At 64.4% G+C, this 112590-nt stretch carries 110 protein-coding genes, 1 tRNA gene and 1 other RNA gene (2 of these 112 running past the window's edge); 46 read left to right on the top strand and 66 right to left on the bottom strand.

Going from position 1 to position 112590, the window contains the following annotated elements; all coding sequences use genetic code 11:
- Positions 1 to 112, top strand: partial view of a diguanylate cyclase domain-containing protein gene (locus H1D44_RS07395; protein WP_181514206.1) — the final stretch only. The gene continues 818 nt to the left of window position 1, outside the view; the window shows 112 of its 930 coding nt (coding positions 819-930); its start codon lies off the left edge, out of view; its stop codon occupies positions 110 to 112.
- Positions 113 to 154: 42 nt separating this feature from the next.
- On the top strand, positions 155 to 1555 hold the full coding sequence (locus H1D44_RS07400; protein ID WP_181514207.1) for a bifunctional DedA family/phosphatase PAP2 family protein: 1401 nt from the start codon (positions 155 to 157) through the stop codon (positions 1553 to 1555).
- 32 nt (positions 1556 to 1587) lie between these two features.
- Here the strand turns inward: H1D44_RS07400 and H1D44_RS07405 are convergent, their stop codons facing one another.
- The 3 genes from H1D44_RS07405 to mpl are packed head-to-tail and all read right to left on the bottom strand — an operon-like array spanning position 1588 to position 4321.
- Entirely contained in the window at positions 1588 to 2211 is a 624-nt protein-coding gene (locus tag H1D44_RS07405) for a LysE family transporter (RefSeq protein WP_181514208.1), read from the bottom strand.
- Entirely contained in the window at positions 2212 to 2949 is a 738-nt protein-coding gene (locus H1D44_RS07410; protein WP_181514209.1) for a flavin prenyltransferase UbiX, read from the bottom strand.
- Entirely contained in the window at positions 2942 to 4321 is a 1380-nt protein-coding gene (gene mpl, locus H1D44_RS07415; protein ID WP_181514210.1) for a UDP-N-acetylmuramate:L-alanyl-gamma-D-glutamyl-meso-diaminopimelate ligase, read from the bottom strand. The genes H1D44_RS07410 and mpl overlap by 8 nt, the downstream gene beginning before the upstream one ends.
- A 190-nt stretch (positions 4322 to 4511) precedes the next feature.
- On the opposite strand from mpl, the gene H1D44_RS07420 reads away from it, so the two are divergent.
- Positions 4512 to 5771 (top strand): 6-phosphofructokinase, encoded by a 1260-nt coding sequence (locus H1D44_RS07420; protein ID WP_181514211.1) that lies wholly within the window; start codon positions 4512 to 4514, stop codon positions 5769 to 5771.
- Between the two features lie 55 nt (positions 5772 to 5826).
- Here the strand turns inward: H1D44_RS07420 and H1D44_RS07425 are convergent, their stop codons facing one another.
- The gene (locus H1D44_RS07425; RefSeq protein ID WP_422671660.1) at positions 5827 to 7572 is read right to left on the bottom strand and encodes a bifunctional protein-serine/threonine kinase/phosphatase; all 1746 of its coding nucleotides are present in this window, start codon (positions 7570 to 7572) and stop codon (positions 5827 to 5829) included.
- A 209-nt stretch (positions 7573 to 7781) separates the two neighbouring features.
- On the opposite strand from H1D44_RS07425, the gene ppa reads away from it, so the two are divergent.
- The 8 genes from ppa (at position 7782) to purH (ending at position 16515) form a co-directional block, all read left to right on the top strand.
- Complete coding sequence (gene ppa, locus H1D44_RS07430) at positions 7782 to 8312, top strand: inorganic diphosphatase (RefSeq protein WP_181514212.1); 531 nt, start codon at positions 7782 to 7784, stop codon at positions 8310 to 8312.
- 209 nt (positions 8313 to 8521) lie between these two features.
- Entirely contained in the window at positions 8522 to 10384 is a 1863-nt protein-coding gene (dsbD, locus tag H1D44_RS07435; RefSeq protein WP_181514213.1) for a protein-disulfide reductase DsbD, read from the top strand.
- A 191-nt stretch (positions 10385 to 10575) separates the two neighbouring features.
- Positions 10576 to 11040, top strand: a complete 465-nt coding sequence (accB, locus tag H1D44_RS07440) for an acetyl-CoA carboxylase biotin carboxyl carrier protein (RefSeq protein ID WP_181514214.1) — start codon at positions 10576 to 10578, stop codon at positions 11038 to 11040.
- 27 nt (positions 11041 to 11067) lie between these two features.
- A complete protein-coding gene (accC, locus tag H1D44_RS07445) occupies positions 11068 to 12408 on the top strand; it encodes an acetyl-CoA carboxylase biotin carboxylase subunit (RefSeq protein WP_181514215.1) in 1341 nt (446 codons plus the stop codon).
- A 79-nt stretch (positions 12409 to 12487) separates the two neighbouring features.
- Positions 12488 to 13402 (top strand): 50S ribosomal protein L11 methyltransferase, encoded by a 915-nt coding sequence (gene prmA, locus H1D44_RS07450; protein WP_181514216.1) that lies wholly within the window; start codon positions 12488 to 12490, stop codon positions 13400 to 13402.
- Between the two features lie 81 nt (positions 13403 to 13483).
- A complete protein-coding gene (gene dusB, locus H1D44_RS07455) occupies positions 13484 to 14527 on the top strand; it encodes a tRNA dihydrouridine synthase DusB (protein ID WP_181514217.1) in 1044 nt (347 codons plus the stop codon).
- The gene (gene fis, locus H1D44_RS07460; RefSeq protein ID WP_181514218.1) at positions 14524 to 14862 is read left to right on the top strand and encodes a DNA-binding transcriptional regulator Fis; all 339 of its coding nucleotides are present in this window, start codon (positions 14524 to 14526) and stop codon (positions 14860 to 14862) included. The genes dusB and fis overlap by 4 nt, the downstream gene beginning before the upstream one ends.
- A gap of 72 nt (positions 14863 to 14934) precedes the next feature.
- On the top strand, positions 14935 to 16515 hold the full coding sequence (gene purH / locus H1D44_RS07465; RefSeq protein WP_181514219.1) for a bifunctional phosphoribosylaminoimidazolecarboxamide formyltransferase/IMP cyclohydrolase: 1581 nt from the start codon (positions 14935 to 14937) through the stop codon (positions 16513 to 16515).
- A 252-nt stretch (positions 16516 to 16767) separates the two neighbouring features.
- On the opposite strand, the gene H1D44_RS07470 is transcribed toward purH, so the two are convergent.
- A complete protein-coding gene (locus H1D44_RS07470) occupies positions 16768 to 18225 on the bottom strand; it encodes an NAD-dependent succinate-semialdehyde dehydrogenase (RefSeq protein WP_181514220.1) in 1458 nt (485 codons plus the stop codon).
- Positions 18226 to 18291: 66 nt separating this feature from the next.
- Positions 18292 to 18552 carry a hypothetical protein gene (locus tag H1D44_RS07475; RefSeq protein WP_181514221.1) on the bottom strand — a complete coding sequence of 87 codons (261 nt, stop codon included), beginning with the start codon at positions 18550 to 18552 and terminating at the stop codon, positions 18292 to 18294.
- A 404-nt stretch (positions 18553 to 18956) separates the two neighbouring features.
- Between H1D44_RS07475 and H1D44_RS07480 the strand changes: the two genes are divergently transcribed.
- The 3 genes from H1D44_RS07480 to folK are packed head-to-tail and all read left to right on the top strand — an operon-like array spanning position 18957 to position 21909.
- Entirely contained in the window at positions 18957 to 19685 is a 729-nt protein-coding gene (locus tag H1D44_RS07480) for an MBL fold metallo-hydrolase (protein ID WP_181514222.1), read from the top strand.
- A complete protein-coding gene (locus H1D44_RS07485; RefSeq protein ID WP_181514223.1) occupies positions 19682 to 21379 on the top strand; it encodes a hypothetical protein in 1698 nt (565 codons plus the stop codon). Before H1D44_RS07480 ends, H1D44_RS07485 begins: the two co-directional genes overlap by 4 nt.
- A gap of 5 nt (positions 21380 to 21384) precedes the next feature.
- Entirely contained in the window at positions 21385 to 21909 is a 525-nt protein-coding gene (gene folK, locus H1D44_RS21305; RefSeq protein ID WP_181514224.1) for a 2-amino-4-hydroxy-6-hydroxymethyldihydropteridine diphosphokinase, read from the top strand.
- Here folK and H1D44_RS07495 read toward each other — a convergent pair.
- A complete protein-coding gene (locus H1D44_RS07495; protein ID WP_181514225.1) occupies positions 21796 to 22527 on the bottom strand; it encodes an SDR family NAD(P)-dependent oxidoreductase in 732 nt (243 codons plus the stop codon). The two genes, folK and H1D44_RS07495, sit on opposite strands and share 114 nt — an antisense overlap.
- Positions 22528 to 23091 (bottom strand): GTP cyclohydrolase I FolE, encoded by a 564-nt coding sequence (gene folE / locus H1D44_RS07500; RefSeq protein ID WP_220128022.1) that lies wholly within the window; start codon positions 23089 to 23091, stop codon positions 22528 to 22530.
- Positions 23092 to 23360: 269 nt separating this feature from the next.
- Between folE and H1D44_RS07505 the strand changes: the two genes are divergently transcribed.
- Complete coding sequence (locus H1D44_RS07505; protein ID WP_181514226.1) at positions 23361 to 23924, top strand: hypothetical protein; 564 nt, start codon at positions 23361 to 23363, stop codon at positions 23922 to 23924.
- Positions 23925 to 23970: 46 nt separating this feature from the next.
- Here H1D44_RS07505 and H1D44_RS07510 read toward each other — a convergent pair whose 3' ends face one another.
- Together H1D44_RS07510 and H1D44_RS07515 are read right to left on the bottom strand one after the other, a co-directional pair.
- The gene (locus H1D44_RS07510; protein ID WP_181514227.1) at positions 23971 to 24957 is read right to left on the bottom strand and encodes a serine/threonine protein kinase; all 987 of its coding nucleotides are present in this window, start codon (positions 24955 to 24957) and stop codon (positions 23971 to 23973) included.
- Positions 24958 to 25014: 57 nt separating this feature from the next.
- Positions 25015 to 25791 carry a ComF family protein gene (locus H1D44_RS07515; protein WP_238984438.1) on the bottom strand — a complete coding sequence of 259 codons (777 nt, stop codon included), beginning with the start codon at positions 25789 to 25791 and terminating at the stop codon, positions 25015 to 25017.
- A 177-nt stretch (positions 25792 to 25968) separates the two neighbouring features.
- On the opposite strand from H1D44_RS07515, the gene bioB reads away from it, so the two are divergent.
- The 7 genes from bioB (at position 25969) to bioA (ending at position 32032) form a co-directional block, all read left to right on the top strand.
- Positions 25969 to 27066, top strand: coding sequence for a biotin synthase BioB (bioB, locus tag H1D44_RS07520; protein WP_181514228.1), 1098 nt, complete (start codon positions 25969 to 25971; stop codon positions 27064 to 27066).
- Positions 27047 to 28225: an 8-amino-7-oxononanoate synthase gene (gene bioF / locus H1D44_RS07525; protein ID WP_181514332.1), complete on the top strand. Its 1179-nt coding sequence runs from the start codon at positions 27047 to 27049 to the stop codon at positions 28223 to 28225. The genes bioB and bioF overlap by 20 nt, the downstream gene beginning before the upstream one ends.
- Positions 28222 to 28959, top strand: coding sequence for an alpha/beta fold hydrolase (locus tag H1D44_RS07530; protein ID WP_181514229.1), 738 nt, complete (start codon positions 28222 to 28224; stop codon positions 28957 to 28959). The genes bioF and H1D44_RS07530 overlap by 4 nt, the downstream gene beginning before the upstream one ends.
- Positions 28956 to 29771 carry a methyltransferase domain-containing protein gene (locus H1D44_RS07535; RefSeq protein WP_181514230.1) on the top strand — a complete coding sequence of 272 codons (816 nt, stop codon included), beginning with the start codon at positions 28956 to 28958 and terminating at the stop codon, positions 29769 to 29771. The genes H1D44_RS07530 and H1D44_RS07535 overlap by 4 nt, the downstream gene beginning before the upstream one ends.
- The gene (bioD, locus tag H1D44_RS07540; RefSeq protein ID WP_181514231.1) at positions 29768 to 30484 is read left to right on the top strand and encodes a dethiobiotin synthase; all 717 of its coding nucleotides are present in this window, start codon (positions 29768 to 29770) and stop codon (positions 30482 to 30484) included. The genes H1D44_RS07535 and bioD overlap by 4 nt, the downstream gene beginning before the upstream one ends.
- Before the next feature lie 44 nt (positions 30485 to 30528).
- Positions 30529 to 30613, top strand: a tRNA-Leu gene (locus tag H1D44_RS07545).
- 153 nt (positions 30614 to 30766) lie between these two features.
- The gene (gene bioA / locus H1D44_RS07550) at positions 30767 to 32032 is read left to right on the top strand and encodes an adenosylmethionine--8-amino-7-oxononanoate transaminase (RefSeq protein ID WP_181514232.1); all 1266 of its coding nucleotides are present in this window, start codon (positions 30767 to 30769) and stop codon (positions 32030 to 32032) included.
- Positions 32033 to 32104: 72 nt separating this feature from the next.
- Here bioA and lpxC read toward each other — a convergent pair whose 3' ends face one another.
- The 17 genes from lpxC to rsmI form a co-directional block, all read right to left on the bottom strand.
- Positions 32105 to 33016 carry a UDP-3-O-acyl-N-acetylglucosamine deacetylase gene (gene lpxC / locus H1D44_RS07555; protein ID WP_181514233.1) on the bottom strand — a complete coding sequence of 304 codons (912 nt, stop codon included), beginning with the start codon at positions 33014 to 33016 and terminating at the stop codon, positions 32105 to 32107.
- Positions 33017 to 33127: 111 nt separating this feature from the next.
- Positions 33128 to 34297, bottom strand: coding sequence for a cell division protein FtsZ (gene ftsZ, locus H1D44_RS07560; RefSeq protein WP_181514234.1), 1170 nt, complete (start codon positions 34295 to 34297; stop codon positions 33128 to 33130).
- Between the two features lie 33 nt (positions 34298 to 34330).
- Complete coding sequence (gene ftsA, locus H1D44_RS07565; RefSeq protein ID WP_181514235.1) at positions 34331 to 35614, bottom strand: cell division protein FtsA; 1284 nt, start codon at positions 35612 to 35614, stop codon at positions 34331 to 34333.
- Between the two features lie 196 nt (positions 35615 to 35810).
- Positions 35811 to 36533 (bottom strand): cell division protein FtsQ/DivIB, encoded by a 723-nt coding sequence (locus H1D44_RS07570; RefSeq protein WP_181514236.1) that lies wholly within the window; start codon positions 36531 to 36533, stop codon positions 35811 to 35813.
- Positions 36530 to 37459, bottom strand: coding sequence for a D-alanine--D-alanine ligase (locus tag H1D44_RS07575; RefSeq protein WP_181514237.1), 930 nt, complete (start codon positions 37457 to 37459; stop codon positions 36530 to 36532). Before H1D44_RS07575 ends, H1D44_RS07570 begins: the two co-directional genes overlap by 4 nt.
- Positions 37456 to 38868 (bottom strand): UDP-N-acetylmuramate--L-alanine ligase, encoded by a 1413-nt coding sequence (gene murC, locus H1D44_RS07580; RefSeq protein WP_181514238.1) that lies wholly within the window; start codon positions 38866 to 38868, stop codon positions 37456 to 37458. Before murC ends, H1D44_RS07575 begins: the two co-directional genes overlap by 4 nt.
- Positions 38869 to 38926: 58 nt before the next feature.
- Entirely contained in the window at positions 38927 to 39982 is a 1056-nt protein-coding gene (gene murG / locus H1D44_RS07585; RefSeq protein ID WP_181514333.1) for an undecaprenyldiphospho-muramoylpentapeptide beta-N-acetylglucosaminyltransferase, read from the bottom strand.
- A gap of 29 nt (positions 39983 to 40011) precedes the next feature.
- Positions 40012 to 41271, bottom strand: coding sequence for a putative lipid II flippase FtsW (gene ftsW / locus H1D44_RS07590; protein ID WP_181514239.1), 1260 nt, complete (start codon positions 41269 to 41271; stop codon positions 40012 to 40014).
- Positions 41261 to 42643 carry a UDP-N-acetylmuramoyl-L-alanine--D-glutamate ligase gene (murD, locus tag H1D44_RS07595; RefSeq protein WP_181514240.1) on the bottom strand — a complete coding sequence of 461 codons (1383 nt, stop codon included), beginning with the start codon at positions 42641 to 42643 and terminating at the stop codon, positions 41261 to 41263. Before murD ends, ftsW begins: the two co-directional genes overlap by 11 nt.
- Positions 42644 to 42679: 36 nt before the next feature.
- Positions 42680 to 43762: a phospho-N-acetylmuramoyl-pentapeptide-transferase gene (mraY, locus tag H1D44_RS07600; protein WP_181514241.1), complete on the bottom strand. Its 1083-nt coding sequence runs from the start codon at positions 43760 to 43762 to the stop codon at positions 42680 to 42682.
- A 9-nt stretch (positions 43763 to 43771) separates the two neighbouring features.
- Positions 43772 to 45139 (bottom strand): UDP-N-acetylmuramoyl-tripeptide--D-alanyl-D-alanine ligase, encoded by a 1368-nt coding sequence (locus H1D44_RS07605; RefSeq protein WP_181514242.1) that lies wholly within the window; start codon positions 45137 to 45139, stop codon positions 43772 to 43774.
- Positions 45136 to 46644: a UDP-N-acetylmuramoyl-L-alanyl-D-glutamate--2,6-diaminopimelate ligase gene (locus tag H1D44_RS07610; RefSeq protein WP_181514243.1), complete on the bottom strand. Its 1509-nt coding sequence runs from the start codon at positions 46642 to 46644 to the stop codon at positions 45136 to 45138. Before H1D44_RS07610 ends, H1D44_RS07605 begins: the two co-directional genes overlap by 4 nt.
- Positions 46645 to 46675: 31 nt before the next feature.
- Positions 46676 to 48385 carry a peptidoglycan D,D-transpeptidase FtsI family protein gene (locus H1D44_RS07615; RefSeq protein WP_181514244.1) on the bottom strand — a complete coding sequence of 570 codons (1710 nt, stop codon included), beginning with the start codon at positions 48383 to 48385 and terminating at the stop codon, positions 46676 to 46678.
- Positions 48382 to 48708 carry a cell division protein FtsL gene (gene ftsL / locus H1D44_RS07620; RefSeq protein WP_181514245.1) on the bottom strand — a complete coding sequence of 109 codons (327 nt, stop codon included), beginning with the start codon at positions 48706 to 48708 and terminating at the stop codon, positions 48382 to 48384. Before ftsL ends, H1D44_RS07615 begins: the two co-directional genes overlap by 4 nt.
- Positions 48709 to 48716: 8 nt before the next feature.
- Entirely contained in the window at positions 48717 to 49673 is a 957-nt protein-coding gene (rsmH, locus tag H1D44_RS07625; protein WP_181514246.1) for a 16S rRNA (cytosine(1402)-N(4))-methyltransferase RsmH, read from the bottom strand.
- Between the two features lie 60 nt (positions 49674 to 49733).
- Positions 49734 to 50096: RNase P RNA component class A (gene rnpB / locus H1D44_RS07630), an RNA gene on the bottom strand.
- Between the two features lie 53 nt (positions 50097 to 50149).
- Entirely contained in the window at positions 50150 to 51007 is an 858-nt protein-coding gene (gene rsmI, locus H1D44_RS07635; RefSeq protein WP_181514247.1) for a 16S rRNA (cytidine(1402)-2'-O)-methyltransferase, read from the bottom strand.
- A 100-nt stretch (positions 51008 to 51107) separates the two neighbouring features.
- Between rsmI and H1D44_RS07640 the strand changes: the two genes are divergently transcribed.
- The 4 genes from H1D44_RS07640 to H1D44_RS07655 are packed head-to-tail and all read left to right on the top strand — an operon-like array spanning position 51108 to position 54475.
- Entirely contained in the window at positions 51108 to 52907 is a 1800-nt protein-coding gene (locus H1D44_RS07640) for a penicillin-binding protein activator (RefSeq protein ID WP_181514248.1), read from the top strand.
- A complete protein-coding gene (locus H1D44_RS07645) occupies positions 52891 to 53259 on the top strand; it encodes a YraN family protein (RefSeq protein ID WP_181514249.1) in 369 nt (122 codons plus the stop codon). Before H1D44_RS07640 ends, H1D44_RS07645 begins: the two co-directional genes overlap by 17 nt.
- A gap of 38 nt (positions 53260 to 53297) precedes the next feature.
- On the top strand, positions 53298 to 53891 hold the full coding sequence (locus tag H1D44_RS07650; protein WP_181514250.1) for a phosphoheptose isomerase: 594 nt from the start codon (positions 53298 to 53300) through the stop codon (positions 53889 to 53891).
- A gap of 5 nt (positions 53892 to 53896) precedes the next feature.
- The gene (locus H1D44_RS07655) at positions 53897 to 54475 is read left to right on the top strand and encodes a BON domain-containing protein (protein ID WP_181514251.1); all 579 of its coding nucleotides are present in this window, start codon (positions 53897 to 53899) and stop codon (positions 54473 to 54475) included.
- Positions 54476 to 54579: 104 nt separating this feature from the next.
- Here the strand turns inward: H1D44_RS07655 and H1D44_RS07660 are convergent, their stop codons facing one another.
- The 8 genes from H1D44_RS07660 to zapE all read right to left on the bottom strand — a co-directional run bounded on the left by H1D44_RS07660 (position 54580) and on the right by zapE (position 60902).
- The gene (locus H1D44_RS07660; RefSeq protein WP_181514252.1) at positions 54580 to 55050 is read right to left on the bottom strand and encodes a ClpXP protease specificity-enhancing factor; all 471 of its coding nucleotides are present in this window, start codon (positions 55048 to 55050) and stop codon (positions 54580 to 54582) included.
- Between the two features lie 49 nt (positions 55051 to 55099).
- Complete coding sequence (sspA, locus tag H1D44_RS07665; RefSeq protein ID WP_181514253.1) at positions 55100 to 55726, bottom strand: stringent starvation protein SspA; 627 nt, start codon at positions 55724 to 55726, stop codon at positions 55100 to 55102.
- A gap of 154 nt (positions 55727 to 55880) precedes the next feature.
- The gene (locus H1D44_RS07670) at positions 55881 to 56648 is read right to left on the bottom strand and encodes a cytochrome c1 (protein WP_181514254.1); all 768 of its coding nucleotides are present in this window, start codon (positions 56646 to 56648) and stop codon (positions 55881 to 55883) included.
- Positions 56648 to 57907 (bottom strand): cytochrome b, encoded by a 1260-nt coding sequence (locus H1D44_RS07675; RefSeq protein ID WP_181514255.1) that lies wholly within the window; start codon positions 57905 to 57907, stop codon positions 56648 to 56650. The genes H1D44_RS07670 and H1D44_RS07675 overlap by 1 nt, the downstream gene beginning before the upstream one ends.
- Positions 57907 to 58500 carry a ubiquinol-cytochrome c reductase iron-sulfur subunit gene (gene petA / locus H1D44_RS07680; RefSeq protein WP_181514256.1) on the bottom strand — a complete coding sequence of 198 codons (594 nt, stop codon included), beginning with the start codon at positions 58498 to 58500 and terminating at the stop codon, positions 57907 to 57909. The genes H1D44_RS07675 and petA overlap by 1 nt, the downstream gene beginning before the upstream one ends.
- A gap of 213 nt (positions 58501 to 58713) precedes the next feature.
- Complete coding sequence (gene rpsI, locus H1D44_RS07685; protein ID WP_181514257.1) at positions 58714 to 59103, bottom strand: 30S ribosomal protein S9; 390 nt, start codon at positions 59101 to 59103, stop codon at positions 58714 to 58716.
- A 13-nt stretch (positions 59104 to 59116) separates the two neighbouring features.
- Complete coding sequence (gene rplM / locus H1D44_RS07690) at positions 59117 to 59545, bottom strand: 50S ribosomal protein L13 (RefSeq protein WP_010629162.1); 429 nt, start codon at positions 59543 to 59545, stop codon at positions 59117 to 59119.
- Positions 59546 to 59717: 172 nt separating this feature from the next.
- On the bottom strand, positions 59718 to 60902 hold the full coding sequence (gene zapE, locus H1D44_RS07695) for a cell division protein ZapE (RefSeq protein ID WP_181514258.1): 1185 nt from the start codon (positions 60900 to 60902) through the stop codon (positions 59718 to 59720).
- 206 nt (positions 60903 to 61108) lie between these two features.
- On the opposite strand from zapE, the gene H1D44_RS07700 reads away from it, so the two are divergent.
- Positions 61109 to 61558, top strand: a complete 450-nt coding sequence (locus H1D44_RS07700; RefSeq protein ID WP_181514259.1) for a ZapG family protein — start codon at positions 61109 to 61111, stop codon at positions 61556 to 61558.
- A gap of 19 nt (positions 61559 to 61577) precedes the next feature.
- On the opposite strand, the gene H1D44_RS07705 is transcribed toward H1D44_RS07700, so the two are convergent.
- A complete protein-coding gene (locus H1D44_RS07705) occupies positions 61578 to 62339 on the bottom strand; it encodes a Nif3-like dinuclear metal center hexameric protein (protein ID WP_181514260.1) in 762 nt (253 codons plus the stop codon).
- Positions 62340 to 62438: 99 nt separating this feature from the next.
- On the opposite strand from H1D44_RS07705, the gene H1D44_RS07710 reads away from it, so the two are divergent.
- Positions 62439 to 63647 (top strand): Do family serine endopeptidase, encoded by a 1209-nt coding sequence (locus H1D44_RS07710; protein WP_181514261.1) that lies wholly within the window; start codon positions 62439 to 62441, stop codon positions 63645 to 63647.
- Between the two features lie 8 nt (positions 63648 to 63655).
- Here H1D44_RS07710 and hisD read toward each other — a convergent pair whose 3' ends face one another.
- The 9 genes from hisD to H1D44_RS07755 form a co-directional block, all read right to left on the bottom strand.
- Positions 63656 to 64978 (bottom strand): histidinol dehydrogenase, encoded by a 1323-nt coding sequence (hisD, locus tag H1D44_RS07715; protein WP_181514262.1) that lies wholly within the window; start codon positions 64976 to 64978, stop codon positions 63656 to 63658.
- Between the two features lie 44 nt (positions 64979 to 65022).
- Complete coding sequence (gene hisG, locus H1D44_RS07720) at positions 65023 to 65685, bottom strand: ATP phosphoribosyltransferase (RefSeq protein WP_181514263.1); 663 nt, start codon at positions 65683 to 65685, stop codon at positions 65023 to 65025.
- A 30-nt stretch (positions 65686 to 65715) separates the two neighbouring features.
- Positions 65716 to 66978 carry a UDP-N-acetylglucosamine 1-carboxyvinyltransferase gene (gene murA, locus H1D44_RS07725; protein WP_181514264.1) on the bottom strand — a complete coding sequence of 421 codons (1263 nt, stop codon included), beginning with the start codon at positions 66976 to 66978 and terminating at the stop codon, positions 65716 to 65718.
- A gap of 13 nt (positions 66979 to 66991) precedes the next feature.
- Positions 66992 to 67261 carry a BolA family protein gene (locus H1D44_RS07730; protein ID WP_181514265.1) on the bottom strand — a complete coding sequence of 90 codons (270 nt, stop codon included), beginning with the start codon at positions 67259 to 67261 and terminating at the stop codon, positions 66992 to 66994.
- Positions 67262 to 67389: 128 nt separating this feature from the next.
- On the bottom strand, positions 67390 to 67722 hold the full coding sequence (locus H1D44_RS07735) for an STAS domain-containing protein (RefSeq protein ID WP_181514266.1): 333 nt from the start codon (positions 67720 to 67722) through the stop codon (positions 67390 to 67392).
- Positions 67719 to 68384 (bottom strand): MlaC/ttg2D family ABC transporter substrate-binding protein, encoded by a 666-nt coding sequence (locus tag H1D44_RS07740; RefSeq protein ID WP_181514267.1) that lies wholly within the window; start codon positions 68382 to 68384, stop codon positions 67719 to 67721. The genes H1D44_RS07735 and H1D44_RS07740 overlap by 4 nt, the downstream gene beginning before the upstream one ends.
- Positions 68385 to 68410: 26 nt before the next feature.
- Positions 68411 to 68875, bottom strand: coding sequence for an outer membrane lipid asymmetry maintenance protein MlaD (gene mlaD, locus H1D44_RS07745; RefSeq protein WP_181514268.1), 465 nt, complete (start codon positions 68873 to 68875; stop codon positions 68411 to 68413).
- A gap of 37 nt (positions 68876 to 68912) precedes the next feature.
- Complete coding sequence (mlaE, locus tag H1D44_RS07750) at positions 68913 to 69695, bottom strand: lipid asymmetry maintenance ABC transporter permease subunit MlaE (RefSeq protein WP_181514269.1); 783 nt, start codon at positions 69693 to 69695, stop codon at positions 68913 to 68915.
- Positions 69692 to 70504 carry an ATP-binding cassette domain-containing protein gene (locus H1D44_RS07755; protein ID WP_181514270.1) on the bottom strand — a complete coding sequence of 271 codons (813 nt, stop codon included), beginning with the start codon at positions 70502 to 70504 and terminating at the stop codon, positions 69692 to 69694. Before H1D44_RS07755 ends, mlaE begins: the two co-directional genes overlap by 4 nt.
- A gap of 142 nt (positions 70505 to 70646) precedes the next feature.
- Here H1D44_RS07755 and H1D44_RS07760 point away from each other — a divergent pair, with 142 nt between their 5' ends.
- The 11 genes from H1D44_RS07760 to H1D44_RS07810 all read left to right on the top strand — a co-directional run bounded on the left by H1D44_RS07760 (position 70647) and on the right by H1D44_RS07810 (position 78827).
- Positions 70647 to 71594: a calcium/sodium antiporter gene (locus H1D44_RS07760; RefSeq protein WP_181514271.1), complete on the top strand. Its 948-nt coding sequence runs from the start codon at positions 70647 to 70649 to the stop codon at positions 71592 to 71594.
- 92 nt (positions 71595 to 71686) lie between these two features.
- Positions 71687 to 72643 (top strand): KpsF/GutQ family sugar-phosphate isomerase, encoded by a 957-nt coding sequence (locus tag H1D44_RS07765; protein ID WP_181514272.1) that lies wholly within the window; start codon positions 71687 to 71689, stop codon positions 72641 to 72643.
- A 24-nt stretch (positions 72644 to 72667) separates the two neighbouring features.
- On the top strand, positions 72668 to 73222 hold the full coding sequence (locus H1D44_RS07770) for a KdsC family phosphatase (protein ID WP_181514273.1): 555 nt from the start codon (positions 72668 to 72670) through the stop codon (positions 73220 to 73222).
- A 12-nt stretch (positions 73223 to 73234) separates the two neighbouring features.
- Positions 73235 to 73858, top strand: coding sequence for an LPS export ABC transporter periplasmic protein LptC (gene lptC / locus H1D44_RS07775; protein ID WP_181514274.1), 624 nt, complete (start codon positions 73235 to 73237; stop codon positions 73856 to 73858).
- Positions 73855 to 74382, top strand: a complete 528-nt coding sequence (lptA, locus tag H1D44_RS07780; protein ID WP_181514275.1) for a lipopolysaccharide transport periplasmic protein LptA — start codon at positions 73855 to 73857, stop codon at positions 74380 to 74382. Before lptC ends, lptA begins: the two co-directional genes overlap by 4 nt.
- Positions 74383 to 74389: 7 nt before the next feature.
- Positions 74390 to 75115 (top strand): LPS export ABC transporter ATP-binding protein, encoded by a 726-nt coding sequence (lptB, locus tag H1D44_RS07785; protein ID WP_181514334.1) that lies wholly within the window; start codon positions 74390 to 74392, stop codon positions 75113 to 75115.
- 158 nt (positions 75116 to 75273) lie between these two features.
- A complete protein-coding gene (locus H1D44_RS07790) occupies positions 75274 to 76695 on the top strand; it encodes an RNA polymerase factor sigma-54 (RefSeq protein ID WP_181514276.1) in 1422 nt (473 codons plus the stop codon).
- A 108-nt stretch (positions 76696 to 76803) separates the two neighbouring features.
- Positions 76804 to 77112, top strand: coding sequence for a ribosome hibernation-promoting factor, HPF/YfiA family (hpf, locus tag H1D44_RS07795; protein WP_181514277.1), 309 nt, complete (start codon positions 76804 to 76806; stop codon positions 77110 to 77112).
- Positions 77113 to 77118: 6 nt separating this feature from the next.
- Entirely contained in the window at positions 77119 to 77589 is a 471-nt protein-coding gene (gene ptsN / locus H1D44_RS07800; RefSeq protein ID WP_181514278.1) for a PTS IIA-like nitrogen regulatory protein PtsN, read from the top strand.
- A 45-nt stretch (positions 77590 to 77634) separates the two neighbouring features.
- Positions 77635 to 78555, top strand: a complete 921-nt coding sequence (rapZ, locus tag H1D44_RS07805; protein ID WP_181514279.1) for an RNase adapter RapZ — start codon at positions 77635 to 77637, stop codon at positions 78553 to 78555.
- A gap of 2 nt (positions 78556 to 78557) precedes the next feature.
- Positions 78558 to 78827 carry an HPr family phosphocarrier protein gene (locus H1D44_RS07810; protein ID WP_181514280.1) on the top strand — a complete coding sequence of 90 codons (270 nt, stop codon included), beginning with the start codon at positions 78558 to 78560 and terminating at the stop codon, positions 78825 to 78827.
- Positions 78828 to 78890: 63 nt separating this feature from the next.
- Here H1D44_RS07810 and pmbA read toward each other — a convergent pair whose 3' ends face one another.
- Entirely contained in the window at positions 78891 to 80231 is a 1341-nt protein-coding gene (gene pmbA, locus H1D44_RS07815; protein WP_181514281.1) for a metalloprotease PmbA, read from the bottom strand.
- Between the two features lie 163 nt (positions 80232 to 80394).
- Between pmbA and yjgA the strand changes: the two genes are divergently transcribed.
- Complete coding sequence (yjgA, locus tag H1D44_RS07820; RefSeq protein WP_181514282.1) at positions 80395 to 80901, top strand: ribosome biogenesis factor YjgA; 507 nt, start codon at positions 80395 to 80397, stop codon at positions 80899 to 80901.
- Between the two features lie 188 nt (positions 80902 to 81089).
- On the opposite strand, the gene tldD is transcribed toward yjgA, so the two are convergent.
- From tldD to H1D44_RS07855, 7 genes are all read right to left on the bottom strand, one after another.
- Positions 81090 to 82544 (bottom strand): metalloprotease TldD, encoded by a 1455-nt coding sequence (gene tldD / locus H1D44_RS07825; RefSeq protein WP_181514283.1) that lies wholly within the window; start codon positions 82542 to 82544, stop codon positions 81090 to 81092.
- A complete protein-coding gene (locus tag H1D44_RS07830) occupies positions 82541 to 86371 on the bottom strand; it encodes a YhdP family phospholipid transporter (RefSeq protein ID WP_181514284.1) in 3831 nt (1276 codons plus the stop codon). Before H1D44_RS07830 ends, tldD begins: the two co-directional genes overlap by 4 nt.
- A 7-nt stretch (positions 86372 to 86378) precedes the next feature.
- A complete protein-coding gene (gene rng / locus H1D44_RS07835; RefSeq protein ID WP_181514285.1) occupies positions 86379 to 87842 on the bottom strand; it encodes a ribonuclease G in 1464 nt (487 codons plus the stop codon).
- A 53-nt stretch (positions 87843 to 87895) separates the two neighbouring features.
- Positions 87896 to 88492 carry a Maf family protein gene (locus H1D44_RS07840; RefSeq protein WP_181514286.1) on the bottom strand — a complete coding sequence of 199 codons (597 nt, stop codon included), beginning with the start codon at positions 88490 to 88492 and terminating at the stop codon, positions 87896 to 87898.
- A gap of 12 nt (positions 88493 to 88504) precedes the next feature.
- The gene (mreD, locus tag H1D44_RS07845) at positions 88505 to 88996 is read right to left on the bottom strand and encodes a rod shape-determining protein MreD (protein ID WP_181514287.1); all 492 of its coding nucleotides are present in this window, start codon (positions 88994 to 88996) and stop codon (positions 88505 to 88507) included.
- Positions 88996 to 89886, bottom strand: coding sequence for a rod shape-determining protein MreC (gene mreC, locus H1D44_RS07850; protein ID WP_422671658.1), 891 nt, complete (start codon positions 89884 to 89886; stop codon positions 88996 to 88998). Before mreC ends, mreD begins: the two co-directional genes overlap by 1 nt.
- Positions 89887 to 90001: 115 nt before the next feature.
- Positions 90002 to 91039 carry a rod shape-determining protein gene (locus tag H1D44_RS07855; RefSeq protein ID WP_104201758.1) on the bottom strand — a complete coding sequence of 346 codons (1038 nt, stop codon included), beginning with the start codon at positions 91037 to 91039 and terminating at the stop codon, positions 90002 to 90004.
- Between the two features lie 178 nt (positions 91040 to 91217).
- Between H1D44_RS07855 and gatC the strand changes: the two genes are divergently transcribed.
- From gatC to H1D44_RS07875, 4 genes are all read left to right on the top strand, one after another.
- The gene (gene gatC, locus H1D44_RS07860) at positions 91218 to 91505 is read left to right on the top strand and encodes an Asp-tRNA(Asn)/Glu-tRNA(Gln) amidotransferase subunit GatC (protein ID WP_181514289.1); all 288 of its coding nucleotides are present in this window, start codon (positions 91218 to 91220) and stop codon (positions 91503 to 91505) included.
- Positions 91506 to 91588: 83 nt separating this feature from the next.
- Positions 91589 to 93049: an Asp-tRNA(Asn)/Glu-tRNA(Gln) amidotransferase subunit GatA gene (gatA, locus tag H1D44_RS07865; protein ID WP_181514290.1), complete on the top strand. Its 1461-nt coding sequence runs from the start codon at positions 91589 to 91591 to the stop codon at positions 93047 to 93049.
- Positions 93049 to 94503 (top strand): Asp-tRNA(Asn)/Glu-tRNA(Gln) amidotransferase subunit GatB, encoded by a 1455-nt coding sequence (gene gatB / locus H1D44_RS07870; protein WP_181514291.1) that lies wholly within the window; start codon positions 93049 to 93051, stop codon positions 94501 to 94503. The genes gatA and gatB overlap by 1 nt, the downstream gene beginning before the upstream one ends.
- Positions 94504 to 94565: 62 nt before the next feature.
- Positions 94566 to 95117 carry a cupin domain-containing protein gene (locus tag H1D44_RS07875; RefSeq protein ID WP_181514292.1) on the top strand — a complete coding sequence of 184 codons (552 nt, stop codon included), beginning with the start codon at positions 94566 to 94568 and terminating at the stop codon, positions 95115 to 95117.
- Between the two features lies 1 nt (position 95118).
- Here the strand turns inward: H1D44_RS07875 and H1D44_RS07880 are convergent, their stop codons facing one another.
- On the bottom strand, positions 95119 to 95289 hold the full coding sequence (locus H1D44_RS07880; RefSeq protein WP_181514293.1) for a DUF6435 family protein: 171 nt from the start codon (positions 95287 to 95289) through the stop codon (positions 95119 to 95121).
- Positions 95290 to 95549: 260 nt separating this feature from the next.
- Between H1D44_RS07880 and H1D44_RS07885 the strand changes: the two genes are divergently transcribed.
- Entirely contained in the window at positions 95550 to 97244 is a 1695-nt protein-coding gene (locus tag H1D44_RS07885; RefSeq protein ID WP_181514294.1) for a methyl-accepting chemotaxis protein, read from the top strand.
- Between the two features lie 27 nt (positions 97245 to 97271).
- Here the strand turns inward: H1D44_RS07885 and H1D44_RS07890 are convergent, their stop codons facing one another.
- The 4 genes from H1D44_RS07890 to H1D44_RS07905 form a co-directional block, all read right to left on the bottom strand.
- The gene (locus H1D44_RS07890; RefSeq protein WP_238984441.1) at positions 97272 to 98642 is read right to left on the bottom strand and encodes a DNA recombination protein RmuC; all 1371 of its coding nucleotides are present in this window, start codon (positions 98640 to 98642) and stop codon (positions 97272 to 97274) included.
- Positions 98643 to 98722: 80 nt separating this feature from the next.
- On the bottom strand, positions 98723 to 100228 hold the full coding sequence (locus tag H1D44_RS07895) for an aldehyde dehydrogenase (RefSeq protein ID WP_238984442.1): 1506 nt from the start codon (positions 100226 to 100228) through the stop codon (positions 98723 to 98725).
- Complete coding sequence (locus tag H1D44_RS07900) at positions 100225 to 101622, bottom strand: aspartate aminotransferase family protein (RefSeq protein WP_181514295.1); 1398 nt, start codon at positions 101620 to 101622, stop codon at positions 100225 to 100227. The genes H1D44_RS07895 and H1D44_RS07900 overlap by 4 nt, the downstream gene beginning before the upstream one ends.
- Complete coding sequence (locus tag H1D44_RS07905; RefSeq protein ID WP_181514296.1) at positions 101619 to 102404, bottom strand: gamma-glutamyl-gamma-aminobutyrate hydrolase family protein; 786 nt, start codon at positions 102402 to 102404, stop codon at positions 101619 to 101621. The genes H1D44_RS07900 and H1D44_RS07905 overlap by 4 nt, the downstream gene beginning before the upstream one ends.
- 222 nt (positions 102405 to 102626) lie before the next feature.
- Here H1D44_RS07905 and H1D44_RS07910 point away from each other — a divergent pair, with 222 nt between their 5' ends.
- Positions 102627 to 104003, top strand: a complete 1377-nt coding sequence (locus tag H1D44_RS07910; protein WP_181514297.1) for a glutamine synthetase family protein — start codon at positions 102627 to 102629, stop codon at positions 104001 to 104003.
- A 91-nt stretch (positions 104004 to 104094) separates the two neighbouring features.
- Here H1D44_RS07910 and H1D44_RS07915 read toward each other — a convergent pair whose 3' ends face one another.
- From H1D44_RS07915 to H1D44_RS07950, 8 genes are all read right to left on the bottom strand, one after another.
- Positions 104095 to 104676, bottom strand: a complete 582-nt coding sequence (locus H1D44_RS07915; protein ID WP_181514298.1) for a glycine zipper 2TM domain-containing protein — start codon at positions 104674 to 104676, stop codon at positions 104095 to 104097.
- Positions 104677 to 104868: 192 nt separating this feature from the next.
- Entirely contained in the window at positions 104869 to 106161 is a 1293-nt protein-coding gene (locus tag H1D44_RS07920) for an NAD(P)/FAD-dependent oxidoreductase (protein WP_181514299.1), read from the bottom strand.
- A gap of 25 nt (positions 106162 to 106186) precedes the next feature.
- On the bottom strand, positions 106187 to 107023 hold the full coding sequence (locus tag H1D44_RS07925) for an ABC transporter permease subunit (RefSeq protein ID WP_238984443.1): 837 nt from the start codon (positions 107021 to 107023) through the stop codon (positions 106187 to 106189).
- A gap of 2 nt (positions 107024 to 107025) precedes the next feature.
- On the bottom strand, positions 107026 to 107934 hold the full coding sequence (locus tag H1D44_RS07930) for an ABC transporter permease subunit (protein WP_181514300.1): 909 nt from the start codon (positions 107932 to 107934) through the stop codon (positions 107026 to 107028).
- A 27-nt stretch (positions 107935 to 107961) separates the two neighbouring features.
- Positions 107962 to 109038 carry an ABC transporter ATP-binding protein gene (locus H1D44_RS07935; protein WP_238984444.1) on the bottom strand — a complete coding sequence of 359 codons (1077 nt, stop codon included), beginning with the start codon at positions 109036 to 109038 and terminating at the stop codon, positions 107962 to 107964.
- A 176-nt stretch (positions 109039 to 109214) separates the two neighbouring features.
- Positions 109215 to 110318 carry a polyamine ABC transporter substrate-binding protein gene (locus tag H1D44_RS07940; RefSeq protein WP_181514302.1) on the bottom strand — a complete coding sequence of 368 codons (1104 nt, stop codon included), beginning with the start codon at positions 110316 to 110318 and terminating at the stop codon, positions 109215 to 109217.
- Positions 110319 to 110476: 158 nt separating this feature from the next.
- Positions 110477 to 111823 (bottom strand): glutamine synthetase family protein, encoded by a 1347-nt coding sequence (locus tag H1D44_RS07945; RefSeq protein ID WP_181514303.1) that lies wholly within the window; start codon positions 111821 to 111823, stop codon positions 110477 to 110479.
- A 38-nt stretch (positions 111824 to 111861) separates the two neighbouring features.
- Positions 111862 to 112590, bottom strand: partial view of an NAD(P)/FAD-dependent oxidoreductase gene (locus H1D44_RS07950; RefSeq protein ID WP_181514304.1) — the 3' portion only. The gene runs 567 nt beyond the window's last position; only the last 729 of its 1296 coding nucleotides appear in the window; its start codon lies beyond the right edge, outside the window — the gene reads right to left on this strand; it ends in the stop codon at positions 111862 to 111864.

Genomic DNA, 112590 nt, shown 5'->3' on the forward strand with positions numbered 1-112590 from the left:
CACCGGAACCTTGCGCGCACAGATTGGTCACTGCCAGCGCCTGCCCGGCGAAAGCTGGCCACGCTTCGAACAGCGCTTGCTGAGCCTGACACGACAGTTCTGCGATACCTAGGGAACACTGCGCCTCGGCGCGGCCTGAACAAGGAGCCGATGCTTGAGCTTGATCGAAACCCTGCAGCAGCTCGCCCCCTCCCCAACGATGCTGCTGTTCCTCGTTGGCATCATTGCCCTGCTGGAGTCGCTCGCCCTGGTCGGGCTACTTCTGCCCGGTGTGGTTCTGATTACCGCCGTCGCCTCGCTTGCCGGCCATCAGGACCTGGCCATCACCTCACTGTTGCTGGCCGCCTTCATCGGCGCCGTACTCGGCGACGGGATCAGCTTCGCCCTGGGCTACAGCCAGCGCGAGCGGGTGACTCGCCTATGGCCCCTGTCACGCCATCCCGAGTGGCTGGCCCGCGGCGCACGCTTCTTTCAACGCTATGGCAGCCTGTCGGTCTTCTTCGGTCGCTTCGTCGGCCCGGTGCGCCCCGTGATTCCCTTGATTGCGGGCATGCTGCACATGTCGCCACGCGCGTTCCTGTGGGCCAACCTGGCATCGGCAGCACTGTGGGCACCTGCCTACGTGCTGCCTGGATACCTGCTGGGGCAGACCTGGCAGCAACTGCTGACTTTGCCGCCAGGCCTTGAGGAGCTGCTGCTCACGCTGGCCATCGCCATCGTCGTGCTTGCGTTGGCTTTTTCATGGCTACGTCATCAGGTGAGTCGCTCAGGGCGCGTTTATCGGGTTCTGGCCAGGGCCGCCAGGCTGCATCCCAGGCTGCGCCGGGCATGGTTGAAGCAGAGCTGGCGCCGGGGAGAGGTTCCCCTGGCCAGCTGGCTGTTGCTGATCTTTTCTCTTGGCGGGCTCTCCGGCCTCACTATCACCGTCATTCGCCAGCGCGGTCCTTTCCCGCTCGATCGCGAGGTGCACGCCTTCTTCGACGATCTGGTCGTGCCCTTGCTGCCCGAGGCTGGCCAGTTGCTGGCACGCATCGGCGACATGTACGGCATTCTCGCCCTGGTGCTGCCTTGGGCAGCCTGGCTGCTGGCCAGGCGACACCTGGCAGCCTTCGCTCACATAGCCGCCGGGCTTGGCCTTATCGCCTTGCTCAACACGCTGGGCAAGGCACTCATCGGCCGGCCTCGACCGGACACCCCGGACTACCTCACCGGCTCGCTGGCCTACCCCAGCGCGCACGCCTCGTCCGCCGTGGTGCTGTACGGCCTGGCCGCCGCCTTCATTGCTCATGAACTGCCTTCACACCGCCGCTTCTGGGTTTACTGGACGGCCATCGCTCTGGCACTGCCCATGGCGCTGTCACGCCTGGTGATCGGCGTGCACTGGCTGTCGGACCTCATCGGTGGCGGTCTGCTGGGGCTGGTGGTGTGCGCCCTGGTGCGGCTGGCCTGGCAGCGCAAGCCTCGCGCCTCGCTCGCCCCTTGCCCCTGGCTGGCCCTCAGCGTGGCTTCGCTGATTCTCGTTGCCACCCGGGTCACCTTGCTGCCGCCAGTATGATGCCGACGCGGCTAGGCGACCGATACCGACGCTCAGCCCAGGGCCAGCCAGCCCCCCACGCCTACCATCAGCGTTCCGGCAATGCGGTTGAGCAGGCGGACGTTGCCGCTCTCGCCGAGCACCCGACGCAGCCCCTTGCCGCCGACGGCATAGAGCAGCAGGCAGAGAAATTCGATGATCAGAATTATCGCGATCAAGATGGCCAACTGGCCACCAAGCGACCGTGAGGCATCGAGAAACGGCGGCAGCAGCGCAACGAAGAAAGCCCAGCCCTTGGGGTTGGCCACTGCGGTAACGAACCCCTGCAGCGCCAGTTGGCCACGCGAGACCCTGGGTAGCTCAACGTTTTCCAGCGGGATCGCCATGCGCCCACGCGAGCGCCACATCATCACGCCCAGGTAACCCAGATAGGCGCCCCCCACCCACTTGAACAAGGCGAAGAGCTCGGGCTGACGCAGCATCAGCGCGGCCACGCCGGCCCCGGCGGCAAGCGCCACCAGCCCGACCCCGACGAGCTCCCCGGCCATCATCCATAGCGTGCGCTTCACTCCTTGGGTCATGCCCAGCACCATCGATAGGGTCATGCACATGCCGGGCGTCAGCGAAACGAACAGAAAGGTCGGCACGAAAACCGACAGCAACGACAGCTTGATCACTTACTCCCCCCAGCGAGGCAGCATCCGGTGCTCGATGCCGAGCTGGTTGAGAATTCGCGCCACGATGAAGTCGACGAGATCTGCCACGCGCTCGGGCTTGTGATAGAAACCTGGCGCCGCAGGCAGTATCACCGCCCCCATGCGCGTCAGCGTGAGCATGTGCTCGAGGTGTATCGCCGACAGCGGCGTCTCGCGCGGCACCAGAATCAGCTGGCGGCGCTCCTTGAGGGCCACGTCAGCAGCACGCTCGATCAGGTTGTTGCTGGCACCGGTGGCCACTGCCGACAGCGTGCCGGTGGAGCAGGGACAGATCACCATGCGCGAAGGGGCTCCCGACCCCGAAGCCACCGGTGCCATCCAGTCCTCGCGAGCAAAGCAGCGGATCTGACCCGGCGCCGCCCCGCTACGCTCGGTGAGCGCGGCAGACAGCCGCTCGGGCCGCGCCGGGAGAGAAACATCGGTCTCGGTATCGATGACCAGATGGGCGGCCTTGGAGATCATCACCCACACCTCGTGCCGCGACGACACCAGCGCCTCGATCAGCCTCAGGCCGTACTGCGCACCGGAGGCGCCGGTGAGGGCCACCGTGACAGGTGGATGAAAGGCCGCCTCGTGCCTGGCGGCGGAGCTCTCCTCGTCCAGCGGCCCGGAGCTTGGCTTATCCAGCGGCCCGGAGCTTGGCTTATCCAACGGCCCGGAGCTTGGCTTATCCAACGGCCCGGAGCTTGCCTCAGCCATGAGCCACCTCGAGCGCTGCCAGCAACTTTTCATGGATGCCGCCAAAGCCGCCGTTGGACATCACCACGATCCTGTCGAGTGGCCGTGCCTCAGCGACAATCGCCGCCACCAGGGTGTCGATGTCCGCTTCGAGACACGCCGGGATGGGGCTGGCTTCGATGACCGACTCCAGCGGCCAGTCCAGGCCCGTGGGCTGGTACCAGTAAGCCTGGTCCGCAGCGGCGACACTGGCCGCCAGGCGTTCGCGCAGGCTACCCAGTCGCATGGTGTTGGAGCGTGGCTCGATGACTGCCAGCAGCCGACCGCGGGGGGTAGCGGCACGCAGCCCTTCGAGGGTCATGGCAAACGCGGTCGGATGGTGGGCGAAGTCATCGATGACCTGGATCCCCGCCACCTCGCCGCGCACCTCCTGGCGCCTGCGCGGCGTCTCGAAGCGCGCCAGTGCGGCACATCCCCGCGCCAGGTCGACACCGCAGGCGTGCGCCGCGGCAAGCGCGGCGAGGGCGTTGCGCGCATTGTGGCTACCGGTCAGTGTCCAGTCGACCACGGCGTCTTCGTTGACCTCACCCTGCTGGTGCACCACGCGAAAGCGCGACGCATCCTCCCGTTCCAGCTCCACTCGCCAGGGCGACTCCGCAGCGCAGCCAAAGCGCTCGACCGGCGTCCAGCACCCCATCTCCAGCACGCGCTCCAGCGCAGGCTCGCCATCGGCCAGCAGAATGCTTCCACGCCCCGGCACGGTGCGCACCAGATGATGGAACTGGCGCTCGATGGCGGCCAGGTCGGCAAAGATATCCGCGTGGTCGAACTCGAGATTGTTGAGAATGGCGATCTCGGGACGGTAGTGGACGAACTTGGAGCGCTTGTCGAAAAAGGCGGTGTCATACTCGTCGGCCTCGACGACGAAGGGCGCCCCAGAGCCACCGAGGCGTGCCGACACACCGAAATTGCGCGGCACCCCGCCAATCAGGAAGCCAGGCTCGAGGCCGGCCGACTCAAGCAACCAGGCGAGCAGGCTCGCCGTGGTGGTCTTGCCATGGGTGCCGGCCACGGCGATGACCCGCCGCCCCGGAAGCACCTGTTCCGCCAGCCACTGAGGGCCGGATACATAGGGCAATCCCAGATCGAGCAGTGCTTCAACCTCGGGGTTGCCACGGGATAGCGCATTGCCGACTACCACCAGGTCGGGCCGTGGGCTCAGGTTGGCCGGACCGTAGCCCTCATGCAGGGCGATACCCGCCTCCTCCAGCTGGGTACTCATGGGAGGGTAGGCACCGCTGTCCGAGCCGGTGACGGTATGGCCCAGATCACGCGCAAGCAGTGCCAGGCTACCCATGAAGGTGCCGCAGATACCGAGAATATGAACGTGCATGAATTCCGACCCTTTCACCGGGTAATGCAAGCAGGCACAGCCTGCCGTTAGGAAACCGGCAGACTAGCACGGCGCGGCGACAGCCCTCCAGCGGCGTGCAGGCTTGCTGCCTTTCGTCTAAAATATTTCGCCTTGTCATGAAGTACGAAACGGACCATTCCCCGCACGAGAGCAGGAGCCCATCAGTCCCATGGCCCAGCATAACGCCTTCTATGCCCAATCTGGCGGTGTCACCGCCGTGATCAACGCCAGCGCCTGCGGCGTGATCGAAGCCTGCCGACAACACTCCGACCGCATCGGCAAGGTCTATGCCGGCCACAATGGCATCATCGGCGCCTTGACCGAGGACCTGATCGATGTCAGCCAAGAATCGGACGAAGCGATTGCTGCCCTGCGTCATACACCAGGAGGCGCCTTCGGCTCATGCCGCTACAAGCTCAAGGATATCGAGAGTCACCGCACTCAGTACGAGCGGCTGATCGAGGTCTTCAAGGCCCATGACATCCGCTACTTCTTCTACAATGGCGGCGGCGACAGTGCAGATACCTGCCTCAAGGTGTCACAGCTGTCCGAGAAGATGGGCTATCCGCTGACCGCCATTCATGTCCCCAAGACCGTGGACAACGATCTGCCGATCACCGACAACTCTCCCGGCTTCGGCAGCGTGGCCAAGTACATCGCCACCTCCACCCTGGAGGCCTCACTGGACATCGCCTCCATGTGCGCCACTTCGACCAAGGTGTTCGTGCTCGAGGTGATGGGCCGCCACGCCGGCTGGATCGCCGCCGCCGGCGCGCTGGCCGGAGAGGGCGAAGGCGAGCCGCCCCATCTGGTGATCTTTCCCGAGGTACCCTTCGAGCGCAGCAAGGTGATGGCTCGCGTCGAGGAGTGCGTACAGAAGTACGGTTACTGCGTGATCGTCGTCTCCGAGGGTGCGCGCTACGAAGACGGCACCTTTCTTGCCGACTCCGGCAACACCGATGCCTTCGGCCATCGCCAGCTCGGCGGCGTGGCGCCGACCCTGGCCGGCATGGTCAAGCAGGATCTCGGCTACAAATACCACTGGGCGGTAGCCGACTACCTGCAACGGGCGGCACGGCACCTGGCCTCTCGCACCGACGTCGAGCAGGCTTATGCCGTGGGCCAGCAGGCCGTGGAGCTGGCCATCGCCGGGCAGAACGCCATGATGCCAGCCATCAAGCGAGTCAGCGATGCCCCCTACGAGTGGCGGATCGAGCCCGCTCCGCTGGCCGAGGTGGCCAACCGGGAGAAGTTCATGCCCAGCGAATACATCCGGGAAGACGGCTTCGGCATCACTGCTGCCTGCCGTCGCTACCTGGCCCCGCTGATACAGGGCGAGGACTACCCTCCTTTCGAGAACGGCCTGCCCAAGGTGGCGAACCTCAGGCTGGCCAAGGTCGAGCGCAAGCTACCCGACTTCAAGCTCTGAAAGCGCCTCGCCCCCTCAAGCTCGAGCCCCGACCCAGGTCGGGGCTCTGTTTTGTTCAGCGCAGCAGCCAGGAGAGCAGCAGCAACAGCAGCAGTATCGCGGCTATCCCCTGCCAGAAGTTGGCCGGGTCGCGCAGAAAACGGCGCGGGTCGCGCTGGCTTGGCTTGGCCCCTTCCCCCTGATGGCGCAAGGCATAGAGCAGCTCGGAAAGGCGTCGGAAGCGTAGCGAACGCTGCGGGTCCAGGGCCCGGCGCAGGGTATCGTCGAGCTGGGGAGACACCTCGGGATTGAAAAGCCTGGCGCTGCGGTACTCGAGCTGCTCGAGATCGGTATGGCTGCGCAGCTGCTCCGGCGTCAGCTCGTAGGGCAGCTCGCCGGTGAGCAGCCAATAGATGGTCGAGGCTAGAGAGTACTGGTCGCTGCGACGGCCAACGCTGTCATCCAGGGCATATTCGGGGGCACTGTGTTCCGACAGCCCGGTTTGCCGGGCCAGTTCGCGTGAACGCCTGTGACCATCCAGGTCGCGCATATGGCAGGCACTGAAGTCGGTCAGTACCACCTGACCATGGCTGTCGATCAGGATATTGTCGGGATGGATGCGCTGGTGCAGCAGATCTCGATGATGCAACGCCTGGATCGCCTTGCCCAGCTGCACGGCGATGTCGAGGCGCTGGGCCAGGCTGGCCTGAGGGTGGCGACGGGCCCACTCGGTGAGCGTCATGCCATCCACGTAGGCCATCAAGTAGTAGAGATAGCGACGCGAGCGGGAGGACTCCATGACCCGGGCCACGAACGGCGACTTGACCCGTTCGACCACCCACTGCTGGAGCAGAAAATGCTCGAGGTAGACATTGCGATTCGAGAGCTCCGGGCTCGGCGCCTTCATCACCATCTCGCGCTCGGTGTGGATATCGCGCACCCGATAGACCCGGGACTGGGCGGTCCGGGATAGCACCTCCTGCACTTCCAGGCCGTCGATGCGCTCTCCCGGCGAGAGCTCCGGCGGAATCGGCAGGTCGCCGTAGATACGCCCGGGGTGATCGCGCTCCAGCTCAGGCAGTTGATCGATACGCACCAGCTGGAAGCAGAACTGATCGGCCCCGTAACCGCGCTCCTGGGCCCGATCGCGAGCCACGGCAGCCAGCCGCTCGCAGGCAGCGTCGAGGTCGCTGGCGTCCTGCCGGATCGAACCGACATAGTCGGAAGGCATCAGCGTACCGCGGACTGCCTGGGTAGTGAAAACGAAGATGTCGCCCTGTTTAAGGGGCAACTGCAGATAATCGATATCGATACTGACATCCAGCCCCAACGCACGGGATGGATAGCGGTAGCCACCCAGGTCGGTAATGTGGTCTCGCGTGAGCTGCTCGAACTCGGCGCCGCGCAGGCGAAAGACGAGGGTATCCCCCATGTGGAAAAGATGGACTTCACGCCCGCGATAGACCATGGCCGACAGCGAAGCGACAAAGCTGCCGTTATCGACGAAATTGCTCTGGCTGTAGCACCAACCATTGAGCGCCCGCAGGACACGCGTGGCCGAGGTCTTGACATCCCAGTGATCCGGGGTGGAAAAGTAGTCGGCCAGAAAGCCCCTGACGCTGAGATCGCCGGCCTGCTTGGCAATGGCATTGCGCGAGCTGGTGTCGCTGATGACGGCGCAGGCCCCCTTGGCCACGAATTGCCCGCTATCGGCGGGAATCCGCACCGACATGGAGCTACGATGCCGCCGCCTGTCCGGGGCCACAAAGGCCTGCCCGACGCTCAGGCAGAGCCGGTTGGCCGGCAGGACACGCTCCTTCATGATATCGTCACTGATCACCGCTCGCTCCGATTGGCTGGCCGAACCGATTGACGTCAGCCATCATACACGGTTGTCGCTGCCACAACCTGTCAACCAAAGCCCAAGCCAGGCAGACTCTCACCTATGTCGCATTGCTAATCACCGGTCCAACTCCGTATAATTCTGCGCATTTTGCGGTCCTCAACTTTTCGCCAACGTAGGAAGCGAACATGCACTTCGACCAAATCCCCGCCGGCAAGGATCTGCCCAACGATATCTACGTCGCTATCGAGATCCCTTCCAACCACACCCCGGTCAAGTACGAGATCGACAAGGACAAGGGCGCTCTTCTGGTAGACCGCTTCCTGGCCACGCCGATGTTCTATCCGGCCAACTACGGCTTCATCCCCCACACCCTGGCCGATGACGGCGACCCGCTGGATGCGCTCGTAGTCACGCCCTACCCGGTACAGGCCGGCAGCATCATCCGCGCCCGCCCGGTCGGCATCCTCAACATGACCGACGAAGCTGGCGAGGACGCCAAGCTGGTCTGCGTACCGCACGCCAAGCTGACCTCGCTTTATGACGACGTCCAGGAAGTGACGGACCTGCCCGAACTGCTGCGCCAGCAGATTGCGCATTTCTTCGAGAACTACAAGGATCTCGAGAAGGGCAAGTGGGTCAAGGTAGAGTCCTGGGATGGCGCCGACGCTGCCCGCAAGGCCATCGAGAAGGCCGTGGCCGCCTACGAAAAGGCCTGAGCCAGTTTGCGCGTTTCGAACGGGCCGCCCAATGGGGCGGCCCGCCTGTTTCGTGCGACATAAAAGCGCAGGAGCAAGGTTTCTAACGCAGCCGCCGACTGGGTTATCCTAGAGCCATGGACAGCATGGATCCTGCGGGAACTCGGCGTATCGCTTCGGGTCTCTCGAACACCACGCCGGCCCGGCCTTGAATTATAGGAGCACCTGCGTTGACTAGCCCTCGCCTTGCCTTACGCCTGGTCTTGAGCCTGCTGCTGTGGCTGCCGCTCGTCGCCCAGGCTCAGTGGTTCTCCTCATCCTCGGGTAACCAGGGCGACTTTCTTCCGGTCATGGAGGCCTTCCAGCCCAGTGCTTGGCATGATGGCGAGACCCTTTACATCGGCTTCGAGAATGCCGAGGGCTACTACCTCTATCGCCACCAGCTCGGCGTAGAGAGTCGTGACGACTCGTTCGAGGTCGGCGAACCGACCATTCCGCCGGGCGAGTTCAGGAATGACGAATTCTTCGGCGATGTCTACGTTTTCTATGATCGTGTCGTTTTCGAGGCACCGCTGGAAGGCGCCGCCGACGGCCCCCTGGACATCACGGTGCGCTTTCAGGGCTGCGCCGACGCCGGGCTCTGCTACCCCCCGGAAAGAGTCGAACTGCAGGCGCCCGCCAGCGCCATGCCGGCCGCCTTTGCCGGCTGGCGTGATGGAGGAGGTGGCGAGGGGGGCTCTGCCGCAGGGTCCGCCCCGCCTGCACTGCAGAGCCAGGACGGCCGCTTCAGTGCCCTGATCGGCGAAGCCAGCCTGCCCATGGTCCTTGGCCTGTTCTTCCTCGCCGGGCTGGGCCTGACCTTCACCCCCTGCGTTCTGCCGATGGTGCCGATTCTTTCCTCGATCATCGTCGGCCAGAATCCCACCCGGCCTCGCGCCTTTGCGCTATCTGCCAGCTACGTCGGGGGCATGTCACTCACGTATGCCGCGGCCGGCGTACTCATGGGGCTGTTCGGGGCCGGCCTCAACCTGCAGGCACACCTGCAATCGGCACCTGTGCTGATCGTCTTCGCCACGCTGTTCGCTCTTTTCGCCCTGGCCATGTTCGGCACCTTCGATCTGCGCCTGCCGCCACGGCTGGCCACTCGAGTCGATGGCTGGCAGGCCCGCGCCCAACGCAGCGGGCCGCTGGGGCTAGCCGGCGCCGGATCGCTCTCGGTGCTGGTGGTATCACCCTGCGTCTCGGCGCCACTGGCCGGCGCCCTGGTGTTCATCTCCTCCACCGGCGATGCCGCCATGGGAGGCGCTGCCCTGCTCGCTCTCGGCCTCGGCATGGGTATTCCACTGCTGCTGGTAGGTACCTTCGGCGCCACCGCGCTGCCGCGCAGCGGCGCCTGGATGAATGGTGTCAAGATTGCCTTCGGCATACTGCTCCTGGGCGTGGCAGTCTGGCTAGTCGAGAGGCTTCTGCCCGCCTCCGTCAGCCTGCTGCTATGGGCGGCCCTGGCCGTTGGCAGCGCCCTCGCCCTGGGCGCTCTCTCGGTGAACCTGGCCCAGGGCTGGCCTCGGGTACGCCAGGCAGCGGGCCTGCTGCTGCTGGCATGGGGCATCGCCCTGGTATTCGGCGCGGCCATGGGAGGCAGCGATCCCCTGCGCCCACTGGCGACACACCCCACCTCCTCCCCCAGCCAGGAGAACATCGAGATCACTACCGTCGAGGACCTCGACGCCCTGCGCAGTGCGCTTCGCAACAGCTCCGGTCAGGAACAGCCCGCCTTCGTCCACTTCACGGCCGACTGGTGCATCTCGTGCAAGCAGATGGAGCGCCAAGTCTATCCTGACCCACAGGTGGCCGAGCAGCTGTCACAGTTTGCCCGCATCTATGTAGACGTGACTCGTACCGATGCTGCTACTCGCGAGCTTCTCGATCACTTCGGCCTGTTCGGTCCGCCGAGCCTGCTATTCTTCAGCGGGGAAGAAGAGGTCCGCGAAGCGCGTATCCAAGGCGAAGTGCGGGCGGGCGAGCTTGCCAGCCACCTGCAGGGCCTGCTCGACTGGCTCGAAGGCCAGGCCTCCACCCCTGAGGCTACCTGACTTCGGATGACGTAACCGAACGCCGTTCGACCGGCTGGACATCCCCGGCGATTTTAGGCACACTCCGCCAACAACGCTCTTTGAGGCCGATAGCGTCGGCAATGTTCATCATCTTGTCGCGATCTATCGAAAGTTGGCTTGGGTTAACAGCGCCCTTGCCAGCGCCATTTACCCACCGGTCGAGACTCAACATGGATATCCGTAAGGTCAAGAAGCTGATCGAGCTGCTCGAAGAATCCAACATCAGCGAAATCGAGATTCAGGAAGGCGAAGAGTCGGTGCGTATCAGCCGCCACCCCAACGGGGTGAGCTGGCCCCAGCCTCCCATGCCCCAGTATGCACCTGCTCAGGCCATGCCCAGCCAGCCGGCACCCGCTCCCGCTTCAGGCCCCGCCGAAGAACCCCCTGCGGCCGCCTACCAGGGGCACGCCTTGACCTCGCCCATGGTCGGCACCTTCTACCGCAGCCCGGCACCTGGCTCCAAGCCGTTCGTCGAGATCGGCCAGAACGTCAGGAAGGGCGAAACCGTGTGCATCGTCGAAGCCATGAAGATGATGAACCAGATCGAAGCCGATCGTGACGGCGTCATCGAGGCCATTCTGGTCGAGGACGGCGAGCCGGTCGAGTTCGACCAGCCGATGCTCGTCATTTCCTGATCTTTCACCGACACTGGCGGACTCCCTATGCTGGACAAGGTTCTCATCGCCAACCGCGGCGAGATCGCCCTGCGAATTCTGCGTGCCTGCAAGGAGCTGGGCATCAAGACCGTCGCGGTTCACTCCAAGGCCGACCGCGAACTGATGCACGTTCGCCTGGCCGACGAGGCCGTATGCATCGGCCCGGCCCCCTCGGCACAATCCTATCTGAACATTCCGGCGCTGATCAGCGCTGCGGAAGTGACCGATTCCAGTGCCATCCACCCCGGCTACGGCTTCCTCTCCGAGAATGCCAATTTCGCCGAGCAGGTGGAGCGCTCCGGCTTCGCGTTCATCGGTCCGCGGGCCGAGACCATCCGCCTGATGGGCGACAAGGTCAGCGCCATCGAAGCCATGAAGAAGGCCGGTGTACCCACCGTGCCCGGCTCCGACGGGCCGCTGGGTGACGACGAAGGCGACAACATGGCCATTGCCCGGCGCATCGGCTACCCCGTCATCATCAAGGCCGCCGCCGGTGGCGGCGGGCGCGGCATGCGTGTGGTGCACACCGAAGGCCACCTGCTCTCGGCGATCAACGTGACCCGTACCGAAGCGCATTCGGCCTTCGGCGACGGCACGGTATACATGGAGAAATTCCTCGAGCGGCCGCGTCACGTCGAGGTTCAGGTGCTGGCCGACGGCCAGGGCAATGCCATCCACCTCTATGATCGCGACTGCTCCCTGCAGCGCCGCCACCAGAAGGTACTGGAAGAGGCCCCTGCCCCGGGCATCGATCCCGAGGCACGTGCCAAGGTGCTCGAAGCCTGTCGCCAGGCCTGTATCGAGATCGACTATCGCGGCGCCGGCACCTTCGAGTTCCTCTACGAGGACGGCGAGTTCTTCTTCATCGAGATGAACACCCGGGTGCAGGTTGAGCACCCCGTCACCGAGATGGTGACCGGGATCGACATCGTGCGCGAGCAGCTCTGTATCGCCTCGGGCCTGCCACTGTCGATCCGCCAGGAAGACGTCAAGCTCAATGGCCACGCCTTCGAATGCCGCATCAATGCCGAAGACTCGCGTACCTTCATGCCCTCACCCGGCAAGGTCACGCTCTATCATCCCCCGGGCGGCCTCGGTGTGCGCATGGACTCGCATCTCTATACCGGCTACACGGTACCGCCTCACTACGACTCGCTGATCGGCAAGCTGATCACCTGGGGGGATAGCCGCGAGATCGCCCTCACGCGGATGCGCAACGGCCTCGACGAGCTGCTGGTGGAAGGCATCAAGACCAATACCGACCTGCACAAGGATCTGGTCCGTGATGGCCATTTCCAGCAGGGCGGCGTCAACATCCATTACCTGGAGAAGAAGCTCGGCTCCTAGGAAGCACTTCCCTGGTCCGCGCATCACTCCCGGCAGGGTGGCCACGGCCACCCTGCTTGCGTTCGTCACGGAGAACCCCATGCCCTGGCTGCAACTCAAGGCGCATATCGCCCCGGCACAGGCCGAACTGCTCGAGGAACTGCTGCTCGGCGAGGGCGCTACCGCCATCACCCTGCAGGATGCCCACGATGACCCTGTCTTCGAGCCCGAGCGCGGCACCACGCCGCTGTGGCACGAAACCGTGTTGACCGGTCTCTATGACGATCTCGAGGGCCTCGAGAGCATGCTGGAGCGCCTGGCCGCGGCCTGGGCCGAAACCCTGCCCGACGAGCCCTTCCCGGTCATCGAGCACGAGCTGCTGGCCGATCGCGACTGGGAGCGCGAGTGGATGGAGGATTTCCAGCCTCTGCGCATGGGTCAGCGGCTGTGGATCGTGCCCAGCTGGCACGAACCACCCGACCCGGATGCCGTCAACCTGCACCTGGATCCCGGCCTGGCCTTCGGCACCGGCACCCACCCCACCACGGCACTGTGCCTGGAATGGCTCGACGCCCTGGCGCTCGAGGGCGGCATCGACGGCACCGAAATGCTGGATGTGGGCTGCGGCTCGGGTATTCTCGCCATCGCCGCGCTGAAACTGGGGGCAGCAATGGCCATCGGCACCGACATCGACCCCCAGGCGTTGCAGGCCAGCCGTGACAACGCCGAACGCAACGATGTCGCGGACGCGCAGCTCACGCTCTACTATCCCGAGCAGCTCGAGGCCGGGCGACGCTTTCCACTGGTGGTGGCCAATATCCTCGCCGGCCCGCTGGTTGAACTGGCGCCAACCATTGCCGGTCACGTGGCGCCGGGCGGGCGGCTGGCACTGTCGGGAATTCTCGAACCCCAGGCCGATGAAGTCCTCGATGCCTATCGCCACCAGGGCCTGACGATGGATGAGCCGGAGGTGCGTGAAGGCTGGGTCAGGCTCAGCGGGCGACGCCAGGCCTGAACCCGGGCGGCACCTATTGCCAACTTCACCCTGCTCCTTCGGAGGCGTATGATATGCCCCCCAAGCTCACTGAACCGACGTATGCCCGATAGTCGCCCCATGCCACAGATCGGCCGCCACCGCCTGCCCAACCGGGTCATCCTGGCCCCCATGGCCGGCGTCACCGATCGCCCGTTCCGCCAGCTCTGCCGCCGCCTGGGGGCCGGGCTGGTGGTGGGCGAGATGGTCACGTCCGATCCGTCACTCTGGAACACGCGCAAGTCGCGCCAGCGCATGGACCATACGGGCGAACCGGGGCCACGTGCCGTGCAGATCGCCGGCGGTGACGCCACCATGCTGGCCGAAGCAGCGCGACTTAACGCCGCACAGGGCGCCGAGATCATCGACATCAACATGGGCTGTCCGGCCAAGAAGGTCTGCAACAAGGCCGCGGGGTCGGCCCTGTTGCGCGACGAAGCGCTGGTAGCCGACATCCTCGAGTCCGTGGTGGCAGCGGTCGACGTCCCGGTGACACTCAAGATTCGTACCGGCTGGTGTGCCGACAGCAACAATGGCGTGCGCGTGGCGCGGCTGGCCGAAGAGGCCGGCATCCAGGCCCTGTCGGTGCATGGGCGACACCGTCAACAGCGCTTCCAGGGCGAGGCGGAGTACGACACCATTGCCGCCATCAAGCAGGCAGTAGGCATTGCGGTCTTCGCCAATGGCGATATCGATTCTCCACGCAAGGCGGCCCAGGTTCTGGACTATACTGGTGCGGATGCGGTGATGGTGGGTCGTGCCGCCCAGGGCAACCCCTGGATCTTTCGCGAGATCGACCATTACCTGCGCCATGGAGCTTGCTGCGCCAAGCCCGATGCGGACGAGCGAGCCGAAGTGCTACGAGGGCACCTGCGTGCCCTGCACGGCTTCTATGGCGACTACATGGGCGTGCGTATTGCACGCAAGCATCTCGGCTGGTATCTCGCTTCCGATTCTCGCCTCGACGCCGACCGTCAACGCGAGCTGCGAGCAGCCTTCAACGCCCTGGAACTACCGAACGAACAATGTACTTTCATTGACGATCTGTTTTGCCCCGAGCACGAAGCCGAACTCGCTTGGGCAACGAATGGAACCAGTGCCGCATGAACCGTGACGCCTTGAACCGCAATGCCGAACTGCCAGGCCTGGAGGGTGTACCCTGCGCCGACCTGACGGAGCAAGAGATCGCCGACCTGGTGCCGCCCCACCCGGCCGAGCAACCGCTGCGCGAAGCCGTGGAAGCTGCCATGCGCCGCTATTTCGAACACCTCGATGGCGGCACCGTAACCGACCTCTACGCCATGGTCATGGCCGAGGTCGAGGCGCCGTTGCTGGCCAGCGTGCTGGAATACACCCAGGGTAATCAGACCCGAGCCGCCGAGATGCTCGGCCTCAATCGCGGCACGCTGCGCAAGAAGCTCAAGCAGCACGACCTGATCTGACACCGCCGGGCAGCGCCTCACCGAGCGGCCCGACCACTTACATCCACTTCCGACAGAGAGTTGCACCACACCATGGCCCAAGCCTCCCTCACCCCGGTACGCCGTGCCCTGATCAGCGTCTCCGACAAGACCGGCATCGTCGATTTCGCACGCGGCCTTTCCCAGCACGGTGTCGAGCTGCTCTCCACCGGCGGTACCTACCGCCTGCTTCAGGAGAACGGTATCGCCGTCACCGAGGTGTCGGAGCACACCGGCTTTCCAGAAATCATGGATGGCCGCGTCAAGACCCTGCACCCGAAAATCCATGGCGGCATACTGGGGCGCCGCGGGCAGGACGACGCGGTAATGGCCGAACACGACATCGCTCCCATCGACATGGTGGTGGTCAACCTCTACCCCTTCGCCGAGACCGTCGCCAAGCCGGACTGCACGCTGGAAGACGCCATCGAGAATATCGACATCGGCGGCCCGACCATGGTGCGCGCCTGCGCCAAGAACCATGCCTACACCGCCATCGTGGTAGATGCCGGCGACTATGACCGCGTGCTGGCGGAGATCGCCGAGGGTGGTGGCAGCGTGAGCGAGGCCACCCGCTTCGACCTGGCGGTAAAGGCCTTCGAGCATACTGCCGGCTACGACGCCGCCATCGCCGACTACCTGGGCCAGCGGGTGCCCGGCGGCGAGGACGGCTTCCCACGCACCTACAACGTGCAATTCATCAAGAAGCAGGCCATGCGCTACGGCGAGAACCCGCACCAGAGCGCGGCGTTCTACGTCGAGGCGGATGCCCGCGAGGCAAGCGTAGCCACCGCCCGCCAGCTGCAGGGCAAGGCGCTGTCGTTCAACAACGTGGCCGACACCGACGCCGCCTTCGAGTGCGTCAAGAGCTTCACCGACACTGCCTGTGTGATCGTCAAGCACGCCAACCCCTGCGGCGTGGCGGTAGGCGTCACGCCTTACGAGGCCTACGACAAGGCCTTCGCCACCGACCCCACCAGTGCCTTCGGCGGCATCATCGCCTTCAACCGCCCGCTGGACGCCGAGACCGCCCGTGCCATCATCGACCGCCAGTTCGTCGAGGTGATCATCGCCCCCGGGGTCGACGAGGCAGCACTGGCCATCGTGGCCGAGAAGCAGAACGTGCGCCTGCTCGACGTCGGCGACAGCTGGCCCGGCGAGCGCGAGCATGCCCACGACTTCAAGCGCGTCACTGGTGGCCTGCTGGTGCAGGACCGCGACCTGGGCATGGTCGGTCGCGACGAGCTGACCGTAGTCAGCGAGCGAGTGCCCAGCGAGCAGGAGATGCGCGACCTGGCGTTCGCCTGGAAGGTGGCCAAGTACGTCAAGTCCAACGCCATCGTCTACGCCAAGGAGGGACAGACCGTCGGCGTCGGCGCTGGTCAGATGAGCCGCGTCTATTCAGCCAGGATCGCCGGCATAAAGGCTGCCGACGAGGGCCTCTCCGTGCCCGGCTCGGTGATGGCCTCGGACGCCTTCTTCCCCTTCCGCGACGGCATCGATGCCGCGGCGGCGGCCGGCATCACCGCGGTGATCCAACCCGGCGGCTCCATGCGCGACCAGGAAGTGATCGACGCCGCCAACGAGGCGGGCATTGCCATGGTATTTACCGGCATGCGCCACTTTAGACATTGAAAACGCTGGATCTCGGTCATGCGTCGTTGAAAGTCGCCTAGCCTGACCATCGCCCAGCCGTCTTCTCCAGCAAGTCAGTTACGACAACCCCATCGCTCATGACCGATGGGGTTGTCTTATGCCATCTACCTCGAGAAACGGTGCGAGCGAAGGTTAGACAAGGCGAAAACTGGCGAAGAAGGTGAGCTTACTGGGGTAAGTGAGCATTCTGAACCAGTTTTCAACGCCGTATGGCCGAGCGCAGCCCGTTTCTTAACCAAGATCGATGCAGAGGTACTTGGTTTCGAGGAACTCCTCTATCCCCTGGTGACCGCCCTCGCGTCCGAGACCCGAGGCCTTGACGCCGCCGAACGGCGCCGTGGTATTGGAGATGAGCCCGGTATTGATACCCACCATGCCGTACTCCAGGGCATCGGCGACCCGCCATACCCGGCCCAGATCGCGCGAGTAGAAGTAGGAAGCAAGACCATACTCGGTATCGTTGGCCATCTGTACGGCATCCTCCTCATCCTCGAAGGGAAACACCGCTGCCAGGGGGCCAAAGGTCTCCTCCTGGGCCACCTTCATGTCAGCGTTGGCGAAGCTGATCAGGGTCGGGGTGAAGAAGTTGCCCCCCAGTGGATGAGGGTTCCCGCCCAGCAGCAGCTCCGCGCCCTTGTCGACGGCGTCATGCACGTGCTCGCTGACCTTGGCCACCGCCTTGTCGTCGATCAGCGGGCCGATGTTGATGTCCGGCTCGGTGCCGTCACCCACCTTGAGCTCGCTGTTCATCGCCACCGCCAGCTTTTCGCAGAAGGCGTTGATCACGCTCGACTGCACCAGGAAGCGATTGGTGCAGATGCAGGTCTGGCCGGCATTGCGGAACTTGGCCGCCATCGCACCCTCCACCGCCGCGTCCAGGTCGGCATCCTCGAAGACGATGAACGGCGCATTGCCGCCCAGTTCCAGCGAGATTTTCTGGATATGCCGGGAAGCCTGCGACATCAGCTGGCGCCCGACCTCGGTGGAGCCGGTAAAGGTAATCTTGCGCACCAGCGGCGATTCCGTCATTGCCGAGGCGATCTCGCTGGCACGGCCCGGCACCACGTTGAACACACCACGCGGGACCCCGGCACGCTCGGCCAGCAGCGCCATCGCCGTCGCCGAGAACGGGGTCTGGCTGGCCGGCTTGATGACGATGGTACAGCCGGCGGCCAGCGCTGCGCCGGCCTTGCGGGTAATCATGGCGGCGGGGAAGTTCCAGGGCGTGATCGCGCCCACCACTCCCACCGGTTGCTTGGTGATCACGATTCGCTGGTTGGGCTTGGCCGCCGGAATGGTCTCGCCATAGACCCGCCTTGCCTCCTCGGCAAACCAGCGCAGGAAGCTCGCGGCGTAGGCGATCTCCCCCGCGGCTTCCTTGAGCGGCTTGCCCTGCTCGTGAGTCATGATCCTCGCCAGGTCATCCTGATGCTCGAACATCAGGTCGTGCCACTTCATCAGGATATCGGCACGCTCCTGAGCAGTCAGAGAGCGCCAGCCGACCAGCGCCGCATCAGCCGCGGCAATGGCGCGCTCGGTCTCGGCACGCCCGAGCCGCGGCACGGTACCGAAGACCTCACCGGTCGCCGGATTGACGACTTCGATCTGCTCTCCGCTGTCCGCGGCGACCCAGCTACCATCAATGTAGGCAAACGGACAATAGAGCTGTGTTTCCTTGAGGGCTTCCATGTTGTCTCTCCTGGCCTTCGCGGGCCTGTATCCAAGTCGGGTGGTATTGCGTCGAGCCCTGCCCGGTCACTGCGCCTCGATAGTGGGCTGCTCGGGGACTCCCTCGGGAATGCCTTCCTGGGCAGGTGGCATCAGCAGGGCGTTGAGTATCGCAAGTATCAGCACCAGCGCGATGGCTAGCCAACAGAAGGCACGGCCGATGTAACGATCGGGCTGGCGGCGAATCTGTCGCAGTCCCATCACGGCAAAAATCGCAGCGGCGATGTTCAGTGGCGGCAGGCTGCCCTGGAACAGCAGGGCGATGAGTGCCGTGACGATAGCGGTCATGGCCCACGGCGCATAGCGTCGCCGCGGCGATTCAGAGGGGGAGCTGTCGCGTTCCAACGAGTCGTCTCTCTCAGTCTAAAAAGCATCAAGGCTCCATGCTAAGCGCAAAGGCCCCCTGCCACCAACCTGTTCCATTGCTACAAGAAGCATAGGCGCAACTGCAGCACGACACCGGTGGCGGCCATCGATAGTGAGAAACAATCTTATCCTCATGCTAGGCTGACGACGCCATGGGGTCCAGCAGCAAAGGGGCACGCCCTTCAAAGTCGGGAGTGTAGAGGCCACCCTGTGGCTTGCCACGCTCTTTGTAAAATAGCGTATCATGCAAGCCACTTATCACAGTGCCAGTCATCTGGGATACCGACTTTTCAGGCAGGTGCGGCAAACGGACGGAGGGTATGACGATGGCGGTTCTGACAATGCTGGGGGTTGGTCACTCGGAGGCGATCGATCATTGGAACAATAACGCCATGATCACGGCTAATGGCCGTCGCCTGCTGATAGATGCAGGCTACACCATTAAGTTTGCACTTCAAGATCAGGGGCTTACACCAGAAGATATCCATGCGATTTTCATAACGCATGTTCACGCCGATCACTGCTTTGGCCTGGAACGCCTGGCCTATGAATGCCGCTTCCGCTATGGAACCAAGCCCACTCTGATCCTGCCGCCAGGTGTCCACGATGAGCTCTGGGAACATACGTTGAAAGGTGTCATGGGGCAATTAGGCGAGGGGCCAGCGAATCTTACAGACTTCTTTGATCTGATAATCCTCGAGGACCACCGGTTTGAGTTCGAAGGTGTTTCCCTGGAAATCTTTCAGAACCACCACACCCCCGAAAAGCCCTCTTTTGGCCTGTTTATCAATGAAAATCTGTTATATAGCGGTGACACAAGAGCAATCCCTGACATCGTTATTCCACGCGCACCCAAGGTGATTCTGCATGACTGCACCCTGACAGACTACAACCCGGTTCACGCTTCTACCCAGGAATTGATAGAAAGCTATCCGGCAGCCCTGCGAGAGCGAATGTACCTGATGAGCTACGAAGATCATTTCAAGCAACATCAGGACGAAGTGACACGAGAATTTGCTGGATTCGCTCGCCAAGGGCAGGAGTTTGCTCTGTGAGTGGAGCGACGACTCGGGCAGTGATTCTCCATTCCGACACCGAAGCTGGGCGCTTTATTGTCCTCCTGACCGAGAATGGCGACCTGGCATGCAGCCACTGGCGAACCTTCCAGCAGGCAGGGTTTCCATCGGTAACGGTTGGGCAGGCATTTGAAGTGCGGCTGGGCATGGATCCACGAGACGGAGCGACCCCGAGGGTTCATGAAGTCTTGGGAGAAGTGGAACTGGCCGAGGCAGAGCGGAACTGGTACGGCGTGACGGTAAGGGGCATGTCCGATGCCAACCGTCAGCCTCTGTCTTCGGCGAAGATGGCAGCGGAGCTGACCGAGCTACCAGGTATCAAGGTGTTTGCCAACCAGGAGCTGGACTGCTGTGAGTTTTCCGACATGCTGCTGGATGGCTCGGTAGTACTGGCAAACTGTCGTATACGCAGTGACTTTCGCTGGCTCAATACACGAGTCAAGGGTGGGCTCTGGTTTCTGAATTGTATATTCGAAGGACATTTCAGCATCAAGGGGAGCCACCTGGATCACAGCGCCATACTGTTTGGCTGCGACTTTGGAGGGGCCGGCGGAATATCCTTCCGGGGGCTCAGAGCATGTTCCCTGCTGGTGGAGTACGGAACACGGGGCAGCAAGGACATGCTCTGGCTGAACGAGATGTCCTTGAGCGGGTGCCTCGCCCTGAACGGCACCTTCGAGGCCCCTGTTCAAATCCTGGCCCGGCAGGATGACGTGCCGGTCAACCAGGAACCTGGGCTTGGAGCCGTCTACATCGGACGCCAGAGCTACAAGGCAGAACGGCTCAGCAATAACTGTTTCCCTGCCCTGTCCATCGACGGCTACGACGTCGAGGGAGCCATAGAGATTCATCATGCAAAGACCGACAGTCTCACGCTGTCGTCGCTGAGGATGGGCCAGTTGACGATGGTCAGCTGCGAAATAGGCCGGGATCTCTGGCTTGACCGGCTGGAGGTGTGCGACCTGGACCAGGGTATCTCGGTGCATGATACCTATATCGGCCGCTATTTTCGGATTTCCGGCGAATCGCTCCAAGGCAGGCTGAGCCTGGCCGGCTCGTCTGTCGGCCAGGCTTGGCAAGTGGAGCTTTCACAGCCGGAGAAGGGCACACCCAGCCTCGAGATGGAACGTTTTCATGCCCAGCAGGCCTGGTTTGATCCGATACGCCTGATTTATGGCCAAACTCCCCTGCGCAGATTCATCACGCCACCGCCTTTTGGCTTGCTGGCTCGCGCCCACTTACGCTCTCCATCGGCCGAAGACAGCCGCCATCTGGCAGAGGCATATACCCGGTTCAAGAACTGGCTGGCGGAATCAGGGTATCTACGGGAGGAGGACCATGCCTTCTTCTATATGCGTCATTACAAAGAAACGAAACGGACCCAGAGAATGCTGCTTGGGGGTGTATTTGGCTGGGGCATTCGATTAAGAAACATCATCGCCTCTGCATTCATGCTAATTTGTCTTTTTGCAACACTTTACAGCATCGTGCAACTGGATCTTCCAGAAAGCGCGATGCTCAGCATACAAGCATTTATCGGCATATTTTTTGGCCACTGGCCGGAATATCCTGTTATTGGCAGTCTCTCTTTCCTGGTGACACTACAGTCAATGACGGGCGTCTTGTTCGTAACGGTGCTGGTAGGCGCTTATATTCGAAAACTCTTGAGATAAAAGCCATGTGGTATTTATGCGGAGTAGGAAGCAACATACAGCCTGAAGACAATCTACCTGCCGCCATCATCGATCTGGTGAGGCAGCATGGCACTCTTCGGGTTTCGTCTGTGATCCGCACCTGTCCCGAAGGCATAGATACACCGAATGAATTTTTAAATGCATTGGTAATATTTTACTCTGACCTCGACCCACAAGCGCTCAAGCAAGAGCTCAATAATCTCGAAGAGCGCCTGGGCCGGGACCGCTCCAACCCACTCAGCAGCCATGCGGATCGTACAATTGACGTTGACATCCTTGAAGCCAGCCCAACGGGCTCATTCATGGGCGATAAAATAAAGGAGAGCTACTACCGTGAGCTATTTTTTGGCAGACATCGGCAAGCAACCGCAAGTTTGACGTTACAAGGCCAAGCCTTAGGTCAATCGCCGGCCACCGTCTACCGGAATCAGCGCAGCAGTCATGAAGTCGTTGTCGAGCAAAGCGAGCAATTGGAGCACGACACTATTAAACCCACCTTCCCAGGGTAGCAGGGTTTCGGTCATCACCCCTGCCCTATGCTCTTCTGAATGAGTCGGCAGAAAGCTGATTGGCCCGGGCATGATGGCATTGACACGCACATGGGGTGCCAACAGTTTCGCATAGCTGAGAGTAAGATTGCTCAGTGCCGCCTTGCTCGCGCAGTAGGTGGCAAACTTCGGGTTGGGCTTCTCGGTATAGATATCGGTAATATTGACGATAAGTGAAGGCCTCCCGGTTTGCCTTGCTTCTCGGCATAGCGAGGAAGCCAATCCCGCCATCAGCTGCATGGGGGCAATACTGTTGATTTGAAAGAGCCGGGCGGCCTGTCCAGCCAGGCCTCCGGCTTCAGTCTCATCTGGCAGGAATTCCGATGCGTTGTTGACCAGCAAGCGGATAGTGTCGGCTTCCTCAACTATCGACTCGATGGCCTTGGACACGCTCAGCGCGTCGGCCAGGTCAACGGGAATACAGCGGGCTCCCTTGCCTCGCAGCAGCTCCAGCTCAGTGGTATCCGTACGAAACAGGGCATATACGCGATACCCCCTCTCCATCAACGCAACACATGTTTCAAAACCAAGCCTTCGGCTGGCGCCGGTAACCACCGCAACAGGAGATTGCGTCATCATTCAGCCCCGGTTGCCGCTGATCAGCGTCAGGAACTCCTGGCGAGTCGTCGGATTGTCGCGAAAAGCCCCCAGCATCACGGAAGAAGACATGCTGGAGTTCTGCTTCTCGACGCCACGCATCATCATGCACAGGTGGCGCGCCTCGATCACCACAGCAACGCCGCGGGCACCGGTGACTTGCTGTACGGCCTCGGCGACCTGGCGAGTCAGGTTTTCCTGAATCTGCATGCGGCGCGCGTACATGTCGACGATGCGGGCAAACTTGGAGAGCCCCAGCACCTTGCCGCTGGGCAGGTAGGCAATATGACACTTGCCGATGAAGGGCAGCAGGTGGTGCTCGCACATCGAGTAGAGCTCGATGTCCTTGATCAGCACCATTTCATCGGTATCGCTCTCGAACACGGCGCCGTTGACGAGCTCTTCGAGCGTCTGGGTGTAACCGCGCGTGAGAAACTGCATGGCCTTGGCAGCACGCTTGGGCGTATCGCGCAGCCCTTCCCGCTCAGGGTTCTCACCCAGTTCGAGAATGATCTGGCGGTAGATATTGGCAAGCTCTTCATTCATGGTCAGGCCCTGCAGCTGGGTTACCGTTTGTCTTGCGATGGCCTGGCCATCGTCGCCCCTCATTACAAAAAATATACAGAAATTTAAGTCTGTACAACTTTATTGAATCTCTGCTGCATATACTACCGCAACACAACGGGCGCCGCAGGCGCCGGCGCGACAAACCCGCTGCTGCGACATTCGTGCCACTGCCGGGCCCAGGCAGCTATGGTAGTATTCGGTCACTGGACGCTGCCGAGACACGCAGCCTGATCCCTCGAGAGCCTGACATGATCAAGATCCCTGAGACATTGTTTACCGCCAGCGCATTGGCGCTGCTTTTCATTCCCCAGCAAGCCTTGGCAGGCACCCTCTCCCTGCCCCAGGACGCCCATGTTGCCGTACAGGTCATCGACAGCCTGACGCTCGAGGGGGAAGGCGAGCGTCAAGACGACATTCTGCTACGCCCCGCCGGTGGACTGGCCGAGGCGAGCCACGAGCTGCCCGAGTACTGTGTGGTCGTGGCCAATGCCCGCGAGGAGGGTGATCGCCTGCGCATCTCCACCCAATCGTTGACCTGCATCGAGACCGAAGGCGGCGACAGCGACATCTACAGTGGCGACATCTCCGCAGCGGCCTACGAACTGGACGGCAGCTTCGGCCTCGATGTCTGCGAGGCCGGTCGCTGCGAGCTGGACAGCGAGCATGTCTTCCACCTCAAGCTGGCCAGCCGTCTCGAGATCGAGGAGCAGGAAAATCCCTCTGCCCGCATCAACGAGCAGCGCCGTCAGGCCGACGGGACCGGAGTCGCCAACCCGATACCCGCCGAGCGCCCCGACCCCGACCAACAGTGAGCAGTAGCATGCCCGAAACGGCGCACCCCCGGTGCGCCGTTTCGTCTCAGGCCAGCCAGAGCGGCGTCTGGCCCAGCACCAGGCGCTGCTGCTCCAGCTGCCTGATATGCGCTTCCCAGTAGCCGACATCCTTGACCCAGGGAAAGGCGGGAGGAAACGCCGGATCTTCCCAGCGTGCCACCAGCCAGGCGCTGTGTCGCATGAGCCTCAGCGTACGCAGCGGCTCGATCAGCTTCAGCTCACGCCTGTCGAATTGGCGATGCTGCTCGTATCCCTCCAGCACTTCCGATAGCTGCATATGCCACTCTGCCTCGTGCTCGGCCGTCAGGAACATCCACAGGTCCTGAATGGCAGGTGCCATGAGGCAGTCATCGAAATCCACCAGGGCAAAGCTGTCGTCACGCCCAAGAAGGTTGCCGATATGACAGTCCCCCTGGACTCGGATCGCCTGTGCCGGGGCCCAGGCATAGGCCTGTAGCTCGCCATGCAGCGTGTCGGTAATGCGCTCGTAGGCCTGCCGCTGGCGCCGCTCCAGCCAAGGGGCTGTCAGCACTCTGGCTTGCGCCTCACGCACCATGGCATCCAGGTCCAGCCTCACACGGTGCTGGAACTCGGCACGCTCCCCCACCTCGTGGACGGCCCCGACCAGCTCGCCCAGCGCGAACAGGTGGGAGGGTTTTTCCAACTCTGGCGCCTGGCCCGGAAGCTGAGGAAACAGCGCGAAGCGGAAGCCCTCGGCATGGTGCAGGCTGCAGCCCGCTTCATCACGCCAGGCCGCAGCCACCATGGCTCCGGCCGCATCCAGCTCGCTCAGGAAGTCGTGCTCCTCCTGGATCTGCGCATCGCTCCAGCGGCCGGGACGATAGAACTTGGCAACCCATCGGCGCCCTTCGTCATCGTGAAGCTGAAAGACACGATTTTCGTAGCTGTTCAAGGCAAACGGCTCGCCCGGCAGCCAGAAGCCGAGCGATTCGATGGCCGCAACGACACGGGCCGGGGAAAGTGTGGCAAAGGGATGTGTCGCGGTCTGCATATTCGGCCTCGGCTGGAAAGAAGCGACAGGGTAGCAGCGAGTGTACACGCTGTAGCGTCAACTCTCCGATAACGGCGTGCGGGCCACCGCCCAGGCCTCGACCTCACGAGCGCCGGCAGCCCGGCACGCCTGAGCCAGCGCATCGAGCGTGGCTCCGGTGGTCATTACGTCATCCAGTAGCGCAACCCGCGGAGGCAGCGCCCCAACCACCTGAAAAGAGTCGCGCAGGTTGCGGAAGCGCTCGACGCGATCGAGGCCCCGCTGGGAGCGGGTATGACGATGACGCTGCGCATGCCTCAGTGGAAAGCCATGGCGCTTCGCCAGCCGCCGGGCAAGCCAGTCGGCCTGATCGAAGCCCCGCTCCCGGGCTCGACTGGGGTGCAGCGGCACCGGGACGAGCGCCTCGGGCCAGGCAAGGGAATCCGCCGGCAGACTGAACTGAAGCAGCTCCAGCAGGATACTGCCGGCGCGTGGCGAGGCGGAAAACTTGAAATGCTGCATCAGCCGCGCCACCTCGCCTTCATAGCGTAGCGGGACGTGCGAGCGGACGAAGGAAGGCGGTAGTTTCAGACAGCGACCGCAACGCCTCCCGGCCAACGAGCCAGGCGGCTGCGGTTCCGCGCAGCTCGGGCAGGCCGGCAGATTCCACGGCAGGGATTCGAAGCAATCCTGACACCAGGGGCGCGCCGGTACGGCCGGTGCCAGGCAAAATGCGCAACGTCCCGGCATCGCCCGGCGCAGGCCGAGGTCGAAACGCTGCCAAAGCGCACCAAGCCAGCCGACACGCTGCCCTGAGCGTCCCTGTGTGCCATCGTCGTCGGTTTTGACATGCATTGACGTTACCCCTCCTGTCTCCTTGCCAGAGAGTCCGGCAACACGACGCGAGCCCGGGGTGACTCAACACCCGCTGATCGTCAACTTTCCAACACAGGGATAGTTGACAGAAAGAGCGGTTCGCGTACCCTCATGGTCAACCTTGAAAAAAATGAAAGTTGACATAGCGAGCCCACGATGTCCGATTCTCTCCCTGACAGCCAGACGAACAGTGCGGCAGCCGGTATCCGTCACGACTGGACGCTGGCCGAGATCGAAGCGCTGTTCGCCCTGCCCTTCAACGACCTGATATTTCGCGCCCAGCAGGTGCACCGCCTCCACTTCGATGCCAACGCCGTGCAGGTCTCCACCCTGCTCTCGATAAAGACCGGTGCTTGCCCCGAGGACTGCAAGTATTGCCCACAGTCGGGCCACTATGCCACCGGGCTGGACAAGGAGAAACTGCTCGAGATCGAGAAGGTGGTGGCCCAGGCCAAGGCCGCCCAGGAAGCCGGTGCCAGTCGCTTCTGCATGGGTGCCGCCTGGCGCAGCCCGCGCGAAAAGGACCTGGAAGTGGTGCTGGAGATGGTGCGCCAGGTGAAGGCCCTGGGTCTCGAGACCTGCATGACGCTGGGCATGGTCGACGGCGACCAGGCTACCCGCCTAGCCGCAGCTGGCCTTGACTACTACAACCACAACCTCGACACCTCACCCGAATACTATGGCGAAATCATCACCACCCGCACCTATGCCGATCGCCTGGAAACCCTGTCCCACGTGCGCGAGGCAGGTATGAAGGTCTGTGCCGGCGGCATCCTCGGCATGGGCGAGGCCCCGCGCGATCGAGCGGGCCTGCTGCTGCAGTTGGCGCGCCTCGACCCGCACCCCGAATCGGTGCCGATCAACATGCTGGTCAAGGTGCCGGGAACGCCGCTGGAAACAGTGGAGGATCTCGACCCGATCGACTTCGTACGGGCTATCGCCGTGGCACGAATCCTGATGCCGTCGAGCCACGTGCGTCTCTCGGCCGGCCGTGAGCAGATGGACGAGTCGACCCAGGCGCTGGCTTTCCTGGCCGGCGCCAACTCGATCTTCTACGGGGACACCCTGCTGACCACCGGCAACCCGCAGGCAACCCGCGACAAGGCGCTGTTCGCCAAGCTTGGCCTGCACCCCGAGCGGCGTGATACCTGCCAACCGGACAGCGCCCAGCAGGCAGCGCTAGAGAGCGCCCTGGCGAGCCAGCAGAACCGTGACCACAGCGTTGCCCTGGCCTATGACGCCACCCAGCACTGAGCCGAAGGCGGCGCTCACCTGTCACTGGTCGGATCGCTTCGTTTCAGCTGCGACCAAGCGACGTGCTCAGGGGCAGTGGCGCTACCGTCGCCCCCTGGCTACGTCACATGGCGACTTCGCCGGGAACGACTACCTTGGCCTGGCAAGCGATCCGCGCCTGGCCGAAGCCGAGGCCGTCGGAGCGCGCCGATACGGTAGCGGCGCCGGTGCCTCGCACCTGGTCAGCGGCCATAGAGACGTTCACGAACGCCTGGAGCACCGGCTAGCGGAGTTCGTCGGTCGGCCCCGGGCGCTGCTCTTCTCCACCGGCTACATGGCCAACCTGGGCACGCTGCAGGCGCTCTGCGACAGCGGCTGCCATGTGTTCCAGGATCGCCTCAACCATGCCTCACTGATCGATGGTGCTCGCCTTGCGGGGGCTCGCTCGCGACGCTTTCATCATGGCAGCCTCGAAGATCTCGGGCGGTTGCTGGCCCGGGCTCCGATCGACGCCCCTCGGCTGGTGGTCAGCGACGGCGTATTCAGCATGGACGGCGACGTCGCCGAGATCGGTGCCCTGGCGGATGTCAGCGCTCGTCATGGCGCCTGGCTGATGATCGACGATGCTCACGGTCTCGGCGTGCTGGGGCCCCATGGGGACGGGTGCGTCGGGCACACGCATGGCAGCGACCGGGTGCCGGTACTGGTCGGCACGCTCGGCAAGGCACTGGGCACGGCTGGTGCTTTCGTCGCCGGCAGCGAGGCGTTGATCGAGCACCTGATCCAGTTCGCCCGCCCCTACGTCTACACCACCGCACAGCCACCCGGCGTGGCCGCCGCCACCCTGGCAGCTCTCGACATTCTCGCCGCGGAGCCGGAACGTCGTGAGCGTCTGCATGACAACATCGCCTATTTTCGGCACGAGGCAGCGCAATGCGGGCTGCCCCTGTTAGCCTCCGCCACCCCTATCCAGCCGCTGATCCTGGGCGATGAAAGCCGCACCATGGCCTGGGCCATGAAACTTCGTGAGGCAGGCCTGCTGGTGGGTGCCATCCGCCCCCCGACCGTACCCCGTGGCGAAGCCCGGCTGCGCATCACGCTGAGCGCCCGACACGAGCGCGAGGCCATGGATCGCCTGCTGGAAAGCCTGGTAAACCTGGCCAGGGAGGAGCAGTCATGACCTCCCTGGTGCTGCTCTCCGGCTGGGGTATCGACGCCCGCATCTGGCAGTCGCTCTCCGACTGCTGGCCGGACGATATCGCAGTGGATGCCCCCGACTGGCCGGGCTATGGACGTCACACCGAGCGGGAGTTTCCCACTAGCCTGCCGGAGCTGGCCGAGTACATGCACGCACGGCTTCCCAGCGACGCCATCTGGATCGGCTGGTCGCTGGGGGGGCTCCTTGCCGCTGCCCTGCTGGACTGGCTCCCGCCCCCCCGAGGGCTGGTGCTGATCGGCGCCGGGGCGACCTTCTGCCAGGCAGACGGCGTCTCGGCACAGGAACTGGCCGCCTTCCGCCATGCCTTCGCACGTGATCCGCAGGCGACCTGGCACCACTTCCTGCGCTGGCAGCTGCAAGGCGAACCCGCACCGAGAACCGCCCTCAAGCGCCTGTTAGACCTGATCGGCCCACGGCCTGTCGCCTCCCCGCAAACGCTGGCTACTGGGCTGGACCTGCTCGCACGCCTCGACGTGTCGCTGCAGCTCGATCGCCCCCCCTGCCCGACCCTGCGGGTTGCCGGCGAGCAGGACAAGCTGTTGGGCGACGCCGCACGTCACGCCGCTCAGGTCACTCTGACCGACAGCGGCCACTGCCCGATGCTGTCGAACCCCGCGGTGCTGGTCGACTACCTCGTCGGTTTCGCCCGGTTTGCCGATAACCACGTCCCTCAAGCACACAGGGTGGAGGAATGAGTACGGCGCTCGCTGCCAACAAGGATTCGCTGGGTCCAGCCGAACCGCGCCAATGGCGCTGCCGGGTGGCCGCGGCTTTCTCCAGGGCCGCAGGCCAGTACACTCGCCTGGCCAGGGCCCAGCAGCTGATGGGCAATGCTCTGTGGCCGCTGCTGCCGGAACAGGCTGGCCGGGTACTCGACCTGGGCTGCGGCCCGGGTCACTGGAGCCGCCGGCTCTCGGTGCGATATGGTCCGGACTGTCGCGTACTGGGGCTGGATCTGGCACCGGGCATGCTGCAAGTTGCCCGCCATCGGGCGCCGACGGGGCTTGACTGGCTATGTGGCGACGCCGCCCAACTACCGCTTGCTGCGTCGCAGTTCGATCTGGTCTTTTCCAACCTGGCAATCCAGTGGTGTCCGGATCTCGACGCGGTCATGGCCGAACTTCACCGTGTGTTGCGCCCGGGCGGTCGCGCCGTGATCAACAGCCTGGGCCCGGGGACCCTTGGCGAAGTCGGCCAGGCCTGGTCCTCACCTGCGACCCTGCTCGCCTTCCGCACGCGCGAGAGTCATCTGGCCAGCGCCCACCTGGCGGGGTTCATCCGGGTCGAGTGCTGCGAAAGCCGTGAGCGCTTCCATTACCCAGATCTCACGGCGGTGATGGCCTCGATCAAGGGGGTCGGCGCCCAGACTACTCACGCCGTTCATCGACTAACGCGACGAGATATGGAGCGCGCCGCATGTCGCTACGAATCCCTGCGTGAGGCAGCCGGACTGCCGGTCAGCTATCAACGCCTCACTCTGGTACTCGACAAGGAGCCGCAGGCATGACTGCCTACTTCGTGACCGGCACGGACACCGATGCCGGCAAGACGCTGGTCAGCGCCGGCATGTTGGCGCTGGCTCGCTCTCGTGGCATGAGCACCCTGGGGCTCAAGCCCGTGGCCTCCGGCTGCCTGATGAGCGACGAGGGCCTGCGCAACGACGACGCCTTGGCCCTGCAGGCGCGCAGCCTGCCTCAGGTGGCCTATCATCAGGTCAACCCCTTTGCCTTCGAACCCGCCATCGCACCACACCTGGCCGCCCGCCAGGCCGGAGCCGAACTCAACCTTGCCCGACTCTGCGAGCAGGTCGAGCCACTGCTGCGTGAGCCGCGCGATCTGACCCTGGTCGAAGGGGCCGGCGGCTGGCGCGTGCCGCTAAACGACCGGGAAGACCTTGCGGGGCTCGCCCTGCAACTGGAGCTGCCGGTCATTCTGGTCGTTGGTCTCAAGCTGGGGTGCCTCAACCACGCCCGTCTCACCGCCGAGGCGATACGTGCCGACGGCGCCCGGCTGGCAGGCTGGGCAGGCAGCGTGGTCGATGCCGCCTTCACCCGCGACACCGCACTCTTCAACGACAACCTGGCCACCCTCGAGCGCACCCTGGGTGCACCCTGCCTCGGCGTGGTGCCCCGGCTGCGTCGCGTCACCGCGTCGCGGCGCCCGGAGGCCGCCCTGGCCTACCTCGAGCTGCCCTGTTTCGAAACACCCCATGGCAATTGACTTACGAGCGGGGGTCCGTAGAATGTGGACGCCTGCCCAACCGTGCGGATGTGGTGGAATTGGTAGACACGCCAGATTTAGGTTCTGGTGCCTTCGGGCGTGGGAGTTCAAGTCTCCCCATCCGCACCATCGCGGCTCGCCTTCGCCGAGCCTCGCGACACTCTCACTACCCCTATCTGCGCGGCTGATCAAGACTGCGCTCCGCCGCCGCTGTGGCCGCGTGCGGCTCACTCTCGCCCGCTTTCGTTCTGCCCCATCTCTTGTGCATTACCTGGAGGCTTGATGGCATCTCCCGTGTGGCATCCCTATGCCCATCTACTCACTCAGACGGCCGCTCCCAAGGTGATCGGCGGCGAAGGCCCGCGCTTCACGCTGGAGGGAGGAGAAACCCTGCTCGATGCCACCTGCTCGTGGTGGTGCATGATCCACGGCTACGGGCATCCCCGGCTGGTGGCAGCCATCAAGGAGCAGGCCGACAGCCTGTGCCACGTGATGCTGGGCGGACTCACCCACGAGCCTGCCGACCGGCTGGCGCGCGAGCTGGTCCGGGTGACCCCGCCGGGGCTGGAGCACGTTTTCTTCTCCGACAGCGGCTCGGTTGGTATGGAAGTCGCCATGAAGATGGCGGTGCAGTATCACTACCTGCAAGGCAAACCCGAGAAATACCGCATGCTCTCGCTGATGAAGGCCTACCATGGCGACACCAGCGGCTGCATGGCGGTATGCGACCCTGAGGAGGGCATGCACAGCCTGTTCTCCGGCTTTCTTCCCCGTCATCACTTCGCCCCGACACCTTCGGCTGCCCATGATGCCGCTCCCAATGAGGTGGAAGCGGATCTCGCTGCTTTGCGCGCCGTGCTCGAGCAGCATCATGGGGAGATAGCGGCCCTGCTGATGGAGCCGCTGCTGCAGGCCGCGGGCGGGCTGAACATGACTTCGCCGCACTACCTGGCCGGCGCAAGGGCACTGTGCGACGAGTTCGACGTACTGCTGGTGTTCGACGAGATTGCCACCGGCTTCGGCCGTACCGGCAAGCTGTTCGCCGCCGACCATGCCGATGTTACACCCGACATCATGGTGCTCTCCAAGGGGCTGACCGGCGGCTACCTGGGCCATGCGGCGACACTGGCTACCGACCGGGTCCACGCCGCCTTCATCGGTGACACGCCTCTTCACGCCTTCATGCACGGCCCCACCTTCATGGGCAACCCGCTGGCATGTCGTGTGGCACTCGAAAGCCTCGCTGTCTTCGAGGAGGAGAATTATCTGGAGAAGATCGACGGGCTCAACCGGGTGCTGCGCGAGGAACTGCTGGAAGATGCCAGCTTGCGCCAGCACCCCCAGGTATCAGACGCACGCGTGCTGGGAGCCACCGCCGTGATCGAGGTAGCCGATACCGGTGCGCTCAAGGGAGTGGCGGATTTCGCCCGTAAACAAGGGGTATGGCTACGCCCCTTCGGCCGCTGGCTCTACACCATGCCGGCCTATATCACGCCCCAGGAGGACATGGCCCGTATCGCTCGGGTCATGAAAGCCTGGTTCAAGTGACAAAAATGCCACCCCTTGGAGGGGTGGCATTTCAGAGGAAAGTCCTTGCGGGCGGCCAGCCGCCCCAGACCGTCAGGCCATGGCCGGCTGGGCGTAGGAAATGGGCGCCAGCTCGCGCTCTTTTTCGAAGGTGACGATTTCGTAAGCATCGGGCTGCGCCAGCAGTGCCCGGCACAGCTGGTTGTTCAGCGCGTGTCCGGACTTCACCCCGCGGAACTCGCCGATGAGGCTATAGCCCAGCAAGTAGAGGTCGCCAATGGCGTCCAGCACCTTGTGCTTGACGAACTCGTCGTCGTAGCGGAGCCCACCTTCGTTGACGATACGATACTCGTCAACGACGATGGCATTGTCGAGGCTCCCGCCCAAGGCCAGATTATTGGCTCGCAGGTATTCAAGATCGCGCATGAAGCCAAAAGTCCTGGCGCGGGACACCTCCTTGACGAAGGAGGTGGTGGAAAAATCCACTACGGCGGTCTGCTTCTGATCCTCGAAGACGGGGTGGTCGAACTCGATGGAAAACGACACCTTGAAGCCCTGGTGTGGCAGGAAGTGTGCTTCCTTGCCATCCTCTTTTATCGACACTTCACGCTTGATGCGGATGAATTTCTTGGGCGCATCCTGCTCGGCAATCCCCGCCGACTGAATCAAGAAGACAAAGGGACCGGCACTGCCATCCATGATCGGCACTTCAGGCGCGCTGATATCGACATAGGCATTGTCGATGCCCAGGCCAGCCAGTGCGGACATGAGGTGTTCCACGGTGGCGACCTTGACATCGTCCCGGGTCAGCGCGGTGCAGAGGGTCGTGTCGGTGACCAGGCTCGCACTGGCCGGAATCTGAACCTCAGGCTCCAGGTCCGTACGCACGAAGACGATACCGGTGTTCACCGGGGCCGGACGCAAGGTCAGGTAGACCTTCTTGCCGGAATGAAGGCCAACGCCGGTGGCGCGGATGGTATTTTGCAGGGTGCGTTGTCTGATCATGGGCAGTAGCCAGGCCGTTGTAAGTTATCAAACACCGTTCACTATAACACCGAACGAGTGTTTCAACAAAAAAACATCTCCTGGCCCCGCCTGAGCGTGTGATAGCTTTTATCAATCAGCTTGTCGGCGCAGGAAGGCCGGGATATCAAGATAATCATCCAGCTCCTGAGGAGAACGACGCTTCTCCGGCTGCGGTTTGACAGCCTCCTGGGGCTCGGTCTTCGCCACCGCGCTCTGCTGGCGCATGGCCGGCTGGGGACGCTGACGATATTCGCTGCCTTCGTTACGCTTGGCGTTCTCGCGACCCGCGGCCTTGACCTGGCGCCCTTCGAGGCCGGCTGCCACGACCGTGACACGCAGCTCATCGGTCAAGTCCATGTCGATGGACGTGCCTACGACGATGGTGGCGTCCTGAGAGGCGAACTCCTGGACCGTCGCGCCGACATCGTTGAACTCGCCAATCGAGAGGTCCGGACCGGCCGTGATATTGACCAGGATGCCGCGTGCGCCGTGAAGGTCGATATCCTCCAGCAGCGGACTGCGAATGGCCTTCTCGGCAGCTTCCCGGGCGCGATTCTCGCCGGTGGCGCCGCCGGTACCCATCATTGCCATGCCCATCTCGGACATGACGGTGCGCACGTCAGCAAAGTCGACGTTGATGATGCCGGGACTGGTGATCAGTTCGGCGATGCCCTGAACCGCACCCAGCAGCACGTCATTGGCTGCACTGAAGGCAGTCAGCAGGCTGGCGTTCTTGCCCAGCACCGAGAGCAGCTTCTCGTTGGGGATGGTGATCAGGGAGTCGACGTGCTCGGAGAGCTCCTTCATGCCCTCCTCGGCCACGCGCATGCGCTTCGGCCCCTCGAAGGGGAACGGCCGCGTGACCACGGCGACAGTGAGGATGCCCAGCTCCTTGGCCACCTGGGCCACGACGGGCGCGCCGCCGGTCCCGGTACCGCCGCCCATGCCGGCGGTGATGAAGACCATGTCGGCCCCACTGATCAGCTCGGCGATGCGCTCGCGATCCTCCATGGCCGCCTGGCGACCCACATCGGGGTTGGCGCCGGCGCCAAGGCCCTTGGTGATTTCGTTGCCGAGTTGCAGCACGGTCTTGGCAGCCACACGCTTGAGCGCCTGGGCATCCGTATTGGCACAGATGAACTCGACGCCTTCGATGTTGCTCTCGACCATGTGGTTGACAGCGTTACCACCGCCGCCACCTACGCCGACGACCTTGATGACCGCACTGCTCGAGGGTGCGCTATCTACGAGTTCGAACATAAGCCCCGTCTCCTGGACCGCGCCGCGGCCCTGTCAGAAATTTCCTTTCAACCAGCCCTTGAGTTTTGCCAGCGCCGGAATCCCTTCCCATCCTCCGCGCTGGGAGACGTCATCACGCCTGGGAGGTGCTGCCACCACCCTGCCCTCGCGACCGTGCCCATGGCGGGCCTCCTGAAGGGCGTAATGTAACAAACCTACACCGGTGGAATAAATCGGGTTGCGCACGACATCCGAGAGTCCACGCACATTGTGAGGGCAGGCGATGCGCACCGGCATGTGGAAGATCTCCTCGGCCAGCTCGACGACACCTTCCATGCGCGACGTGCCACCCGTGAGAACCACGCCTGCTGCCACCAGATCCTCGTAGCCGCTACGCCGCAACTCATCGCGGATCAGGGTGAACAGCTCCTCGTAGCGCGGCTCGACCACCTCGGCAAGCGCCTGGCGCGACAGGTCGCGAGCAGGCCGATCACCGACGCTGGGTACCTTGATCATTTCATCGCTTGCGGCCAACTGGGTCAGGGCGCAGGCGTACTTGACCTTGATTTCCTCGGCATACTGGGTCGGTGTACGCAGCGCCATGGCGATGTCATTGGTCACCTGATCGCCGGCGATGGGAATTACTGCCGTGTGCCGGATGGCGCCTTCGGTAAAAACGGCGATATCGGTGGTGCCACCGCCAATATCCACCATGCAAACGCCGAGTTCGCGCTCATCCTCGGTCAACACCGCCATGCTGGAGGCAAGCTGCTCGAGAATGATGGCATCGACTTCCAGGCCGCAACGGCGCACGCACTTGTCGATATTCTGTACCGCATTGAGCGCCGCCGTCACGAGATGAACCCGCGCTTCGAGGCGGACACCCGACATACCGAGGGGCTCGCGAATGCCGCCCTGGGTGTCGATGGCAAATTCCTGAGGAAGGACATGCAGCACGCGTTGCCCTTCGGAGATGGCACGTGCCCGAGCCGAATCGATGACCCGATCGATATCGGTAGGCATCACTTCGCGCTCCTTGATTGCGACCACACCATCCGAATTCATCGAACTGATATGACTGCCCGCCACGCCCACATACACCGAATGGATATCGCATCCGGCCATCAACTCGGCCTCTTCCACCGCTCGTTGTATCGACTGGACCGTCGACTCGATGTTGATGACCACGCCCTTCTTCATGCCCCGTGAAGGGTGGGATCCAATACCGGCGATCTCGATACCGCCGTCATCGGTAGGCTGTCCAACGATGGCCACTACCTTGGATGTTCCGATATCCAGCCCGACTACCATATTGGATGCGTTGGAAGTGACTGCCATGCGCCGGAGTGTCTCCTGAAACTTTACCCGCTGGGTATACCATTATTCTGATAAATGGTCATTGCGCCCATTATAGAAACAACTGGCGTTAAACCACCAGTCAATTACGAAAAAGCCTGGCTCACGATACGGGTTATTGACGACAAAGAAAACACCGCAGCGGTGGCTCGAGGGGCCAAGTTGGTGAAAAATGGTATCAGCCCGTACCATCTTCCTCCTCCTGAACCTCGGTTTCACCATGCCAGGCCACGGCCACGCCGTTGGGATAGCGCAGGTCGATATAGCGAATATGCGTAGCCTGGGGCCCTAGCTGTCGCTCCCATGCCGCCGCCAGCCTGGCCAGCCGCGCCTCGCGATCGCTGCGCCCCAGCATCACCCACACACCGTCGTCGAGCTGCAGGCGCCAGGCCCCCCGAGGTTCCAGCCTCAGCTGCGTGATACTGAGCCCCAGCGGCTCGAATCGCGAGCTCAGTCTGCGGTGGTAATCCAACACTTCGGCACCGCTACCTACCGGGCCGGCCAGATCGGGCAGACCTTCGGGCGGCTCGATGGGAGCAAAGGCAAACGGCTCACCCTCGGGATTGAGCAGGTAGTCGTCGTTCCAGCGAGCCACCGGCTGCTGTTCGACCAGCTCGAACACCAGCGCATACGGCCACTCGCGCGACAGGCTGACCTCTGCCAGCCAGTCGATATCGCGAGCCGCACGACGCAGTGCAGGCAGGTCGGCCGAGAGCCAGGTCTGCCCCTGCAGCAGCGGGGCCAGCTGGCCACGCAAGTAATCGGCACTGACATGCTGCAACTCACCGCGAATCGCCACCCGCTCGATGGGGCGGTCGAGCCAGGTCCACAGGGCGCGGCCTCCCGCACCCAGCAGGATCAGCAGCAGCAGCACCCCAAGGGTCGAGCCACGGGTACTCATGCCTGGCGTGACTCCAGGGTGCCACGCAGGATCTGCAGCACCAGCTCATCGAAGCCGATCCCGGCATGAGCCGCCGCCTGGGGCACCAGGCTGTGGTCGGTCATGCCCGGCGAGGTATTGACCTCGATCAGCCAGAACCGGCCTTCAGCGTCCTGCATCACGTCGACGCGCCCCCAACCTTCGCCTCCGACCGCCTCGAATGCCTGCCGGCAAAGCTCACCAAGCAGGGTTTCCTGCCCGCCATCGAGGCCGCACGGCAGGTGGTAACGCGTGTCGTTGGAAAGGTACTTGGCCTCGTAGTCGTAAAAGCCGCTGGGCACCTCGACACGAATGGCGGGCAGCACGCGATCTCCCAGCAGGGCAACGGTGTACTCCTCGCCCTGGATGAATCGCTCGGCCATGACGCGTGCATCGAAGCGCGCCGCTTCTCGGTAGGCGGCTTCCAGGGTCTCCCGGCTGTCGACGATAGTGATGCCCAGGGTCGAGCCCTCGTGAACCGGCTTGACGATCAGCGGTAAACCCAGCTGCACTACGATATCGTCCCAGTCGGTGTCGGACGACAGCATCAGCGACTCGGGCGTGGGCAGTCCCAGGGCCTGCCACACCAGCTTGGTGCGCTGTTTGTCCATGCCCAGTGCCGAAGCCAGCACGCCGCTTCCGGTATAAGGAATGCCGAGCAGCTCCAGCGCTCCCTGAAGGGTGCCGTCCTCCCCACCCCGGCCATGCAGGGCGATGAAGACGCGATCGGGGGCCAGCGCCTCGAGCCCGACCAGACCACCATCGGCGGGATCATAGCCGGTGACATCGACGCCGCTGCGCTCCAGCGCCGCCAGTACCGCCGCCCCGCTCTTGAGTGAGACGTCACGCTCGGCGGAGTTGCCGCCGTACAACACCGCGACCCGGCCGAAGTCCTGCACCTGCGTCATAGCTCCACCTTGTCTAGATTCAGCCGGCTCTCGGCCAGGCGTTGAGCGATACCGCCCACGTCCCCTGCCCCCTGAGTGATCAGGATGTCATCGTCGCGCACCACTTTTGCCAACAGCGCGGGGAGTTCAGCCTTGCCCTGCACGAAGATCGGATCGAGGTTGCCACGCTGGCGGATCGAGCCCGCCAGGGTCTTGCCGTCGGCGCCGGGGATCGGGGCTTCCCCGGCGCTGTAGACATCGAGCAGCAGCAGCACGTCGACGCCACCGAGGACACGAACGAAGTCTTCGTAGAGGTCGCGTGTCCGTGTGTAGCGGTGCGGCTGGTAGACCATCACCAGCCGACGCTGAGGCCAGCCGGCGCGCACCGCCTTGATCACCATCTCGACTTCTCGGGGGTGGTGGCCGTAGTCATCCACCAGCATGACCTCACCGCTACCGCTGGGCGGGGCGAAATGACCATGCACCTGGAAGCGACGCCCCACTCCGGCAAAGCCGGCCAGGCCGCGCAGGATTGCAGCATCGTCGACGCCGGCATCGGTGGCCACGGCGATGGCCGCCAGGGCATTCAGGGCATTGTGACGTCCCGGCATCGCCAGGCGCACCTCCAGCGGCGCCAGCCCGTCGGGGCGAAGCGCGGTGAAGCGGATCTCGCCGGCCTCCTGGGAGAAGTCGACGAGTCGATAGTCGGCGTCCTCACTGAAGCCGTAGGTGACGAACTGACGATGCACGCGATCCAGCAGGCCGCGTACATGCTCGTCATCGATGCAAAGGATGGCGAGGCCGTAGAACGGCAGGTTATGCAGGAACTCGATGAAGGTGCCCTTGAGCCGCTCGAAGTCACCGCCATAGGTGCTCATGTGATCGGCATCGATATTGGTCACGATCGAGACCATGGGCTGGAGGTGCAGGAACGAGGCATCGGACTCGTCGGCCTCCGCCACCAGATAGTCGCCCTCGCCCAAGCGGGCATTGGTGCCGGCGCTGGTGAGCTTACCGCCGATGACGAAGGTCGGATCGAGCCTACCTTCGGCCAGCAGGGTCGCCGTGAGGCTGGTCGTGGTGGTCTTGCCATGAGTGCCGGCCACTGCAATGCCGTGGCGGAAGCGCATCAGCTCGGCCAGCATCTCGGCCCGGCGCACTACCGGCACGCGGTGCTCCTGGGCCCAGCGGATCTCGGGGTTGGCAGCATCCACGGCGGTGGATACCACCACCACATCGGCGCCCGCTACGTTCTCCTCGGCATGCCCGATGGCCACGCGGATGCCGTGCTCGCGCAGGCGTGTCACCACCGCCGAGACTTTCAGGTCACTGCCGCTGACCCGATAACCCTGGTTGGCCAGCACCTCGGCAATGCCGCACATACCGGCGCCGCCGATGCCAACGAAATGAATGTGTCGAATGCGGCGCATGCCCAAGCCTCGCCCATGGCGGGGTAACGTGGCCTGACCGGGTACCGGTCTCAAGGTGCTATCGCTCAAGAGCTGTCTCCATGCAACCGGCCACCAACTGCTCGACGGCATCGAGGTGCGCGCAGCGGCGTGCCTGACGCGCCATGGTGGCGAGAGTGTCGGGATCGAGCAGCGTCGCCAGGCTTTCGGCCAGCGTCGCTGCAGTCATGTCGTGCTGCGGCATCAGCTGCGCGGCGCCTGCTGCTACCAGGGCGCGGGCATTGGCGGTCTGGTGGTCGTCCACCGCATGAGGCAGGGGAACGAACAGTGCGGGCTTGGCTGCCGCGGCGACCTCGGAGACGGTCAAGGCGCCTGCCCGACAGACGACCAGGTCGGCCCAGTCGTAAGCTGTTGCCATGTCATCGATGAATGCGCTGACATCGGCCTCGACGCCCTGCGCCGAATATGCTTCGCGGGTGGCCTGGTCCTTGTCGCGCCCGGCCTGATGCCGCACTTCGGGCCGGCTGGCCTCAGGTAACAGCGCCAGCGCTTCGGGAAGACGCTGGTTGAGCGGCAGCGCTCCCAGCGAACCTCCCACGACCAGCAAGCGCAGGCGGCGGCCCTGCATCGCCCCGGCTTCTCGCGGCACGTCACCCAGCGCTGCAATCTCTGGCCGAACCGGATTGCCGACCACCCCTCCCCGTTTGCCGAAGGCCTGGGGAAAGGCGGCATAGACGCGCCGAGCGAGCCTCGCCAGGGCACGATTGGTCAAGCCTGCCACGGCATTCTGCTCATGGATCACCAGCGGGCGACGCAGCAGCCATGCCGCAAGGCCGCCGGGACCGCTGGCAAAACCACCCAGCCCCACCACCAGCACGGGGTCGAGCTGACGAATGATACGCCCCGCCTGCCATACCGCGCGGGTCAAGTTGAACGGCGCCATCAGCCAGCCGCTCATGCCGTTGCCGCGCAGGCCGGCAACGGAGATGTGGTGAAGCGGCAGGTCTGCCGCCGGCACCAGGCGGTTCTCGATGCCGTGAGGACTGCCCAGCCAGTGTACCTCCAGCGCCTCGGCCTGCAGCCCCCTGGCCAGCGAGAGCGCCGGGATGACATGCCCGCCGGTTCCCCCGGCCATGATCAATACACGCCGTACTCCTGGCTGCGTCACTTCATGACTCCCTCGACGGTGGGCTGAGGCTCGCGCCGTGTCTGGCGCTGCTTGGGTGCACTCGGGCTCGCACGTCGCTGAACCCGGCGGGTGTCGATGTCGGTGCGTACCAGCAACGCAATCATCATGGCACTGATCAGCAGGCTGGAGCCTCCATAGCTGAGCAGAGGCAAGGTCAGCCCTTTGGTGGGCAGCATTCCGGTACTCACGGCGATATTGATGAACGCCTGGGCGCCGATCACCATGGCAATGCCGTAACTGACATAGGCCGCAAAAGCCAGCCCCGCCAGCTCCGCACGCCGCCCCACCGCCAGGGCTCGCCAGATGAGCAAGGCGAAAAGGCCCACCACGCCGATCGCCCCGAACAGGCCGAGCTCCTCGGCCAGCACGGCGAAAACGAAATCGGTATGCGCCTCGGGCAGGTAGAACAGCTTCTGTACGCTATTACCCAGCCCCATGCCCAGCCAGTGACCGCGACCAAAGGCAATCAGAGCCTGGGTGAGCTGGTAGCCGCTGGCAAATTGATCCGCCCAGGGGTCGGAAAAGCTCGTAAGGCGAGCCAGCCGATAAGGTTCGGCAATGGCCACGTAGAAGCCGAGCACCCCGACCACCCCCAGGACGAAGACGAAGCGACCCCAGGGCGCCCCGGCCAGCAGCATCATGCCCATCATGCAGCCGGTCATCACCACGATCGCGCCGTAGTCAGGCTGAAGAATCAGCAGCACGGCGATCACTGCCATCACCATCAAGGGACGCAGGAAAGCTCCCCAGGTGCGGCGAACGTCGGGCAGGAAGCGTTCGAGATAACCGGCGAAGTAGACGATCAGGCACAGCTTGACGACTTCGGAAACCTGCAGGTTGAAGGGCAGCAGCGGAATCGACAGCCAGCGCCGACTGCCGTTGACTTCACGGCCGATCAGCAGCACCAGGATCAGCAGCGCAATACTCACCAATAGCAACAACGGTCCATTGGCGCGCCACCAGCCAAGCGGGGAGCGCAGTGTCAGGACGCCTGCCAGCAGTGCCATCAGCACGAACAGCGCATGGCGCTGGCTGAAGTACCACGGATTACCGGTCAGGCTTGCCGCCACTTCGGTGGAGGCCGAGGTAACCATGACCCAGCCGATCAGGATCAGGGCCAGCGCAGAGAACAGCAGCCAGCCATCGAATGGCTGATCCCGGGTCGAGAGCCGCTCACGCAAGCCCCGCCATCGCGCAAACCTGCCCTTCGATGCCTGCCTGACCTCAGTCGACATGCCTCGCCTCCTCGACAAACTGCTTCACCCGCCGGCAGTATGCCTCGCCGCGGGCGATATAACTGGGAAACTGATCGAGACTGGCGCAGGCCGGTGACAGCAGGACGCAGTCGCCTGGCTCGGCTATCTCTCGCGCTCGCTCCATGGCAGCCTCCAGATCGGCAGCCCGGCTCACGGCCACGCTCTCCTGCAGGGCGGCAGCGAGCTTTTCTGCATCGGTGCCGAACAGGATGGCTTCGCGACCATAGCGGGCCATGGGGGCGGCCAGCGGGGTGAAATCCGCCCCCTTGCCCACCCCACCGGCCAACAGCACCAGGCGGCCGCCCAAAGTTGGCCCAAGACCGTCGATAGCGGCCAGGGTAGCGCCGACATTGGTGCCCTTGGAGTCGTTGATCCAGCGTACCCCATCGAGCTCGGCAACCAGCTCGCTGCGATGCGGCAGGCCCTTGAAGCGGCGCAGCGTCTCGCACATCGCCTCGAGCGCGAAACCGAGATGGTGGCCCATGGCCAGCGCCGCCAGCGCGTTGGCCTGGTTGTGGCGCCCCGCCAGCCCCATCTCGTCGGCGGGAAGCAGTGGCAAGCCGCCATGCATCAACCAGTCACGCCCTTCATGCATGGCGATACCCCACTCGTCCGCATGCGGTTCTTGCGTCGTGAAGCGATCCTCCGCGGCCAGCGGCTCGGGCGGCCAGGTCATGGGATCTTCGGCGTTGACCACGGCATGCCGGGCGCCGCGGAAAATGCCCAGCTTGGCATCGCGATACCCAGCCATGTCCCCATGCCGATCGAGATGGTCCTCGGAGAGGTTGAGAAATGCCGCGCTCTCGGCCCCCAGCCGTGGCGTGGTCTCGAGCTGGAAGCTGGAAAGTTCGAGCACGAAAAGCTCCACATCCGGCACGTCGGCCAGCAGATCCAGGGCCGGGGTGCCCAGGTTGCCGCCCACCGCGACCCGCCGACCCGCCGCCACGGCCATATCGCCCAGCAGGGTGGTCACTGTGGACTTGGCGTTGGAGCCGGTAACGGCGGCGACCGGAGCCTGGGCCGCACGTACGAACAGGGCTATCTCACCCACTATCAGCGGCGCCCCGTCTGGGCGAAGACGGCCTCTCATCTCGGCCAGGCCGGGCGTGTTCAAGTCCACTCCGGGGCTTACCACGATCTCTGCCGCCTCGCTCATGTCGAGGGCCGTGAGCGGGCCGCAGTGAAGCGTCACCTCGGGAAAAGCGGCACGGAACTCGTCGACGCCCGGCGGTACCTGGCGCGTATCGGCAGCCAGGAAGGCAGTGCCGTTTCGCGCCAGGTGGCGGCAGATTGCCTTTCCCGATGCGCCGAGCCCGATGACCAGTGTCGCTCCCTTGGGCACCTTGAGCATTGCGGCCTCCTCGTAGGGTGGGTCGGCATGTCCCGGTCAGCGAATCTTCAGCGTTGCCAGACCGACCAGCACCAGCACCACGGTAATGATCCAGAAACGCACGATGACCCGCGGCTCCGGCCAGCCCTTGAGCTCATAGTGGTGATGCAGCGGCGCCATGCGGAAGATGCGACGACCGGTCAGCTTGTAGGAGCCAACCTGCAGGATCACCGAAATGGTTTCCAGCACGAAGATGCCGCCCATGATGAAAAGCACGATTTCCTGACGCACGATGACTGCAACGACACCCAGCGCCGCCCCCAGCGCCAGCGCCCCGACGTCGCCCATGAAGACCTGTGCCGGGTAGGTATTGAACCACAGGAAGCCGAGACCGGCCCCGGCGATGGTGGCGCAGAAGACGGCGAGCTCCCCGGCACCGGCGATGCTGGGGATCTGCAGATAGTTGGCGAACACCGCGTTGCCGCTGGCATAGGCGAAGATGGCCAGGCCCATGGCCACCATGACGGTCGGCATGATGGCCAGCCCGTCCAGGCCGTCGGTCAGGTTGACGGCATTGGAACTGCCGACGATCACCAGGTAGGTAAGCACGACATAGAAGACCCCCAGCGGGATCACGATGTCCTTGAACAGGGGCACGATCAGACTGGTTTCCACCGGGCTGGTGGCCGTCATGTAAAGCACGACGGCCGTGGCCAGGCCAATGACCGACTGCCAGAAGTACTTCCAGCGCGCCGGGAGACCGCGCGGGTTCTTCTCGACCACCTTGCGGTAGTCATCGACCCAGCCGATCGCCCCGAACCCCAGCGTCACCACCAGCACGATCCATACGAAGCGATTGCCCAGGTCGGCCCACAGCAGGGTACTGACGGCTATCGCCATCAGGATCATCGCCCCTCCCATGGTTGGCGTACCAGCCTTGGACAGGTGCGACTGGGGGCCATCGTCACGCACTGCCTGACCGATCTGCCCCTCGACCAGGCGTCGAATCATCCAGGGCCCCAGCCACAGGCACAGCAGCAAGGCCGTCATGGTACCCAGAATCATGCGCAGGGTAAGGTAGTTGAAGACGTTGAAGGCGCTCTGGTATTGCGCCAGGAAATTAGCCAAAAAAAGCAGCATGTGATGCGTTCACCTTCGTGAGTCGGCTCGTAGCGCCGCCACCACCCTTTCCATGCCGGCGCTGCGCGCGCCTTTGACCAGGACACTGGTTGCATTGGGCAGGTGGTTAAGAACATGGCGCAATAGCGCCTCTTGATCGTCGAAATGACACGCACGGTCACCAAAAGCCTGGCTTGCGGCTCTTGCCGGTTCACCACAGGTCATCAGCGCGTCGATCCCCAGTTCCCTCGCGTAGCGGCCGACTTCTTCATGGAGCCGGTCCGAATCTGCTCCCAATTCTGCCATGGCACCCAGCAGGCACCATCTCGGGCCGGGCAGCTCGGCCAGCAGCGCAAGCGCGGCCTTCACCGCTCCCGGGCTGGCGTTGTAAGTGTCATCGAGCAGGCAGCAGCCGCGAATTCCTGCCACCGGCGTCAACCGTCCCGGCATCGGCTTCGCCGCCGCCAGGCCCGCCAGCACCTCGGCGTGGCCCAGCCCCAGCGCCAGCGCGCCCGCCGCTGCTGCCAGGGCATTGGCGACGCTATGTCGTCCCAGCAGCGCAAGCTGGACCCGGCCTGCTTCATGCCCATCCACGACAAGCGTGAAAGCATAGCGCCCCCGAGCGTCACAAACCAGCTCGGTAGCACGCACCCGGCTCTCTTGACTGAAGCCGAAGTCCATCACTTGCCGCGGCGCGGCGAGCCTGGCCCAAAATGAGAAATAGGCATCGTCACGATTGAGTACCGCCACGCCATCGCCACCGAGGCCGAGAAGGATCTCCGCCTTGGCCTGGGCAATCTGGCCCATGCCGCCGAACTCGCCGAGGTGGGCCCCGGTAACATTGGTGATGATGGCCACTTGCGGCTCAGCCAGGGTCGAGGTCCAGGCGATCTCGCCCAGATGGTTGGCGCCCAGCTCCACCACGGCCTGGCTGTGCTCGCCAGCGAGCCTGAGCAGGGTGAGCGGTGCCCCGATATCGTTGTTGAGATTGCCCTGGGTCGCCAGGGTGCTGCCACGTCGGCCCAGCAGCTGGGCCAGGAGCTCCTTGACGCTGGTCTTTCCGCTGTTGCCGGTGACCGCCACCAGCGGACCATTCCAGGTACGACGCCGGGCACGCCCCAGCAGGCCCAGCGCCAGGCGAGTGTCGGCAACGACCAGCTGCGGCAAGGGATCCTCGACGGGCCGTTCGACGAGTGCGGCGGCTGCCCCGGCCTCCCGCGCCTGGGCGACGAAGTCATGGGCGTCGTAGCGGACCCCGCGCAGTGCGACGAACAGGCTGCCCGGCGTGAGCCGGCGGGTATCGGTGACGATGTCCCCCAGCGGCAGGTCGCGCTGGGGCGGCGCCACACCCAGCGCCTCGGCTACGGCAGACAGGGCCTGGAGGCCGGGGCCGCTCATTGGCCTGCCTCGCGCCGGGCCAGCGCCGCCCCTGCCTCGGCGCAGTCACTGAAGGGGTGGCGCACGCCGGCGATTTCCTGATACGTCTCATGCCCCTTGCCTGCGATCAGCACCACATCGTCTTCCCCGGCCTGCGCAAGGGTTCTGGCGATGGCTTCGCCCCGCCCCGGGATGATTTCGCTGCGTTCACGCCCGTGGGCCGAAAGGCCGTCATGAATCTGCCTGCGAATTCGAGCCGGATCCTCGCTGCGCGGATTGTCATCGGTTATCACCAGCCGATCGGCGTAGCGCTCCGCTGCGCTGCCCATCAGCGGTCGCTTGCCGCTGTCGCGATCCCCACCGCAGCCAAACAGACACCACAGCCGCCCATTGCCCGGCAGGTGCTGTCGCAATGCCCCCAGCGCATTCTCGAGCGCCCCGGGCGTGTGGGCATAATCGACGATGACAGACGGCCCCCCACCGTGAGCGACTCTTTGCATGCGCCCGGGAACCGGTGTCAGCCTGGCCGCGGCGGAAAACAGCGTCGCGAGGGATTCTCCCAGCCCATGGAGAGTCGCGATCGCCAGCAAGACATTGTCGAGGTTGAAGCGCCCCATCAGGGGGAGCTCGAGCGAGTACTCCCCCTCCGGCGTGGCAACCAGCGCCAGCTGGCCGCCGCGGCTGGGCTGCCAATCCACGACACGAAGCGTCGCCGCCGGATCATCGCCCACGGCCAGCACCCGCACTCCCTCGCTGAGGCCGGCAAGCATCAGGCGCGCCAGCGGATCGTCGGCGTTGACCACGGCCAGGGACAGTTCGGCGCGGCGAAAAAGGCGCGCCTTGGCCGCGGCGTAGGCTGCCATGCTGCCGTGATAGTCAAGATGGTCGCGGCTGATGTTGGTAAAGACGGCAGCGGTGATCTGGCATCCGTCGAGGCGGTCCTGCTCCAGCGCGTGGGAAGACGCCTCCATCGCAACCCGACCAATGCCGCCTGCCGCCATCTCACCGAGCGCTGCCTGCAACGCCAGTGGGCCCGGTGTCGTCAGCCCCGAGTCTTCGAGCACTCCGGGCCGCCCCACGCCCAGGGTCCCGATGAGGCCGGCTTCGCGACCCAGGGCCGTGCTCAGTTCGGCAATGTAATGCGTCACGGAGCTCTTGCCATTGGTTCCGGTCACACCGATCAACTCCAGCGAATCCGGCACCTGATAGAGCCTTTTACCCAGCTCGCCCAGGCGCTGACGCAGGAAAGGCAGGCCCACGACGGGCTTTCCTCGTGCCGACTCGGGGAGAGCTTCATCCGGGCCAAGGTGGTAAAGCACCTGTATGGCACCCGCTTCCAGAGCAGCCTTCAGATGGCATCGACCATCACCGCTGATGCCGGGTACGGCGACAAAGACATCGCCGGGCACGAGCCGGCGACTGTCGAGCACCAGGCGCACCTGAGGGTCGCCGGGAATCTCGGGCACCGGCAGGTTGAGCCAACAGCGAGACAGCGCCGAGTGTAGGTGGGAAGCACTCACCTGCATCGATTCACCTCTGTCGTGGTAAAGCCAGGAGTCATCTTGCACGCTGGTCCGGAGGCACATCCAGCAAGCGCAGGGCACTGCCGGTGACACGCGAGAATACAGGCGCCGCCACGGCCCCACCGAAGAAGTCGCCACCTCGTGGATGATCGATCATGACGATGGTGACGATGCGAGGGTCGGAGACCGGCGCAACACCGGCGAACAGGCTGCGATAGGCATCCGCCTCGTAGCCGCTCACCGAGGTCTTGCGTACTGTACCGGTCTTGCCCGCGACCCGATAGCCCGGTACCGCTGCGCGCCTCCCCCCGGTGTTGGGCTGGACCGACTGCTCCATGATGCGCAGCAGCTCGTGAGCCACCTGTGGCTCGATGGCCGGCATGCCCTGCGGTGCCTCGTTGAGCTTGAGCAGGGAGGGCGGCATGCGCATGCCGCCATTGGCCAGCGCGGTATAGGCGCTTGCCAACTGCAATGCCGAAGTCGAAAGACCATAACCGTAGGAGAGCGCAGCCCACTGGCTGCGCGACCAGCGTACCGGCGCCGGCAGGTGGCCTACGGCCTCACCGGGAAAGCCGGTTTCGGTGCTCTGACCGAAGCCGAGCCGGCGGTAGAGGTCAGGTATCAGCGGCTCATCCAGCTCCAGCACCAGTTTCGACATGCCGATGTTGGATGACTTTTCGAGGATGCCGGCCAGGTCGAGCTTGCCGTAATTGCGAATATCGCGGATGGTGAATCGGTCCAGCATCATCCAGCCTGGAGAAGTATCGACCACCACATCGGTGTCGAAGCGCCCGCTTTCCATGATAGCCGCCATGGCCAGCGGCTTGACGACCGAGCCCGGCTCGAAGACGTCGACAATGGCCTGATTGCGCAGCCCACGGGGGTCGAGACCGGCACGGTTATTGGGGTTGTAGGAGGGCTGGTTGGCCATGGCCAGCACCTCGCCGGTGCGGGCATCCATCATTACCACCACGCCGCCGTCGGCGTCATGCTCGTCGACGGCTGCCTTCAGCTCGCGATAGGCCATGTACTGCAGCCGCTGGTCGATGGCCAGCGTCAGCTCGCCGCCGGGCTGGGCTTCACGCAGGGTTTCCAGGTCACGTACCAGACGGCCACGCCGGTCCTTGACCACCCGGCGCTGGCCGGGAGTGCCCGCCAGATAGGGCTGATAGGCGAGCTCCACGCCTTCCTGGCCCATGTCATCGACGTTGGTCACACCCAGCAGCTGTGCCACCACCTCGCCCGCCGGGTAGTATCGCTTGTACTCGTGCTGGGCATAGACACCCGGAACGCGCAGCGCCTGCACTCGCTGTGCGGCATCCGGGGTCAGCTGTCGGCGCAGGTACATGAATTCCCGGCTGGAGAAACGCTCCAGCCTGGCATCCAGATCATCCGGGCCGATGCCCAGCGCCTGCGCCAGCATCAGGCGCTGGATGCGATCGTCAGGCACTTCCTGAGGGTTGGCCCACAGCGTCACGACAGGGGTCGAGATGGCCAGCGGCTCGCCATTGCGGTCGGTGATCATGCCGCGGTGGGCGGTGAGCGCCTCGGTGCGCAGGATACGGGCGTCCCCCTGCCCCTGGAGAAAGGGCCGATCGAGGACATGCAGGGTGACGATACGCCCGGCCAGCAGCAGCATGCCGAGTATCACCAGCCCAAGCACCACGCCGTAGCGAAGACCGCCCATCGGCGCTATCGGCGGGCGTCGCCGGGGCGACACGCCACCACGCACGTCGGTTCTCATGGCCGGATGACCTCGACTTCGTTGACATGGGGCAGGCGCATGTCGAGGCGCTCGACGGCCAGGCGCTCGGTACGCGCCGGCGACGACCATGCGCTCTCCTCGAGCAGCAGTTGCCCCCATTCGGTCTGCAGCTGATCGCGCTCACGCTCCAACTGCTGGAGTCGTGCATATTGCTCGCGGGTTTCGTGGCTGGCCTTTACCGCCAGCATGGCAGTGGCCAGACAGGCCAGTACCAGCCCGATGACCAGCCACAGGCGCCAGTTGGGAGGCCTGGCAGGTCTCCAGGAGGCAAGTGCTCGGGGGGATAGGCGTCCGTGCTTCATGCCGATACTCAACGCAGCTTACGCGCAACGCGCATGACGGCGCTGCGCGCACGTGGATTGTCTTCGACTTCCGCTGGCGACGGCCGGCGCGCCTTACCCAGCGTCTCCAGCCGCTTGGCCAGCTGGTCCTCACGCACCGGCACGCCGCGCGGAATATCGCTGTCGCCGCGCACGTGCTCGCGGATGAAACGCTTGACCCGGCGATCTTCCAGCGAATGGAAGCTGATCACCACCAGATGGCCGCCCGGGGCCAACGCCTCCAACGCTGCCGACAGCGCCGCATCGAGCTGCTCGAGCTCGCCATTGACGTGAATGCGCAGGGCCTGGAAGGCGCGTGTCGCGGGATGCTTGCCCTTCTCCCAGGCGGGGTGGGCTGCCTTCAGCACTTCGGCCAGGTCGCCGGTGCGCAGGAACGGCCGCTCCAGGCGGCGTGCGACGACGGCCCGTGCCAGGCGCCTGGCGAAACGCTCTTCGCCATAGACCTTGAACACATGAGCGATATCGGCTTCGCTGGCCCGGGACAGCCATTGGGCTGCGCTCTCGCCCTGTGTCGGGTCCATGCGCATGTCGAGCGGGCCGTCGCGCAGGAAGCTGAAGCCGCGCTCGGGGTCGTCCAACTGCGGCGAAGAGACGCCAATATCCAGCAAGACTCCTGCCAGCTGCCCGTGGAGGCCATGCTGGCGGGCGACCGCCTCCAACTGGGCGAACTCGCCCTGGACGATGCTGAAGCGGGTGTCGGTGAGGACCTTCGCCTCGGCGATGGCCTGGGGGTCACGGTCGATGGCCAGCAGACGACCTTGGGGGGTCAACCGCGCCAGAATCGCGCGGGAGTGGCCACCACGCCCATAGGTTCCATCCAGGTAGGCGCCGCCGGGATCGTGCACCAGGGCATCCACGGCACCGTCCAGCAGCACGCTGGCATGACGATAGCCATGTCGGCTCGGTTCAGCGGCGGATGGCGGCATGCGCTTTCCTGATTCTCGAAAGTGTTAAACGCGCCGGCCAAGCCAGTCGCGGAGGGGTGTGTGGGGAGTCGGCCGATAAGCCGGGTTCTGTCGAGGACAGTCATTCATCTAGGAGCCACGTCACCATGGCTCTCCAGCAACCTACCCGAACCCGACGCGGGCCACGCCATGGGGTTCCTATTTGGTCTTGCTCCGGGTGGGGTTTACCTTGCCACGCACTGTTACCAGGCGCGCGGTGCGCTCTTACCGCACCCTTTCACCCTTGCCGGCCTCCCGAAGGAGACGTAGGCGGTCTGCTCTCTGCTGCACTTTCCGTCGGCTCGCGCCGCCCAGGCGTTACCTGGCACCCTGCCCTGTGGAGCCCGGACTTTCCTCCCCCGAACCGACCGAGGTCGATGCGGCGGCGACTGTCTGGCCGACTCCGAGCGCAAGAATACCAGCGCACCCAAGGCCTCTCAATGTCTTTCGCCACCGGGTCATCGCGCCTCCTTGATCGCCTGGGCCTGGCTGTACCAAGCCTTCTTCGTCCCACCCAGAAGGCGGGCCGCTATGGCTGCTGCCTGCTTCACGCCCACCCCCTCGGCCAGGAGGGCCGCGAGCAGCGCCTCGGCTTCGAGCGTCGCGGCCTCGCTTTCCTCGCGTGGCGGCGCACCGGCCACCATGATCACGAATTCGCCCCGCGCCTGGTCCGGATCGGCTTCCATCAGCGCAAGCAGCGCCTCTGCCGTGCCGTCGAGGAAGGTCTCGAAAGTCTTGGTCAGCTCGCGTGCCAGTACCACCCGTCGTTCGCCGAGCACCGTCCCGATATCGCTCAGAGTTTCCCTGATCCGATGCGGCGACTCATAGAAGACCAGCGTCTCCCCGCGCTGCACCAAGGCTTCCAGGCGCTGACGCCGGGTGCCCGCCTTGGCCGGAAGGAAACCCTGGAACAGGAAGCGGTCGGTCGGAAGACCGGCCGCACAGAGTGCCGTGACCAAGGCACAGGGACCGGGAACCGGCACGACAGTTCGCCCTCGAGCGCGCAACTCCCGCACCAGCACGAACCCCGGATCGCTGATCAATGGCGTACCGGCGTCGCTGACCAGGGCAATGCTCTCACCTCGGAGCAGTCGCTCATCAAGCTGCTCGACCCGGGCCGCCTCGTTGTGTTCATGCAACGACAGCAGAGGAACCGACAAACCCAGGTGGCGCAGCAGGCGCGAGGTATGCCGGGTGTCCTCGGCGGCGATCAGCGCCACCTCACCCAGCAGCCTGGCGGCCCTGGGGGTCATGTCCTCCAGATTCCCAATCGGCGTGGCGACCACGTACAATGTCCCTAGATTTGTGTCTGACATGGCGACTCCTCAGGGAGACTTTCGGCTTTGACCGCGCGTGCTGGATGGTCGACACACAAGACAGGCGCATGCCCTCTGAGCCAGAAACAAGGAAGAACACATGCTGAAAATGTCCCGCGGCCTGCTGGCCACCGTGCTCCTCGCCCTCCTGGTGGCAGGCTGCGCGCCACCCGGCATCGTCGAACGCGCCCCCGTCGACGACCCCGACCAGCTCCTCCAGCAGGCACAGCAGCAGGAGCCCGAGCAAGCCGCACTCAGCCGGCTCGAGGCGGCCGATATCCTAGCACGCCAGGGACAGCGCACCCAGGCACTCGAGATCGCAAGCGAGATCGACGACACTCTCCTGCCTGCCGAATACCGCCTCCACTGGGCCATGCTGCTCTCGGAGCTCGGCGAAGAGCTGGAGGAACCCTGGGCAGTGATCCAGGCAGGCCAGCTGCTGGACGAGGTCGAGCTGCCGCGCGATGCCGGCCTCATCCTGCGCGAACGCATGGGCCGGGCCCTGGCCGCGGTCGATGAACACCGCGCCGCCTCGGCCATGCTGATGTACGTGCAAGCACGCACCGAACGTGACGCACTCAACGACACCATATGGCATTCGCTTTCGCGGCTCGACGGCAGCGAGCTGGCCAGCCTTCGTGAAGGTGCCGACGAGCTGACCGTGGGCTGGCTCGAGCTTGCCCTCCTGGTACGTGAAAGCGACGCTGATATCGAGCGCCTGCTCTCCAATCTGGAAACCTGGCGGGAGCGCAACGCCCGTCACCCGGCTGCACGCAATGTGCCTTCTGAGCTGATGGCGCTACGCGACCTGCGCGGCCGGGAGGTGCGTCACATCGCCGTCTTCCTCCCCGAATCCGGCTCGTTGAGCAGCGTCGCCGAATCGATCCGCGCCGGGATGCAGATGCACCACATGCAAAGCGCCGAGCGCAATGGCGGACTACGCCTCTCTTTCCTCGATGCCAGTCACGGTGATCTCGAGGCACTGTATGCCGAAGCCCGCGATATCGGCGCACAGGTAGTCATCGGCCCACTCGACAAGGACCAGGTCACCGAACTCGAGAATCGCGATCGTGTTCCGCTACCGACGCTGGCACTCAACTACGGCTACGGCACGTCTAACCAGGCACTGGGCCTGTTCCAGTACGGCCTTTCGGCCGAGGACGAAGCCCGCCAGGTAGCCAGGCGCGCCCGTGAGGACGGCCACCGCCGCAGCGCCCTGCTGGTGCCTGACAACGAGTGGGGCACCCGGGTAGGCCGCGCCTTCGCCGAGGAGTGGCGCAGGCTCGACGGCACCATCACCAATGCCGTTGCCTACGATCCCCGCGGATCAGCCACCGAATCCACTCGCCGCGCCCTTTCAGGCGGGCGCCCGGACATGCTGTTCCTGCTGGCCCTGCCCAGCTACGCTCGCCAGGTGCCCCCGAACCTGGACTACATCGACGCAGCAGACCTGCCCATCTATGCGACCTCGCACCTGTACGAGGGGCGCCCCCAGCCGCTGCTCGACCACGACCTCGATGACGTCAACTTCATCGACATTCCCTGGCAGATTCCCGACGCCGCGGTGGGCGGCGTCGAAGCCCTGCCCTACCTGGCCAGCTTCCAGGAGCTGCGGGAAGACGCCGACCCAGCCACTTTCCGGCTGATGGCCATGGGCGTGGACGCCTATGAGCTGGCACGCCGGCTGCCCCAGTTCCAGCTGCTGCCCGAGAGCGAGCTGTTCGGCGCTACCGGCCTGCTGGTGCCCGCGCGCGATGGCCGCATCGAGCGCCGACTGCCATGGGCTCGCTTCGAGCGGGGCGTGCCGCGTCCCATCCTGACCTTCGACCTGCTCGACAATGACCTGCTCGACAATGACCAGATCGACGGTGTGCAGTTAGACAATGACCAGCTCGACTGATGCCCGCGCCCGTGGCGCGCGCATCGAACGCCTGGCCGCCGAGTGGCTCATGGACAAGGGGCTCAGGCTCATCGCCAGCAACCAGCAGTTCAAGGGCGGTGAGCTGGACCTGGTGATGGGCCATGGCGAGACCCTGGTCTTCGTGGAGGTTCGCCACCGCACCGATACGCGCCATGGGCACCCGCTGGAGACGGTGACGAGCACCAAGCAGCGCAGGCTGGTCCATGCGGCGCGTTTTTATCTGGCACGCAACCGGCTATCATGCCCCTGCCGTTTCGACGTGCTGGCCGTGACCGGCACCCCGCCAGGGCTTGTATTCGAATGGGTTCAGGGCGCTTTCGAGGCGTTCTGAGCGGCTCACCCCTTGTCCCGCGATCAGGACTCGACAGAATGGACTTTCAGCAACGCATACTTGGCCACTTCAATGCCAGCATCGACACCAAGACCTATGCCAGCGAGGTATTGCCCCCCTTCATCGAGGTAGCCAGCCAGATGATGGTCCAGTGCCTCGTCAATGAAGGCAAGATCCTGGCCTGCGGCAACGGGGGCAGCGCCGGCGACAGCCAGCACTTCTCCTCCGAGCTGCTCAACCGCTTCGAACGCGAACGCCCCAGCCTGCCGGCCCTGGCACTGACCACGGACACCTCGACACTGACCTCGATTGCCAACGACTACAGTTACAACGAGGTATTCTCCAAGCAGGTCAGAGCGCTCGGCCAGCCAGGCGACATACTGCTGGCGATCTCTACCAGCGGCAATTCGGGGAACGTCATCCAGGCGATCCAGGCAGCACACGATCGCGACATGGCCGTCGTCGCCCTAACCGGGCGTGATGGCGGCGACATGGCCTCACTGCTGGGCCAGGACGACTGCGAAATCCGCGTTCCCGCCACTTCCACGGCGCGCATCCAGGAAGTTCACCTGCTGGTGATACACTGCCTGTGCGACCTCATCGATGAACAATTGTTTGGCAGCAGCGAGTGATCCCCATGACCCCGACAAGACTGATGGCCTCCCTCTTGACCGTCCTGGCCCTTGCCCTGGGCGGCTGTACCACGGTTACCGGCGTGGCCAACCCCGGCACCATTGACGAGAACTACGGCAAGCGCACGCTGGGCGCCCAGGTGGAAGACGAAAGCATCGAGACCAAGATTGCGCACAACCTGCGCCGTACCGATGCTCGCCTTGGCGACGCACGTATCAACGTCGACAGCTACAACGGCATCGTCCTGCTCACCGGCCAGGTGCCAAGCGAGGAGCTGAAGCAGAGGGCCAGGGAAGTGGCGCTGGAAGTGCGCAATGTTCGCGACGTACACAACGAACTGTCCGTCTCGGCCAATCTGCCGGCGAGCCAACGCCTTTCGGACACCTGGATCAATACCCGCATTCGCACCACCCTGGCTGCCGATCAGAACATCGAAACCAGCCGGCTGCGATTCGTGACCGAGAATGCCACCGTCTATATCATGGGCATCGTCACTCGCGCCGAGGCAGACCGCATCGTCGATGCCGTGGCAGACGTCGGCGGCATCCAGCGCATCGTCAAGGTCTTCGACTACCTCGACTGATCGACTCTCCCTCCATCCCATGCAAGACAGCAACAGCAGAACGGCAGGCCCTTGGGCCTGCCGTTCTGCTGTTGGCGTACAAACGCTGGGAGAGAGCAGCGGGTCTACTTGACCACGCGCAGGGAGGGCCGCTTCCTGGAGCCCGACTCCTTGTCGCGGGCGACATCCGGCGCAGGCTCTCGCTCGGCATCATCGCTTTCGATGCTGCTCAGCTCCGGCTTGGCTGCAGGCAACTCGGGCTCGTCTTCCTGCGGCGCCGGCATGCATGGCTCATGGCCAAAGACCATGCCCACGCCATTCTCACGAGCATAGATAGCCACCAGCGCCGCCATGGGCACCACCACCTGCATGGGTTGGCCGCCAAAGCGAGCGTGGAAGCTGATGGCATCGTTGTCGATAAGCAGGTCGCGTACCGCGGTCGGCCCGATATTCAGCACGATCTGGCCATTGCTCACGAACTGGCGCGGCACATTGACACCGGGCTGCTCGGCATCGACGACGACATATGGCGTGTGCTCATTGTCCAGGAGCCATTCGTACAGCCCCCGGGCAAGATAGGGACGGCTCGACAGCATGGTTCTGCCCTCCTCCATTCTGGCGACGCCGGACACGCCGACGCCAGGTTCAGGTACGCATTTCGCGCTCGTTTTCACTCAGCGAAGAGACGAAGGAATCTCGCTCGAACAATCTCTCCATGTAGGCGACCAGCGGCTTGACCTGCTTCTCCGGCAGCTCGATGCCCAGCACGGGCAGGCGCCAGAGTATCGGTGCGATACAGCAGTCCACCAGAGAGAACTCCTCACTCATGAAGAAGGGTACGTCCTCGAAGATTGGCGAAATGCCAACGAGGCTTTCCCGCAGCTCCTTGCGCGCCTTCTCGACGTCCTTCTTGCTTCCGCTCTCGATCTGCTCGACCAGCGGGCACCACTCACGCTCGATACGGTGCATCCACAGGCGGCTCTGGGCACGCGCCACGGGATAGACCGGCAGCAGCGGCGGATGAGGGAAGCGCTCGTCAAGGTACTCCATCATGACCTTCGACTCGTAGAGCACCAGATCACGATCGACCAGGGTCGGCACGCTGTTGTAGGGGTTCAGGTCGGCGAGCTCCTCGGGACGCTGGTCACCGCTGACCTCGACGATGTCGACTGCAACGCCCTTCTCGGCGAGCACGATCCGCACGCGATGACTGAAGTGATCATCGCTTCCCGAATAGAAGATCATCGATGACCGCTTGGCCACTACACCCATTTAACAATCCTCGCATCAATTCGAGCCAGCATGATAGCACGCTCCACCGTTCACGGGGGTGTGGGACATGCACTAGGGCTTGGAAGAATAGGCAGGGGGCGCATGGCCCGATGTCCATACGCCCCCTGCGGCACAACGTTCCGATTCAGGCGAATCAGTGAATGTCGCGCCAGTACTCACGCTTGAGCAGGTAAGCCAGCACCCCGAAGATGAAGATGAAGATCAGCACCTTCGGTCCCAGCACCTGAGCCTGCAGCTTGGAAGGCTCGCCGACGTAGACCAGGAAATTGGTCAGATCGTATACGGCATCCTCGAACTCTTCCGGCTCCATGGCACCGGGACGCGTGACCTGCATCACCTCGCAGGACTGGTATTTTCCAGTCAGCGGGTCGAGCTCCGCGCCGTCGACCGGACGATCGGTCTCGGCGCACACCATCTCCTGAACGCCCTGCAGCGGCTCCAGCACGTTGGGCATGGCCGGCGCCTCGAGGACGTTGTTGTTGACGCCCAGTGGCTGGCTCGGGTCACGGTAGAACCCGAGCAGGTAGGAGTAGATGTAGTCCGAACCCTTGACCCGGTTGAACAGCGTCAGGTCTGGCGGGGACACGCCGAACCAGCTCTCGCCGTCGCCGCGGGTCATGGACGTGAGCATCTGGTCGTTGTATGCCAGCTCGGAAGAGAAGATCAGGTTCTCCTCCACCAGGTCCTGCGGCATGCCCAGATCTGTCGCTGCCCGTGCAAAACGCTGATGCTCCAGGGAGTGACAACCCAAGCAGTAGTTGACGTAGAGCTGCATGCCCCGCTGCAGGGACGCCTGATCATTGATATCCGGCGTCATCGAGTGAGGCTGTTCAGGCAGTGGCGCTGCCATGGCAGTGAAAGGCACCAGCGCAAACAGCAATGCGAAAAGTTGCTTTTTCATTAGCCAGTCACCCTTTCCGGAACGGGTTTGGTCTTCTCCATCCTGGTGTAGAACGGCATCAGCAGGAAGAAGGCGAAGTAAAGGACGGTGCAGATCTGAGCCACCGCGGTACGAATCGGCGTGGCCGGAATGGCACCCAGGACCCCCAGGATCACGAAGCTGACCGCGAACAGCAGCAACATGCTCTTGGACATCCAGCCCTTGTAGCGCATGGAGTTGACCGGGCTGCGATCGAGCCAGGGCAGCACGAACAGCACGGCGATGGCAGCCCCCATGAAGACGACGCCGAGGAACTCGGCCTGCAGGGGACCAATGTCGAAGGTAATGGCACGCAGAATCGCGTAGAAGGGCGTGAAGTACCAGACTGGCGCGATATGGTCAGGCGTTACCATCGGGTTGGCCGGCTCGAAATTGGGCCGCTCGAGGAAATAGCCGCCACCCTCGGGGAAGTAGAAGATCACTGCCGCGAAGACGAACAGGAAGACCGCCACCCCGAACACGTCCTTGACGGTGTAGTACGGATGGAAAGGAATACCATCGAGCGGCTTGCCGCTCTCGTCCTTCTTGGCCTTGATGTCGATGCCGTCGGGGTTGTTGGAACCCACTTCGTGCAGCGCGATCAGGTGCAGCACTACCAGCGCCAGGATCACGATGGGCAGCGCCACCACATGCAGGGCGAAGAAGCGGTTCAGCGTGATGCCGGAGATCAGGAAGTCGCCGCGAATCCACTGGGCCAGGTCGGGGCCAATGAAGGGAATCGTGGCAAACAGCGAGATGATGACCTGCGCGCCCCAGTACGACATCTGCCCCCAGGGCAGCAGGTAGCCCATGAAGGCTTCGGCCATCAGCAGCAGGTACAGCGCCATGCCGAAGATCCATACCAGCTCCCGCGGTGCCTTGTAGGATCCATACAGCAGCGCACGGAACATGTGCAGGTAGATCACCACGAAGAAGGCCGAGGCGCCGGTGGAGTGCATATAGCGAATCAGCCAGCCGTACTCGACATCTCGCATGATGTACTCGATGGAGGCAAAGGCGCCTTCACCGGAAGGGTTGTAGCTCATGGTGAGCCAGACACCGGTCAGGATCTGATTGACCAGAATCAGCAGCGCCAGAGAGCCGAAGAAGTACCAGAAATTGAAATTCTTGGGGGCGTAATACTGGCTCAGGTGGTCTTGCCACATCTGCGTGGCAGGGAAGCGGTCATCCACCCAGCGCATGAATCCGCTTTCCGCCTTGACCCGATTCGGATTACCCATCACGCAGCCTCCTGATCTTCGCCAACGATGATGATGTCATCGGACTCAAAGCGGTAAGGCGGCACCTCGAGGTTGGACGGTGCCGGTACGTTGCGGAACACGCGGCCAGCAAGGTCGAAGTAGGAGCCGTGACAAGGGCAGAAGTAGCCGCCCGGCCAAGCTGTCATGTCCACGTCGTCCGGCCCGGGCCGGTAGAGCGGCGAGCAGCCCAGGTGGGTACAGATACCGATGAGTACCGAAATCTCGGGCCGGATGGAGCGCAACGGACCCGTAATGTAGTCAGGCTGCTGCTGCGCTTGGGAATCGGGGTCGACCAGGCGAGCAGGATCGAAATTCTCGGTACGCTCGATCATGTCGGGGGTGCGTTTGACGATCCAGACCGGGCGCCCGCGCCACTCCACGGTCATGCGCTGCCCAGGCTCGAGCTTGGATATGTCTGCTTGCACCGGGGCACCGGCCGCCCTTGCCCTGGCACTCGGCTGCCAGGATGCCACAAAGGGAACCGCCACTCCCACGGCCCCCACCGCCCCTACGACGGTGGTGGCACCCAGGAGCAGACGGCGCCGCCCTTTGTTCACGCCGTTGTCTGCCATCTTCTGGTTTCTCCCATCAGCTTACCCGTTGATCCCGCACGGATTGAATTCCGCGAGCACGGATACCAAATCCGCCATATCTTAAGGAATCGCTGCGCTTGGCACAAGACGAAACACGCCTGACCAAGGTGTAATTAATGCTGCAATTTGTTGAAATGAAAACGAAAAAACCCGGGCAATTGCCCGGGTTTTTTTGTCTCGATCGTCGAGCAATCAGCGCTTGGAGAACTGCGGGCGACGACGCGCCTTGCGCAGGCCGACCTTCTTGCGCTCGACCTGGCGGGCGTCACGAGTGACATAGCCGGCCTCACGCAGCGCAGGACGGAAGTCCTCGTTGTACTCCATCAGGGCGCGCGTGATGCCGTGGCGAATGGCGCCCGCCTGGGCGGAGCCGCCGCCACCCTTGACGGTGACATAGACGTCGAACTGACCGGTGGTCTCGGTCAGTTCCAGCGGCTGACGCACGACCATGCGACCGGTGACGCGACCGAAATACTGATCCAATTCACGGTTGTTGACCATGATCTTGCCGGTGCCCGGCTTGAGGAAAACACGGGCTGTGGAAGTCTTGCGGCGCCCGGTACCGTAATACTGCTGTGCCATGGTGATGATCCCCTCAGATGTTCAGTTCTTGCGGCTGCTGGGCGGCGTGCGGATGTTCGGCGCCGGCATAGACCTTGAGCTTGGTGTACATGGCGCGCCCCAGCGGCCCCTTCGGCAGCATGCCCTTGACGGCAGACTCGATCACGCGCTCGGGAGCATGCGCAATCATCTTCTCGAAGTTCATGGAGCGCAGGCCGCCCGGATAGCCGGTGTGGCGATAGTATGTCTTCGCCTTGGCCTTGTTGCCGGTGACCTTCACCTTCTCGGCATTGATCACGACGATGTAGTCGCCGGTGTCCACGTGAGGGGTGAACTCGGGCTTGTGCTTGCCGCGAAGGCGGCGAGCAATTTCGGTTGCCAGACGGCCGAGCGTCTTGTCCGCCGCATCGACGACGTACCAGTCGCGCTGCACGGACTGCGGCTTAGCTGTGAACGTTTTCATGGAGAAATCACCACAAAATCAAACAAGTGTATTGGATCCCCCAGCCCTGACGGGCATTCGGAATCATCCCTATTTTTCTTGGTTGCCACCCCCACAGGAGACGGCAACGGTCGAGGAGCGCATATTCTACATGAACCGAGCCCTGTGGTTAAAGCACTATCGACAGCGCGCCTCAAGGCTTGTGCGGCAGGGCAAGGTACTCGTGAGACTGCATCTCCTGCAGTCGTGACAAGGTCCGCTGGAATTCGAATGCCAGACGCCCGTCCGAATAGAGGGTCTCGGCCGGCACCTCGGCCGACATCAGCAGCTTCACGCCGCGATCGTAGAACTCGTCCACCATGTTGATGAAGCGACGCGCCTGATCGTCGGTCGCCGCTCCCATGCGGGTCACGTTGGAGACGAGCACGGTATGGAATTCACGAGCCAGCTCGATGTAGTCGTTCTGGCTGCGCGGCCCATCGCAGAGTTCGCGAAATTCGAACCAGACGACGTCATCATGCAGCTGACGGGCCTGCAGGATGCGATGATTGACCTCGATCTGCACGTCGCGCTCACCAGCATGGCCTGCGATCTCTCGAAAGCTGCGCGCCAGCTCGCGCTCGGCGGCCTCGTCGAGAGGCGCATGAAAGATCTCGGCGCGCTCAAGGGCGCGCAAGCGGTAGTCGATGCCCGAATCCACGTTCACTACCTGACAGTGGCGCTTGATCAGGTCGATGGCCGGCAGGAAGCGGGCGCGCTGCAGGCCATCCTTGTAGAGTTCGTCGGGGACGATGTTTGACGTCGCCACCAGCACCACGCCGCGTTCGAACAACGCTTCGAGCAGGTTGGCCAGGATCATGGCGTCGGTGATGTCCTTGACGAAGAACTCGTCGAAGCAGATCACCCGAGCCTCCGCAGCGAACTTGCCGGCAATCAGCGTCAGGGGGTTCTTCTCGCCCTTGTAGTGCTCGAGCTCATTGTGCACCCGCTGCATGAAGCGGTGAAAGTGGGTGCGCATCTTGTCGGGGAAGGGCAACGACTCGTGGAAGGTGTCGACGAGGTAGGTCTTGCCTCGCCCTACCCCACCCCAGAAGTAGAGCCCCTGGATAGCGGGCAAGGCCGGAGGGGCCGAGGCCTTGTCTCGCTTGCCGAACAGGCCAGCCACCCTGGACTTGAGACCGCGACCGGTGGTGACGGAAATGGGCTCGGTGCGTGGCGATGCCACGAGCCGGTCATGAAGCTGCTGCAGGTGTTCGACGGCCCGCTCCTGGGCAGGGTCGTAGGCAAAATCCTCACGCTCGAGGTCGGCTCGATAACGTGCCAGCGGCGTACCGGCATCCGCCAGGCGGGATTTCGTTGGGGTCGCAGTGGCGCACATGAAGGATTCCTTGCTGATCACGGCTCGTGTCGTTGCTGGCGGGCATTATACGCACCCCGGACAGCGAGCGCACAAAACGCCGCGCCTTGCGATAGCACCGCTCGTTGACCCGGCAACGGCTTACGCTTCTATAATGGGCCAGCCAGTTGAGCCGCCGAACCGGGCCAAGCAAATGGCACAGGCGTGTATTGTATCAGGAGAATTCTGTGGATTACGGCAATGTGAACTTGATCGTGACTATCGTCAGCCTGCTGGCTGGCATTGGCATCGGTGCCATCGGCTATCGAATGCTCGGCTCGTCTTCGAATGAGCTGCAAGAACTGCGGCGGCAGGTGGCCGAGCGAGAGCGCGAACTGAGCTCGATACGCGAGGGCATGAGCGAGCATTTCAGCCAGGTAGGCATGATGGTGAGCAATATCCAGCGTGAAATGCGCACTCTCGAACATCGCTTGACCGAGGATGCCAGCACCCTGAAATGCACTCCCCCGCAAAGCGCCCAGCTCAACAGCGCCGACCAACCGGCCTTGACCGGAAGCGACGACGAGCTACCGACACCGCGTGACTATGCCGACGGCTCCGGCGGCACCCTGTCGGAAGATTTCGGCCTCAAGCCGAGCGACGAGAAAAGCGACCTGCCCCAGCCTCCGCGCTATTGATTCGCTGCTCCGACACTTTTCACGCCGGGTTGTCGATGTCGACGAAGCGGTGCTCGATGCCGTACTTCCCGGCGAGCCAGGCGCCCAGCGCCTGGACCCCGTAACGCTCGGTGGCATGGTGTCCCGCCGCCAGGTAGTGAATTCCGAGCTCACGCGCGAGATGCGTCGTGCGCTCGGAAATCTCCCCGGAGATGAACGCGTCGGCACCGGCCTCCCAGGCCTGGGTAATCATGTCCTGGGCTCCGCCCGTGCACCACGCCACGCGACGAATCTCGGCCCCTCCCGGCGCCTCGATGAGCAAGGCTTCGCGCTCCAGTCTTTGGCTCAGATGTCGCGCCAGCGCGTGGGGCGAGGAAGCCTCCGGCAGACTGCCCAGCCACAGCAGCCCTTGCCCCAGTTCACCGTCGGCACACCCCTGCACCCGGAAGCCGAGGCGTCGCGCGAGCTCAGCGTTATTGCCCAGCTCGGCATGGGCATCGAGAGGCAGGTGGTAGGCCAGCAAGTTGATATCGTTGAGCAGCAGGGTGCGAATACGCCGCTGCTTGATACCGGTGATCGGTACCGGCTCGTTCTTCCAGAAATAACCGTGATGCACCAGCAGCAGATCAGCGCCCCAGGCCACCGCCTCGTCGACCAGGGCCTGACAGGCGGTCACGCCACTCATCACCCGCCTCACCTCGTCACGCCCCGCCACCTGAAGCCCGTTGACGGTGTAATCCTTGAAAGCGTCGGAATCGAGCAGCGTATCGCAGGCCTGCACCAGGTCGTTTCGTAAAATCATCCTGCCTCCGGACAGCACGGGAAAGTCGATGTTACAATCTAGCTTATTGTAACGACTGAGCGGGATACCATCGACAGCCCGCCGACCAGGAAACGCCGCATGCGTCGTTCTCTCACTGCCTATGCCCTGCCCGTCCTCATCGGCGTGCTGCTGGCCATCGTACTTCTCAATACCTTTCCCCAATTGCTCCAGGGCCCCTCGAGGCCAGACGGCAATGCGCAGCAGGGACAGCTCGACGAGGCTCAGCCGGTATCACGCCCCTCCCCCGAGCTGGAGCAGGCGGCGCCGCTGTCACGTCAGCAGGGACCGGTCAGCTATTCGGAGGCCGTGGAGAAGGCAGCCCCGGCCGTGGTCAACATCTACTCGTCGCGCGTCGTGCCGCGAGAAGAACATCCGCTGATGTCGGACCCCTTCTTTCGCCAGTTCTTCGGCGACGACCTGCCGACGCAGCAGCGCATGCTGTCGAGCCTGGGCTCAGGCGTCATCGTCAGCGAGGATGGCTATGTGCTGACCAACCATCATGTCATCGACGGTGCCGATGAGATCCAGGTGGCCCTGCGCGACGGCCGGGAAACGCTGGCGGAAGTGATCGGCACGGATCCCGAGAGCGACCTCGCCGTGCTGCGCATCGACCTGGATCACCTGCCGGTCATCCAGATCTCCGATACGGGCGACGTGGCCGTAGGTGACATTGCCATGGCCATAGGCAACCCCTTCGGCGTGGGCCAGACGGTGACCATGGGCATCATCAGTGCCACCGGACGCAGCCACCTGGGCCTGAGTGCCTACGAGGACTTCATCCAGACGGACGCCGCCATCAACCCCGGCAACTCCGGCGGCGCACTGATCAACGCCGAAGGCGCCCTGGTCGGCATCAACACCGCCATCTTCTCTCGTTCGGGTGGCTCACAGGGCGTCGGCTTCGCCATTCCCACGCGACTGGCACGATCCATTCTGGAGGACCTGGTCACCCAGGGCCGTGTGATACGGGGCTGGCTCGGCGTAGAGGCGCAGGAAATGACGACTGATCTGGCCGCCTCCTTTGGCCTGCAGGCACCGCGGGGGGTGGTCATCTCCGGGGTGGTGCCTGATGGCCCGGCCGCCCATGCCGGCCTGCGCCCGGGTGATGTGCTGCTGGAAGTCGACGGGCGGCCGATTCTCGATGCGCGCGTCGCCATGAGCGACATAGCCGCCATCCAGCCCGGCGCGACGTTGCCGCTGACGGTGGTGCGCAGCGGCGAGACCTTCACTGCCGAGCTGGAGGTGGGTGAGCGCCCGCTGCCGCCCGGGCGCCGCCCCGAGCGCTGAAGCCCGGCTTACGGCTTGATACGAAACTCAGCGGAACGCGCGTGGGCCGTCAGCGACTCCCCCCGCGCCAGCACCGACGCAACCCTTCCCAGCGTCGAGGCACCCTCCTCGGAGCAGTGAATGACCGAGGAACGCTTCTGGAAGTCGTAGACACCCAGCGGCGATGAGAAGCGAGCCGTACCCGAGGTAGGCAGAACGTGGTTGGGACCAGCGCAGTAGTCACCCAGCGCCTCGGCCGTATATCGGCCCATGAAGATGGCTCCGGCATGACGCACCTGCGGCAATATGGCGTTTGGCTCGGCCATGGAAAGCTCGAGGTGCTCCGGGGCGATGCGATTGATCAGTTCAACGGCCTCATCGAGGTCCCGGCAGTGGATCAGCGCGCCGCGGCGCGCCAGGGACTCCCGCACGATTCCTTCACGCTCCAGCGTCGGCAGCAGGCGCGCGATGGCAGCCTCCACCGCTTCAAGGTGGCGTTCATCCCAGCTCACCAGCAGCGCCTGGGCATCCTCGTCGTGCTCGGCCTGAGAGAAGAGATCCATGGCCAGCCATTCGGGGTCGGTGCCACCGTCTGAGACGACCAGTATCTCCGACGGGCCGGCGATCATGTCGATGCCAACCTGCCCGAACACCGCGCGCTTGGCAGTCGCTACGTAGATATTGCCCGGCCCCACGATCTTGTCGACCCGCGGCACGCTCTCGGTGCCATAGGCCATGGCAGCTACCGCCTGGGCTCCACCGATAGTGAACACGTGATCCACACCGGCCAGGTGCGCCGCTGCGAGCACCAGCTCATTGAGCACGCCGTCCGGGGTCGGCACCACCATCACGATCTCACGCACCCCTGCCACATGGGCCGGAATGGCATTCATCAGGACCGAAGAGGGGTAGGCGGCCTTGCCACCCGGAACGTAGATCCCGGCTCGGTCGAGCGGCGTGACTTGCTGGCCGAGCACAGTGCCGTCGTCCTCGACGTAGGACCACGAGACCGGCTTCTGGTGCTCGTGGTAGAGGCGAATACGCTCGGCCGCGCGGGCCAGGGCATCACGCTGCTCTTCGGGCAGGTTGCGATAAGCCTGCTCGAGGCGCTCGGCCCCCAGGGCAAGCTCCGCCATGGAGGCCACCGCCAGGCGGTCGAAGCGCCGGGTATACTCGATCAGCGCGGCATCGCCCTGCTCCTTCACCGCCGTGATGATCTCCGCGACTCGACCTTGAACCTCAGCGTCAGATACCCCCTCCCAGGCCAGCAAGGCGTCGAGGCGCGACTCGAAGTCTGCGTCGCTGGTGGAGAGCCGGGCCATATCGACAGATTCCAACCGGTTATCGCTCATGATCGCATTCGCCTCCAACAATTCATGTGAGTCATGTCCGCGGATCAGATCGCGGAGGGCTCCGCCGCCGGACGCCGCTGCTCTACCGCCAGGGCCAGTCGCTCGAGCAGCGGCTTCAGACGCTGGTGCTTCATGGTCATGGCTGCCTTGTTGACCACCAGGCGCGTACTGATCGGAGCAATGAGCTCCCGCGGCGACATGCCATTGGCACGCAAGGTGTTGCCGGTATCGACGATATCGACGATCTCGTCGGCCAGGTTCATCAACGGCGCCAACTCCATGGCCCCGTAGAGCTTGATCACCTCGGCCTGGATCCCCTGCTCGGCATAGTAACGTCGCGCTACGTTGACGAACTTGGTCGCCACTCGACGCCGCGCCCGCGCCGGCTTGGCACCGTCGATGCCGGCCGTCATCAGCTTGCACTTGGCAATCTCGAGGTCGAGCGGCTCATAGAGCCCTTCGGCGCCATGCTCGAGCAGCACATCCTTGCCGGCGACACCGAGGTCAGCAGCCCCCATCTGCACATAGGTGGGGACATCGGTGGCACGAATGATCACCAGCTTGACGTCATCGAGGTTGGTATCGAACAGCAGCTTGCGGCTCTTGCTCAGGTTCTCGGCCGGCTCGATGCCGGCATCCGCCAGCAGCGGCAGGGTCTCGTCGAGAATACGGCCCTTCGACAGGGCCAGAATCAGTTGCTTGCTCATGGTCTCGCCTATGGTCGAGGCTGCACCCGCTCAGCCAGGGATGCGGCGAATCCTCGCTCCCAGCAGCTGCAGCTTTTCTTCGATACACTCGTAGCCGCGATCGATATGGTAGATACGATCAACCAGGGTTTCGCCTTCGGCCATCATGGCCGCGATCACCAGCGAGGCCGATGCGCGCAGGTCTGTGGCCATCACCGGCGCCCCGGAGAGGTGCTCAACCCCGGTGATCATCGCCGTATTGCCCTCGAGTGAAATCTTCGCCCCCATGCGGTTCAACTCCTGAACGTGCATGAAGCGGTTCTCGAAGATGGTCTCTACCACGTGCGACGTGCCGTCTGCCACGGCGTTGAGCGCGACGAACTGGGCCTGCATGTCGGTCGGGAAGCCCGGGTACGGCGCTGTACGGATGTTGACCGGACGCGGCCTACGCCCCTCCATATCGAGCTCGATCCAGCCATCGCCGACGGTGATCCTGGCACCGACCTCCTCGAGCTTGGCCAGCACGGACTCGAGGATGTCGGCGCGGGTATTGCGCACCCGCACCCGGCCCCGCGACAGAGCGGCCGCGACCAGGAAGGTGCCGGTCTCGATACGATCGGGCATGACGTCGTGGTAGGCACCGTGCAGGCGCTCCACCCCCTCGATCACTATGTTGTTGCTGCCATGGCCGCTGATCCTGGCCCCCATCTTGATCAGGCACTCGGCCAGATCGACTACCTCGGGCTCACGCGCCGCATTCTCCAGCACCGTGGTGCCTTCTGCCAGCGTTGCCGCCATCAGCAGGTTCTCGGTCCCGGTAACGGTCACGGTATCGAAGAAGATAGTGGCTCCCTTGAGCCTGCCGTCGACACGGGCACGAACATAGCCGCCTTCGACGCGGATATCCGCCCCCATGGCCTCGAGACCGCGAATGTGCAGGTCCACAGGACGTGAACCGATAGCGCACCCGCCAGGCAGAGAAACATCGGCGTGACCGAAATGAGCGAGCAATGGCCCAAGCACCAGGATCGAGGCGCGCATCTTCTTGACCAGCTCGTAGGGAGCATGGCAGTCACGCACCTGGGAGCCGTCGAGCTGGATGCTCATCTTCTCCCCCATCACTGGCTCGACGCCCATGCGGCCCAGCAGCTCGAGGGTGGTGGTGATGTCCTGTAGGTGGGGCAGGTTCCCGATGGTCACCGGCTCGTCGGCCAGCAGCGTGGCACACAGGATGGGCAGTGCCGCATTCTTGGCACCACTGGCCCAGACCTCGCCGTCGACGGGCCCGTTGCCGGTTATGATCAACTTGTCCATGTGGTCTCGACCGTCAGGCACCTTGGCCAGGTGAAGCCGCGTTTTCCGGCGCACTGGCCCACTGCGCTGGGGTGTAGGTCTTGATACTGACAGCGTGAACCGCACCGGAGGCGATCTCTTCGGAGAGCGCACCGTAGATCAGCTGCTGGCGCTTGACCGGCGACAGGCCCTCAAAGACATCGCCGACGGCGATGACCTGGAAATTGCAGCCCTCGCCCTGGATATGAAAATCGCAATCCTCGAGGCGAGCTTCTAGCAGCGCCTTGATATCAGTGGGTTGCATGAAAAGCGGAACTCCTGTGGGACGAATGGAGCGGCCCCCTGCAGCCAGGGGCGGCCATCAAGAATTCCCATATGGTAAAGAAAAGCACCGCGCTTGGCGATGCCGAGACCCGGCTTTGCCTGCCAGGCTCACGGATCGCTGACAACCGGCAGGAGCTCGTCGAGCCCAGCCACTCGGGTCAGGTTTGCCAGAGGCGGGGAAAGCTTGACGGCATCGATCGTGACAGCGGTGGAGCGCGCCTGGCGTGTCCACTCGAGCAACACGCTGAGTGCGGCGCTGCTGACACGGTCGACGCCGCAGAGGTCCAGCGTGATACGAGCACCTGCCGACTGCTCGGCAAGCCAGACCTTGCCGGCTTCGGCCAGCGGAGCCGCGATTTCGAAGTCGACATCGCCCCTGACGGCCAGCCCCTCCGAGCTGGCCTCCAGCGTGACATCTCCCCGTTCGAGCAGAAGGCTCACGTGCTGCCGCCCTGCTCAAGCTCCTCGGCAGCGATCTCCGGCGACCAGTCAGCGATGACGGCATCGTAGTCGCGATTGTGGTCGCGCATGGCCTGGTCGAACTGATTGCGGAACGTCAGGCCCAGGTTGATACCATTGACGATGACATTGACCACCTTCCACTCCTCGCCAGTCAGGCGCAAGGTATAGCTGACCGGGTAGACGCTGCCATCCATCGCCACCACCTCCATGGCCACCGAAGCCTGATCCTCATGGCGCGGCGGGCGCCGGCTGTCGAGAACGCGAAGCTCACGGTAGTCGAAGGTCACCAGGCCCTTGGTGTAGGTGTCGATCAGCGTCTGGCGAAAGACATTGACGAACCTCGAACGCTGCTGGGGGGTGGCATTCTGGAAGTAGCGCCCCATGACGCTGGCGCCGATATAACGGAAGTCCGCGATATCGTCGAGACTATCGTCCACCAGCGCCTTCAGCTCATCCAGATTATTGGCGTAGTAGTCCTCGCGCCCTTCGATCTGCCCCATCAGCTCATTGATGCTGTCGCGAATGACCTGCTCTGGGCTGCGCTCAGGCGCCGCCACAGCGGCTGACAGACCGGCCAGCATCAGGCACAAGGCGAGCGCCAGGCGGCGCAGCAAGGTGAAGGGAAGTGTCATCTGACGCATGATTCGACCTCAAGGAAAGTAAGCGATTAGTCGCTGACCATATTGGACACGAACTGCTGGATCAGTTCCTCCAGCACGATCGCGGACTGGGTATCGCGAATGGTGTCGCCATCGACCAGCATCTCGGGGTCACCGCCGACGGTCAGCCCGATGTACTGCTCGCCCAGCAGGCCGGCCGTGAGGATCGCGGCCGTGGTATCGCGCGACAGCTGGCCCTCCAGCTCTGCATCCAGTTCGAGGATGACACGCGCATCGTACCAGTCGGTATCGAGCTCGATGGCGGTCACTCGCCCAACCGTGACGCCGGCCATCGTCACCCGCGCACGCGGCTTGAGGCTGCCGATATTGGCAAAGTTGGCCTCGAGCCGGAAGGTATCGGTCGGCATGGTGAACGTCAGCCCGCTCACACGCAGCCCCAGGAACAGCAGCCCCAGGATGCCGGCCAGCATGAACAGGCCGACCCCGAGTTCCATTGTCTTGCTGCGCTTCATCCTGCTTCTCCATTACGCGATAGATGCTCAAGGCGCATCAGGAAAACCCTCCAAACATCACCGCAGTGAGTACGAAATCGAGGCCCAGCACCGCCAGCGATGAGTAGACCACCGTGCGCGTGGTGGCGCGGGAGATACCTTCCGCCGTCGGCACCAGGTCATATCCCTGGAAGACGGCAATCCAGGTAACGACCAGGGCGAAGACAAGGCTCTTGATCATGCCGTTGCCAACATCATCGATAAAGTCGACGCTGGCCTGCATGTTGCCCCAGTAGGAGCCTTCGAAGACGCCGAGCCACTCGACGCCCACCAGATACCCGCCGTAGACGCCAACCACGCTGAAACCGATGGTGAGCAGCGGTAATGCCACGAAGCCGGCCCACAGCCTGGGGGCTACCACTCGGCGCAGCGGGTCGACGCCGATCATCTCCATGCTGGTGAGCTGCTCGGTGGCCTTCATCAAACCGATTTCGGCGGTAAGGGCCGACCCGGCACGCCCGGCAAACAGCAGCGCCGCCACCACTGGCGACAGCTCCCGCAGCAGCGACAGCGCCACCATCTGACCCAAGGCCTGTTCCGCACCGAAGTCGACCAGGATGGTGTAGCCCTGAAGCGCCAGCACCATGCCGATGAACAGCCCCGAGACGATGACGATGGCCAGCGACAGCACGCCAACGAAATGCATCTGTCGCAGCCACAGGTACCACCCCTCACGGGAGGGTACTCCGACTGCTGCCTGGGCCAGGAACAGGGCCGAGCGCCCCAGCGCCTCGAGCACGTCGCAGCCGCGGCGACCGAGCCCAAGGATACGTTCGATCATGACCGCCCCTCCTGGTTCAGGATGTCACGGTAGAATTCCGGTGCCGGGTAATGAAAGGGCACAGGGCCGTCCGGCTCGCCATGCACGAACTGGCTGACGCGGGGGTCCTGGTCGACATCGAGACTGGTTGGCGTGCCATGAGCCATGACCTCTCCATCGGCAATGACATAGACGTAATCGGCAATCGACAACGCCTCGGGAATATCGTGCGACACCACGACGGAAGTGAGGCCCAGTGCCTGGTTGAGCTTTTTTATCAGCTGCACCAGAACGCCCTTGGAAATAGGATCCTGGCCGACGAACGGCTCATCGTAGAGCACCAGGTCCGGGTCCAGCGCAATGGCCCGAGCCAGGGCGACGCGACGGGCCATACCGCCGGAAAGTTCGGAGGGCATCAGTTCGCGGGCACCACGCAGACCTACCGCCTGCAGCTTCATCAACACCAGGTCGCGGACCATGGCTTCCGGCAGGTCGGTGTGCACCCGCAGCGGAAACGCCACATTCTCGAACACGCTGAGGTCGGAGAACAGTGCCCCGCTCTGGAACAGCATGCCCATGCGCCGACGCAGCCCGAACAGCGCCTTGCGCGACAGCGCATGCACGTCGTGGCCGTCGATCAGGACGCGGCCGACATCCGGCACGAGCTGGCCGCCGATCAGCTTGAGCAGCGTGGTCTTGCCGGTGCCGCTGGGCCCCATGATGGCGGTGATCCTGCCGCGAGGAATCTGCAACTCAACGCCGCTGAAGATGGTCTTTTCACCACGCGAGAAGTGCAGGCCCTTCACCTCCACGAGGGGGGAATCGATCATGCTGCAAGGTCCAGGAAAAAAATTATCGAACATCGTATCCTAATCCTGTCTTCCGGCGCCAGCCTGCACGCGCCGCGGCTTGCACATGAGCCACCGAAGACGTCTAATGTGCCACCTCATATCCTTGACGCGACCACTCACCATGCTGCTGCCTGTCACTGCGATCGCCCTGGGCCTGGCCGTGCTCGTGTGGAGCGCCGACCGCTTCGTCAATGCCGCCGCCGCCACCGCGAGTCGTACCGGGTTGAGCACCATGCTGATTGGCATGACCGTGGTGGCCCTGGGCACCTCGGCGCCGGAGATCGTGGTGGCGGTGTTTGCCGCCCTGGAAGGCCTGCCCAACTTGGCAACGGGCAACGCCCTGGGCTCCAATATCGCCAACATCGGCCTGGTACTGGGCTTGACGGCCCTGGTGAGACCGATCCCCGTTCGATTCTCGCTGGTAAGGCGTGAGCTCCCGCTGCTACTGGGCGCTACCGGCCTGGCCGGCTATGCGCTGGCTAACGGCATCCTGGGGCGCTTCGATGCGCTTTTCCTGAGTTTATTGCTGGTCTTCAGCCTGTGGTGGCTGCTGCGCGCGGACACCCCTGACGTTGCGCCAAGCGAAGCCATTCCCGCCATGACCCTCGGCAAGGCCCTCGCCTGGCTGACCTTCACCCTGTTGCTGCTGGCAATCAGCTCCCGCTCGCTGGTGTGGGGGGCCAGTGAACTGGCCCGCGGCCTGGGCATCAGCGAACTGCTCATCGGCCTCACCGTGGTGGCAGTGGGGACCAGCCTGCCCGAGCTCGCCGCGTGCATTGCCAGCGCCATCAAGCGCCATCACGACCTGGCCATCGGCAACGTCATCGGTTCCAATCTGTTCAACCTCCTGGCCGTGTTGCCGATTCCAGGTCTACTGGCGCCTGGTCTGATCGATCCCGCTGCCGCCAGCCGGGACTTTCCCATCATGCTGATGCTGACGCTCGGCATGGGCATGTTCCTGCTGTGGTTCCGGCATGGCGAGCTCGGTCGACTGCCCGGAGCCCTCTTTCTGGGCACCTACCTGGTCTACCTGACCTGGCTGGCCGCTGCCGCCAGTGGCGCCACTTGAGCGAATCCACGCAAAGGACAACAATCATCGACATGAGCACCGACGCTTCAACACCGACACCTCGGAATACTCCTGCCGAAGGGGACTCCGCCATGCGGGCAAGCGCTCGTCGCACCCTGCAGGTCGAGGAGCTGGCCCTGGCCGCACTCAGCAAGCGGCTGGACACTCATTTCGACCGCGCCTGCGAACTGATGCTCGCCTGTCGGGGCCGCGTGGTGGTAACCGGCATGGGGAAATCGGGCCATATCGCCGGCAAGATCGCCGCCACTTTGGCCAGCACGGGAACGCCGGCCTTCTTCGTCCACCCCGGCGAGGCCAGCCATGGCGACCTGGGGATGATCACGCCGGGCGACGTGGTACTGGCGCTGTCGAACTCCGGTGAAACAGCCGAAGTCACCGCCCTGCTGCCACTGCTCAAGCGAATCGGCACCCCGCTGATCAGTATGACCGGGCGCCCCGGCTCGACGCTCGCACGCCACGCCGATGCCCACCTCGACGCCGGTGTCGAGCGCGAGGCCTGCCCGCTGGACCTGGCGCCAACGGCCTCGACCACCGCAGCGCTGGCGATGGGCGATGCCCTGGCCGTGGCACTGCTCGAGGCGCGCGGTTTCACCGCCGAGGAGTTTGCCCTTTCGCACCCCGGCGGCAGCCTGGGAAAGCGCCTTCTGTTGCGCGTGTGCGACCTGATGCACCAGGGAGACAGGCTGCCGTGCGTACCACTGGGCAGCCCACTGCGCGACGCTCTTCTCGAAATCACCCGCCAGGGACTGGGCTTTACTTGCGTGGTCGATGATCGGAATCGCCTCATCGGTGTCTATACCGACGGCGACCTGCGCCGCACGCTCGACCAGCACCAGGATCTCGGCTCGCTGACGGTAGATGAGGTGATGACCTGCCCAGGCAAGCGTATCGCCCCCGACGTGCTGGCTGCAGAGGCAGTGCGCGTGATGGAGGACAATCGGATAACGGCACTGGCTGTCGTCGACGAGAACGGACACCCGGTCGGTGCCCTGCATATGCACGATCTGCTGCGAAGCGGCGTGATCTGACTCTACTCTGACCAAGGAAACCCCATGGCCCTGGCCACTACCCTCGACCCGCGATTACTCGACCGACTGCGCAAGATTCGCCTGCTGGCGCTGGATGTGGACGGCGTACTCACCGACGGGCGACTCTACTTCCAGGCCGATGGCGTGGAAATCAAGGCGTTTCATACCCAGGACGGCCTGGGCATCAAGCTGCTGCGTCGCGCTGGCTTGCAGGTCGCCATCCTGACCGGGCGCGAGTCACCCATGGTCAGCCATCGCGCCGCGGCCCTGGGCATCGACCACGTCTTCCAAAGCTGTGAGGACAAGCTTGCTACGCTGCGCATGCTGTGCACCCGTACGGGCATCGAGCTGGAGCAGGTGGCCTACTGCGGCGATGACCTGCCCGACCTGGCCCCCATGCAGCGCGCCGGCCTGGGCTTCACCGTTCCCGGCACTCCGCCCTATATCCGCGCCAAGGCCGACTACATCACCGAGCGCAGCGGCGGGCACGGTGCCGTGCGTGAAATCTGCGACATGCTGCTGGATGCGCAAGGCCACCGCGACGCCCTGATCGACACCTACCTTCACGGCAAGCGCTGAGGCCTCCCGCTGATGCCATTTCGGCTGCCCCGCCCCACGTTTCGCGTCTGGCTGATCCTGCTGCTGCTGGTACTGGGCGGCATGATCGCGTGGCTGGACCCGTGGCAGGCGCCCACGCCCGGCCCGGTGCCTACCGATGCTGCCGGCGAACCCGACTACTTCCTCGAAGAAGCGCGCCTGACCCGTTTCGACACCGAGGGCCGGGCGCATCAGCGCCTGGAGAGCCCTCGCCTGGTCCATACGCCCCATGACGACGTCACGCGCACCGTCACACCGCTCGCCCATCTCGTGGACCGCGAGGGCAGGCTGTGGGTGGCCAGCGGCAAGGAAGGCAAGCTCGGCCCAGGCGGGAACCCGCTGACCCTCACCGGCGATGCTCGCCTTTTCGCCCCCGAGGAGCGTTGGCAGCTCGACACCGAGATCCTGCACTTCGACGCCGATGTTGGCCACGCCTGGAGCGACACACCAGCCCTTCTGCAACAGCCCCCGCAGCGGATGCGCGGCGAGCGATTCGATGCCTGGATCCATGACAACCGGGCACGTTTGACCGACAATGTGCGCGGCCACCACCCCCCGGAAGGCGCTCAGCCAGAGCAGCCCGCAGAAGCCGTAGACCTGGAGGATTTCACGCCATGAAGCGATACCAGCTCCCAACCGCCCGAACGTTGCTGACACTGGCGCTGGTTGGCATGGCGTGGGGCATCACCCCGGCCCTGGCGCAGCAGCGTGACGCCGAGCAACCCATCGAGGTGGAGGCCGACCAGCTTGACCTCGACGACGTCGCCGGTACCGCGGTCTATACCGGCGAGGTCGACATTCGCCAGGGCACCATGCGCATCACCGGTGACCGCGTGGAGATCCGCCGCAACGCGGCCGGCGAACTGTCCCGTGCCACGGCACACGGCGAGCGCGCCTACATCGAGCAACAGCCCGACCCCGAGCAGCCCGTGGTACGCGGCTGGGGCCGTACGATCATCTACCATGTGGCCGAACGCCGCGTGGAATTGATCGACCGCGCCGAACTGCACCAGGGCGGGGACACCTTCGATGGCGGCTATCTCGAATACTTCCTCGACCGTCGCGTGGTTCAGGCCCGCGCCGAGAGCGAAGGCGTCGAAGGACGCCAGCGCATTCGCATGACCCTGCAGCCGGAGCGCTGACATGGCGATGAAGACCCTGCATGCCCGACACCTGGCCAAGAGCTACAAGCGGCGTCGTGTGGTGCAAGACATCAGCCTCTCCATCGAGCAGGGCTGCGTGGTAGGGCTACTGGGTCCCAACGGGGCCGGCAAGACCACCTCGTTCTACATGATCGTCGGCCTGGTGAAAGCCGATGCAGGCAACGTCTGCATCGACGATCTCGACCTCACGAAGCGTGCCATGCACGAGCGCGCCAGAGCGGGAATCGGCTACCTTCCCCAGGAGGCGTCGATCTTCCGCAAGCTTTCGGTGGCTGACAACATCCTGGCCATACTTGAAACGCGCAAGGACCTGGATCGCCAGGGGCGACAGCAGCGCCTGGAGAAGTTGCTCGAGGATTTTCACGTCACCCATATTCGTGACAACCTGGGCATGAGCCTCTCCGGCGGCGAGCGACGCAGAGTCGAGATCGCCCGGGCGCTGGCCACCGAGCCGGCATTCATTCTGCTGGATGAGCCGTTCGCCGGCGTCGACCCGATCTCGGTGGGCGAGATAAAAGGTATCATTCGCCAGCTCAAGGCGCGTGACATCGGCGTACTGATCACCGATCACAATGTCCGCGAAACGCTGGACATCTGCGACTCCGCCTACATCGTCGGAGACGGCCAGATCATCGCCCAGGGGGACGCCGGGGAGATCCTCGCCAACCAGCGGGTGCGTGAGGTCTATCTCGGGGAAGACTTCCGCCTATAGCGCACTTGCCCTCCCTTGGCAAGCAGCTGTTATCGCATCGAAATATATCCAAAGGCACGAATATTGCCAATGGCATGCTTCTTGCTAAGCTTTCACTTGCAAGACGACGATGGCAAGTCTAGGGTAGAGCTTTTCCGGCAAATGAGCCCATTATTCTCATGGCCATGAAAGCATCTTTGCAACTGCGAGTCGGCACACAGCTGACCATGACCCCACAGCTGCAGCAGGCCATTGCCCTGCTGCAGCTTTCGACCCTCGACCTGCGCCAGGAGATCCAGCAGGCCCTCGAGTCCAACCCCATGCTCGAACTCGACGACGGCTTCGGTGAACAGGCCGTCAACGAGACCCAGAGCGACGACTGGGCCAGCGAGATCCCCAGCGAACTCTCCACCGACAGTGACTGGGCCGATACCTATCCCGACCATGCCGCAAGCGCCGGCAGCGGCTCGGGTGAGGGACCCGACTTCGAACGCCAGGCCTCGGGCCAGAGCCTCGCCGGCCACCTGATCTGGCAGCTGGCCATGACCGACCTGAGCGAGCGCCAGCGAATCATTGCCGAGAGCCTGATCGATGCAATCGACGGCGCAGGGTACATGACCCAGCCGCTTGAAGAGATTCGCGACGGCCTGCGCCAGCAGGGCCTCGATGGATTGCCGACCCGTGAGGTCGAGCAGGTGCTGCTGCGCTTGCAGCAGTTCGAGCCCACCGGCGTCTTCGCACGCGACCTGCGCGAGTGCCTGATGCTGCAACTGGCAGCCCTGCCCGACGACACCCCCCTGCTGCCCCAGGCAAGGCGCCTGGTACGCCAGTTCCTCGAAGCGCTGGCAGCGGATGACCGACGTTTGCTCAAGCGTCGCCTGGGGCTGGACGATGAAGCGCTGGACGATGCCATCAGCCTGGTGCGCTCGCTGAATCCACGTCCCGGCAGCGAATACGCCGAGGTAAGCAGCAACTACGTCACCCCCGACCTTGTCGCCTATCACGACGAATCCGGCTGGCGCGTCGAGCTCAATTCAGAGGCCCTGCCCCGGCTGCGCATCCAGCCCGACTACATGGCCCTGGTGCGACGCGCCGACAAGAGCCAGGATAACCAGTTCCTCAAGGATCACCTGCAGGAAGCTCGCTGGCTGATGAAGAGCCTGGCCAGCCGCAACGACACCCTGCTGCGAGTGGGACGCGAGATCATGGCACGCCAGATCGAGTTTCTCGAGCAAGGTGAAGAAGCCATGAAACCCCTGGTACTGGCCGATATCGCACAGGCCGTGGAGATGCACGAGTCGACCATTTCACGTGTCACGACACAGAAGTTCATTCACACGCCCCGCGGCGTCTTCGAACTGAAGTACTTCTTCTCCAGCCACGTGGGCGGCAACGGCGAAGGGGATGCCCACTCCAGCACCGCGATCCGCGCCCGGATTCGCAAGCTGATAGCCGACGAGCCACCTCGCAAGCCACTCTCCGACAGCCGCCTGGTGAGCCTGCTGGCGGAAGACGGTATCCAGGTGGCACGTCGCACCGTAGCCAAGTATCGTGAGGCCTTGGGCATTCCCTCTTCCAGCGAACGCAAGCGTTTTCGGTGAGCCCCACACGCGGCGTTGACGCCGGGCAAGACCGCCGCTCGTGGGGGTTTGCTCAGCGGGAAAAAGAGTTACAATCAAAACACCATTTGAAGGACCAAGGAGCTTGTCATGCAAGTCAACATCACCGGCCATCATGTTGAGCTGACCGATTCACTGCGTGACTACGTGGGCGAAAAACTGAACCGCGTCCAGCGGCATTACGACAACATCACCAACGTACAGGTGACGCTCTCGGTCGAGAAGGAGCGCCAGATGGCCGCCTGTACGCTGCATGCCGCCGGCGCCGATCTGCACGCCGAAGCCTCCGATCCTGACATGTACGCCGCGATCGATGCGCTGACCGACAAGCTCGACCGCCAGCTGGTCAAGCACAAGGAAAAGGCCCAGGCCCGCGCTCAAGGCGCCGGCATTCGCTGAGTCACGATGACACTGGAAACCATACTTCCCCCGGAGCGTGCGCTGTACGACGTCCCTGGGGGAAGCAAGAAGAGGGTGCTGGAGTTCTTCAGCACCTTCATCGCACAAAACACCCCGAGCCTCGACAGCCAGGAGGTGTTCGGCAGGCTGATCGGTCGTGAGCGGCTGGGCAGTACCGGCATCGGTAACGGCGTCGCCATACCGCACGCCCGCAGCCCGCACTGCCATAGCCCGGTCGCCGCCTTCCTCAAGCTGTCCGAACCCATCGACTTCGATGCCATCGACGGCGAGCCGGTGGATCTGGTCTTCGTGCTGCTGGTGCCCGAAGAGGCCGACGAGACACACCTGTCGCTGCTCAGCCAGGTCGCCAGCGTGATGAACGACGCCGAGACGCGCTCACGACTCCGCAAGTGCGAGAGCCAGCGCGAACTCCACGAGCGTCTCATCGAAGCCATCCGACGACAGTCTTCCGCCTGAGCCACTCGCCTCACCGCTCGGCCAGCCCCGATCAGGAGACCCTCCATGCAGCTTGTGATCATCAGTGGCCGATCCGGTTCGGGCAAGTCGATTGCACTGCAAGCGCTCGAAGACATCGGCTATTACGCCATCGACAATCTGCCGGCGATGCTGCTCGGCTCCCTTGTCGATGAGCTACGCAACTCTCCCACGTTGCAGACCTCCATCGCCGTCAGCATCGATGCACGCAACCTGCCCCATGCCCTGGAGCGATTTCCGCGGCTGGTGGAAGAGCTGCGAATCAAGCAGGTCGACTGCCAGATCGTCTACCTCACCACCGATGCGCGTATCCTCATCGAGCGCTACTCCGCCACTCGCCGTCGCCACCCCCTGACCCGCGACAGGGACATGACCCTGAGTGAAGCCATCGAGACGGAAGACACGACGCTGAGCGAAATTCGCAACCTGGCCGACCTGATCATTGATACCTCCCGGCTTTCGGTGCACGACCTGCGCGGACGCATCACCGAGCAGGTGGCCAGTCATCATGCCGACCGCCTGACGCTTACGGTGGAGTCGTTCGGCTTCAAGGGCGGCGTTCCGCTGGATGCCGATATCGTGTTCGACGCCCGCTGCCTGCCCAACCCGTACTGGGACCCCCGCCTGCGCTCGGCGACCGGGAGGGAACCCAGTATCGTGGCATTCCTGGAGCAGTATCCACTGGTCCAGCAGATGCTCGATGACATTACCCGCTGGGTAGAGCGCTGGCTGCCGGAATACCGCGATACCCACCGCAGCTACCTGACCGTCGCCATCGGCTGTACCGGTGGCCAACATCGCTCGGTGTATCTGGCCGAGCGACTTGCCCAACGCCTGGCCCAGCAGCAGCCCGACGTACGCCTGCGACACCGGGAGCTGGGCATCCATACCCCGGTCACTGCGCCCCAGGAGATGACCGCGGAGCCGTCCGATCGCAAGGAAGTCTGAGTGTGCCTAGCCGCAAGCTGACCCTCACCAACAAGCGTGGCCTGCACGCCCGCGCCGCCACCAAGCTCGTCCAGTGCTGCCAGCCGTTCGCTGCCCAGGTCACAGTCAGCCGCGGGGCACAGCAAGCCGATGCCGGCAATATCATGGCCCTGCTCATGCTGGGCGCCCCCTGCGGCACCGAACTCGAGATCAGCGCAGAGGGAGCGGATGCCGAAGCGGCCCTGAAGGCCGTCGAGGCGTTGTTCGACGCCCGCTTCGATGAGGATGCCTAGGGGAATGGCTGCGCTCGGCCATTCCCGGCAGTGCAATGGAAAGGCGTAACAGGCCCGTTCAGCTCATGAACCGGCCACGGTCATCTCGTCGATCAGCCAGCTCCCGGTATGGATGCTGCCGCGGGTCTCGAGATCGCTACCCACTGCTACCAGCCCCCTGAACATCGCCTCGAGGTTGCCGGCGATAGTGAACTCCTCCACCGGGTGCTGGATCTCGCCATTTTCCACCCAGAAACCGGCCGCACCACGCGAATAATCGCCGGTGACGCCATTCACCCCCTGCCCCATCAGCTCGGTGACCAGAATACCGCGCCCCATACGTGCAAGCATCGACTCGCGCGACTCGAGCGGTGCCGAGATGCAAAGGTTGCGCGCCCCGCCGGCATTGGCCGTGGTCTGCATGCCCAGTCGCCGCGCGCTGTAGGCCGACAGCATGTAGCTGGCCAGTCGGCCCTTGTCGATGAATACGTTGTCGCGGGTCTGCACGCCGTCATTGTCGAAAGGGGAACTGGCCATGGCCCCGAGCTCCATGGGACGCTCACCGAGACTGAACCAGTCGGGAAACAGCGGATCGCCCAGGCGGTCACACAGGAAAGAGGCCTGACGATAGAGCGAGCCCCCAGCAATGGCACTCATCAAGTGGCCGACCAGGCCGCTCGCCACGGAGGCATCGAACATCACCGGCAGTCGCCCGGTAACGGGTCGCCGAGCTCCCAGCCGACGCAGAGTGCGCTCAGCCGCCGCCTTGCCCACGGCTTCGGCGGACAGCAGGTCCTTGGGATTACGCGCGCTGGTATAGTCGTAATCGCGCTGCATGCCCTTCGGATCATCGGCGATCAGCATGCAGGAAAGCGAGTGCCGGCTGCCCCGCTGAGCGCCGAGGAAACCGTGACTGTTGGCATAGACGCGAACACCCTCGCCGCTGGAGAGCGAGGCCCCCTCGGACTGCCGAATGCCAGGCTCGCCGCGGCCGGCAGCCTCGCAGGCCAGCGCCAGATCTACTGCCTGCTCGGTGGAGAGCGGCCAGGGATGATGAACGTCGAGATCGGGAAGGTGAGTCGCCATCAGCTCGGCATCGGCCAGGCCTGCGGCAGGGTCCTCGCCGGTATAGAGCGCGATGGCCATGGCTTTTTCCACTACCTCCCGGATCGATGCATCGCCGGCATCGGTAGAGGAGGCACTGCCCTTGTGCCCGCGCAGGTAGACCGTAACGGCAATGCCCTGGTCGCGGGAGAGCTCGACGGATTCCACTTCTCCTTCACGCACGCTGATGCCGATACCCTGATCGACGCTTGCACCGACCTCACAGGCATCGGCCCCGAGCTGGCGTGCCAGGGCCAGCGCCTGCTCGGCACGCGACTCCAGCAGCACCTGCTGGGCGGCGGCATCGAAAGCCTTGCTCATGATTCTCTCCCTATTTCACCGGCCATACCGGTCTTCCGACGTGTCACTTCCCGCCGCCGGGACACACCACCCAGGCGACAGACTGATATACTGCAGTACATTCGTACCCACTCGCTTCTCGTTGGCCATCTGAACCCTGGCCTCTCACTATTTTGGATGCGGCATGACCCAGGACATTCCCTCTCCCTCCGATGAACGCCCCAGCAAGTCCCAGCTCAAGCGTGAAATGCATGCCCTCCAGGCACTGGGCGAGCAGATCATCGCCATGAGCCCGGCCGAGCGCGCTCGCTTCCCGCTTTCTGACGACATGCTCGCAGCGGTCGAGGAGACTTCTCGCATTCGCTCCCATGAGGGGCGCCGGCGCCACATGCAGTACGTCGGCAAACTCATGCGTCGTGAGGACCTGGAGGCGATTCGCGCCGTGTTCGACGAGATCGAGCAGGAAAACCGACGTCGCGACCTGGCCTTCCATCGCCTCGAGAAGTGGCGAGACCGCCTGATCGACGAGGGCGACGGTGCCGTCGAGGCCTTCATCGAAGAGCACCCAGACGTAGACCGCCAGGCGCTGCGCCAGCTGATCCGCAATGCCAGGAGCGAGCGCGAGCGGGGCAAGCCCCCGGCCAATGCGCGCAAGCTGTTCAAGCTGATCCGCGATACGGCGGGGCTGTAGGCCACACACCGCCTGGGGCCGAACCAGCGGCAAGCCCACCTGCGTGACGCCCGCCAGGCTCTACACCGCAACGCCGCCGAGCGCAGACCAGGCAAGGCGGCGCCCGGTGAGGCAGCGGAGTGCAGGCTCCCGGATGAGCATGGCGAGCCGAGCGCCAACGCAGTATCGACGAGCGCAGCCACGATCACTCAGGATGCCGTGCCACCTACCGTCAGCTCATCGAGCTTCAGCGTCGGCTGGCCGACGCCGACGGGCACACCCTGCCCCTCCTTGCCGCACACGCCGATTCCGGTGTCGAGTTCGAGGTCGTGACCGATCATCGAGACCCGGCCCATCACCTCCGGTCCATTACCGATCAGGGTCGCCCCCTTGACCGGCGCCGTGATCCGACCGTCTTCGATCAGGTAGGCTTCACTTGCCGAGAACACGAACTTGCCCGAGGTGATATCCACCTGGCCACCGCCGAAGCTGACAGCATAGATCCCGCGCCTGACGCTGGCGATGATGTCGGCCGGATCGTCCTGACCGGCCAGCATGTAGGTATTGGTCATGCGCGGCATTGGCATGTGGGCAAACGATTCACGCCGGGCGTTGCCGGTGGGCTGCATGCCCATCAGGCGGGCGTTCAGCTTGTCCTGCATGTAGCCGGTGAGTATGCCGTCCTCGATCAGCGGCGTGTACTGGCCTGGCGTACCTTCGTCGTCCACGGTCATGGAACCGCGCCGATCCTCGAGGGTGGCATCGTCGACCACCGTGACCCCGGGCGAGGCCACGCGCTGCCCCATGCGTCCGGCAAAGGTCGAGCTGCCCTTGCGGTTGAAGTCCCCCTCCAGGCCATGCCCGACGGCTTCGTGCAGCAGAATGCCGGGCCAGCCCGGACCGAGCACCACGGGCATCTGGCCGGCCGGCGCGTCGACCGCATCCAGATTCACCAGGGCCTGGCGCACCGCCTCCCTAGCAAAGCGCTCGGCGACGTTGTCGTCACGCAGGCGCGACATGGCATAGCGGCCGCCGCCGCCGGCACTGCCGCGCTCACGACGACCGTTCTTGACGGCAATGACGCTGACATTGAAACGCACCAGCGGCCGGATATCGGCAGCCAGGGTGCCATCACTGGCACGCACCAGCACTACCTCATGCACCCCGGTCAGGGAGGCACTCACCTGGCTGATCGCTGGATCTGCAGCACGTGCCACCCGGTCGGCCTGCTGCAGCAGGGCGATCTTCTCTTCCGCAGTCAGTCCCGCCAAGGGATCGACCGAGGCGTAGCGCCGAGCCCCCTGGCTCACGACCCGCGAGCCGAGCGGGAGGGTGGCACCACTGCGTACGATGCCCGCAGCGGTACGCCCCGTTTCCGCCAAGGCATCGCCGGTAATCTGGTTGGAATAGGCGAAGCCCGTCTTCTCCCCCGCCATGGCACGAACACCGATCCCGCCGTCGATGTTGTAGCCGGCCTCCTTGACCTTGCCATCTTCCAGCACCCAGCTCTCGTGCCAGCTCCTCTGGAAGTAGAGGTCGGCATAGTCGACGCCGGGCGTGAGCACATGGCCAAGGCCGGTATCGAGGGAGTCGATATCCAGCCCACCTGGATGCAGGAGGATCTCGGCGGCAGTTTCAAGCAACGCTGGGGAAGATGTCGTCATTCGGCGGTTTCCAGTGTGATGTCGGGCGAGGTCCAGGGACCCCGCACGCGATAGTGAATGCGGGTGACCCGGTTGAGGGCGCTACCGAAGAGCCTGTCGGCTATGAACAGCGCGCCTCCGACCGCGGGCGCTCCAGCAATCACCGCCGCAAGCGGCAGACTGCTGCTGACAGGAACTGTGACGCCCAGGCGTTGATCCAGTTCCTGGCGTGAGAGATTGACGGTACCGTCGAGCGTGAACGAGGTCGCCGGTCCGTCGATGAGGATCGGGCCACGGGTCTCGAGCACGCCAGCGTACAGGGTAGCAGCCCCGGAGACATGATCGAAGGCCGTGCCCTGCCCGGTCACGTCGGAAAAGTCCATGCGCAACCGCCGCACCAGGTTGTCGACATTGAGCAGGCCCACCACCCGCGCCGTGGGCGATTCCAGTTGGACGAAGCGGCCGTCGCGGAGCTCCGCTTCGATGCTGCCACGCGAACGCGCCAGGGCAAACTGCCAGGGCGGGCCCGGCCACGCCAGCTGAGTGCGTACACGGGTCTCGTTGCTGCGGATGGAGACGGGTTGTCCGAGCCGCTCCAGGGCGGTGCCCAGGTCACGCCCATCGAGGTCGATACGTGAGCGAGTCAGGCTGTCGCCCGGCCCGGCCGATTCCCAGACGATCTCGCCACGCGCTGTGATCTGGCCCAGAGTCAGCCCCAGCGGTGCGATCTCGAGCCGATCCGGTCCACTTCTCCAGTGGGCGGTCGACGGTCCGATTTGACGGCCTTGATAGAGGATTTCGGCGATGCGAAAGCGGCCATCGGGCAACTCTGCCACCCAGTCAGGCAACGGGGTTGGATCGGGTGGAACGTCGAGTTCCTGGAGCAGGTTGCCGCCACCCTCCTCCTGGGCGGGGAACAGACCATCCAGCGTCAAGCGCCCGAGCGCGATATCCAGGGAATCGGCAAGCGAGGGACGAAAGTCGAGCTGCCCCTCGAGCAGGTCGCCATCGAACCCGATGCGCCATCCTCCACCAGTGTGGGGCTGCGCCTCCGCAGTCATGACCCCGACACAGTCATCGCGCAGCACCAGACAAGCGGTCTCCACACGTAGCCGACGCAGCGGCGAAGGGCCGTTACCCGCGGCTTCCCCGTTGCCGTCGAGCAAGGGCGCCAATGCCTCGCCCCACTGCACCGGATCGAGCCGCGAGTGGTAGAGGGTTCCCGTCCAGCCTTCCTGTTCAGTCCAACTTGGGGCGTCAGGCAGCCGGCCAAGCCAGAACTGCCCCTCCCCCATCTCCGACCAAGGCAAATCACGCCAGCGCAGGCGAACGTCGCCACCCAGCTCCGCCTCAACACGCCGCGCGTCGAGATCGGCCTGAATCCAGAGCGGACGCGACTCGTCCGCGGCCTTGCCCAATGGCTCCGGCAGGTCAATGGCCAGCCCCTGCAGGTTGCTGTCGAAGCGGAAGGTCGTGCTTGTCTCGCCCAGCGAGAAGCGACCACGCCAAGGCAGGCGCCCCGCAACCAGGGCCCCCAGCTCCGCCACTTCGAAACGTTGCAGCACGTTGGCCACTTCGGCACTGCCGTCAAGTTCGACGTAGCCTTCCAAGGTGTCGAGTGCGGCATTGACCGGCCCCCCGAACAGGCGCCCTTCCAGCCGCCCCTCGAGCCCACCTTCATCATTACGCTGTCGCCAGGCCAGAGGTCCTCTCACATCGCTGAACGGCACTTCGAGCGGGAGATATTCGAGTCGCTCCATGGCGACCCGGGTCTCGAGATCAAGCTGGAACGCATCCGTTTCGCCGAGCGGCAGGGCCAGATCAATACGGCCGTCGGCGCGACCTTCGCCACGCCAGTCATCGACCTGCTCCATGCCGTCGACCGGAATGGCACGCAGATAGCGTCGCAGGGCATCACCGTCGGCAGCCAGGTCCCCCGAAACGCGCAGTACATCGTCCTCGATGGATATCCGTCCGTTGGTACCTTGCACGCCCAGGCTCTCCGCCTGGTACACCTCGGCGGTCAGGCTACCGATCCCTGCAGTCAGCCGCCCTTCCAGCGCCTCGATCACAGGCCATTGCGGATCGAACGGCAGGCGCCCGTCCTCGATCGCCAGGTCGAGCTGCAGCCTCGGCTCGACGCCGCTGCCGCCACGAAGCAATGGCAGATGCAGGCGCAGCTCACCTGCAGGCACTCGCCCGGCCACCCCTGCCGCGAGCCATGCATCGAGCTCCTCACCCAGCACATCGGCCGGTAGCCAGTCGGCCAGCGGTCGCTCCAGGACATCGACGTCGCGGAAGCGAAGATCGAGCCCAAGCCCGCCGTGCACACCACCGCCGAGCGAGAGTCCGAACCCGCCCTCGACTTCAGCCCCCTGCCAGCCGGCCATGAGATTGCGGCCGCTGACGAAGGTGCGGGGCCCCTCGTAGACCCAACGCACCTCGCCGCTGGCATGGGAGAGCCCCATCGGGGCCGCGTAGAGCTGAGGGACTTTGAAAGCGGGCTCGCCGACGCCGATGAATTCGACCCTGCCGGTAAGGTCGCGTGCCTCGACCCAGGCATCGAGCGGACCACCGCCGGGCACTTCGCCCCAGGGCTCCACCTCGACCTGATGCAGAGCGGCCTGGGCCAGCCACTGGCCGTTGCGCCGGCCCACGCCCAGGCCGGAAACAAGGCCACGCGGCCCGAGCGCATCGATGGTGCGCACCAGGCCCTCGGGGAGCAGCACACGCTCCTGCCAGGCGGCAAGCGAGGCAAGCTCGAACTGGCTGGTATTCAGCCACCAGCCACTGTCGTCGTGGCGAACATGCCAGAAATGCGGGAGCGCCGGCTTCTCTTCGCGCTCGAGCTCGTGTGGCTCCGCCCAGTCGGCGGCCGAGGCATCGCCCTGCAACCACGCTTCCCAGCCTTCGTCGTTACGCAGCCACTGGCCACGCGCCCTCACCGGCTCCAGGACGATGGGATCATCGTCACGGCGCAGCGCCAGCCGCGGGATATCAAGGTCTATCCGGGCATCGGCCAGCGCACCTCGGTGCCAACGTCCCCACAGGGTGGCCTCGCCACTGGCGTCCTCGAGGCGCAAGGGATCATCGGGGGTGAAGACCTCGACAAGGTCGATGAGCGTGTCGAGCTTCATGCTGGCCTGGAGTGCGGCGCTGAACTCGTGGAAACCGGTGGGACCCGGAAAGACCTCCAGCACGGCCTGCAGGGACGCCTCCTCCTGCCCCTCGAGATGAATCTCGCCCTCGAGGTGGGCGTGGCGCTCGTCGCCGGTGAGCAGCAGCCGCGGCGCCTGAAGTTCGACGCGTCGTTCGCGGCCATGCAGTACGAGGCGCACGTCCTCCACCCAGGCGCGCTGGCGCAGCAACAGCCCCACCCAGTAATCAAGCTGCTCGAGGTCGAAATCGCCTTCGAAGAGCTCCGGAGGAATCCTTGCCGGGTCCGGCCAGTGCCAGCCGCCCTGCTCGTCCTGGTAGAGGTGCAGCGTCAGGCCGCTGAGCCGGGCATCCTTGACCACGGGTAGGCCGGCACGCAGGCTGGCGGCAGTATCCAGCCGCAGACGGGCATGCTCGACCTCAAGGAGAGGCAGGCCGGTTTCCCCCGGATGAGTGGTGACCGAGAGGCCGCCGCCCTCCATGACCGGGTCGAGACGTGCCAGCCTCGCCCCAAGCGCCTGCAGCTCCACCGCTGCGCCGGAACGCGCTTCGAGCAGGCGCTCCACGCGTGGTGCCAGCTGGTCGACCTGGGACAGGGCGACCCGCAGCGTCAGCAGCAGCACGGCTACCAGCGCCAGCAGCACGGCCAGCAAGGTGAGCGTCCAGCGGGCCACCTGACGAAACGGATGCATCAGCTGCTCACATCAGCACGATATCGTACTGCTCCTGAGAGTAGTGGCTCTCGACCTGGAAGCGGATGGTCTTGCAGATGAATGCTTCCAGGTCGGCGACCGCCGCAGACTCTTCATCGAGCAGGCGATCCACCACCGGCTGGGAGGCCAGGACCATGTAAGTTTCGGCGTTGTAGGCACGCTCTTCACGCAGGATTTCACGAAAGATCTCGTAGCAAACCGTCTCGGCAGTCTTCAACGTACCGCGACCGCCACAGGTGGAGCAGGGTTCGCACAGGGTCTGCTCCAGGCTCTCGCGGGTGCGCTTGCGGGTCAGTTGGACAAGTCCAAGTTCGGTGACGCCGGTGCACTTGGTCTTGGCGTGGTCGCGCTCCAGCGCCTTCTCGAGCACCCGCAGCACCTGACGCTGATGCTCCGGATCCTCCATGTCGATGAAATCGATGATGATGATGCCGCCCAGGTTGCGCAAGCGCAGCTGACGGGCGATGGCATTGGCGGCCTCGAGATTGGTCTTGAAGATGGTCTCCTCGAGGTTGCGGTGCCCTACGTAGCCGCCGGTATTGACGTCGATGGTGGTCATCGCTTCGGTCGGGTCGATCACCAGGTAGCCACCGGACTTGAGCTGCACCTTGCGGCCCAGCGCCTTCTGGATTTCGTCTTCGACGCTGTAGAGGTCGAAGATGGGCCGCTCACCCGGGTAGTATTCGATGCGTGCCGAGGAATCGGGCATGAACTCCTCGGCGAACTCCAGCAGCTTGACGAAGTTCTCCCGGGAGTCGATGCGCACCTTCTCGATGTCGTCGCGCATCAGGTCGCGCAGCGTGCGAATGAACAGGGGCAAGTCGTCGTAGATGACGCTGGGCGCCGGAGCGGTCACCTTGCGCTCATTGACCTTGCGCCACAGCCGCAGCAGGAAGTGCATGTCGGCGAAGAGCTCTTCCTTGCCCACGTTCTCGGCCGCGGTACGGACGATGAACCCGCCGGTGACCTCGATCTCCTGCTCGCTTTCACAGAGCGCCAGCAGGTCGCGCAGGCGGTCGCGCTCTCGCTCGTCCTCGATTCGCTGGGACACGCCATGGTGGGGGGAGTCAGGCATGTAGACGAGGTAGCGGGACGGCACCGACAGGTGGGTGGTCAGGCGTGCCCCCTTGGAGCCGATGGGGTCCTTGGTGACCTGGACGACCAGGGCCTGGCCCTCGTGAAGCAGTTGGCCGATCGACGCCTGCTCATCGGGCGGCGTACCCGGCGGCATGACCTCGTGCGCATGGATGAAAGCCGCGCGATCCAGCCCGATATCGACGAAGGCCGCCTGCATGCCGGGAAGCACCCGTACCACGCGTCCCTTGTAGATGTTGCCGACGATACCGCGTCGGCGAGTGCGCTCGATCAGCGCCTCCTGCAGCACGCCGTTTTCCACTACCGCGACCCGGGTTTCCATCGGCGTCAGGTTGATTAGTACTTCACCGCTCATGCGGAAGTCCTTGTCCAGTTCAGTCTTTGCCGCATTATGACATAGGGATGCGGCTAGAAAGCACCATTCCATAGCGGTACGCCTTGTCGCACCAGCAGTTGAGCCGTTTCGAACAGAGGCAGCCCGACCACCGCCGAGTGGCTGCCCTCGATGCGTTCGACGAAGATCGCGGCAAGCCCCTGAATGGCGTAGCCCCCTGCCTTGTCGGCCGGCTCGCCCGTGGCCCAGTAGGCTGCCATCTCGGCGGCGCTGATGTCACGCATGAAGACACGCGTCGTCACGCAGGCGTCGAGCAGACCCTCCGGCCCGGTTACGGCCACTGCAGTGAGCACCTCGTGTGCGCGCCCCGACAGCAGGCGCAGCATGTCGGCAGCCTCGTCTCGACCGGCGGGCTTGCCGAGGATGCGACCGTCACACACCACGGCGGTATCCGAGCCCAGCGTGGGTAGTATCGAAAGCCGCCCACCCGCAGTGGCCTTTTCACGAGCCAGGCGCAAAACGTAATCGCCGGGCGACTCCTCGTGCCTGGGGGTCTCGTCGATATCGACCGGCCTGACCTCCACCGTCACATCGATACTGGCCAGCAGCTCGCGCCGCCGCGGTGAGGCCGAAGCCAGGCACAGCACGGCAGCAGGTGGGCGCTCGCTCATGCGGTCGTTCCTTCAGTCATGGCTCACCAGCCGACGCTCGAAGGCCTGGAACATCGTCACCAACCATGGCCAGAGAGCCGCCCCTATCAGCGAGGGAAGCAGGAAGGCGAGATGCATCGAGAAAGGGCCGAACAGGGTCCGCAGCCACTGCTCCAGCAGCTGCACCAGTCCCAGCAGCACCAGGACCAGCAGCGACTGCTGGACCAGGGAGTAAGCACGAAAGCGCGGATAGACCAGCGCCGAGAGAAAGGCGAGCAGCGAGAGGGCCAGGGCATTCTGCCCCAGCGGAGCGCCTTCGATGAGATCGAGAAGGACGCCCAGCACGAAGCCATGAAGGACCCCCACTCGGTCGGGGGCTGCCATGCACCAGTAGATGAGCATCAGGCCAAGCCAGTCAGGCCGCCATATCTGCCAGCCCTCTGCCAGCGGCATGACCTGCAGGCACAACGCCAACAGCAGGGTAAGCCAGATCCAGGGCAGCGCCGTCCGGGGTCCGCTCGGCATCAGTCAGGCTCCTCCGTTGCAGTTGCCACCGGCGTGTCGGCACCCAACTGGTCCGGCAGTTCCTGATCCCATATTTCATCATCAGGCACCGGTGCGGGCTCGGGCGGGAAAACCAGCAGGAAGTGACGCGAGCGCTGCAGGCGCGCTACCGGCTCTGCAGTGACACGAGCAAATGGCTGCCCTGGATCGTGCACCACTTCAGTCACCCTGGCTACCGGATAGCCTGGGGGGAAGCGCCCCGCCATGCCCGAGGTGACCAGAAGGTCTCCCTCGCGAATGTCGGCGGTGTCCGGCACATGCATTACCCGCAGCGCATTGTAGTCACCGCTGCCCTGAAGCACGAAGCGCAACCCGTTGCGATTGACCTGGATCGGCAGCGCATGGCTGGCATCGGCCACCATCAATACCCGGCTGGAGTAGGCCGATACGGCCGTTACCTGCCCCACCAGGCCCGAGGCATCGAGCACCGGTTGACCGACGAAGACCCCGTTGCGCCGTCCACGGTCGATCACCATCTGATGGGTGAAGGGGTCGGCATCAAGGGAGAGCAGTTCGGCAGTGATGTAGTCGGCTTCGAGGCGGGCGGCGGCACCCAGCAGTTCACGCAGGCGCACGTTCTCTGCCGTCAGGCTCGACATGTGCTGCACCCTGTGCGACAGGTGCAGGACCTGTTCGCGCAGGCGGCGATTCTCCTCCACCAGCGCACGCTGGTCGGACAGCGCCAGCGAGCCCCAGGTCAGTACGTCGCTGGGCACCGCAACCAGCCACTGAATCGGCGCCACGACGGTAGTGAGTTGCGCACGCACTTCTTCCATGCGGGTAAAGCGATGATCGGCGAACATCAGCGCCGAAGCGACCACCGCACACAGCAGCATGCGGTAGCCGGGCACAGTACCGTGCGAGAACAGCGGTTTAATAGACGTCCCCCCCGCACCTGGCGCAGCGCATCAGCCGGCCACGCCTGTTCATACGACGCTTCGCACTGGTCAGGCGCTTCAGCGCATCTCAATCGCTCGAGAGCAGCTCGAAGGTATGTCGGTCGATCATCTCCAGGGCCTTGCCCCCACCTCGCGCCACGCAGGTCAGCGGATCCTCGGCCACGATGACCGGCAGGCCCGTTTCCTCGGCGATCAGCTTGTCCAGGTCGCGCAGCAAGGCGCCACCACCGGTCAGCACCAGTCCACGCTCGGCGATATCCGAAGCGAGCTCAGGGGGAGACTGCTCCAGAGCGCTCTTGACCGCGGCGACGATGGAGGAGAGCGTCTCCTGCAGCGCGTCGAGGATCTCATGGGAGTTGAGCGTGAAGCTGCGCGGAATCCCTTCGGCCAGGTTGCGACCGCGCACGTCGATCTCGCGCAGTTCGCCGCCGGGGTAGGCACAGCCGATCTCTTCCTTGATACGCTCCGCGGTGGCCTCGCCGATCAGGCTGCCGTAGTGGCGACGCACATAGGCGGAGATCGCCTCGTCGAAGCGGTCGCCGCCGACACGAATCGACTCGGAGTAGACCACGCCGTTCAGCGAAATGATGGCGATCTCGGTCGTGCCGCCGCCGATATCCACCACCATGGAGCCCTGGGCGTCGTCGACGGGCAAGCCGGCACCGATCGCGGCGGCCATCGGCTCCTCGATCAGGAACACCTCACGGGCACCGGCCCCCTCGGCAGACTCCTTGATCGCCCGGCGCTCGACCTGGGTCGACATGCAGGGTACGCAGACCAGTACCCGCGGGCTCGGCGTCAGGAAGGTGCTCTGATGAACCTTGCGGATGAAGTGCTGCAGCATCTGCTCGGTAACGGTGAAGTCGGCAATCACGCCATCCTTCATCGGGCGGATGGCGGTAATGTTGCCCGGCGTTCGACCCAGCATGCGCTTGGCATCGGCACCCACTGCGGCCACGCTGCGCATATTACCGGACTGGCGGATGGCGACTACCGAAGGCTCGTCGAGCACGATGCCGCGACCGCGGACGTAAATCAGTGTATTGGCCGTACCCAGATCGATGGAAAGATCGCTGGAGAACAGCCCCCTCAAACGTTTGAACATGGACGTCGTTACCTAGTGCAGACCGGGAGCAGTGCGGAGGCAAACGGTATCATCGCCGCCCCCGTGCAGCAAGCGACATGGTGCTGCCGCGATGAGAGGAAGAGTGCCCGTCACGGCTCGAATATGGTACCTTTTCCTGCTGTTCATAACACTCCATCCGTGCGAGGACAATCAGCTCATGGCGCTTGAACACGCAGACGTGCAGCGGGCCGCCCACCTGGCCCGGCTCGGCCTGGACGAAGGCGAGGCCGCCCGCTACGCGGACGACCTTGGTCGCATCCTGGAAATGGTCGATCAGCTTCAGGCACTCGACACCGAAGGGGTCGCACCGCTGGCCCATCCGCTCGACGTCACCCAACGCCTGCGTGCCGACGAGATCACCGAGAGCGATCAGCGCAATACCTTCCAGCGCTGTGCTCCGGCAGTCGAAGACGGTCTCTACCTGGTGCCCCGGGTCGTCGAGTGAGTCTCGACAGGCCACTCCACAGGCCCCCGTTTTCGCAGGATCCGCCTTCTCAACCACGGCACGCTTTCATGGAGCCATGCCGCATGCATGACAAGACCCTTGCCGAACTGACCCGTTCGCTCGACGCCGGCGAGTTCTCCAGCCGCGAACTGACCCAGCACCTGCTTGGCCGCATCGACCGCCTCAACGGCAAGCTGAACAGCTTCATCACCGTCACCCACGACCAGGCCCTGAGCGCTGCCGATGCCGCCGACAAGGCACGCGCAGCCGGCCAGGCCGGCCCACTTACCGGCCTGCCGCTGGCGCTGAAGGACATCTTCTGCACCCGCGATGTCAAGACCACCGCCGGCTCGAGGATGCTCGACACCTTCATCGCGCCCTACGATGCCACCGTCGTGGAGAAGCTCGCCGAGGCCGGCAGCGTCAGCCTGGGCAAGACCAACATGGACGAGTTCGCCATGGGCTCGTCCAACGAGAACAGCCACTATGGCCCGGTGAAGAACCCCTGGGATCTCGCCGCCGTGCCGGGCGGCTCCTCCGGTGGCAGTGCCGCCGCGGTGGCGGCCGGCCTGGTGCCGGCCGCCATCGGCACCGACACCGGCGGCTCGATACGCCAGCCCGCCGCCTTCTGCGGCATCACCGGACTCAAGCCCACCTATGGCCGAGTCTCGCGCTACGGCATGATCGCCTACGCCTCGAGCCTCGACCAGGCCGGTCCCATGGCGCGCAGCGCCGAGGATTGCGCCCTGCTGCTCAACGTCATGGCCGGCCACGACCTACGCGACTCCACCTGCGTGCAGCGCGGCGTGCCGGACTACACCGAGGAACTCGGCACCGCCCTTTCCGGCCTCAAGATCGGCCTGCCCAGCGAGTACTTCGGCGATGGCCTTGACCCCGAAGTGGAAGCCGCGGTTCGCGAGGCGATCAAGGTCTACGAGTCGCTCGGCGCCAGCGTGCGCGAGGTGAGCCTGCCCCACACTCACTACGCGATCCCGGCCTACTACGTCATTGCCCCGGCCGAGGCCTCGTCTAACCTGTCACGCTACGACGGCGTGCGCTTCGGCCATCGCTGCGACAACCCGGTCGACCTGATCGACATGTACAAGCGCAGTCGCGCCGAGGGCTTCGGCGACGAGGTGAAGCGTCGCATCCTGATCGGCACCCATACCCTCTCCGAGGGCTTCTTCGACGCCTACTACAAGAAGGCACAGCAGGTCCGCCGCCTGATTCGCCAGGACTTCCTCGACGCCTTCGAGGAGGTCGACGTGCTGATGGGGCCGGCCTCGCCCACCCCGGCCTTCGATCTCGGCGCCAACAAGGATCCGGTGTCGATGTACCTGCAGGACATCTACACGATTGCCATCAACCTGGCAGGCATTCCCGGGATGAGCGTACCGGCCGGCCTTGCCGGCAGCCGCCCCATCGGGCTGCAGATCCTGGGCAGCCATTTCACCGAGGCGAGACTGCTCAACGTCGCCCATCAGTTCCAGCAGGCCACCGACTGGCACCGTCAACGCCCCGCTCTTGCCGAGGAGAACGCCTGATGCAATGGGAAACCGTGATCGGTCTGGAAGTCCACGTCCAGCTCGCCACTCGTTCGAAGATCTTCTCCGGTGCATCCACCTCCTTCGGCGCCGAGCCCAACACCCAGGCCTGCGCCGTCGACCTCGGCCTGCCGGGTGTGCTGCCGGTACTCAACGAGCAGGCGGTGGCCATGGCGGTCAAGTTCGGCCTGGCAATCCATGCCGAGATCCCCGAGGTCTCGGTGTTCGATCGCAAGAACTACTTCTACCCCGACCTGCCCAAGGGCTACCAGACCAGCCAGATGTACCAGCCCATCGTCGGTGTGGGCGAGGTCGAGATCGCCCTGGAAGACGGCACGACCAAGCGGGTTCGCGTGCATCATGCCCACCTCGAGGAGGATGCCGGCAAGTCACTGCACGAGGACTTCCACGGCATGACCGGTATCGACCTCAACCGCGCCGGCACGCCGCTGCTGGAGATCGTCTCCGAGCCTGACATGCGCAGCGCCAAGGAGGCCGCCGCCTATCTCAAGGCGATCCACTCGATCGTCACCTACCTCGGCATTTCCGACGGCAACATGGCCGAGGGCTCGATGCGCTGCGATGTCAACGTCTCGGTGCGCCCCAAGGGCCAGGAGACCTTCGGTACCCGCGCCGAGATCAAGAACGTCAACTCCTTCCGCTTCGTCGAGCGTGCCATCGCCTTCGAGGTGGAACGCCAGGTCGAGCTGATCGAGGATGGCGGTACGGTGGTTCAGGAGACGCGCCTGTACGACCCCGAGCGCGACGAGACACGCAGCATGCGCACCAAGGAAGAGGCCAACGACTACCGCTACTTCCCCTGCCCCGACCTGCTGCCGGTGGTACTCGACCAGGCCTACATCGACCATCTGCGCGACAACCTGCCGGAGCTGCCCGCCGAGAAACGCGCCCGCTTCGAGAACGAACTGGGGCTCTCCGCCTACGATGCCAGCGTACTCTCCGCCACCCGCGAGATGGCCGACTTCTTCGATGAAGTAAAGGACGTCTGCGGCGACGCCAAGCAGGCCGCCAACTGGGTCCAAGGGGAGCTTGCCGGCGCGCTCAATCGAGAGGGCCTCACTATCACGGCCAGCCCGGTCTCCGCCCGCCAGTTGGGCGAACTGATCACGCGCGTGATGGACGACACCATCAATGGCAAGGCCGCCAAGCAGGTCTTCCAGGCGCTGTGGAACGGCCAGGGGACGAGTGCCGACGACGTCATCGAGGCGCAGGGTCTCAAGCAAGTCACCGACACCGGCGCCATCGAGGCGATGATCGACCAGGTGATCGCCGACAGCCCGGCCCAGGTGGCGCAGTATCGCGACGCCGAGCCGGACAAGCGCGGCAAGATGATCGGCTACTTCGTCGGCCAGGTGATGAAGGCCTCGCGGGGCACCGCCAACCCCCAGCAGGTCAACCAGCTGCTGAAGCAGAAGCTCGACGCACTCTGCTGATCCGCCGGGCGCCGCCTCCCAGGGTGGCGGCGCCTTTCCCCACCCGACACAAGGAGCCGAGGATGGCGGACGATGTCGGCACACGCCTGCGCGCCCTGCGCACCCTGCGGGGCATCTCCCAGCGCGAACTGGCCAAGCGCTGTGGCGTCACCCACTCCAGCCTGTCGCTGATCGAGCAGGGCAAGGTGAGCCCCTCGGTCAGCTCGCTGAAGAAGATCCTCGATGCCATCCCCATCAGCGTCGGCGACTTCTTCACCCTGGACATGGAGAGCCGCGACCAGGTCTTCTACAGCGCCGACGAGCTGGCCGATGTGGGCAGCGGCGAAGTGGTTTACAAGTTGGTCGGCGCCAACCGTGCCAGCCGGGCACTGGCCTTCATGATCGAGACCTATCCCCCCGGGGCCGACACCGGCCGCGAGATGATCGCCCACCAGGGCGAGGAAGCCGGGGTGGTGCTCGAAGGCGAGATCGAGATCACCATCGGTGCCGAAACACGCCTGCTCGGTCCCGGCGAGGCCTACTACTTCGACACCAACGTACCTCACCGCTTTCGCAATCCCGGCAGTGAGCCCTGCCGCCTGGTGAGCTGCTGCACGCCGGCAGGGGCATTCTGAACTAGCCTCCTTTCAGACGCTCGATCTCTGCGCGCAGCGCCTCGGCCTCCTCGGTGAGCGAGGCGTTGGCGCGCATGTCGCCATTGCGGGAGGCCAGCATCGCCTCCTCCAGTTTTCGCTCATAGGCTTTCTGCAGTCTTGCGGCTGGATCACGCCGAAAGATTCCCCACATGAGCCACCTCCTCCTTTCATCCTGTACAGAAATTTAACGCCACCGGCCCGTACTCCCCCTCGATACCATGACACAAAAACCATGTACATCAGTGCCCTTAAAGAACGAAACCGTAGTGTGGCTGCAGCCAGCATGCACGATTTTTTTCATTCATGGAACGGATTAATTTCAGTTGTACAGTTTTTGTATCGCTTTTAAAGTGCCTGAAGATTCGGCACGCCACTGCCGAGCGACCATTCGCCATGACAAGGAACCAGAAGATGAAGGCACTTACGCCAAGCCTGGCTCGACTCGGCATTCGCTCCCGCCTGCTCGCCGGTTTTTCCGCCGTGCTCGCCCTGATCATCCTGCTCACCGCCATCGGCATCGTGCAGGTGAACCGCATCGATCGCAGCCTCACCACCATCAATGACGTCAATGGTGCCAAGCAGCGCCACGCCATCGACTGGCGCGGCAGCGTACACGATCGCGCGATACTGCTACGCGACATGACCCTGGCCGAATCGCCCGCCGCACTTGCCGCCCTGGAACGCGACTACGATATGCTGGCCGACGACTACCAGCGCGCTGCCAGCGGCATGACGACCGCCATTCAGCTCAGCGCCTCCTCCCGTGAACGCGAACTTCTAGCGGCCATCGAGCACCAGGCCGATACCACACAGCACCTGGCCAGCCAAGTGATGGAGCGTCGCGGTCAAGGAGATGTCACAGCTGCCCGAGAGGTGCTTCTGAGCGAGGCCGGCCCGGCCTTTTTCGCCTGGCTCGACCGCATCAATGACTTCATCGATCACCAGGAAGCCGAGAGTGCAGCCAGTACGGCGCTGGCCCGCGACACTGCCGCCGGCTTCCAGCTACTGATGCTGGCCCTGTGCCTTGCCGCCTTGGTAGTAGGTGCTACCATTGCCTACCTGCTCTCCCGCCAGCTGCTTCGCGAACTGGGCGCCGAGCCCTACGAAGTCAAGGCGTTTGCCGAAGCGATCGGTCGAGGCGAACTGGCCACAGCCGGGCGCCTGAAAGAGAACGACCGCCACAGCATCATGGCGGCTCAGGTCGGCATGGCACGTCAGCTGCAGGAGATCGTGGCCCAGGTTCGCGGCGCCGCCGAAGCGGTAGCCAGCAACAGCGAGCAGATCGCCGAGGGCAATACCGACCTGGCCTCACGTACCCAACAGCAGGCCAGTGCCCTGACCCAGACCGCCTCGGCCATGGAAGAGCTCAACGGCACCGTGGTGCACAACACCGAGAATGCCGGCCAGGCCAGCCGCGAGGCCGAGAACGCTACCGAGACGGCACGCCAGGGTGGCACGGCGGTGGAGCAGATGGCAGCTACCATGAACGAGCTAGATACCAGCTCGAGCGAGATCGCCTCGATCATTTCCACCATTGACGACATCGCCTTCCAGACCAACATCCTGGCCCTCAATGCCTCGGTGGAAGCCGCGCGAGCCGGGGAGCATGGCCGCGGCTTCGCCGTGGTTGCCGCCGAAGTGCGCAAGCTGGCGCAGAAGAGCGCCGATGCCGCCAGCGAGATCAACGAACTGATCACCGGCAACGTGGAGCGCGTGAAGAGCGGTAACGCCCGGGCAGCCGAAGCCCGTCAGGCTACCGAGCAGATCGTCGAGGCCATTGCCCGGGTCAGCCAGCTGATGCGGGAGATCAGTCAGGCCAGCGTCGAGCAGAGCGCCGGCGTGCAGGAAGCCGGCACGGCCGTGGCGGAGATGGACAGGGTCACCCAGCAAAATGCCACCCTGGTGTCAGAGAGCGCCACGGCGGCCAACAATCTGCGCCAACATGCCCGTCAGCTGATGAGCGCCATGGCGGCCTTCCAACTGCCTGCCGGGACTCACTCCGGAGACGGTATGACACAGGTCGACCCAGCTCCCGCCACCAGGCCCATCATGCGTCAGCTGCAGCTCGCCGCCGAGCAGCGCCAGCCTGAGTGGGCCAACTTCTAGGGAACCCGTTAGCCGACAGTCTTCTCTTTAGCCCCGACCGCCCCCGTCCGGCAGCGCCTGGCGGGGGCGCTCGAGCTCCAGCCCGGCCCGCTCGACCAGTTCGGCGGGCAGCTCCTTTTTCACCGCCACCCCCAGTTCCTGGAATTCTGCAGCCTGCTTGATCAGGTTGCCGCGTCCGTTGACCAGTTGCCCCATGGCACGATCGTAGCTGTCGCGGGCGCCGTCGAGCTTTGTCTGCACCTCCTGCATGCTCTCGAGAAACAGCCGCAGTTTGTTGTAGAAGCGCTCGGCGCGATTGGCCAGCTCGGCGCTGTGGCGGCTCTGGTCCTCAAAGCGCCACAGCTGGCGTACCACGTTGAGGCTGGTCAGCAGCGTGGTGGGAGTGGCCACCAGCACGTTGTGCTCGATGGCCCGCTGATAAAGGGTCTCGTCGTGCTTGAGCGCTTCCACGTAAGCCGACTCCACCGGAATGAACATGATCACCACATCCGGCGAGTTGAGGCCCGGCAGGTCGTAGTAGTGCTTGTCGGCCAGCTCGGCGATACGCTCGCCCACCGCCGCGGCATGAGCCGCCAGGGCCTGCCCTCTCTCCACCTCGTCCTCGGCGTTGACGTAGCGAACATAGGCGGCAAGCGAGGTCTTGGCGTCGATCACCAGGTGGCGGCCTTGGGGCAGGTAGACCACCGCATCGGGACGCCGGCGGCCCTCCGCCGTGGCGAAGCTCACCTCGCGCTGGTAATCCTTGTCGGGGCGCAGGCCGGAGCCCTCCAACACGTTCTCCAGCATCAGCTCGCCCCAGTTGCCCTGCACCTTCTTCTGCCCCTGCAACGCCTGGGTCAGGCGCTCGGCCTGATCGGTGATCTCGCGGTTGAGCGCCTGCAGGTGGCGCAGTTCGGCGCGCAGCCCGGCGCGCTGCTCGGTATCGTGGCGGTGAATCGTCTCGACCTTCTCACGAAAGCCCTTCATCTCGGCCTGGATCGGCTGCAGCAGGCCACTGATACGCTGCTGGGAAAGCTCGGAGAAGGCACGTCCCTTGCGCTCGAGGATCTCGTTGGCCAGGTTCTCGAACTCCTGGCGCAGCTGGTCGCGGCTGTCGCGCAACAGCGCCAACTGGGCCTCGAAGTGCTGCTGTTTCTGCTCCAGGGTGGTGGCCAGACGCGCCTCGCTCACCTGCACCTCGCCAAGTCTGTGCTTTGCGTCATCGAGCTGCTGCTCACGCTCGGCGAGCCGCTTTCGCAAGTCATGGTAAAGGGATTCGTACCGCGCCGCCTCGCTGCGCTGCCGTCGTGCAGTGAGCCAGCCGGCCAGGAGGAAGGCGAACAAAAAGGCCAGCAGCGCCGTGAGCGCCATGGCGTAACCAAGGGGAAGCGCGGCCAGCATGGTGGCAAGGTCGGGCACAGGGTGTCTCCAGCAGGCGGTCGTGGCGCCAGTATACCTGCCACGACCGCCCGCTCACCCCCTTCGCCATTCGGCAAGCTTCAGCTTGACTGCAGCGACATCCACACACTCTTCAGTTCGGAGTACTCCTCCAGGCTGTGGTGCGACTTGTCGCGGCCGTTGCCCGACTGCTTGACCCCGCCGAACGGCATGGTCTGGTCGCCCCCGGCCCAGTTGTTGACGAATACCTGACCCGACTGCAGGCGACGCGTCACGCGCATGATGCGGTCGATGTCCTGGCTCCATAGCCCCGCCGCCAAGCCGTAGGGCGTGTCATTAGCCATAGCGATGGCCTCCTCTTCGGTGTCGAAGCCGAACACCGCCAGCACCGGGCCGAAGATCTCTTCGCGGCCGATGGTCATCTGCGCCGTAACGCCGTCGAACACCGTGGGCGGGATGAACAGCCCCGGGCCGTCGATGGCCTTGCCGCCGCTGCGCAGCCGCGCGCCCTCTTCCACGCCCTGGCGGATGTAGTCGAGGATGCGCCGGTGCTGGGTCTCGTCGACGATGGCGCCCATGAAGCTCTGCGGGTCCAGCGGATCACCCGGCTGCATGTTCTCGGCGGCTTTCAATACCCGCTCGACGAAGTCGTCGCGAATCGTGTTCTCCACCAGCAGCCGGGAGCCGGCGATGCACACCTCGCCCTGATTGTGGAAGATCGCCGCGGCGGCGTAGCTGGCCACCTGATCGAGGTTCTTGCAGTCGGCGAAGACGAGATTGGGCGACTTGCCACCGCACTCCAGGTAGACCCGCTTGAGGTTGGACTGCCCGGCGTACTGCATCAGCTGCTTGCCCACCGCGGTGGAGCCGGTGAAGGCCAGGCAGTCGACCTCCATGGAGAGTGCCAGGGCCTTGCCCACGGTGTGGCCGAAGCCCGGCAGCACCTGAAACACCCCGCGCGGGATGCCCGCCTCCTGGGCCAGTTGGGCCAGGCGCAGCGCCGACAGCGGCGACTTCTCCGAGGGCTTGAGGATCACGCTGTTGCCGGCGGCCAGCGCCGGGGCGATCTTCCAGGCGGTCATCATGAGCGGGAAGTTCCACGGCACGATGGCCGCCACCACGCCGATGGGCTCGCGCAGCACCAGGGCCAGGGAATCCTCGCCGGTGGGGGCTACCTCGCCGTAGAGCTTGTCGATGCACTCCGCCTGGTAGCGGAGGCAGGCGATGGCGCCGGCCATGTCGCCCAGCGAGCTCGAGATGGGCTTGCCCATGTCGAGGGTATCGATCAGCGCCAGTTCGTGCTTGTTGGCCTCCATCAGATCGGCCAGGCGCAGCAGGGTCTTTTTGCGCTTGCCCGGCGCCATACGCGACCAGGCGCCGTCGGCGAAGGCCCGGCGCGCCACCGCCACGGCGCGTTCGGCATCGGGCTCGTCGCAGCTGGCCACCTGGGCCAGGGTCTCGCCGGTGGCGGGATTGATCGAGACGAAGGTGTCACCGCTTGCGGCCGCGACGAAGCTGTCGTCGATGAAGGCCCGTGATTCGACGGCGAGCTCGGCGGCCCGGGCCTGCCAGTCGGCCAGGGTGCGGGGGAATGACGTACGGCTCACGATGGGGTCTCCTCAGTGATGGGTGCTTGGGCGGCGCATTTTCCTTTACCCAGCCGCCGGGCGGTCTCGTCCAGCGCGGCGCCGGCCAGGCGGACCAGCTCGTCGATCTCGGCGCGGGAGATCACCAGCGGCGGCGAAATGATCATCGTATCACCCACCGAGCGCATCACCAGGCCAAGATCGAAGCAGATGTCGCGGCACAAGGTGCCGACAGCGAGCCCCTTGTCGAAGCGCTCGCCGGTGTCTGGGTCGATCAGCTCCAGCGCCCCGATCAGCCCCAGCGAGCGCACCTCGCCCACCAGGGAGTGATCGGCCAGGGTGGCCCAGCGCTCGGCGAGATAGGGCCCGATGTCGTCACGCACCCGCTCTACGATGCCCTCGGCCTGCATCAGCTCGAGATTCTTCAGCGCCACGGCGGCACAGGCCGGGTGCCCCGAATAGGTGAAGCCGTGGAAGAACTCGCCGCCGCGCTCGATCAGGGTGTCGGCGACGCGGTCGCCCACCAGCACGCCGCCGATGGGCAGGTAGCCGGAAGATAACCCCTTGGCGATGGGCATCAAGTCGGGCTTCAGATCGTAGTGAAGGCTGCCGAACCACTCCCCCAGGCGGCCGAAGCCACAGATCACCTCGTCCATCACCAGCAGGATATCGTACCTGGCCAGCACCTCCTTGACGGCCGGCCAGTAGCTTTGCGGTGGGATGATGGCACCGCCCGCCCCCTGCACCGGCTCGGCGATGAAGGCGGCAACGTTCTCCTCGCCGAGCTCCAGAATCTTCGCCTCCAGGGCCGCGGCGCATTCGCGGCCGAACGCTTCCGGGCTGGTATCGCGCCCTTCGTCAAACCAATAGGGCTGGCGCACATGGGCGATCTTGGGTACCAGAGGGCCGCCCTGGGCATGCATCGGCGCCATGCCGCCAAGGCTCAGGCCGGCAACGGTAGAACCGTGGTAGGCATTCTCCCGCGCGATCACCCACTGCTTGTCGGGCTTGCCCTCGAGCGCCCAGTAGCGACGCACCATGCGCAGCACCGTGTCGTTGGCCTCGGAGCCCGAGCCGGTGAAGAACACCCGGTTCATGTGCGCCGGCGCCAGCCGGCACAGCGCCTCGGCCAGCTTGACCGCCGGCGGGTGGGTGCTCTTGAAGAAGTTGTTGTAGTAAGGCAGTTCCCGCAGCTGTACGGTGGCGGCCTCGACCAGTTCCTCGCGGCCGTAACCCAGGTTGACGCACCACAGCCCGGCCATGGCGTCGAGGATGCGGTTGCCCTCGCTGTCATGGATGTAGACCCCCTCGGCGTGGGTGACGATACGGCTGCCCTCCTCCCCCAGGGCCTTGAAGTCGGTGAAGGGGTGCAGGTGGTGGTCACGGTCGAGCCGACGATACGCTTCGGTGCTCATGATATCTCCTCGCCGGCAGCCAGCGCCTCGGTCGGCGCCCCGCGTCTCGCGCAGTGCTCGTGACAGGCGTCGGCGAAGCCGTTGAACAGGGCGTCATAAACAGGGTGTTCCCGCGGCTGCCATTCGGGATGCCACTGCACGGCCAGGGCGTACCCCGGCGCCCCGGCCACCGACACCGCCTCGATCAAGCCGTCCGGCGCACGCGCCTCCACGGCAAGCCCTTCGCCCAGCCGTTCGATGCCCTGCTGGTGCAGCGAATTGACCCGCGCTTGCGGCTCGGGATACAGCGCAGCCAGGCGGCCGCCGGGCACGATCTCGATGTCGTGGGCCGGCGCATAGCGAGTGGCGTAGTCGGCTTGCGGCTCGCGGTGGTCGGCCAGGCCGGGCACGTTCTGCACCGCCTGGTGGAGGGTGCCGCCATAGGCCACGTTGATCTCCTGGAAGCCGCGACAGATGCCCAGCAGCGGCAGGCCACGGGCGACGGCGGCAGGTATCCAGGCCAGGGCAGCGGCGTCGCGGTGCAGGTCGTCGAGGGTGTTCTCCGGCGCCCGCTCGGCGCCATAGCGTGCGGGCTCGACGTTGGAGTAGCTGCCGGTGAGCAGCAGGCCATCCAGGTGGGCGAGCAGGTCGCCGTCGACGGCATCCTGCCATACGGGAAGCACCACCGGGGCCAGGCCGTAGGCGCGAAGCGCGCTGAGGTACTTGTCGGTCACTACGTGGGCGGGATGCCCTTCCACTTCTCGACGGCAGGCGATGACACCTACCAGCGGACGGCTCGGCATATCGGCCTCCTCGAATGAAACAACGGCGATGAAATGTTGATTAAACTTTCCATCAAAGCGAGAAAAAAATCCAGCCAAACGCAAAAAACTCACAAATCATCAGGAAATTTCGCGATTTCTCTGGATTCAGACGCGCCAGTTTCGTAAAGGATTTGACAACAGCGGCGGCGCATCGAAAGATAGACGCAGCCAACGCTTAGACACGACATCAAAGAGGCCACCATGCCGTCGCTCAGCGCCGATCACGCCGAGGAGTTTCTTGCTCGCCACCCCCACATCGACAGCATCGATCTGTTGATCAGCGACCTCAACGGGGTAATGCGGGGCAAGCGCATTCCATGCGGCAAGCTGGCCCAGGTCTGCCAGTCCGGCGTCAACCTGCCAGCCTCGGTCTTCGCCCTGGACATCAACGGCCATACCATCGAAGCCACCGGCCTGGGCCTTGCCATCGGCGACAGCGACCGGGTCTGCCGGCCCCTGGCGGGCAGCCTGATGCCGTCACCATGGCTGCGCGGCGGTCGTCAGGCGCAGCTGCTGATGACCATGGTGGAACCCGACGAAACGCCCTTCTTCGCCGATCCGCGCCAGGTGCTGAGGCGCCAGCTGGAGCGCTTACGCGAACGCGGCCTCACCCCCGTAGCCGCCGTGGAGATGGAGTTCTACCTGCTGGACCGCGAGCGCACCCCGGAGGGGCTGATCCAGCCGCCGTGCTCGCCCCGCAACGGCGAGCGCGCCACCCAGAGCCAGCTCTACTCCATCGGGGAACTCGACGAGTACGCCGACTTTCTCGACGACGTGCACCGGGCCGCCGAATGCCAGGGGCTGCCGCTGGACACGACGCTGAAGGAGTGCGCGCCGGGCCAGTTCGAGATCACGCTCAGCCACTGCAACGATGTGCTCAAGGCCTGCGACAGTGCCGTGCTACTCAAGCGCCTGATCAAGGGCGTGGCGCTCAATCACGGCTTCGAGGCCACCTTCATGGCCAAGCCCTACGGCCTCGAGGCCGGCAACGGCACCCACGTGCACCTGAGCCTGCTGGACGACGGTGGACGCAATGTCTTCGCCGCCGAAAATGCTGACCCACTGGGCAGCGAGACCCTGCACCGGGCCATCGCGGGGCTGCTCGAGCTGATGCCGGCCAGCATGGCGATCTGTGCCCCCAACCTCAATTCGTTCCGCCGCTTCCAGCCCGGCCTCTACGTGCCCATGACCCCCACCTGGGGCTTCGACAACCGCTCGGTGGCCCTGCGCATCCCCTCGGGTGACAACGCGGCAAGGCGCATCGAGCATCGCGTCGCCGGTGCCGACGTCAACCCCTACCTGCTGCTCGCCGTACTGCTGGCCGGCATCGACTACGGTATCGACCGTCAGCTGGAGCCGCCCGCACCGGTGGAAGGCAACGCCTACGAGCAGTTCGAGCCCACCCTGACCAACAGCTGGCAGCAGGCCCTCGACCTGCTCGAGGCGAGCGAACCACTCAAGGCTGCCCTGGGCAGCAATTTCATCCATGTCTTCCTGGCCAATCGTCGGGCCGAGCGCGAACTGGCCATGCAGACGGTGAGCCGGCTGGAGTACGACTGGTACCTACGCCACGTTTGACGCAGCCGGCCTGACCGGGACAGGCGGCAAGCCGCCATATGACGCCCCGGCCTGAGCCGGGGCAATGCAGGAAACGATAACGCGAGAGGAATCAACCGTCCGTGCTGGCCAGCGGCAGGTCCCAGCGCGGCTGGCCCTCGTCGAGCAGCACGCGATCGCCCTGGGGCCGGCGATCCAGCCGCGACACCTCACTTAGCTCGCCGTGACGCCAGGTCACGTCGTAACCGACGGTCTCCTCGGAGCTGTCCACGACGGTGTGACACTGACGCTGGGTGGTGGTGTAGGTCTGGGTCTGGTTGGCCTCGATGCGACCCTGGATCTCGCGCCCGGCGTAGCCGCCCCCGACCGCCCCGGCCACGGTGGCCAGCGTCTTGCCACTGCCGCCGCCCACCTGGTTGCCAAGCAGCCCGCCCACCACGGCCCCCGCCGCGGTGCCGGCGATCCGATGAGGGTCACGGCTGGGCGCCTGGGCCTGCTGCTGCACCACCACGTCCTCACATACCTCACGTGGCGTCTCGACGCTGCGAGTCACCGGCTGTACCGCCACGACCTCGGCAAACTGAGGACCGCTCTCGACCGGATCCGTCCCCTGCTGCACCTGCCATGCGCCGAATGCCAGGCCGCCCAGGCCCAGCACGCTCAGCGTGGTTCCGACCACGATAGACTTGTTCATGACACTCCTCCTGCAGGACGCGACGCGCCCCGGGCTGACAAGGCTCGGCTCGATACGATGTGGAGGAGAGACGCAGGGCGGCGACTCCATGCCGCCCATGGGATAGCTTCAGTATACGGCGTCGAGACAAGGCGATGAGCGCAACGCAGCGGCTTTCACGTTTTTTGTCCCGGTGTCCGCTCGCGGCGACACTCACCAGCCGAGCCGGTCCCGCGTGGCGTAGTACCAGGCCCCCAGCGCCGAGAGCGGCACTCGCAGCAGCCGCCCGCCGGGGAACGGCAGATGCGGCAAACCGGCGAAGGCATCGAAGCGCTCGCTGTCGCCGCGCATCACCTCGGCGATCAGCCGGCCCGCCAGATGCGAGCACGTCACCCCGTGGCCCGAGTAGCCCTGGGCGTAGTAGACGTTGGCGTTGAGCCGACCGAACTGGGGCAGCCGATTCAGCGTCATCAGGAAGTTGCCGCTCCAGGCATAGTCGATGCGGACGTCGGCAAGCTGGGGAAAGGTCTTGAGCATCTTGGGCCGGATCACCGCGCTGATGTCCGTCGGATCCTGCCCGCCGTAGTTGACCCCGCCGCCGTAGAGCAGGCGGCCGTCAGCAGTAAAACGGTAGTAATCGAGCAGGTAGTTGCAGTCCTCCACCGCCATGTCGTTGGGAATCAGCTCGCGGCGCAGTGCGTCCGGCAACGGCTCGGTGGTGACGATCTGGGTGCCGCAGGGCATCGACTTGCCCTCCAGCTCCGGCAGCACCCCTTGCAGGTAGGCGTTACCGGCCATCACCACGCGCCGGGCGCGCACGCTGCCACGCGGGGTGGTCAGCGTCACCGTCTCGCCGTGACGCACCCCGGTGACCGGCGACTGCTCGTGAATGACGCCGCCCAGAGACTCGAAGGCGGCTGCCTGACCCAGCACCAGATTGAGCGGGTGCAGGTGGCCACCGGAGTGGTCCACCAGGGCACCGGTGTAGCGCTCGCTGCCGACCTCGCGCTGGCAGGCCTCGCCCTCCAGCAGCTCGAGCTCGCGGTTGCCGAACCGCTCCCACAGCGACTTGTGCTCGCGCAGCCCCTCGAGCTGCTTGCGATTACAGGCGGCGAACAGATTGCCGTTCTTGAGATCGCAGGCGAGGGCGTACTGGCGGATGCGCTCGCGAATGATGCGATTGCCCTCGAAGGCCATGTCGCCCAGGGCGCGGGCGGTCTCGGTACCGTACTTGGCCTCGATCACGTCCATGTCGCGGCTGTAGCTGTTGACGATCTGACCGCCGTTGCGCCCCGAGGCGCCGAAGCCGACCCTCGCAGCTTCGAGCACCACCACTTCGTGCCCCTGCTCGGCGAGGTGCAGCGCCGAGGAGATCCCGGTGAAGCCTGCCCCCACCACGCACACCTCGCACTCGATGTCGCCTGCGAGGGCGTGGCGCTCGGGTGCCGGATTGGCCGTGGCGGCATAGTAGGACGCCACATGCTCGGCGTTGGCACTGCTCGACATAACTACCTCACACTCAACGAAAAGGTTATTTACCGGCCGTGATGTCCTGCAACATCGCCTGCCTGCGCTTGGCCTCGCTGCGCCGCATCAGGTACCAAGCGATGAAAGTGGCCAGCGACACTGCCAGGATGATCAGCGTGGCCAGGGCATTGATCTTGGGGGACACGCCCAGACGCACCGAGGAGAACACCACCATGGGCAGCGTGGTGGCGCCGGGGCCGGAAACGAAGCTGGCGATCACCAGATCATCCAGCGAGAGGGTGAATGCCAACAGCCAGCCGGCGGCCAGCGCCGGCGCGATCACCGGCAGGGTGATCTGGAAGAAGGTGCGCACCGGTGGAGCACCAAGATCCATGGCCGCCTCCTCGATGGAGAGGTCCACTTCACGCAGGCGCGAGGCCACCACCACCGCCACGTAGGCACTGCAGAAGGTGGTATGGGCGATCCAGATGGTGACCATACCACGATCCGTTGGCCAGCCGATCAGTTGTGCCATGTGCACGAACAGCAGCAGTAGCGACAGCCCGGTGATCACCTCTGGCATCACCAGTGGCGCGGTAACCATGCTGGAGAGCGCGGTCTTGCCACGAAATCGGGCAAAGCGAACCATCACGAAGGCGGCCAGGGTGCCCAGGCAAACCGCCATGGAGGCCGAGAAAAAGGCAATCCGCAGGCTGGTCCAAACCGCCGAGAGGATCTGCTGGTCGCGAAACAGCTCCACATACCAGCGCGTCGAGAACCCGGCCCATACGGTGACCAGGCGCGACGCGTTGAAGGAGTAGATCACCAGGATGATCATCGGCAAATAGAGGAACAGCAGGCCGACGATCAGCATCACGGTGGTGAAGGATGGCTTGCGCATGGTCACTCCTCCAGCTCGCGGGACTGATAGCGGTGGAACAGGGCGATGGGAATGATCAGGATCGCCAGCATGACCATCGCCAGCGCCGAGGCTACCGGCCAGTCTCGGTTGTGGAAAAACTCTTCCCACAGCACCTTGCCGATCATCAGGGTGTTGGGCCCGCCGAGCAGCTCCGGTATCACGTACTCCCCTACTGCCGGGATGAACACCAGCATCGAGCCGGCGATGATACCGCCTTTCGACAGCGGCAAAGTCACGGTGAGGAAGGTATTGATCTTGCGCGACCCCAGGTCCGAGGCAGCTTCCAGCAGAGAGGCATCGAGGCGCGTCAGGTTGGCATAGAGCGGCAGCACCATGAACGGCAGGTAGGCATAGACGATGCCCAGGATCACCGCGAAATTGGTATTGAGCATGCGGATTGGCGAATCGATCAGCCCAGCCCAGATCAACAGGTTATTGACCAGGCCATTGTTGCTGAGGATCCCCATCCAGGCATAGACACGGATCAGGAAGGAGGTCCATGACGGCAACATCACCAGCAGCAGCAGCACCAGCTGCAGGTGGACCGGGGCACGGGCCATGGCATAGGCCATGGGGTAGCCGAGCAGCAGGCACAGCACGGTAGCCAGCAGCGCGATCTTCACCGACCCCCAGTAGGCCGAGACGTAGAGCGAGTCGGTGGCCAGGAACAGGTAGTTGCTGAACGTCACGACGACATTCAGCGTCTCGTGGGCGTAATCGAAGATGGGGCTGAAGGGCGGCACCGCAATGGCCGCCTCGGAGAGGCTGATCTTGAGCACGATGCCGAACGGCAGCAGAAAGAACAGCGTCAGCCACAGCAGCGGCGCGGCGATGACCCAACCGCGACCGGGCTTGAGCCACCGTCGCAGGCGAACGATACGGTTGGTCATGAGTTATCCCCTGGCTCCGGCGATGGCTCAGTCGTGCAGAATCACTGGACTCTGCTCGTCCCAGTAGATATACACCGGCTCATCCCAGCGCGGACGGTCACCGCGGCGCTCGGTGTTGGCCATGCTGGCCTTGATCAATTGGCCGCTCTCGATGCGCACGAAATAGACGGAAAAGCCGCCCAGGTAAGCAATATCCTCGACGACACCCGCCGCCCAGTTGAATTCCCCCTGGGGACGCTCACGGGTCAGCCAGGTCTTCTCGGGGCGCACGGCAACCCAAACCCGTCGCTCATCGGCCTGGGTCGTGACACCGTGACCGATCCGAACCCCTCGCCCCAGGGCCGGGCCGTCGACGATGCAGTGATCGGCCTCATCGACCACGATCTCACCCTCGATCAGGTTCACCGTACCGACGAACTCGGCCACCATGCGGCTGGCAGGGCTCTCGTAGACATCCATTGGCGTGCCGACCTGAGCGATCCAGCCATCCGACATGATGGCCACCCGATCGGCCATGGTCATGGCCTCCTCCTGGTCGTGGGTGACCATGATGCAGGTCACCCCCACCCGTCCCAGGATCTGCACCACCTCGAGCTGCATTTCGGTGCGCAGTTTCTTGTCCAGCGCCCCCATCGGCTCGTCGAGCAACAACAGCTTGGGCCGCTTGGCCAGCGAGCGCGCCAGAGCCACGCGCTGGCGCTGCCCACCCGAGAGCTGATGCGGCTTGCGTCGGGCATAGGCCTCCATGTGCACCAGCTTGAGCATCTCGGCCACCCGCTCTTCGATCTCCCGGCGCGGCAGGCGGTCCTGCTTGAGGCCGAAGGCGATGTTCTGTGCCACCGTCATGTGTGGAAACAGCGCGTAAGACTGAAACATCATGTTGATCGGCCGCTCATAGGGTGGCATGGCGGTAATGTCTTCGCCGTCGAGCACAATCTGTCCTTCGCTGGGCTTCTCGAAGCCGGCCAGTATGCGCAGCAGCGTCGACTTGCCCGAGCCGGACCCGCCCAGCAAGGCGAAGATCTCGCCACGACGGATCGACAGACTGACATCATCCACCGCCAGCACACCGTCGAAACGCTTGCTGACCCGGCGGATCTCCATCAGTCCTGATTCACGTGCCGGGCGCGGCTTACCAGGCGTCGTGGCGGCGGCCTGTTGGCGCTCGCCAGGACTGCCCGGAGGCACCGTGGTATGGGGTTGGACCCGGGTTTGCTCCATCACCGCACTCCTCTAGCCAGACAGCAGCACGCCGGCTCCGAAAAGCCGGCGTGAACAGCTCAGATACCGGACTTCACCCGGTTCCATACCCGCGTGCGCACGCGCTGCACGGCCAGCGGTTTTTCCTCGGCAACGTAGAGGTTATCCATCACCTCCTGGTCGGGGTAGATGGCCGGGTCATTGAGGATATCGGGGTCGAGGAACTCGTTGGCGGCGATGTTGGGGTTGGCATACACCACGTATTCGGTGATGGCGGCGGCGACCTCGGGCTCGAGAATGAAGTTGATGAAGGCGTGGGCGTTATCGGGATTCGGTGCATCGGCCGGGATCGCCATCATGTCGAACCACAGTGCCGCGCCCTCCTTGGGAATGGCGTAGGCGATAGTGAAGTCCCGCCCGGCCTCCTCGGCCCGGTCGGCGGCCTGGAAGACATCGCCCGAATACCCCGCCGCCACGCAGATGTCGCCGTTGGCCAGGTCGGAGATGTAGCGCGACGAGTGGAAGTAGGTGATGTTGTCGCGCACCGCCGCGATCAGATCGCCGGCCGCTTCCAGGTCGGCCGTCTCTTCGGAGAGCGGAGAGAGCCCCAGGTAGGCCATGGCCGGCGAGAGCATTTCGTCACCCGAATCGAGCATGGAGATCCCGCAACCGCCCTCGCGCAGCGCCGTGGTCACCTCGGGGTCGAAGATCAGCGCCCAGGAGTCGAGCGGCGCATCCTCACCCAGGATATCGGTCACCCGCTCCACATTATAGCCGATGCCGTTGGTCCCCCACATGTAGGGGATGGAGTAGCGGCTGCCGGGATCGATGAACTCGAGGTCATCCATCAGCTCGGGGTTGAGGTTGACCATATTGGGCAGTTTGTCGTGATCGAGCTCCAGGTAGACCCCGGCACTGACCTGGCGGGTAAGGTAGTGGTTGGACGGGACCACCACGTCATAGCCGGAGCGGCCCGCAAGCATGGCGGCATCGAGCACCTCATTGCTGTCGTAGACGTCGTAGATGACGCGAATGCCGGTGGCCTCGGTGAACTTCTCCAGGGTGTCCGATGCAATATAGTCGGACCAGTTGTAGACCCGCACCTCGTTGGCCTGGGCGGCAGTTACGGTCATGGCCAGTGAAGCCAGGCCGACGGCCAGAGACAGCTTGCGTTGGAAGGACATGATGGCACCTCTTGTCTGCATTGTTTTTCGTCTGCCCGGCACGACGTTCCGGGCGTCTTTCCCTGCTTGTTTACCACACCCCTGCAGGAGGCCAGGCCGGCGGCGTGCCGCTCACTCCAGCGTCCCAAGCCCTGACGTCCAGCCCCCGGCAGTGGGAACTAGACGCTCAGCAGCAGGAACTCCCTCTCCCACGAGCTGATGACTTTCTTGAAATTCTCGTTCTCCACGCGCTTGACCGCGACGTAGCCGGTCACGAAGCGGTGCCCCATGTAGCGCTCCAGCTCGGCACAGTTTTCCATCCGCTCCAGCGCCTGCTCGAGGGTGAACGGCAGGCGCAGGTTGCGACGCTCGAAGGCACGGCCCTGCACCGGCGCAGAGGGATTGAGCTGCTGCATCATGCCCAGGTAACCACACAGCAGGCTCGCCGCGATGGCCAGGTAGGCATTGGCGTCGGCGCCCGGCAGGCGATTCTCGATGCGTCGGTTCTGCGGTGTCGAATCGGGCACCCGCAGCCCGCAGGTGCGGTTCTCCTCACCCCACTCGACGTTGACCGGCGCCGAGGTGTCGGGCAGGAAACGGCGGAACGAGTTGACGTTGGGCGCCATCAGCGGCAGTGCCTCGGGGATGAAACGCTGCATGCCGCCGATGTGATGCAGGAACAGCTGGCTCATCGAGCCGTCCTCGTTGGCGAAAACGCTCTTCCCCGTCGTGGCATCCAGCACGCTCTGGTGAATGTGCATGGCACTGCCGGGTTCGTTGGTGATCGGCTTGGCCATGAAGGTCGCCACCACATCGTGCTTGAGCGCCGCCTCGCGCAGGGTACGCTTGAACAGGAAGACCTGGTCGGCCAGAGTCAGCGGGTCGCCGTGACGGAAGTTGATCTCCATCTGGGCGGTGCCCTCCTCGTGGATCAGGGTGTCGATATCCAGCCCCTGAGCCTCGCACCAGTCGTACATGTCCTCGAACAGCGGATCGAACTCGTTGGCCGCATCGATGGAGAATGACTGCCTGCCGGTCTCCTGGCGCCCGCTGCGCCCGATGGGCGGCTGTAGCGGCAGGTCGGGATCTTCGCAGCGCTTGGTCAGATAGAACTCCATCTCCGGCGCCACCACCGGCTTCCAGCCCTGCTCGGCATAGAGCGCAAGGACCCGCTTCAACTGATTGCGACAGGAGAGCTCGATGGGATTGCCCATCTTGTCGTAGCAGTCGTGGATCACCTGGGCAGTGGGCTCGAGTACCCAGGGGACCGGATAGACCGCCGAGATGTCAGGCCGACAGAGCATGTCGATGTCGGCAGGATCGAGCAGCGAGTAGTAGAGTTCATCCTCCACATAGTCGCCGGTCACGGTCTGCAGCAGCACACTCTCGGGCAGGCGCATGCCCTTCTCGGCCATGAATTTGGACACGGGCGTGATCTTGCCCCGGGCGATGCCGGTGATATCGCTGACCAGACACTCCACCTCGGTGATGCGTCGCTCCTTCAGCCAGCTTTCCAGGTCTTTCATGGGAACCTCGTCGCGGCCCTTCCCGGGCATTTCATTCGTTATAGACGATCGCGTAGCTTGTAGAACGTAGTCGCCAGCACCAGCAGCGGGGTACGCAGGCGCTGGCCGCCGGGGAACCGGCGATGGGGCATGGCGGCAAAGACATCGAAACGTTCGCTTTGGCCGGCAATGGCCTCGGCCATCAATTGACCGGCCAGCCCGGCCAGCGCCATGCCGTGCCCCGAATACCCCTGGGCATAGTAGATATTGCTGCCGAGGCGGCCGAAATCCGGTGCACGATTGAGCGTGATCGCCACATCACCGCCCCAACGGTAGTCGATACGCACACCCTTCAGCACCGGAAACAGGCGGGCGATCTTGGCATCCATGCGCTGCTGAAGGCCTCGAGGCTCCCGCCCATCGTAGCTGACTTCGCCACCATAGATCAGGCGCTTATCGGCAGAAAGGCGATAGTAGTCGAGAACGAAATTGGCGTCGGACAGGGCATCGTTGTGCGGCAGAACCTGGGCGGCTCGCTCCTCGCCCAGCGGCTCGGTGGCAACGATATAATTGGCCGCCCGCATGATGCGTCCTTCGAGTTCCGTCAGCAGGCAACCCAGATAAGCATTGGCGCCCACCACGACGAAGTCGGCAATGATTTCGCCTTGCGACGTTTGCACGGCGGCCGGCTGGCCACGGCGGATGGACAGCGCCGGGCTATGCTCGTGAATCGATACGCCAGCCCGCTGGGCGGCCCGCGCCAGTCCCAGGGTGAAGTTGAGCGGATG

Source organism: Billgrantia kenyensis (assembly GCF_013697085.1).
Lineage (GTDB): Bacteria > Pseudomonadota > Gammaproteobacteria > Pseudomonadales > Halomonadaceae > Halomonas > Halomonas kenyensis.

What these genes read in the sequence shown, in the direction of transcription:
- H1D44_RS07935 (WP_238984444.1), bottom strand. Translation starts at nt 109,038, where the DNA reads ATGGAGATCCGCCGGGTCAGCAAGCGTTTCGACGGTGTGCTGGCGGTG.
- H1D44_RS07570 (WP_181514236.1), bottom strand. Translation starts at nt 36,533, where the DNA reads ATGAGTACCCGTGGCTCGACCCTTGGGGTGCTGCTGCTGCTGATCCTG.
- H1D44_RS07470 (WP_181514220.1), bottom strand. Translation starts at nt 18,225, where the DNA reads ATGGAAGCCCTCAAGGAAACACAGCTCTATTGTCCGTTTGCCTACATT.
- hisG (WP_181514263.1), bottom strand. Translation starts at nt 65,685, where the DNA reads ATGAGCAAGCAACTGATTCTGGCCCTGTCGAAGGGCCGTATTCTCGAC.
- H1D44_RS07410 (WP_181514209.1), bottom strand. Translation starts at nt 2,949, where the DNA reads ATGGCTGAGGCAAGCTCCGGGCCGTTGGATAAGCCAAGCTCCGGGCCG.
- H1D44_RS07790 (WP_181514276.1), top strand. Translation starts at nt 75,274, where the DNA reads ATGGCCATGAAAGCATCTTTGCAACTGCGAGTCGGCACACAGCTGACC.
- H1D44_RS07875 (WP_181514292.1), top strand. Translation starts at nt 94,566, where the DNA reads ATGGCGGACGATGTCGGCACACGCCTGCGCGCCCTGCGCACCCTGCGG.
- ftsA (WP_181514235.1), bottom strand. Translation starts at nt 35,614, where the DNA reads ATGGCAGTCACTTCCAACGCATCCAATATGGTAGTCGGGCTGGATATC.
- H1D44_RS07770 (WP_181514273.1), top strand. Translation starts at nt 72,668, where the DNA reads ATGGCCCTGGCCACTACCCTCGACCCGCGATTACTCGACCGACTGCGC.
- murG (WP_181514333.1), bottom strand. Translation starts at nt 39,982, where the DNA reads ATGGCCGGGGGAACCGGCGGGCATGTCATCCCGGCGCTCTCGCTGGCC.
- H1D44_RS07915 (WP_181514298.1), bottom strand. Translation starts at nt 104,676, where the DNA reads ATGAACAAGTCTATCGTGGTCGGAACCACGCTGAGCGTGCTGGGCCTG.
- H1D44_RS07515 (WP_238984438.1), bottom strand. Translation starts at nt 25,791, where the DNA reads ATGCATGTCAAAACCGACGACGATGGCACACAGGGACGCTCAGGGCAG.
- folK (WP_181514224.1), top strand. Translation starts at nt 21,385, where the DNA reads ATGTGGTATTTATGCGGAGTAGGAAGCAACATACAGCCTGAAGACAAT.
- rapZ (WP_181514279.1), top strand. Translation starts at nt 77,635, where the DNA reads ATGCAGCTTGTGATCATCAGTGGCCGATCCGGTTCGGGCAAGTCGATT.
- lptC (WP_181514274.1), top strand. Translation starts at nt 73,235, where the DNA reads ATGCCATTTCGGCTGCCCCGCCCCACGTTTCGCGTCTGGCTGATCCTG.
- H1D44_RS07645 (WP_181514249.1), top strand. Translation starts at nt 52,891, where the DNA reads ATGACCAGCTCGACTGATGCCCGCGCCCGTGGCGCGCGCATCGAACGC.
- ptsN (WP_181514278.1), top strand. Translation starts at nt 77,119, where the DNA reads ATGACACTGGAAACCATACTTCCCCCGGAGCGTGCGCTGTACGACGTC.
- fis (WP_181514218.1), top strand. Translation starts at nt 14,524, where the DNA reads ATGAACCGTGACGCCTTGAACCGCAATGCCGAACTGCCAGGCCTGGAG.
- pmbA (WP_181514281.1), bottom strand. Translation starts at nt 80,231, where the DNA reads ATGAGCAAGGCTTTCGATGCCGCCGCCCAGCAGGTGCTGCTGGAGTCG.
- bioB (WP_181514228.1), top strand. Translation starts at nt 25,969, where the DNA reads ATGTCCGATTCTCTCCCTGACAGCCAGACGAACAGTGCGGCAGCCGGT.
- H1D44_RS07650 (WP_181514250.1), top strand. Translation starts at nt 53,298, where the DNA reads ATGGACTTTCAGCAACGCATACTTGGCCACTTCAATGCCAGCATCGAC.
- H1D44_RS07900 (WP_181514295.1), bottom strand. Translation starts at nt 101,622, where the DNA reads ATGAGCACCGAAGCGTATCGTCGGCTCGACCGTGACCACCACCTGCAC.
- H1D44_RS07505 (WP_181514226.1), top strand. Translation starts at nt 23,361, where the DNA reads ATGATCAAGATCCCTGAGACATTGTTTACCGCCAGCGCATTGGCGCTG.
- mpl (WP_181514210.1), bottom strand. Translation starts at nt 4,321, where the DNA reads ATGCACGTTCATATTCTCGGTATCTGCGGCACCTTCATGGGTAGCCTG.
- folE (WP_220128022.1), bottom strand. Translation starts at nt 23,091, where the DNA reads ATGAATGAAGAGCTTGCCAATATCTACCGCCAGATCATTCTCGAACTG.
- H1D44_RS07640 (WP_181514248.1), top strand. Translation starts at nt 51,108, where the DNA reads ATGCTGAAAATGTCCCGCGGCCTGCTGGCCACCGTGCTCCTCGCCCTC.
- H1D44_RS07765 (WP_181514272.1), top strand. Translation starts at nt 71,687, where the DNA reads ATGCGGGCAAGCGCTCGTCGCACCCTGCAGGTCGAGGAGCTGGCCCTG.
- H1D44_RS07945 (WP_181514303.1), bottom strand. Translation starts at nt 111,823, where the DNA reads ATGAAAGACCTGGAAAGCTGGCTGAAGGAGCGACGCATCACCGAGGTG.
- H1D44_RS07930 (WP_181514300.1), bottom strand. Translation starts at nt 107,934, where the DNA reads ATGACCAACCGTATCGTTCGCCTGCGACGGTGGCTCAAGCCCGGTCGC.
- bioD (WP_181514231.1), top strand. Translation starts at nt 29,768, where the DNA reads ATGACTGCCTACTTCGTGACCGGCACGGACACCGATGCCGGCAAGACG.
- mreD (WP_181514287.1), bottom strand. Translation starts at nt 88,996, where the DNA reads ATGCCGAGCGGACCCCGGACGGCGCTGCCCTGGATCTGGCTTACCCTG.
- H1D44_RS07610 (WP_181514243.1), bottom strand. Translation starts at nt 46,644, where the DNA reads ATGCAGGTGAGTGCTTCCCACCTACACTCGGCGCTGTCTCGCTGTTGG.
- accB (WP_181514214.1), top strand. Translation starts at nt 10,576, where the DNA reads ATGGATATCCGTAAGGTCAAGAAGCTGATCGAGCTGCTCGAAGAATCC.
- rsmI (WP_181514247.1), bottom strand. Translation starts at nt 51,007, where the DNA reads ATGTCAGACACAAATCTAGGGACATTGTACGTGGTCGCCACGCCGATT.
- H1D44_RS07495 (WP_181514225.1), bottom strand. Translation starts at nt 22,527, where the DNA reads ATGATGACGCAATCTCCTGTTGCGGTGGTTACCGGCGCCAGCCGAAGG.
- H1D44_RS07925 (WP_238984443.1), bottom strand. Translation starts at nt 107,023, where the DNA reads ATGCGCAAGCCATCCTTCACCACCGTGATGCTGATCGTCGGCCTGCTG.
- H1D44_RS07420 (WP_181514211.1), top strand. Translation starts at nt 4,512, where the DNA reads ATGGCCCAGCATAACGCCTTCTATGCCCAATCTGGCGGTGTCACCGCC.
- zapE (WP_181514258.1), bottom strand. Translation starts at nt 60,902, where the DNA reads ATGTGCGCCACTGCGACCCCAACGAAATCCCGCCTGGCGGATGCCGGT.
- H1D44_RS07740 (WP_181514267.1), bottom strand. Translation starts at nt 68,384, where the DNA reads ATGCGTCAGATGACACTTCCCTTCACCTTGCTGCGCCGCCTGGCGCTC.
- lptA (WP_181514275.1), top strand. Translation starts at nt 73,855, where the DNA reads ATGAAGCGATACCAGCTCCCAACCGCCCGAACGTTGCTGACACTGGCG.
- H1D44_RS07840 (WP_181514286.1), bottom strand. Translation starts at nt 88,492, where the DNA reads ATGAGCGAGCGCCCACCTGCTGCCGTGCTGTGCCTGGCTTCGGCCTCA.
- H1D44_RS07905 (WP_181514296.1), bottom strand. Translation starts at nt 102,404, where the DNA reads ATGCCGAGCCGTCCGCTGGTAGGTGTCATCGCCTGCCGTCGAGAAGTG.
- yjgA (WP_181514282.1), top strand. Translation starts at nt 80,395, where the DNA reads ATGACCCAGGACATTCCCTCTCCCTCCGATGAACGCCCCAGCAAGTCC.
- petA (WP_181514256.1), bottom strand. Translation starts at nt 58,500, where the DNA reads ATGGCAGACAACGGCGTGAACAAAGGGCGGCGCCGTCTGCTCCTGGGT.
- lpxC (WP_181514233.1), bottom strand. Translation starts at nt 33,016, where the DNA reads ATGATCAGACAACGCACCCTGCAAAATACCATCCGCGCCACCGGCGTT.
- H1D44_RS07535 (WP_181514230.1), top strand. Translation starts at nt 28,956, where the DNA reads ATGAGTACGGCGCTCGCTGCCAACAAGGATTCGCTGGGTCCAGCCGAA.
- H1D44_RS07830 (WP_181514284.1), bottom strand. Translation starts at nt 86,371, where the DNA reads ATGCATCCGTTTCGTCAGGTGGCCCGCTGGACGCTCACCTTGCTGGCC.
- H1D44_RS07605 (WP_181514242.1), bottom strand. Translation starts at nt 45,139, where the DNA reads ATGAGCGGCCCCGGCCTCCAGGCCCTGTCTGCCGTAGCCGAGGCGCTG.
- rng (WP_181514285.1), bottom strand. Translation starts at nt 87,842, where the DNA reads ATGAGCGGTGAAGTACTAATCAACCTGACGCCGATGGAAACCCGGGTC.
- gatA (WP_181514290.1), top strand. Translation starts at nt 91,589, where the DNA reads ATGCATGACAAGACCCTTGCCGAACTGACCCGTTCGCTCGACGCCGGC.
- tldD (WP_181514283.1), bottom strand. Translation starts at nt 82,544, where the DNA reads ATGACGACATCTTCCCCAGCGTTGCTTGAAACTGCCGCCGAGATCCTC.
- prmA (WP_181514216.1), top strand. Translation starts at nt 12,488, where the DNA reads ATGCCCTGGCTGCAACTCAAGGCGCATATCGCCCCGGCACAGGCCGAA.
- mlaE (WP_181514269.1), bottom strand. Translation starts at nt 69,695, where the DNA reads ATGATCGAACGTATCCTTGGGCTCGGTCGCCGCGGCTGCGACGTGCTC.
- sspA (WP_181514253.1), bottom strand. Translation starts at nt 55,726, where the DNA reads ATGGGTGTAGTGGCCAAGCGGTCATCGATGATCTTCTATTCGGGAAGC.
- H1D44_RS07575 (WP_181514237.1), bottom strand. Translation starts at nt 37,459, where the DNA reads ATGACGCAGGTGCAGGACTTCGGCCGGGTCGCGGTGTTGTACGGCGGC.
- H1D44_RS07475 (WP_181514221.1), bottom strand. Translation starts at nt 18,552, where the DNA reads ATGACCGCTATCGTCACGGCACTCATCGCCCTGCTGTTCCAGGGCAGC.
- H1D44_RS07660 (WP_181514252.1), bottom strand. Translation starts at nt 55,050, where the DNA reads ATGCTGTCGAGCCGTCCCTATCTTGCCCGGGGGCTGTACGAATGGCTC.
- rpsI (WP_181514257.1), bottom strand. Translation starts at nt 59,103, where the DNA reads ATGGCACAGCAGTATTACGGTACCGGGCGCCGCAAGACTTCCACAGCC.
- H1D44_RS07880 (WP_181514293.1), bottom strand. Translation starts at nt 95,289, where the DNA reads ATGTGGGGAATCTTTCGGCGTGATCCAGCCGCAAGACTGCAGAAAGCC.
- murA (WP_181514264.1), bottom strand. Translation starts at nt 66,978, where the DNA reads ATGGACAAGTTGATCATAACCGGCAACGGGCCCGTCGACGGCGAGGTC.
- H1D44_RS07940 (WP_181514302.1), bottom strand. Translation starts at nt 110,318, where the DNA reads ATGTCCTTCCAACGCAAGCTGTCTCTGGCCGTCGGCCTGGCTTCACTG.
- H1D44_RS07920 (WP_181514299.1), bottom strand. Translation starts at nt 106,161, where the DNA reads ATGTCGAGCAGTGCCAACGCCGAGCATGTGGCGTCCTACTATGCCGCC.
- purH (WP_181514219.1), top strand. Translation starts at nt 14,935, where the DNA reads ATGGCCCAAGCCTCCCTCACCCCGGTACGCCGTGCCCTGATCAGCGTC.
- H1D44_RS07755 (WP_181514270.1), bottom strand. Translation starts at nt 70,504, where the DNA reads ATGATCGATTCCCCCCTCGTGGAGGTGAAGGGCCTGCACTTCTCGCGT.
- lptB (WP_181514334.1), top strand. Translation starts at nt 74,390, where the DNA reads ATGAAGACCCTGCATGCCCGACACCTGGCCAAGAGCTACAAGCGGCGT.
- H1D44_RS07675 (WP_181514255.1), bottom strand. Translation starts at nt 57,907, where the DNA reads ATGGGTAATCCGAATCGGGTCAAGGCGGAAAGCGGATTCATGCGCTGG.
- H1D44_RS07425 (WP_422671660.1), bottom strand. Translation starts at nt 7,572, where the DNA reads ATGAAGGAGCGTGTCCTGCCGGCCAACCGGCTCTGCCTGAGCGTCGGG.
- mraY (WP_181514241.1), bottom strand. Translation starts at nt 43,762, where the DNA reads ATGCTGCTTTTTTTGGCTAATTTCCTGGCGCAATACCAGAGCGCCTTC.
- hpf (WP_181514277.1), top strand. Translation starts at nt 76,804, where the DNA reads ATGCAAGTCAACATCACCGGCCATCATGTTGAGCTGACCGATTCACTG.
- H1D44_RS07615 (WP_181514244.1), bottom strand. Translation starts at nt 48,385, where the DNA reads ATGAGAACCGACGTGCGTGGTGGCGTGTCGCCCCGGCGACGCCCGCCG.
- murD (WP_181514240.1), bottom strand. Translation starts at nt 42,643, where the DNA reads ATGCTCAAGGTGCCCAAGGGAGCGACACTGGTCATCGGGCTCGGCGCA.
- H1D44_RS07760 (WP_181514271.1), top strand. Translation starts at nt 70,647, where the DNA reads ATGCTGCTGCCTGTCACTGCGATCGCCCTGGGCCTGGCCGTGCTCGTG.
- hisD (WP_181514262.1), bottom strand. Translation starts at nt 64,978, where the DNA reads ATGAGCGATAACCGGTTGGAATCTGTCGATATGGCCCGGCTCTCCACC.
- ppa (WP_181514212.1), top strand. Translation starts at nt 7,782, where the DNA reads ATGCACTTCGACCAAATCCCCGCCGGCAAGGATCTGCCCAACGATATC.
- gatB (WP_181514291.1), top strand. Translation starts at nt 93,049, where the DNA reads ATGCAATGGGAAACCGTGATCGGTCTGGAAGTCCACGTCCAGCTCGCC.
- ftsL (WP_181514245.1), bottom strand. Translation starts at nt 48,708, where the DNA reads ATGAAGCACGGACGCCTATCCCCCCGAGCACTTGCCTCCTGGAGACCT.
- H1D44_RS07480 (WP_181514222.1), top strand. Translation starts at nt 18,957, where the DNA reads ATGGCGGTTCTGACAATGCTGGGGGTTGGTCACTCGGAGGCGATCGAT.
- ftsZ (WP_181514234.1), bottom strand. Translation starts at nt 34,297, where the DNA reads ATGTTCGAACTCGTAGATAGCGCACCCTCGAGCAGTGCGGTCATCAAG.
- H1D44_RS07885 (WP_181514294.1), top strand. Translation starts at nt 95,550, where the DNA reads ATGAAGGCACTTACGCCAAGCCTGGCTCGACTCGGCATTCGCTCCCGC.
- H1D44_RS07855 (WP_104201758.1), bottom strand. Translation starts at nt 91,039, where the DNA reads ATGTTCAAACGTTTGAGGGGGCTGTTCTCCAGCGATCTTTCCATCGAT.
- dusB (WP_181514217.1), top strand. Translation starts at nt 13,484, where the DNA reads ATGCCCGATAGTCGCCCCATGCCACAGATCGGCCGCCACCGCCTGCCC.
- H1D44_RS07530 (WP_181514229.1), top strand. Translation starts at nt 28,222, where the DNA reads ATGACCTCCCTGGTGCTGCTCTCCGGCTGGGGTATCGACGCCCGCATC.
- rplM (WP_010629162.1), bottom strand. Translation starts at nt 59,545, where the DNA reads ATGAAAACGTTCACAGCTAAGCCGCAGTCCGTGCAGCGCGACTGGTAC.
- murC (WP_181514238.1), bottom strand. Translation starts at nt 38,868, where the DNA reads ATGCGCCGCATTCGACACATTCATTTCGTTGGCATCGGCGGCGCCGGT.
- gatC (WP_181514289.1), top strand. Translation starts at nt 91,218, where the DNA reads ATGGCGCTTGAACACGCAGACGTGCAGCGGGCCGCCCACCTGGCCCGG.
- bioF (WP_181514332.1), top strand. Translation starts at nt 27,047, where the DNA reads ATGACGCCACCCAGCACTGAGCCGAAGGCGGCGCTCACCTGTCACTGG.
- bioA (WP_181514232.1), top strand. Translation starts at nt 30,767, where the DNA reads ATGGCATCTCCCGTGTGGCATCCCTATGCCCATCTACTCACTCAGACG.
- H1D44_RS07910 (WP_181514297.1), top strand. Translation starts at nt 102,627, where the DNA reads ATGCCGTCGCTCAGCGCCGATCACGCCGAGGAGTTTCTTGCTCGCCAC.
- H1D44_RS07670 (WP_181514254.1), bottom strand. Translation starts at nt 56,648, where the DNA reads ATGAAAAAGCAACTTTTCGCATTGCTGTTTGCGCTGGTGCCTTTCACT.
- H1D44_RS07510 (WP_181514227.1), bottom strand. Translation starts at nt 24,957, where the DNA reads ATGCAGACCGCGACACATCCCTTTGCCACACTTTCCCCGGCCCGTGTC.
- rsmH (WP_181514246.1), bottom strand. Translation starts at nt 49,673, where the DNA reads ATGCCGCCATCCGCCGCTGAACCGAGCCGACATGGCTATCGTCATGCC.
- H1D44_RS07705 (WP_181514260.1), bottom strand. Translation starts at nt 62,339, where the DNA reads ATGATTTTACGAAACGACCTGGTGCAGGCCTGCGATACGCTGCTCGAT.
- accC (WP_181514215.1), top strand. Translation starts at nt 11,068, where the DNA reads ATGCTGGACAAGGTTCTCATCGCCAACCGCGGCGAGATCGCCCTGCGA.
- H1D44_RS07730 (WP_181514265.1), bottom strand. Translation starts at nt 67,261, where the DNA reads ATGCAACCCACTGATATCAAGGCGCTGCTAGAAGCTCGCCTCGAGGAT.
- H1D44_RS07655 (WP_181514251.1), top strand. Translation starts at nt 53,897, where the DNA reads ATGACCCCGACAAGACTGATGGCCTCCCTCTTGACCGTCCTGGCCCTT.
- ftsW (WP_181514239.1), bottom strand. Translation starts at nt 41,271, where the DNA reads ATGTCGACTGAGGTCAGGCAGGCATCGAAGGGCAGGTTTGCGCGATGG.
- H1D44_RS07710 (WP_181514261.1), top strand. Translation starts at nt 62,439, where the DNA reads ATGCGTCGTTCTCTCACTGCCTATGCCCTGCCCGTCCTCATCGGCGTG.
- mlaD (WP_181514268.1), bottom strand. Translation starts at nt 68,875, where the DNA reads ATGAAGCGCAGCAAGACAATGGAACTCGGGGTCGGCCTGTTCATGCTG.